This window comes from Burkholderia sp. FERM BP-3421 (assembly GCF_028657905.1).
Classification (GTDB): domain Bacteria; phylum Pseudomonadota; class Gammaproteobacteria; order Burkholderiales; family Burkholderiaceae; genus Burkholderia.
The window spans coordinates 1025931-1138182 of record NZ_CP117782.1; the positions used below are offsets into that span (position 1 = coordinate 1025931).

At 68.4% G+C, this 112252-nt stretch carries 103 protein-coding genes and 5 pseudogenes (1 of these 108 running past the window's edge); 59 read left to right on the plus strand and 49 right to left on the minus strand.

The annotated features are described in order from the left end of the window. Window positions 1-188: 188 nt before the first annotated feature. Together Bsp3421_RS20630 and Bsp3421_RS20635 are read right to left on the minus strand one after the other, a co-directional pair. Window positions 189-617 carry a DUF4430 domain-containing protein gene (locus Bsp3421_RS20630; RefSeq protein WP_274002952.1) on the minus strand — a complete coding sequence of 143 codons (429 nt, stop codon included), beginning with the start codon at window positions 615-617 and terminating at the stop codon, window positions 189-191. 108 nt (window positions 618-725) lie between these two features. Then, window positions 726-1481, minus strand: a complete 756-nt coding sequence (locus Bsp3421_RS20635) for a carbonic anhydrase (protein WP_274002954.1) — start codon at window positions 1479-1481, stop codon at window positions 726-728. Between the two features lie 695 nt (window positions 1482-2176). Between Bsp3421_RS20635 and Bsp3421_RS20640 the strand changes: the two genes are divergently transcribed. The 3 genes from Bsp3421_RS20640 to Bsp3421_RS20650 are packed head-to-tail and all read left to right on the plus strand — an operon-like array spanning window position 2177 to window position 7306. Continuing rightward, window positions 2177-2740, plus strand: a complete 564-nt coding sequence (locus Bsp3421_RS20640) for a DUF2760 domain-containing protein (protein ID WP_274002957.1) — start codon at window positions 2177-2179, stop codon at window positions 2738-2740. Next, the gene (locus Bsp3421_RS20645; RefSeq protein WP_274002959.1) at window positions 2737-4578 is read left to right on the plus strand and encodes an Hsp70 family protein; all 1842 of its coding nucleotides are present in this window, start codon (window positions 2737-2739) and stop codon (window positions 4576-4578) included. Before Bsp3421_RS20640 ends, Bsp3421_RS20645 begins: the two co-directional genes overlap by 4 nt. A gap of 4 nt (window positions 4579-4582) precedes the next feature. Further along, window positions 4583-7306, plus strand: coding sequence for an Hsp70 family protein (locus Bsp3421_RS20650; RefSeq protein WP_274002960.1), 2724 nt, complete (start codon window positions 4583-4585; stop codon window positions 7304-7306). A gap of 540 nt (window positions 7307-7846) precedes the next feature. On the opposite strand, the gene Bsp3421_RS20655 is transcribed toward Bsp3421_RS20650, so the two are convergent. From Bsp3421_RS20655 to Bsp3421_RS20665, 3 genes are all read right to left on the minus strand, one after another. Then, the gene (locus Bsp3421_RS20655) at window positions 7847-10420 is read right to left on the minus strand and encodes a fimbria/pilus outer membrane usher protein (protein ID WP_274002961.1); all 2574 of its coding nucleotides are present in this window, start codon (window positions 10418-10420) and stop codon (window positions 7847-7849) included. 227 nt (window positions 10421-10647) lie between these two features. Then, window positions 10648-11391 (minus strand): fimbrial biogenesis chaperone, encoded by a 744-nt coding sequence (locus Bsp3421_RS20660; RefSeq protein ID WP_274002963.1) that lies wholly within the window; start codon window positions 11389-11391, stop codon window positions 10648-10650. 108 nt (window positions 11392-11499) lie between these two features. Then, complete coding sequence (locus tag Bsp3421_RS20665) at window positions 11500-12090, minus strand: fimbrial protein (RefSeq protein WP_274002965.1); 591 nt, start codon at window positions 12088-12090, stop codon at window positions 11500-11502. Window positions 12091-12764: 674 nt separating this feature from the next. On the opposite strand from Bsp3421_RS20665, the gene rimO reads away from it, so the two are divergent. The 4 genes from rimO to Bsp3421_RS20685 all read left to right on the plus strand — a co-directional run bounded on the left by rimO (window position 12765) and on the right by Bsp3421_RS20685 (window position 16997). Continuing rightward, on the plus strand, window positions 12765-14156 hold the full coding sequence (gene rimO / locus Bsp3421_RS20670) for a 30S ribosomal protein S12 methylthiotransferase RimO (protein ID WP_443111571.1): 1392 nt from the start codon (window positions 12765-12767) through the stop codon (window positions 14154-14156). 12 nt (window positions 14157-14168) lie between these two features. Beyond that, the gene (locus tag Bsp3421_RS20675; protein ID WP_274004298.1) at window positions 14169-15098 is read left to right on the plus strand and encodes a sugar kinase; all 930 of its coding nucleotides are present in this window, start codon (window positions 14169-14171) and stop codon (window positions 15096-15098) included. A 95-nt stretch (window positions 15099-15193) separates the two neighbouring features. Beyond that, window positions 15194-15745: a hypothetical protein gene (locus tag Bsp3421_RS20680; RefSeq protein WP_274004299.1), complete on the plus strand. Its 552-nt coding sequence runs from the start codon at window positions 15194-15196 to the stop codon at window positions 15743-15745. Window positions 15746-15815: 70 nt separating this feature from the next. After that, a complete protein-coding gene (locus tag Bsp3421_RS20685) occupies window positions 15816-16997 on the plus strand; it encodes a cystathionine beta-lyase (RefSeq protein ID WP_274002968.1) in 1182 nt (393 codons plus the stop codon). Window positions 16998-17106: 109 nt separating this feature from the next. Here Bsp3421_RS20685 and serB read toward each other — a convergent pair whose 3' ends face one another. Together serB and Bsp3421_RS20695 are read right to left on the minus strand one after the other, a co-directional pair. Next, window positions 17107-17952: a phosphoserine phosphatase SerB gene (gene serB / locus Bsp3421_RS20690; protein ID WP_274002969.1), complete on the minus strand. Its 846-nt coding sequence runs from the start codon at window positions 17950-17952 to the stop codon at window positions 17107-17109. 85 nt (window positions 17953-18037) lie between these two features. Beyond that, the gene (locus tag Bsp3421_RS20695; protein ID WP_274002971.1) at window positions 18038-18985 is read right to left on the minus strand and encodes a LysR family transcriptional regulator; all 948 of its coding nucleotides are present in this window, start codon (window positions 18983-18985) and stop codon (window positions 18038-18040) included. Window positions 18986-19116: 131 nt separating this feature from the next. Here Bsp3421_RS20695 and Bsp3421_RS20700 point away from each other — a divergent pair, with 131 nt between their 5' ends. Continuing rightward, window positions 19117-20133, plus strand: coding sequence for a zinc-binding alcohol dehydrogenase family protein (locus Bsp3421_RS20700; protein WP_274002972.1), 1017 nt, complete (start codon window positions 19117-19119; stop codon window positions 20131-20133). 146 nt (window positions 20134-20279) lie between these two features. After that, window positions 20280-20837: a DUF6013 family protein gene (locus Bsp3421_RS20705; RefSeq protein ID WP_274002975.1), complete on the plus strand. Its 558-nt coding sequence runs from the start codon at window positions 20280-20282 to the stop codon at window positions 20835-20837. Between the two features lie 17 nt (window positions 20838-20854). On the opposite strand, the gene Bsp3421_RS20710 is transcribed toward Bsp3421_RS20705, so the two are convergent. Further along, a complete protein-coding gene (locus tag Bsp3421_RS20710) occupies window positions 20855-21673 on the minus strand; it encodes an ABC transporter permease (protein ID WP_274002977.1) in 819 nt (272 codons plus the stop codon). Then, window positions 21670-22365 carry an ABC transporter ATP-binding protein gene (locus tag Bsp3421_RS20715; protein ID WP_274002978.1) on the minus strand — a complete coding sequence of 232 codons (696 nt, stop codon included), beginning with the start codon at window positions 22363-22365 and terminating at the stop codon, window positions 21670-21672. The genes Bsp3421_RS20710 and Bsp3421_RS20715 overlap by 4 nt, the downstream gene beginning before the upstream one ends. A 146-nt stretch (window positions 22366-22511) precedes the next feature. Here Bsp3421_RS20715 and Bsp3421_RS20720 point away from each other — a divergent pair, with 146 nt between their 5' ends. The 3 genes from Bsp3421_RS20720 (at window position 22512) to Bsp3421_RS20730 (ending at window position 27337) form a co-directional block, all read left to right on the plus strand. After that, window positions 22512-24794, plus strand: a complete 2283-nt coding sequence (locus tag Bsp3421_RS20720) for an AsmA family protein (RefSeq protein ID WP_274002981.1) — start codon at window positions 22512-22514, stop codon at window positions 24792-24794. A 315-nt stretch (window positions 24795-25109) separates the two neighbouring features. Beyond that, a complete protein-coding gene (locus Bsp3421_RS20725) occupies window positions 25110-26702 on the plus strand; it encodes an ABC-F family ATPase (protein ID WP_274002982.1) in 1593 nt (530 codons plus the stop codon). A gap of 194 nt (window positions 26703-26896) precedes the next feature. Then, the gene (locus Bsp3421_RS20730; RefSeq protein WP_274002984.1) at window positions 26897-27337 is read left to right on the plus strand and encodes a hypothetical protein; all 441 of its coding nucleotides are present in this window, start codon (window positions 26897-26899) and stop codon (window positions 27335-27337) included. 100 nt (window positions 27338-27437) lie between these two features. Here Bsp3421_RS20730 and Bsp3421_RS20735 read toward each other — a convergent pair whose 3' ends face one another. Further along, window positions 27438-28601 (minus strand): porin, encoded by a 1164-nt coding sequence (locus tag Bsp3421_RS20735; RefSeq protein ID WP_274002987.1) that lies wholly within the window; start codon window positions 28599-28601, stop codon window positions 27438-27440. A 255-nt stretch (window positions 28602-28856) separates the two neighbouring features. Here Bsp3421_RS20735 and Bsp3421_RS20740 point away from each other — a divergent pair, with 255 nt between their 5' ends. The 7 genes and pseudogenes from Bsp3421_RS20740 to Bsp3421_RS20770 form a co-directional block, all read left to right on the plus strand. Beyond that, window positions 28857-30293 (plus strand): aldehyde dehydrogenase family protein, encoded by a 1437-nt coding sequence (locus Bsp3421_RS20740; protein ID WP_274002989.1) that lies wholly within the window; start codon window positions 28857-28859, stop codon window positions 30291-30293. 100 nt (window positions 30294-30393) lie between these two features. Then, window positions 30394-31584, plus strand: a complete 1191-nt coding sequence (locus Bsp3421_RS20745; RefSeq protein ID WP_274002990.1) for an NAD(P)H-dependent flavin oxidoreductase — start codon at window positions 30394-30396, stop codon at window positions 31582-31584. Window positions 31585-31649: 65 nt separating this feature from the next. Further along, window positions 31650-32297, plus strand: coding sequence for an OmpW/AlkL family protein (locus tag Bsp3421_RS20750; RefSeq protein WP_274002991.1), 648 nt, complete (start codon window positions 31650-31652; stop codon window positions 32295-32297). 484 nt (window positions 32298-32781) lie between these two features. Next, window positions 32782-32994 (plus strand): annotated as a pseudogene (locus Bsp3421_RS20755) (integrase core domain-containing protein); the annotation flags it as partial. Between the two features lie 89 nt (window positions 32995-33083). Further along, window positions 33084-33671 carry a LysR substrate-binding domain-containing protein gene (locus Bsp3421_RS20760; protein ID WP_274002993.1) on the plus strand — a complete coding sequence of 196 codons (588 nt, stop codon included), beginning with the start codon at window positions 33084-33086 and terminating at the stop codon, window positions 33669-33671. A gap of 488 nt (window positions 33672-34159) precedes the next feature. Further along, window positions 34160-35140, plus strand: a complete 981-nt coding sequence (locus Bsp3421_RS20765) for an SDR family NAD(P)-dependent oxidoreductase (RefSeq protein WP_274002995.1) — start codon at window positions 34160-34162, stop codon at window positions 35138-35140. A gap of 52 nt (window positions 35141-35192) precedes the next feature. Continuing rightward, window positions 35193-35491: pseudogene (locus Bsp3421_RS20770) on the plus strand (integrase core domain-containing protein); the annotation flags it as partial. An 87-nt stretch (window positions 35492-35578) separates the two neighbouring features. Here Bsp3421_RS20770 and Bsp3421_RS20775 read toward each other — a convergent pair. The 3 genes from Bsp3421_RS20775 to Bsp3421_RS20785 all read right to left on the minus strand — a co-directional run bounded on the left by Bsp3421_RS20775 (window position 35579) and on the right by Bsp3421_RS20785 (window position 38587). After that, complete coding sequence (locus Bsp3421_RS20775) at window positions 35579-35782, minus strand: DUF1289 domain-containing protein (protein ID WP_274002996.1); 204 nt, start codon at window positions 35780-35782, stop codon at window positions 35579-35581. Between the two features lie 91 nt (window positions 35783-35873). Next, window positions 35874-37175 (minus strand): phospholipase A, encoded by a 1302-nt coding sequence (locus tag Bsp3421_RS20780; protein WP_274002997.1) that lies wholly within the window; start codon window positions 37173-37175, stop codon window positions 35874-35876. A 77-nt stretch (window positions 37176-37252) separates the two neighbouring features. Further along, window positions 37253-38587 (minus strand): Nramp family divalent metal transporter, encoded by a 1335-nt coding sequence (locus Bsp3421_RS20785; protein ID WP_274002999.1) that lies wholly within the window; start codon window positions 38585-38587, stop codon window positions 37253-37255. A 353-nt stretch (window positions 38588-38940) separates the two neighbouring features. Between Bsp3421_RS20785 and Bsp3421_RS20790 the strand changes: the two genes are divergently transcribed. The 10 genes from Bsp3421_RS20790 to Bsp3421_RS20835 all read left to right on the plus strand — a co-directional run bounded on the left by Bsp3421_RS20790 (window position 38941) and on the right by Bsp3421_RS20835 (window position 50428). Next, a complete protein-coding gene (locus tag Bsp3421_RS20790; protein WP_274003000.1) occupies window positions 38941-40035 on the plus strand; it encodes a polyamine ABC transporter substrate-binding protein in 1095 nt (364 codons plus the stop codon). A gap of 93 nt (window positions 40036-40128) precedes the next feature. After that, window positions 40129-41289, plus strand: a complete 1161-nt coding sequence (locus Bsp3421_RS20795) for an ABC transporter ATP-binding protein (protein ID WP_274003003.1) — start codon at window positions 40129-40131, stop codon at window positions 41287-41289. Beyond that, window positions 41286-42215, plus strand: coding sequence for an ABC transporter permease subunit (locus Bsp3421_RS20800; protein ID WP_274003005.1), 930 nt, complete (start codon window positions 41286-41288; stop codon window positions 42213-42215). Before Bsp3421_RS20795 ends, Bsp3421_RS20800 begins: the two co-directional genes overlap by 4 nt. Beyond that, a complete protein-coding gene (locus tag Bsp3421_RS20805; RefSeq protein ID WP_274003007.1) occupies window positions 42212-43030 on the plus strand; it encodes an ABC transporter permease subunit in 819 nt (272 codons plus the stop codon). The genes Bsp3421_RS20800 and Bsp3421_RS20805 overlap by 4 nt, the downstream gene beginning before the upstream one ends. A 429-nt stretch (window positions 43031-43459) precedes the next feature. Beyond that, window positions 43460-43930 (plus strand): gamma-glutamylcyclotransferase family protein, encoded by a 471-nt coding sequence (locus Bsp3421_RS20810; RefSeq protein ID WP_274003008.1) that lies wholly within the window; start codon window positions 43460-43462, stop codon window positions 43928-43930. After that, complete coding sequence (locus Bsp3421_RS20815; protein WP_274003011.1) at window positions 43927-46116, plus strand: class I tRNA ligase family protein; 2190 nt, start codon at window positions 43927-43929, stop codon at window positions 46114-46116. The genes Bsp3421_RS20810 and Bsp3421_RS20815 overlap by 4 nt, the downstream gene beginning before the upstream one ends. Continuing rightward, the gene (locus tag Bsp3421_RS20820; protein WP_274003012.1) at window positions 46113-47024 is read left to right on the plus strand and encodes an O-methyltransferase; all 912 of its coding nucleotides are present in this window, start codon (window positions 46113-46115) and stop codon (window positions 47022-47024) included. The genes Bsp3421_RS20815 and Bsp3421_RS20820 overlap by 4 nt, the downstream gene beginning before the upstream one ends. Then, window positions 47024-47932, plus strand: a complete 909-nt coding sequence (locus Bsp3421_RS20825; protein ID WP_443111572.1) for a diiron oxygenase — start codon at window positions 47024-47026, stop codon at window positions 47930-47932. The genes Bsp3421_RS20820 and Bsp3421_RS20825 overlap by 1 nt, the downstream gene beginning before the upstream one ends. Further along, window positions 47929-49539, plus strand: coding sequence for a glutathione synthetase (locus Bsp3421_RS20830; RefSeq protein WP_274003015.1), 1611 nt, complete (start codon window positions 47929-47931; stop codon window positions 49537-49539). Before Bsp3421_RS20825 ends, Bsp3421_RS20830 begins: the two co-directional genes overlap by 4 nt. Next, the gene (locus Bsp3421_RS20835) at window positions 49532-50428 is read left to right on the plus strand and encodes a TauD/TfdA dioxygenase family protein (RefSeq protein ID WP_274003017.1); all 897 of its coding nucleotides are present in this window, start codon (window positions 49532-49534) and stop codon (window positions 50426-50428) included. The genes Bsp3421_RS20830 and Bsp3421_RS20835 overlap by 8 nt, the downstream gene beginning before the upstream one ends. On the opposite strand, the gene Bsp3421_RS20840 is transcribed toward Bsp3421_RS20835, so the two are convergent. Beyond that, window positions 50389-51075 (minus strand): class I SAM-dependent methyltransferase, encoded by a 687-nt coding sequence (locus Bsp3421_RS20840; protein ID WP_274003018.1) that lies wholly within the window; start codon window positions 51073-51075, stop codon window positions 50389-50391. The genes Bsp3421_RS20835 and Bsp3421_RS20840 overlap by 40 nt on opposite strands. Before the next feature lie 35 nt (window positions 51076-51110). Between Bsp3421_RS20840 and Bsp3421_RS20845 the strand changes: the two genes are divergently transcribed. Next, entirely contained in the window at window positions 51111-52268 is a 1158-nt protein-coding gene (locus Bsp3421_RS20845; protein WP_274003021.1) for an aminotransferase class V-fold PLP-dependent enzyme, read from the plus strand. 753 nt (window positions 52269-53021) lie between these two features. On the opposite strand, the gene Bsp3421_RS20850 is transcribed toward Bsp3421_RS20845, so the two are convergent. Together Bsp3421_RS20850 and Bsp3421_RS20855 are read right to left on the minus strand one after the other, a co-directional pair. Continuing rightward, a complete protein-coding gene (locus tag Bsp3421_RS20850) occupies window positions 53022-54041 on the minus strand; it encodes a MerR family transcriptional regulator (protein WP_274003023.1) in 1020 nt (339 codons plus the stop codon). A gap of 56 nt (window positions 54042-54097) precedes the next feature. After that, window positions 54098-54985, minus strand: coding sequence for a LysR family transcriptional regulator (locus tag Bsp3421_RS20855; RefSeq protein ID WP_274003025.1), 888 nt, complete (start codon window positions 54983-54985; stop codon window positions 54098-54100). Between the two features lie 130 nt (window positions 54986-55115). On the opposite strand from Bsp3421_RS20855, the gene Bsp3421_RS20860 reads away from it, so the two are divergent. Both Bsp3421_RS20860 and Bsp3421_RS20865 read left to right on the plus strand, forming a co-directional pair. After that, window positions 55116-55838, plus strand: coding sequence for a pirin family protein (locus tag Bsp3421_RS20860; RefSeq protein WP_274003026.1), 723 nt, complete (start codon window positions 55116-55118; stop codon window positions 55836-55838). A gap of 28 nt (window positions 55839-55866) precedes the next feature. Further along, the gene (locus Bsp3421_RS20865; protein ID WP_274003028.1) at window positions 55867-56280 is read left to right on the plus strand and encodes a DoxX family protein; all 414 of its coding nucleotides are present in this window, start codon (window positions 55867-55869) and stop codon (window positions 56278-56280) included. Between the two features lie 172 nt (window positions 56281-56452). Here Bsp3421_RS20865 and Bsp3421_RS20870 read toward each other — a convergent pair whose 3' ends face one another. The 3 genes from Bsp3421_RS20870 to Bsp3421_RS20880 are packed head-to-tail and all read right to left on the minus strand — an operon-like array spanning window position 56453 to window position 62213. After that, window positions 56453-57949 carry an efflux transporter outer membrane subunit gene (locus Bsp3421_RS20870; RefSeq protein ID WP_443111573.1) on the minus strand — a complete coding sequence of 499 codons (1497 nt, stop codon included), beginning with the start codon at window positions 57947-57949 and terminating at the stop codon, window positions 56453-56455. A 2-nt stretch (window positions 57950-57951) separates the two neighbouring features. Next, entirely contained in the window at window positions 57952-61095 is a 3144-nt protein-coding gene (locus Bsp3421_RS20875) for an efflux RND transporter permease subunit (RefSeq protein ID WP_274003031.1), read from the minus strand. Beyond that, window positions 61092-62213 carry an efflux RND transporter periplasmic adaptor subunit gene (locus Bsp3421_RS20880; RefSeq protein WP_274003033.1) on the minus strand — a complete coding sequence of 374 codons (1122 nt, stop codon included), beginning with the start codon at window positions 62211-62213 and terminating at the stop codon, window positions 61092-61094. Before Bsp3421_RS20880 ends, Bsp3421_RS20875 begins: the two co-directional genes overlap by 4 nt. 182 nt (window positions 62214-62395) lie before the next feature. Between Bsp3421_RS20880 and Bsp3421_RS20885 the strand changes: the two genes are divergently transcribed. Continuing rightward, the gene (locus Bsp3421_RS20885) at window positions 62396-63016 is read left to right on the plus strand and encodes a TetR/AcrR family transcriptional regulator (protein ID WP_274003035.1); all 621 of its coding nucleotides are present in this window, start codon (window positions 62396-62398) and stop codon (window positions 63014-63016) included. A 28-nt stretch (window positions 63017-63044) separates the two neighbouring features. On the opposite strand, the gene Bsp3421_RS20890 is transcribed toward Bsp3421_RS20885, so the two are convergent. The 3 genes from Bsp3421_RS20890 to Bsp3421_RS20900 form a co-directional block, all read right to left on the minus strand. Further along, window positions 63045-63920, minus strand: coding sequence for a lipid A biosynthesis lauroyl acyltransferase (locus tag Bsp3421_RS20890; RefSeq protein WP_274003036.1), 876 nt, complete (start codon window positions 63918-63920; stop codon window positions 63045-63047). Window positions 63921-64784: 864 nt separating this feature from the next. Then, window positions 64785-66518, minus strand: coding sequence for a ClcB-like voltage-gated chloride channel protein (locus Bsp3421_RS20895; RefSeq protein WP_274003039.1), 1734 nt, complete (start codon window positions 66516-66518; stop codon window positions 64785-64787). A 103-nt stretch (window positions 66519-66621) separates the two neighbouring features. Then, window positions 66622-67686, minus strand: coding sequence for a YeiH family protein (locus tag Bsp3421_RS20900; protein WP_274003040.1), 1065 nt, complete (start codon window positions 67684-67686; stop codon window positions 66622-66624). A 107-nt stretch (window positions 67687-67793) separates the two neighbouring features. Here Bsp3421_RS20900 and Bsp3421_RS20905 point away from each other — a divergent pair. From Bsp3421_RS20905 to Bsp3421_RS20940, 8 genes and pseudogenes are all read left to right on the plus strand, one after another. After that, a pseudogene (locus Bsp3421_RS20905) lies at window positions 67794-68675 on the plus strand (LysR family transcriptional regulator); the annotation flags it as partial. Between the two features lie 378 nt (window positions 68676-69053). After that, window positions 69054-69824, plus strand: a complete 771-nt coding sequence (locus tag Bsp3421_RS20910; protein WP_274003043.1) for a TIM barrel protein — start codon at window positions 69054-69056, stop codon at window positions 69822-69824. Window positions 69825-69879: 55 nt separating this feature from the next. Further along, window positions 69880-70872 carry a sugar kinase gene (locus Bsp3421_RS20915; protein WP_274003045.1) on the plus strand — a complete coding sequence of 331 codons (993 nt, stop codon included), beginning with the start codon at window positions 69880-69882 and terminating at the stop codon, window positions 70870-70872. A gap of 76 nt (window positions 70873-70948) precedes the next feature. Beyond that, on the plus strand, window positions 70949-72229 hold the full coding sequence (locus Bsp3421_RS20920) for an MFS transporter (RefSeq protein WP_274003046.1): 1281 nt from the start codon (window positions 70949-70951) through the stop codon (window positions 72227-72229). A 4-nt stretch (window positions 72230-72233) separates the two neighbouring features. Further along, window positions 72234-73211, plus strand: a complete 978-nt coding sequence (locus tag Bsp3421_RS20925) for a 2-hydroxyacid dehydrogenase (protein WP_274003048.1) — start codon at window positions 72234-72236, stop codon at window positions 73209-73211. A gap of 445 nt (window positions 73212-73656) precedes the next feature. Then, complete coding sequence (locus tag Bsp3421_RS20930; RefSeq protein WP_274003049.1) at window positions 73657-74700, plus strand: LacI family DNA-binding transcriptional regulator; 1044 nt, start codon at window positions 73657-73659, stop codon at window positions 74698-74700. 57 nt (window positions 74701-74757) lie between these two features. Then, on the plus strand, window positions 74758-75546 hold the full coding sequence (locus Bsp3421_RS20935) for a YhfC family glutamic-type intramembrane protease (protein ID WP_274003051.1): 789 nt from the start codon (window positions 74758-74760) through the stop codon (window positions 75544-75546). Window positions 75547-75555: 9 nt separating this feature from the next. Next, window positions 75556-75918: a DUF3022 domain-containing protein gene (locus Bsp3421_RS20940; protein WP_274003053.1), complete on the plus strand. Its 363-nt coding sequence runs from the start codon at window positions 75556-75558 to the stop codon at window positions 75916-75918. A gap of 80 nt (window positions 75919-75998) precedes the next feature. Here Bsp3421_RS20940 and Bsp3421_RS20945 read toward each other — a convergent pair whose 3' ends face one another. Next, entirely contained in the window at window positions 75999-76433 is a 435-nt protein-coding gene (locus Bsp3421_RS20945) for a PGDYG domain-containing protein (RefSeq protein WP_274003056.1), read from the minus strand. A gap of 157 nt (window positions 76434-76590) precedes the next feature. Between Bsp3421_RS20945 and Bsp3421_RS20950 the strand changes: the two genes are divergently transcribed. Further along, window positions 76591-77610, plus strand: coding sequence for an extracellular catalytic domain type 2 short-chain-length polyhydroxyalkanoate depolymerase (locus tag Bsp3421_RS20950; RefSeq protein ID WP_443111574.1), 1020 nt, complete (start codon window positions 76591-76593; stop codon window positions 77608-77610). A 65-nt stretch (window positions 77611-77675) separates the two neighbouring features. On the opposite strand, the gene Bsp3421_RS20955 is transcribed toward Bsp3421_RS20950, so the two are convergent. Beyond that, window positions 77676-78206 (minus strand): Spy/CpxP family protein refolding chaperone, encoded by a 531-nt coding sequence (locus tag Bsp3421_RS20955; RefSeq protein WP_252987377.1) that lies wholly within the window; start codon window positions 78204-78206, stop codon window positions 77676-77678. Window positions 78207-78349: 143 nt separating this feature from the next. Here Bsp3421_RS20955 and Bsp3421_RS20960 point away from each other — a divergent pair, with 143 nt between their 5' ends. The 3 genes from Bsp3421_RS20960 (at window position 78350) to Bsp3421_RS20970 (ending at window position 81176) form a co-directional block, all read left to right on the plus strand. Beyond that, window positions 78350-79228, plus strand: coding sequence for a LysR family transcriptional regulator (locus Bsp3421_RS20960; RefSeq protein ID WP_274003058.1), 879 nt, complete (start codon window positions 78350-78352; stop codon window positions 79226-79228). Between the two features lie 44 nt (window positions 79229-79272). Continuing rightward, window positions 79273-79737 (plus strand): Lrp/AsnC family transcriptional regulator, encoded by a 465-nt coding sequence (locus Bsp3421_RS20965; protein WP_274003060.1) that lies wholly within the window; start codon window positions 79273-79275, stop codon window positions 79735-79737. 338 nt (window positions 79738-80075) lie between these two features. Next, a complete protein-coding gene (locus Bsp3421_RS20970; RefSeq protein ID WP_274003062.1) occupies window positions 80076-81176 on the plus strand; it encodes a saccharopine dehydrogenase family protein in 1101 nt (366 codons plus the stop codon). A gap of 106 nt (window positions 81177-81282) precedes the next feature. Here the strand turns inward: Bsp3421_RS20970 and Bsp3421_RS20975 are convergent, their stop codons facing one another. Beyond that, a complete protein-coding gene (locus Bsp3421_RS20975) occupies window positions 81283-81894 on the minus strand; it encodes an AAA family ATPase (RefSeq protein WP_274003064.1) in 612 nt (203 codons plus the stop codon). Continuing rightward, window positions 81891-82028, minus strand: coding sequence for a cytochrome bd-I oxidase subunit CydX (cydX, locus tag Bsp3421_RS20980; RefSeq protein WP_274003066.1), 138 nt, complete (start codon window positions 82026-82028; stop codon window positions 81891-81893). Before cydX ends, Bsp3421_RS20975 begins: the two co-directional genes overlap by 4 nt. A gap of 220 nt (window positions 82029-82248) precedes the next feature. Here cydX and corA point away from each other — a divergent pair, with 220 nt between their 5' ends. Next, entirely contained in the window at window positions 82249-83226 is a 978-nt protein-coding gene (gene corA / locus Bsp3421_RS20985; protein WP_274003067.1) for a magnesium/cobalt transporter CorA, read from the plus strand. A gap of 12 nt (window positions 83227-83238) precedes the next feature. Here corA and Bsp3421_RS20990 read toward each other — a convergent pair whose 3' ends face one another. Together Bsp3421_RS20990 and Bsp3421_RS20995 are read right to left on the minus strand one after the other, a co-directional pair. Continuing rightward, window positions 83239-83526 carry a YciI-like protein gene (locus tag Bsp3421_RS20990; protein ID WP_274003069.1) on the minus strand — a complete coding sequence of 96 codons (288 nt, stop codon included), beginning with the start codon at window positions 83524-83526 and terminating at the stop codon, window positions 83239-83241. 229 nt (window positions 83527-83755) lie between these two features. Continuing rightward, on the minus strand, window positions 83756-85249 hold the full coding sequence (locus Bsp3421_RS20995) for a cytochrome P450 (RefSeq protein WP_443111575.1): 1494 nt from the start codon (window positions 85247-85249) through the stop codon (window positions 83756-83758). An 87-nt stretch (window positions 85250-85336) separates the two neighbouring features. Here Bsp3421_RS20995 and Bsp3421_RS21000 point away from each other — a divergent pair, with 87 nt between their 5' ends. Then, window positions 85337-86260 carry an AraC family transcriptional regulator gene (locus tag Bsp3421_RS21000; protein WP_274003070.1) on the plus strand — a complete coding sequence of 308 codons (924 nt, stop codon included), beginning with the start codon at window positions 85337-85339 and terminating at the stop codon, window positions 86258-86260. Between the two features lie 81 nt (window positions 86261-86341). Next, window positions 86342-87397 carry a tRNA 2-selenouridine(34) synthase MnmH gene (gene mnmH, locus Bsp3421_RS21005; RefSeq protein ID WP_274003071.1) on the plus strand — a complete coding sequence of 352 codons (1056 nt, stop codon included), beginning with the start codon at window positions 86342-86344 and terminating at the stop codon, window positions 87395-87397. A gap of 21 nt (window positions 87398-87418) precedes the next feature. Here the strand turns inward: mnmH and Bsp3421_RS21010 are convergent, their stop codons facing one another. The 7 genes from Bsp3421_RS21010 to Bsp3421_RS21040 all read right to left on the minus strand — a co-directional run bounded on the left by Bsp3421_RS21010 (window position 87419) and on the right by Bsp3421_RS21040 (window position 91502). After that, window positions 87419-87724, minus strand: a complete 306-nt coding sequence (locus tag Bsp3421_RS21010) for a hypothetical protein (protein WP_274003073.1) — start codon at window positions 87722-87724, stop codon at window positions 87419-87421. A 289-nt stretch (window positions 87725-88013) separates the two neighbouring features. Beyond that, a complete protein-coding gene (locus Bsp3421_RS21015; RefSeq protein WP_274003074.1) occupies window positions 88014-88349 on the minus strand; it encodes a hypothetical protein in 336 nt (111 codons plus the stop codon). A gap of 21 nt (window positions 88350-88370) precedes the next feature. Then, a complete protein-coding gene (locus tag Bsp3421_RS21020; RefSeq protein ID WP_274003076.1) occupies window positions 88371-89033 on the minus strand; it encodes a hypothetical protein in 663 nt (220 codons plus the stop codon). A 223-nt stretch (window positions 89034-89256) separates the two neighbouring features. Then, window positions 89257-89877 carry a LysE family translocator gene (locus Bsp3421_RS21025; protein WP_274003078.1) on the minus strand — a complete coding sequence of 207 codons (621 nt, stop codon included), beginning with the start codon at window positions 89875-89877 and terminating at the stop codon, window positions 89257-89259. Beyond that, entirely contained in the window at window positions 89874-90602 is a 729-nt protein-coding gene (locus Bsp3421_RS21030; RefSeq protein WP_337995312.1) for an MBL fold metallo-hydrolase, read from the minus strand. Before Bsp3421_RS21030 ends, Bsp3421_RS21025 begins: the two co-directional genes overlap by 4 nt. Continuing rightward, window positions 90599-91204 carry a DUF6875 domain-containing protein gene (locus Bsp3421_RS21035; protein WP_274003080.1) on the minus strand — a complete coding sequence of 202 codons (606 nt, stop codon included), beginning with the start codon at window positions 91202-91204 and terminating at the stop codon, window positions 90599-90601. The genes Bsp3421_RS21030 and Bsp3421_RS21035 overlap by 4 nt, the downstream gene beginning before the upstream one ends. A gap of 97 nt (window positions 91205-91301) precedes the next feature. Continuing rightward, window positions 91302-91502, minus strand: a complete 201-nt coding sequence (locus Bsp3421_RS21040) for a hypothetical protein (RefSeq protein WP_274003083.1) — start codon at window positions 91500-91502, stop codon at window positions 91302-91304. A gap of 105 nt (window positions 91503-91607) precedes the next feature. Here Bsp3421_RS21040 and Bsp3421_RS21045 point away from each other — a divergent pair, with 105 nt between their 5' ends. The 4 genes from Bsp3421_RS21045 (at window position 91608) to Bsp3421_RS21060 (ending at window position 95054) form a co-directional block, all read left to right on the plus strand. After that, window positions 91608-92588: an NADPH:quinone oxidoreductase family protein gene (locus tag Bsp3421_RS21045; RefSeq protein WP_274003085.1), complete on the plus strand. Its 981-nt coding sequence runs from the start codon at window positions 91608-91610 to the stop codon at window positions 92586-92588. A gap of 4 nt (window positions 92589-92592) precedes the next feature. Continuing rightward, on the plus strand, window positions 92593-94158 hold the full coding sequence (locus Bsp3421_RS21050; protein ID WP_274003086.1) for a class I adenylate-forming enzyme family protein: 1566 nt from the start codon (window positions 92593-92595) through the stop codon (window positions 94156-94158). Window positions 94159-94485: 327 nt separating this feature from the next. Beyond that, window positions 94486-94668, plus strand: a complete 183-nt coding sequence (locus Bsp3421_RS21055; protein ID WP_274003088.1) for a CsbD family protein — start codon at window positions 94486-94488, stop codon at window positions 94666-94668. 71 nt (window positions 94669-94739) lie between these two features. Next, complete coding sequence (locus Bsp3421_RS21060; protein ID WP_274003090.1) at window positions 94740-95054, plus strand: BON domain-containing protein; 315 nt, start codon at window positions 94740-94742, stop codon at window positions 95052-95054. A gap of 31 nt (window positions 95055-95085) precedes the next feature. On the opposite strand, the gene Bsp3421_RS21065 is transcribed toward Bsp3421_RS21060, so the two are convergent. The 9 genes from Bsp3421_RS21065 to Bsp3421_RS21105 form a co-directional block, all read right to left on the minus strand. Then, entirely contained in the window at window positions 95086-95667 is a 582-nt protein-coding gene (locus Bsp3421_RS21065; RefSeq protein WP_274003091.1) for a hypothetical protein, read from the minus strand. A gap of 19 nt (window positions 95668-95686) precedes the next feature. After that, a complete protein-coding gene (locus tag Bsp3421_RS21070; RefSeq protein ID WP_274003092.1) occupies window positions 95687-95962 on the minus strand; it encodes a RebB family R body protein in 276 nt (91 codons plus the stop codon). Between the two features lie 153 nt (window positions 95963-96115). Then, entirely contained in the window at window positions 96116-96598 is a 483-nt protein-coding gene (locus tag Bsp3421_RS21075; RefSeq protein WP_274004309.1) for an RNA polymerase sigma factor, read from the minus strand. Window positions 96599-96778: 180 nt separating this feature from the next. Next, on the minus strand, window positions 96779-97504 hold the full coding sequence (locus Bsp3421_RS21080; protein WP_274003094.1) for a Crp/Fnr family transcriptional regulator: 726 nt from the start codon (window positions 97502-97504) through the stop codon (window positions 96779-96781). A 587-nt stretch (window positions 97505-98091) separates the two neighbouring features. Next, window positions 98092-98415: a RebB family R body protein gene (locus Bsp3421_RS21085; protein ID WP_274003095.1), complete on the minus strand. Its 324-nt coding sequence runs from the start codon at window positions 98413-98415 to the stop codon at window positions 98092-98094. Window positions 98416-98573: 158 nt separating this feature from the next. Further along, window positions 98574-98942 (minus strand): RebB family R body protein, encoded by a 369-nt coding sequence (locus Bsp3421_RS21090; RefSeq protein ID WP_274003097.1) that lies wholly within the window; start codon window positions 98940-98942, stop codon window positions 98574-98576. A 167-nt stretch (window positions 98943-99109) separates the two neighbouring features. After that, window positions 99110-99448, minus strand: a complete 339-nt coding sequence (locus Bsp3421_RS21095) for a RebB family R body protein (RefSeq protein WP_274003099.1) — start codon at window positions 99446-99448, stop codon at window positions 99110-99112. 86 nt (window positions 99449-99534) lie between these two features. Next, window positions 99535-100155: a hypothetical protein gene (locus Bsp3421_RS21100; protein ID WP_274003100.1), complete on the minus strand. Its 621-nt coding sequence runs from the start codon at window positions 100153-100155 to the stop codon at window positions 99535-99537. 480 nt (window positions 100156-100635) lie between these two features. Then, entirely contained in the window at window positions 100636-102177 is a 1542-nt protein-coding gene (locus Bsp3421_RS21105; protein ID WP_274003101.1) for a methyl-accepting chemotaxis protein, read from the minus strand. Window positions 102178-102485: 308 nt separating this feature from the next. Here Bsp3421_RS21105 and Bsp3421_RS21110 point away from each other — a divergent pair. Then, window positions 102486-102665: pseudogene (locus Bsp3421_RS21110) on the plus strand (MFS transporter); the annotation flags it as partial. Window positions 102666-102711: 46 nt separating this feature from the next. Here the strand turns inward: Bsp3421_RS21110 and Bsp3421_RS21115 are convergent. The 4 genes from Bsp3421_RS21115 to Bsp3421_RS21130 all read right to left on the minus strand — a co-directional run bounded on the left by Bsp3421_RS21115 (window position 102712) and on the right by Bsp3421_RS21130 (window position 106304). Beyond that, entirely contained in the window at window positions 102712-103044 is a 333-nt protein-coding gene (locus Bsp3421_RS21115; RefSeq protein ID WP_274004461.1) for a hypothetical protein, read from the minus strand. A 308-nt stretch (window positions 103045-103352) separates the two neighbouring features. Then, window positions 103353-104087 carry a class I SAM-dependent methyltransferase gene (locus Bsp3421_RS21120; protein WP_274003102.1) on the minus strand — a complete coding sequence of 245 codons (735 nt, stop codon included), beginning with the start codon at window positions 104085-104087 and terminating at the stop codon, window positions 103353-103355. 103 nt (window positions 104088-104190) lie between these two features. Next, window positions 104191-105648: an ATP-binding protein gene (locus tag Bsp3421_RS21125; RefSeq protein WP_274003103.1), complete on the minus strand. Its 1458-nt coding sequence runs from the start codon at window positions 105646-105648 to the stop codon at window positions 104191-104193. Further along, window positions 105645-106304 (minus strand): response regulator, encoded by a 660-nt coding sequence (locus tag Bsp3421_RS21130; protein WP_274003104.1) that lies wholly within the window; start codon window positions 106302-106304, stop codon window positions 105645-105647. Before Bsp3421_RS21130 ends, Bsp3421_RS21125 begins: the two co-directional genes overlap by 4 nt. 203 nt (window positions 106305-106507) lie before the next feature. Between Bsp3421_RS21130 and Bsp3421_RS21135 the strand changes: the two genes are divergently transcribed. The 5 genes from Bsp3421_RS21135 (at window position 106508) to Bsp3421_RS21155 (ending at window position 111097) form a co-directional block, all read left to right on the plus strand. Further along, window positions 106508-106933 (plus strand): hypothetical protein, encoded by a 426-nt coding sequence (locus Bsp3421_RS21135; RefSeq protein ID WP_274003106.1) that lies wholly within the window; start codon window positions 106508-106510, stop codon window positions 106931-106933. Window positions 106934-107041: 108 nt separating this feature from the next. Continuing rightward, window positions 107042-108463 (plus strand): hopanoid biosynthesis associated radical SAM protein HpnJ, encoded by a 1422-nt coding sequence (gene hpnJ / locus Bsp3421_RS21140; protein ID WP_274003107.1) that lies wholly within the window; start codon window positions 107042-107044, stop codon window positions 108461-108463. Window positions 108464-108549: 86 nt separating this feature from the next. Continuing rightward, window positions 108550-109719, plus strand: a complete 1170-nt coding sequence (gene hpnI / locus Bsp3421_RS21145; RefSeq protein ID WP_443111593.1) for a bacteriohopanetetrol glucosamine biosynthesis glycosyltransferase HpnI — start codon at window positions 108550-108552, stop codon at window positions 109717-109719. A gap of 49 nt (window positions 109720-109768) precedes the next feature. Next, a complete protein-coding gene (locus tag Bsp3421_RS21150; RefSeq protein ID WP_274004311.1) occupies window positions 109769-110797 on the plus strand; it encodes a lysylphosphatidylglycerol synthase domain-containing protein in 1029 nt (342 codons plus the stop codon). A 21-nt stretch (window positions 110798-110818) separates the two neighbouring features. Continuing rightward, window positions 110819-111097, plus strand: a complete 279-nt coding sequence (locus Bsp3421_RS21155; RefSeq protein WP_274003108.1) for a hypothetical protein — start codon at window positions 110819-110821, stop codon at window positions 111095-111097. A gap of 355 nt (window positions 111098-111452) precedes the next feature. On the opposite strand, the pseudogene Bsp3421_RS21160 reads toward Bsp3421_RS21155, so the two are convergent. Beyond that, window positions 111453-111554 (minus strand): annotated as a pseudogene (locus Bsp3421_RS21160) (oxygenase MpaB family protein); the annotation flags it as partial. Window positions 111555-111960: 406 nt separating this feature from the next. On the opposite strand from Bsp3421_RS21160, the gene Bsp3421_RS21165 reads away from it, so the two are divergent. Further along, window positions 111961-112252, plus strand: partial view of a hypothetical protein gene (locus tag Bsp3421_RS21165; protein WP_274003109.1) — the 5' portion only. Its footprint extends 107 nt past the window's final position; 292 of the gene's 399 nt are visible here — the first part of the coding sequence; it begins with the start codon at window positions 111961-111963; its stop codon lies off the right edge, out of view.

Consider the following 112252-nt stretch of genomic DNA (forward strand, 5'->3'; position numbering starts at 1 on the left):
CGTCTTCCGTTTATTCCCCGCTGTCGTTGCGAGCGACCGCCGCGCCGTCCGGCGCGGCTGCGTATGTCGCGCGACTGCGCGTCGCGGTGCCGTTCCAGGTGGTCCCCCACCGTCCCCCGAACCCGTTGTGCCGACCCGGCGCGCGACCCCGCGCTGCATCGGGATCACTCGCGCGCCGCCGTTCCCGCTCAAGCACGAGCGCTGTGGCGCGTCCGAACGCGCGCCGCGCGGCGGCTTTGTTCGCCGGGCGCCGTGGGAATCGCCGTGTATTGCCAGGTCACGGTCGCGCCGGGATTCGGATAGGTGGTGTCCGCGCCGCTCGCGGATGAAACGCCGTTGACGAGCAGTTCCCAGTAGTACTGCGCACCGTTCGAGAGACCGGCGATGCTTTCGACCTCGTAGCCCAGGTAGCCGGGATACTGCGCCGATTCACTGTATCCGTAGTACTCGAGCGTGAAGAGGAACGGATCGGCCGTGCTGGCCGTTTGTCCCAGCACGAAGGCCTGTTCCAGCAATTGCCGGGCGCTGACCTCCAATGAAAACGGTACCGCGTACTCGAACAGCTGATGGTTCTGGTTGTCGATCGCGCGCACGGTGATCGGGCGGTATGCGGACATGGTCTGCCTCGTTATCGGATGAGCGATGCAATCAGCTTAGGAAACCGTGGCCGGAATCACAATGTGACGGTGGCGTAAGCCGGTGAACCGGTCGCAGGCCCGACGGCGTTACACCACGGATTCGACCTTGCCGCTCGCCAGGCGGTAAACCCCGCCGACGATCTTCAGCGTTCCCGCCTCGCTCGCGTTCCGGATGATGGACGAATGCGCACGCAGGCCGGCCATGCTGTCGCGGACGTTCTGCACGATGGCCGCATCGAGCAGATGCGGCGCGTCACGGTGCTTGACCTTGTCTACCGCCGGCACGAGCGACTCGGCAAGCGACTGGATCTTCCCAGGGTAGGTCGCGCCCTGCGTCACGACCTTGACCGCCGCCTCCACAGCGCCGCATTGGTCGTGGCCGAGCACCAGAATGGCCGGAATCGTCAGAACCGCAACGGCGTACTCGAGGCTGCCCAACACGTCGTCGTTGACGAAATTGCCGGCGACGCGCGTGACGAAGAGATCGCCTCGGGCGCTGTCGAATGCATATTCCGGCGCGATGCGCGAATCTGCGCAACCGAGCACGGCGGCGAACGGGTTTTGTCCGCCGCGCAGCGCTTCCCGCTCGTGCACGAAATCATGACGGCGCGTCACGCCCGCCACGTAGCGGGCGTTGCCCTCCATCAGGCGCTTGATCGCATCGTCGGGCGAGACGGCGTTCTGCGGCTTCGGCGCGGACGCCTTGTCGTCCGCGGCAACCGCGGCGCGGTTGGGAAGCACGCCGGCAAGCGCAGCCGCAATGGCTGTCCCGCCCGTCGTGCGCAGAAAGCGACGGCGCGTCGATATGATCGTCTTCGGTGTGCAGGATATCGAATCACACATGGGGCAGGCTCCGGGGCAACATGATTGGAAAGGGCGACGAGATGACGAGGCATTATGCGTGTCGTCGGCGGAATCCCCAATCGATGCGCGTGCACGCGCGTGAGAGATCGAGGGACAGCCGCGTACCTGCGGGTGCGGTTGTCGGTGTGATGCGCGTCTTTTGCCGAGGTGGCGTACGGGACGGGGCGACATGTCGGTCGCTTCAATTTGAAGCACGCGCCCGATGCTTCGAGAATCGCTTGACGCGCGAACCGGGGCGATGCGGAATGACGGCGTAGTTGAACGAGCATGACGGGCTCGCGGCGGGGAGCAGTCGACGAGCCGCGACTGGCTGCTACGGTTCGATCGATTGCGATCGATCGTGCGTGTCGAGGGCTTCCCGGTGTTCCGTTCTCGCCTCCGGGACCCTGCGCAAGCGTTTCCAGGCCAATGGCGGGGGGCCGCCGGCAAGCGTGCGTGGTCGCTGAATGCGGCGTCGTTTTGAGCACCGCGCCCCGCGCAATATCGTCCCGCGTGAGAACCGTTTGCCTCCAAACTTTCGCGTCGGTCGGCCACACAGGGCAAAATACGGGTTTTGCGCCCTCGCGAGGGGGGCGGAAAGGCACACACCGACGGTGTTGCGCGTGTCCACGCCCGTGCCCGCCGCCCAGGCAAGACCGCTCGCCGTGTCGCGAGCCCACCGGAGTCCACGTTTCATGCCCGAATCCAATCTGTCCTTCTTCGGCAGGCTGTCGCTTGCCGTTGGTGCGTTCTTTTCCGTGCTCGGCAACCGCGAGTTCGCCGCCGGCGTGCAGCGCGTGCGCGATGGCGCGTCCGCTTCCGCGCAACCGGCGCCGGCCGCCGCGCCCGTGAAGCCCGCCGCGCCCGAACTGCACGAGGCAAGCCCGCAGGCCGCGCTGCAACTGCTCGGCCTGTTGCAACGCGACGCGCGTTTCCTCGACTTCGTCGAGGAAGACATCGCCGCTTATGCGGACGCCGAGATCGGCGCGGCCGCGCGGCTCGTGCACGACGGTTGCCGCGCCGCGCTGCGCGAACACTTCACGATCGTCCCGGTGCGCGACGAGGCCGAAGGCAGCCGCGTGACGCTGCCGGCCGGCTTCGACGCGACGGCGGTGCGCGTGACCGGCAACGTCGTCGGCGCGGCGCCGTTCACCGGCACCGTCAGCCATCGCGGCTGGCGCGTGGCCGAGGTGCGCCTGCCCAAGCTGACCGGCAGCCACGACGCGTCGGTGATCGCGCCGGCGGAGGTGGAGCTGTGAGCGATTCCCGTTATTCGATCGGCATCGATCTCGGCACCACGCACTGCGCGCTGTCCTACGTCGATTGCGCGGCAAGCGACGGCGAGAAGCTCGCGCAACACGTGCTGCCGATCGCGCAGCTGACCGCGCCCGGCGCGCTCGAATCGCGCGATCTGCTGCCGTCCTTCCTCTACCTGCCGCATGAGAGCGAACTGGCCCAGGGCGACCTGACCTTGCCGTGGACCGCCTCGCGCGATTTCGCGGTGGGCGAGATGGCGCGCAGCCGCGGCGCGGGCACGCCGATCCGTCTCGTGTCGAGCGCGAAGAGCTGGCTGTGTCATCCGGGCGTCGATCGCCGCGCGGCGATCCTGCCCGGCGATGCGCCGCCCGAGGTGTCGCGCGTGTCGCCGCTCGAAAGCGCGATCCGCTATCTGACCCACTTGCGCGAAGCCTGGGATCACGCGCATCCGGATGCGCCGTTCGCCGACCAGGATGTGACGGTCACGATTCCCGCGTCGTTCGATCCGGCCGCGCGCGAGCTGACGGCCGAGGCCGCACGCGCCGCCGGCTATTCGCGCATGGCGCTGCTCGAGGAGCCGCAGGCGGCGCTCTACAGCTGGATCCAGAAAAGCGAGGGCGGCTGGCGCAAGCAGGTGCGGATCGGCGACCTGATCCTGTGCGTCGACGTCGGCGGCGGCACGACCGATCTGTCGCTGATCGCGGTCGTCGAGCGCGACGGCAATCTCGAACTGCACCGTGTCGCGGTCGGCGAGCACATCCTGCTCGGCGGCGACAACATGGACCTCGCGCTCGCGCACGTCGTCGCGCGCAAGCTCGCGGCGCAAGGCACGCAGGCGGATCCGTGGCAGCTGCGCGCGCTCACGTACGCGTGCCGCGCCGCGAAGGAAACGCTGTTGTCCGATGCGTCGACCGACGCGGTGCCGCTCGTCGTGCCGAGCCGCGGCTCGAAGCTGATCGGCGGTTCGATCCGCACCGAGCTGACCCGCGCGGAACTCACGCAGACGATTCTCGACGGCTTCTTCCCGCAGGTCGACGCGGCCGCGCGACCGGCCAGCCGCGCGCGCGCCGGTCTCACGCAGCTGGGTCTGCCGTATGCGCAGGACGCCGGGATCACGCGTCACCTCGCGGCGTTCCTCGGCCGCCAGGTGGCGGCGCTCGACTCACTGGAAGGCGTCGGGCGCGCGCTGCCTCAGGGCGCGACGTTCCTGCCTCCGACGGCGGTGCTGTTCAACGGCGGCGTGTTCAAGTCGGCGCTGCTCACGCAGCGCGTGCTCGATACGCTGAACCATTGGCTCGCGGCCGAAGGCGCGGCGCCGGCCCGTCTGCTCGACGGCGCGGATCTCGATCTCGCGGTCGCGCGCGGCGCCGCGTACTACGGCTTCGTGAAGCGCGGCCGCGGTGTGCGGATCCGTGGCGGCACGGCCCGCGCGTACTACGTCGCGGTCGAATCGGCGATGCCCGCGGTGCCCGGGCTGGAGCCGCCGGTGCAGGCGCTGTGCGTCGCGCCGTTCGGGATGGAGGAGGGCACGACCGCGGCATTGCCGCCGCAGGAGTTCGGCCTCGTCGTCGGCGAGCCCGTGCATTTCCGCTTCTTCGGTTCGTCGGTGCGCCGCCAGGATCAGGTCGGCGCCTTGCTCGACTACTGGTCGCCGGAGGAGCTGCAGGAACTCGAGGAAATCCAGGCGACGCTGCCGGCCGACGGCCGCACCGTCGGCGAGATCGTGCCGGTGAAGCTGCGCGCGCACGTGACCGAAACGGGCACGCTCGAACTCGAAGCGATCCCGAGCGGCACCGATGAACGCTGGAAGGTCGAATTCGACGTGCGCGGCGCCATTTGAGCCGATGAAACGCTATACGATCGGCATCGATCTCGGCACGAGCAATACGGTCGTCGCGTATGTCGCGCCGGGTTCGGATGCGATCCGGGTGTTCGACATCGCGCAACTGGTCGGGCCGGGGGCGGTCGGCGCGTCGCCGCTGCTGCCGTCGGCGCGCTATCACCCGGCGCCCGGCGAGCAGGCGCCGGACAGCCTGCGGCTGCCCTGGCAGGCGCGCAATGAGATGCCGGCCGCCGTGATCGGGCGGTTCGCGCGCACGCTCGGCGCGCAGGTGCCGGGCCGGCTCGTCACCAGCGCGAAGAGCTGGCTGTCGCATGCGGCGGTCGACCGCCTCGCGCCGATTCTTCCGTGGGGCGCGTCGGAGGGCGTGGCCAAGGTCTCGCCCGTCGAGGCGAGCGCGAGCTATCTGGCCCACGTGCGCGCCGCATGGGATGCGCATTTTCCGGCTGCGCCGCTGGCGGCCCAGGACGTGATCCTCACGGTGCCCGCCTCGTTCGACGACGGCGCGCGCGCGCTCACGGTCGAGGCCGCGCGCCGCGCGGGGCTGCCGTCGCTGCGCTTGCTCGAAGAACCGCAGGCGGCCTTCTACGACTGGCTTTACCGGCATCGCGCGAGCTGGCGCGATGCGCTCGCGGACGCCCGGCGCGTGCTGGTCTGCGATGTCGGCGGCGGCACGACCGATCTGACGCTGATCGACGTGACGCTGCGCGACGACGGCGAGCCCGTGTTGACGCGCACGGGCGTCGGCAATCACCTGATGCTGGGCGGCGACAACATGGACCTCGCGCTCGCGCGGCTCGTCGAGCCGCGCTTGAGCGAGCCCGGCGCGCGGCTGTCGGCCGCGCAGCTGTCGCAACTGGTCGAGCGCTGCCGCGCGGCGAAGGAACGGCTGCTCGGCGACGACGCGCCCGAGGCGGTCACGCTCACGCTGCTCGGCGCGGGCAGCCGGCTCGTCGGCGGCGCGCGCTCGGCGGAACTGACGCGGCAGGAAGTCGAACAGATCGTCGTCGACGGATTCTTCCCGCCGGCCGCGTCCGGCGATCTGCCGCGCCGCGCGCGCGGCGCGATCGTCGAGTTCGGCCTGCCGTATGCGAGCGACGCGGCGATCACGCGGCACGTGGCCGCGTTCCTGGCGCGCCATGCGGAAGGCCCGTTGCCCGACACGGTGCTGCTCAACGGCGGCGTGTTTCGCGCGGGCGCGCTGGCGGGGCGCCTCACTGGCATGCTCGGCGCGTGGCGCGGCCAGCCGCTCACGGTACTGCACAACGATCAGCCCGACATCGCGGTCGCGCGCGGCGCGGTCGCATATGGCCTGGCGCGAGACGGGCACGCGCCGCGCGTCGGCGGCGGCTCGCCGCGCAGTTATTTCCTCGTGCTCGATGCCGACGGCGAACCTGCGCGCGGCGTGTGCCTGCTGCCGCGCGGCACCGAAGAGGGGCGCGAGATCCCGCTGGCGGATCGCGTATTCGCGCTGCGCCTCGGGCAGCCGGTGCGCTTTCACCTCGTGTCGACGGTGGTCGAGACCGTGTATCGCCCCGGTGAGATCGTCACGCTCGACGACGGCGATTTCATCAGGCTGCCGCCGATCGCGACGGTGGTCGGGCGACGGGGCGCCGCCGCCGCGCACGAGACGCCCGTGACGCTCGCGACGTCGCTGACCGAAGTCGGCACGCTCGACATGCATTGCATCGCGACGGACGATCCCGCGCAGCGCTGGCGGCTCGAATTCCAGCTGCGCGGCGAGGCCGCCGCGTCCGGCGAGCGGGATGAGCCGGCGCGTCATCCCCGGCTGGATCAGGCGATCGAATTGATCGAGCGTTCGTTCGGCGACCGCGCGGCGGGCGTCGATCCGAAAGACACGCGCCGGCTGCGCGCCCAGCTCGAGCAATTGCTTGGGCCGTGCGAGGACTGGGACGTCGTGCTCGCGCGCGCGTTGTTCGATGTGCTGCTGGCGCGCGCACGGCGGCGCAGGCGCTCGGCCGATCACGAGCGCGTGTGGTTGAACCTCGCGGGACACTGCATGCGTCCGGGCTTCGGGCATCCGCTCGACGCGTGGCGCATCGAACAGCTGTGGCCCTTGTTCGACGACGGTATCCAGTACGTGAAGAGCGCCCAGGTGTGGTCCGAATGGTGGACGCTGTGGCGGCGCGCGGCGGGCGGGCTCGAGACGGAGGCGCAGCAGCAGGTTCGCGACGCGATCGCGTTTCTCGAACCGGTCGAGGGCAAGACCCGCGAGTTGCCATTCGATCTGGACAAGATCGGCTTGCCGGACATGATGCGCTTGTCGGCCTCGCTCGAACGTTTGCCGGTCGAACGCAAGATCGCGCTTGCCGAGCGGTTGGTCGCGGCGTTGAGCAAGGCGGGCGAGCGTGCGCTGGGCGCGTGGGCGCTCGGTCGCGTCGGCGCCCGCCGGCCGTTCTATGGCAGCGCGCACGGTGTGGTGCCGGCCGAGGTGGTGGGCGGCTGGCTCGATGCGCTGTTCGCGCTCGACTGGAAGCAGGTGGAACCCGCTGCGTTCGCGGTCGTGCAGATCGCCCGGATGACGGGCGATCGCGTGCGCGATGTGCCGCCGGCCACGCGCGAGGCGGTGATTCAGCGGCTCGCGGCGGCGCATGCGCCCGCCGCATGGATCGGCATGGTGCGCGAGGTGGTGGAACTGGACGCGGCCGATACGGCGAGGGTGCTGGGCGAATCGTTGCCGGCGGGGTTGAAGCTGATCGCCGGGTGAGGGCGCGCGCCGGCGCGAGGGCAGGGCGCGGCAAGAGGCGGATGGCTCAGACCGATGCGGCATCGTGCTCCGCACGATCGCCGCGCGCCCTTGCGGCGTATCACCTGAGCGTGGATTCAAACCGGTCGGTCGCAACCTCCTGTCCTTGGGAATCCTGGCATAGACGGCCGGCGCGTCGTCATGCGATCCACGTCCTCGGAGCCGGTCGGCCGGCCGTGCAGTTTGCCCGCCGAATATAGGAAAACGTGAACGATGCGTACGCGTTGACGATACCCGGGGTAACGGTCGCCCCCGTTTTCACATACTGTGCCTCGAATGGAATCGTAACGATCTCGCCGTTGCGGGCCTGTCCGGCGCACCATTGATGCTGTTGCCGATCGCCGGGGAGTCGGGGCCGAGGTGGATCGGTGTTGTATCGTTCTACCGAAACGGTCGCTCAGTCGCGAGTCGATCCAAGGCGGGTGCCGGTGTACTGCCGGGCAGATCGCGCGGCACGGCTCGGCGGCGCGTGCCTGACGCCGAGCGTGGCGTCGCATCGCCCTAGATCGTGCCTGTCTTGCAAATACCGCTGAGGTTCTGCAGGTCGCCGGCGCGACGCGTGCGCTCCTTGACCGGTAATTCGTATGCGATGCGGCAGATCGAGCGTGCATCGTCGCCCCATTGAACCGTGAGCTCTCCCTTGTCCTGCAGGCCGCGTACGAGCAACTTGCTGCCCTGGCCGACGACGCCGAGATCCGTCCCGCTCTCGTCGACAACAGCCGCGCCGAACGGCAAAGGCGTGCCGTCTGCCTTGCGCGCCGCGATCAGCGCCGAACGCCCCGTGTCGGTGTCGAACTTGAGCAGCGGCACGGCGCCGGCGCGTGGCGCGATTTGCCGGCTCGTTTCCTTCAGTTCGACGTCCATCGAGATGCCCTTCGGATCGATCTCGACCGTATTCAGGTTGTACGGGGTGAGATAAGGCACGATCGCGTAGCCGCGGCCGTCGACCCGCACCCCGGACGCGTTCGTGATCCGCGCGCCTTCCGCGCCCTTCGCCTCGACGATGCCGAATGTTTCGGACAGCGGCTGCGACAGCGTGATGCCGCCCTGGTGGGCGACCGCGGCGCCGCGAATGGACAGCGAACCCTGCTGGTAGGTCGAACTGCCGCCGGCGCTGACATTGAGCTCGGCGACGCGCGCCCGGTACGTGAGGCTGCCGTTGCCGTCGGTGCTCGCGCTGCCCTGGCCGCTCATGTAGTTGGCCCCGACGCTGTACGACAACGCGTTGTCGACGCCGAGCGAGCCGGACAGCATCGACTGCACTTGCGTGCTGCCTTGCGTGTTGCGCGAGACGTTGCTCGTCACCATCGTCGAGCCGGACTTGCCGAGCGGGATCGTGACGCTCGCGTAATACAGCGTGCTCATGTCGCCGCCGGCATTGCGCTGCCGCGTGGCCGACAGGCCGTATGAAATATTCCGGAAGGCATTGTTGTAGCCGACCGCGTAACTGACGTCCGAACCGCCGCGGTTCCAGTAGTTTGATGCCGCGGCGGTCACGCTTAGTTGCCCACCCTTGTCGCCGAGCCGCTGGCTCAGCATCAGCGATGCGCGGTTGCGCTGCCGCCAGACGGTATCGACGGAGAAACCGTCGCGTACGGCGCTGCGCGTGTTCATCGCATCGTTGAGGTTGAAATAGCCGTTGGTCGAATAGCGATACGCGGCGATGGAGACGTTGGTGCCGGTCGGCGTGATGGATTTCGCATAGCTGATGCGCAGGCTCGACCCGCTGAAACGCTTCACGCCCGGCACCGATGTCGTGGCCTGCGTGAAGTCGACGCCGATTGCGCCCAGCCGCGTATTGAGCGCGCTGCCCAGCATCGCGGAGGCATAGCCGGCGGCAACCGTGACGCCGGCGTAGCCGGTCAGCAGATTCGTCAGGCCACGCTGGTACGTCGCCTGCATGAACAGCGGGTTGCTCGAATTCTGCTGGCTGCGCAATGCGCCCGCCACGAAGCTGTAGCGCTGGATGCCGGGCCGCAGCGACAGCGGAACGGCCGCGTAGGGCACCGTGAACGTATGCTCGGACCCATCCGCTTCCAACACGGCCACACGCAGGTCGCCGCCATAGCCGGTCGGGTAGAGGTCGTTGATCTCGAACGGCCCCGGCGAGACGGTTGTTTCGTACAGCGTGACGCCATTCTGGCTGATCTTCACCTTCGCGTTGCTGTTCGCCACGCCGCGCACGACGGGCGCATAGCCGCGCAGCGAGTCGGGCAGCATCCGGTCGTCGGTCGACAGGCGCACGCCGCGGAACTGCGTCGTATCGAACAGCTCGCCGGACGTATACGTTTCGCCAAGCACGAGCTGGGACGACAGCGACGGCAGGTCGCGCTGCACGTAGGTCGAAATGTTCTGGTAATGGCTGCCGTTGCGCTCCGACCACGACAGTGAACCATTGTGACGGAAATGCCAGTTGCCGAGATTGACGCCGCTGTTCAGCCCGAGATAGCCCTGCGTGTCCGCGCTGCTGCCCTTGATCTTCGATCTGTAGACGTTCAGGTTGTAGTCGAGCATGCCGACGGGCACCCCCGAATCCCATTGGTCGCGGCTGACATAGCCGCGTGCACGGCGGTCGATGAATGCCTGCGGGATGCTGAGCGTGAGGCGCTGTTCGCTGAAGTCGAACAGCGCGCTCGCTTCGGGGATAACCTGATCGATCCGGCGACATTCGCCCTGGGTGACGATCGCGGCGGTGGTTTCGGCGGGCAGCTTTGAGAAATTTACGCCGATGCGGCGCAACTGCGCTTCGTCGAAACAGGGTTGCGCCTCGGACGCGCCGGGCGTGGTCTTGAATTCGACGTCGAAGCGTCCCGCCCAGCTTTCCCCGACGAAGAGGTCGACGCTGTAGGCGCCCGGTGACGCAAAGTTGCCGCGTTCGAAGCGCCGGATGTCGACCGACTGCCCGACGCCGTTGTTCAGGAAGTTGGGGTCGAACTGAACCTGCGCGAAGCGCGCGTCGGGGACGTCGGCCTGTGCGACCTGCATCGCGTCCGTTTCCGCTTGGGGCGGTTGCAGGTCGCTCGCGTGGGTGTTGCCGGCCCAGGCGGCCAGACTGGACAGCACGAACGCATACATCGGCTTGGTCCGAGGCAGGCGGGCGGCGCTCCGATGAGCATGTCGGGTCGAGGGCGGCAAATTCATTAATCAGGAATCCTATTCTGAATACCAGGGGCGAGCGTGGAAGCGCGAAGGCTGAGTGCCGTTGGCGTGAGACGCGTTGTCGATCCGGGTGGCGTCGAAGCGGAACGGCCGGCGACGTTCGGGCGGCGCCCGGACAGGATCAGCCGAGCACCGGTGCGGCGCTACCGCATCGATACGGGGGCTTCATTGTTGATCGATGCCCCCCAGTCGTTGATGCTGCTGAACTGGACCTTCGCGTCCGCGGCGGGCGGCGCGCCAAGCTTCGCGACCGGGAATGCCTGCGTGCCGCCGGGGAGCACGTAGCCGGCGCCGGCGTCGTAGCGCTGGCCGCCGGAATGGAGCTGCACGCTGCCGATGTTGACGACATAGGGCGTCGGGTTGGTCGCCTTGAGTGCGTAGAGGCCGTCCGCACCGTGCTCGACTTGCCAGCGAACCTGTGCCGGCGCCAGGAGTGCGCTGCCCGGCAGCCCCTTCGGGCGATACATGATCTTGACGCGCGAGCGGAACGCGACCTGGAGCTGATTGCGCGCGGCGTCGCCGGTGAGCTTCGGCGGAATTTCCAGCACGTTGAGCCAGAACAGCGATTCCTTGTCGGCGGGAAGCGGCTCGTTCGTATAGATGATCCGCAAGGTCTGACCTTTTTGCGGCTCCATCCGGAACATCGCGGGCGTGAGCGTGAACGGCACGTTGATGGAATCAGGCGATGCATGCGCGTCGCCGTTGTCGATCCAGGCCTGGACCAGCGCGGGAGCCGCGCCTTCGTTCGTGAGCTTGACCGTCGCTTCGCGTTCGTCGCCGGGAAAGACGAGGCGGGTGCCGGAGATCACGACGCTCGCGCAGGCTTGCGACGCAATCAAGACGGAGGCCAGGGCGATGACCTTGAGCGATTTGGCGATGGCGTTCATGATGACTCGGAGGGGTGGTGGGGGATGGATATCGACGGACAGGGGGCCGGCGGCGTGCGGCGCACGCCGCCGGGGCCTTCCGCGCGGGAAGGCCCGCTACGAGGAGGCTTACGGATAGACGAGCGAGTACTGGACGTAGGAGTTCGCCGAGCCGCCGGTTACCGCGCCCGTCGCCAGGTATTCGGCGAAGAAGTTCAGTTCGGCAGTACCGTCGGAGTCGATCGAGACGACCTGCGAGTTCTGGTCCGGCGAGTTCGCGCCGACCTTGATCGGGTCCTGCTTGTCGTTCAGGATCTGCAGCACGACGTTCTTGGCTTCGGGCGTGTCGACCGAACCCTTGTCGAGCGCCAGCTTGCCGTCCGTGGTCACGTTGGTCGCGTTTTCGAACGTGACCTGGACCTTGGTCGGGTTGCCCTTCGAGTCCTCTGAATCCACCGCGCAGCCCGTCAGCTTGAAGCCGAACCCGGTGCGGCCGGACACGGCGCCCGACGTGTTCAGCGCGCCCGTGCTCACCGTGGGCAGCACGACCGACTTGTTCGTCGTGGCGCCGGCATCCTTGCCATCGATCTTGCAGGTTCCGGCCGTGACGTTGCCGGTGAACGTGATCGTGCCGTCCGACGCGTGAGCCGCCGATGCGAGGCTGAGCCCCGCCGCGGCCAGGAGCGTCGAAATGAGTTTGGTGCTTGTTGCGAGTTTCATTGTGTTGATCTCAGACGTTGGTTGATGATGTGAAACGCGCAGACATCATTCGCCGTTTGAGCGAAATCTGATGGGGTGCGATTCGGGATTGATTATCGGAATCTTCCGCTGAGCGGGAAATTTGACTTGAACGAAGTTTGATGATTTATATTCATTCAAGTACTAAAGCGGAATGGCGCGCTGCCGCGCCCCAGCCGCCGCATGACGTTTCGCACGCGGGGAGCGGCATCGCGTCGGTTCTCATCCGGAAGTCGGCGATTCGAATTTCGAGTCTCGCGAGACCCGGTGTCGCCCTCGTGGATCGATCGCGAATCTGTCGTTTAGGGCGCGGGAGTTTAAGTTCAACGACGAGCGTGCGACTGACGAAGAAATGGACGCGATCAGAGACGCGATTCGGATGTTTCTCGATCTGTAGCACGGCAACGGCGTCGCTCGGCGCGGTTTTTTATCGCAGTGGGCCGTGTCAGTTCGCGTCGGGGTTGATCAGCGGCCAGGCCCGGGCTGGGCCCGCTGCGGAACATGACGGGCTGCGGGCAGCGCATAAGTTGAATGCCCGCCGCTCAAATTTCGCCAGGAGCGATGTGGCGTCGGCGCAGGTTGGAACAGGTAAAATGCCGCCCAACAACGGTTTCGTCTCTCAGGGGGCCGTTTCTACCCCACATCCGGAAGCATCAGTGAAAAATTCTTCAGAATCAAAGGCCAAGGCTGCTCACGGCCCCCGAATCGGCATGGTCAGCCTTGGTTGCCCCAAGGCGCTGGTCGACTCCGAGCAGATCATCACCCAGCTGCGCGCGGAGGGCTATGAAATCTCCGGCACCTACGACGGCGCCGACCTCGTCGTCGTCAACACCTGCGGCTTCATCGACGAAGCGGTGCAGGAAAGCCTCGACGCGATCGGCGAGGCGCTGACCGAGAACGGCAAGGTCATCGTCACCGGCTGCCTCGGCGCGAAGAAGAGCGCGAGCGGTTCGGGCCTCATCGAGGAGGTGCATCCGAAGGTGCTGGCCGTCACCGGCCCGCACGCGCTCGGCGAGGTCATGCAGGCGGTGCACAGCCACCTGCCCAAGCCGCACGATCCGTTCGTCGATCTGGTGCCGCCCGCGGGCATCAAGCTCACGCCGCGCCACTACGCGTACCTGAAGATCTCCGAGGGCTGCAACCACCGCTGCACGTTCTGCATCATCCCGTCGATGCGCGGCGACCTCGTGTCGCGCCCCGTCGCCGAAGTGATGCTCGAAGCGGAGAACCTGTTCAAGTCCGGCGTGAAGGAGCTGCTCGTGATCTCGCAGGACACGAGCGCGTACGGCGTCGACGTGAAGTACCGCACGGGCTTCTGGAACGGCAAGCCGATCAAGACCCGCATGACCGACCTGGTCGCCGCGCTCGGCGAACTCGCCGCGCACTACGGCGCGTGGGTGCGCCTGCACTACGTGTACCCGTATCCGAGCGTCGACGAGGTGATTCCGCTGATGGCCGAGGGCCCGTTCAAGGGGCACGTGCTGCCGTATCTCGACGTGCCGTTCCAGCACGCGCATCCGGACGTGCTCAAGCGCATGAAGCGCCCCGCCAACGCGGAGAAGGTGCTCGAGCGCGTGAAGGCCTGGCGCGACATGTGCCCGGACCTGACGATCCGCAGCACCTTCATCGCCGGCTTCCCGGGCGAGACCGAGGCGCAGTTCGAGACGCTGCTCGACTTCATCCGCGAAGCCGAACTGGACCGGGTCGGCTGCTTCGCCTACTCGCCCGTCGAGGGCGCGACCGCGAACGAGCTCGACGGCGCCTTGCCCGACGAGGTGCGCGAGGAGCGTCGCGCGCGCTTCATGGAGGTCGCGGAGGAGGTGTCCGCCGCGCGCATCGAGCGCAAGGTCGGCCAGACCCTCAAGGTGCTCATCGACGAGGTCAACGACGAGGGCGGCATCGGCCGCACCGCGGCCGATGCGCCGGAAATCGACGGCGTGGTCTATGTCGAGCCGGCGGCCAAGGCGTCGAAGCGCTACAAGGTGGGGGATTTCGTGTCGGTCCGCATCACCGGCGCCGACGGCCACGATCTCTGGGGCGAGGTCTGAACGATGACGACAATGCGGCTGGACGGCGCGCCCGAGATTCTCGCGCTCGGCGAGGCGATGGTCGAGTTCAACCAGTCGCGTCCCGGCGCGCCTGACTATCTGCAGGGCTTCGGCGGCGATACGTCGAACTTCTGCATCGCCGCCGCGCGGCAGGGCGCGCGCACGGGCTTCGTGTCCGCGGTCGGCGACGATCATTTCGGCCGCCTGCTGCGCGATCTGTGGCAGCGGGAACAGGTCGACGCCACTCATGTGAAGATCGACGGCGGCGCGCCGACCGGGGTGTATTTCGTGTCGCACGGCGCGCACGGCCATCAGTTCGATTATCTGCGCGCGGGCTCCGCCGCGAGCCGCTACGCGCCGCGCGACCTGCCGCTCGACGCGCTCGCCGCCGCGCGCGTCGTGCACCTGTCGGGCGTGAGCCTCGCGATCGGCGCAAGTGCGTGCGACGCCGCGTTCGCGGCGATCGAGCATGCGCGCGCGCAGGGCGCGCAAGTGAGCTTCGACACCAATCTGCGCCTGAAGCTGTGGCCGTTGCCGCGCGCCCGCGCGGTGATGCGCGAAGCCCTGCGCCATACCGACATCTGCCTGCCCAGCTGGGACGACGTGACGGCGTTGACGGGCCTCGACGACCGCGATGCGATCGTCGAGGCGCTGCTCGCGCTCGGCGCGCGCATCGTCGCGTTGAAGCTCGGCAGGGAGGGCGCGTATGTCGCGACGCCCGACGCGCGGCGTCTCGTGCCGGGGCAGGTGGTCGAGGCGGTCGACGCGACTGGGGCGGGCGATTGTTTCGGCGGGGCGTTCGTCGCGCGGATCGTCGCGGGCGACGATCCGTTCGCGGCGGCGCGTTATGCGAACGCGGCCGCCGCGTTGTCGACGCGCGGCTTCGGCGCGGTTGCGCCGATTCCGACCCGGGCGGCGGTCGAGGCGTGGTTGACCGCGTGATGCCGCGGCTCTTGGCGCGGCGGCGATGTGAACGGGCGGCGCGTGAACGTCGCCGCGATCTTCGAACGTATCTGACGGAGTCAAGCAAGGTGGGGGTGAAGTTGGGCATGCGATGGGCGGCACTGGCCGTCATGATCTGGACCGTCGGCGCGGCGTATGCGCAGCCGGCGGCGGCGCCCGCCTCGGGCGCCTCGGGCGCGGCCGTGCTGCGCGACGATACCGCGCCCGCGCGGCCGCTCAAGCCGGACCCGGCGTTCGCGAAGCTGCAGCGCTACGAGGGCACGCTCGGCGGCCGGCCGATCGTCGTGCATCTCGGGCCGAAGCAGGACGAGCCCGGCGTACACGGCGAGTACCAGTACGGCGATACCGGCGAGGTCGTGCTGCTCGCGGGCGATCGCGACGGCGACACGCTCGAGGTCGAGGAGTCGAACGACGGCACCAACATCACCGGCGTCTGGATCGGCCACTTCGACGCCGCGGGCGCGCTGAGCGCCGACCGCATGAACAGCGACGAGTCGGACCCGCAGCCGATCGTGCTTCATCCGGTGGGCGGGGCGCCCGCCGCGCCGCCCGCGCGCCGCGAGGCGCCGCCGCCCACTGTCGGGCAGCCGGTCGGCGGCGTGCGCAACGTGAGCACCGCAGAATGACGTACTCCGGCGCGGCGCGCCCGAACGCGGGCGCGCCGCATTTCCTGGCAGCAGACGAACTTACCCAGCCATGACAGCATCCACTTCCAAGCGCGCGCTGCAAACCCGCATCGTGCAACCCGACGACGCGATTCCCGACGGTTTCCGCTCGTTCGTCACGCCGGTCGAGCGCGGCTCGACGGTCGTGTTCCCCGATCTCGCGACGATGCGCAACCTGGACTGGCGCGACGACAGCCAGTGGCGCTACGGGCTGCACGCGACGCCGACCTCGCTCGCGCTCGCGCAGCGCCTGGCCGAGATCGAGGGCGGCAGGCATGCGCTGTTGCAGCCGTCGGGGCTGGCGTCGATCACCAATGTCTATTTCGGCGTGGTGAAGGCGGGCGACGACGTGCTGATCCCGCACAACGTGTACAACCCGAACGGCGACCTGGGCACGTGGCTCAGCCGTGATTTCGGCGTGAGCGCGCGTTTCTACGATCCGCTGATCGGCGCGGGCATCGCCGACCTGATCCAGCCGAACACGAAGCTGATCTGGCTGGAAGCGCCGGGTTCGGTGACGATGGAAGTGCCCGACGTGCGTGCGATCACGGCCGTCGCGCGCGCGCGCGGCATCGTGACCGCGATCGACAACACCTATTCCGCCGGGCTCGCGTTCAAGCCGTTCGAGCACGGCGTCGACATCTCGGTCCAGGCGCTGACCAAGTACCAGTCGGGCGGCAGCGACCTCCTGATGGGCGCGACGATCACGGCCGACGCGGACCTGCACGCGAAGCTCAAGCTGGCGCGCATGCGCCTCGGCATCGGCGTGTCGGTCGACGACTGCTCGCTCGTGCTGCGCAGCCTGCCGAGCATGCAGGTGCGCTTCGACGCGCACAGCGCGAACGCACTCGCGCTCGCGCATTGGCTGAAGGCGCGGCCGGAGATCGCGGCGGTCCTGCATCCGCAGTTTCCGGATTGCCCGGGGCACGCGTCGTTCGCCCGTGATTTCACGGGCGCGGGGGGCTTGTTCTCGGTCGTGTTCGATGGGCGCTACAGCCCGGCGCAGGTCGACGCGTTCGTCGAGGCGCTCGAATTGTTTGCGATCGGCTGGAGCTGGGGCGGCGCATGCAGCCTGGCGATGCCCTACGATGTCGCGTCGATGCGGCCGACCTGGCCGCACCAGGGCACGCTGGTGCGCTTCTACGTCGGGCTCGAGGACGAGGCCGACCTGCGCGCCGACATCGAACGCGCGTTCGGGATCGCGTTCGGCTGACGCCGCCGCCGGTTCCGCGCGCCGCGCGAGGCCGGCTGTCGATGCAACAACGGCGCATGCGATTTCCGCATGCGCCGTTGTTGCATCCGGGCCCGGCTTGCGCCGCGCGTTACAGCAGCCGCAGCAGGCCGTCGAGTCCGACGTGGTTGAACGCGACGCTCGCCGCCTCGCGCACCACGGGCTTCGCGCGGAACGCGACCGACAGCCCGGCCTCCGCCATCATCTTCAGGTCGTTCGACCCGTCGCCGATCGCGATCGCGCGGCTCGGCGGGATGCCGAGCGCCGCGCAGGTGTCGCGCACGAGGCGCGCCTTCACGTCGGCGTCGACGATCTCGCCGAGCACCTTGCCCGTCAGCTTGCCGTCGACGACTTCCAGCACGTTCGAATACGCATGGTCGAGCCCGAGCTGCGCCTTGAGGCGGTCGGTGAAGAAGGTGAAGCCGCCCGACACCAGGAGTGTCTTGAGGCCCGCGGCCTTGACGCCGGCCAGCATGGCCTCTGCACCCGGCGACAGCCGCAGCCGGGTCGCGTAGACCTGTTCGAGCGCACTCGCCTCGAGCCCCGCCAGCAGCGCGACGCGGCGCGCGAGGCTCTCGTTGAAATCGGGGATCTCGCCGCGCATCGAAGCCTCGGTGATCGCCGCGACCTCGGCCTTGCGTCCGCAAAAATCGGCGATCTCGTCGATGCACTCGATCGTGATCAGCGTCGAATCCATGTCCATCGCGACCAGGCCGAAGTCGGCGAGCCGCAGGCCGGCGTCGACGAAACCGTAGTCGAGCCCGTGGGTGCCGCAATAGACGTCGAGATCGGGCTGCTGCGCGGGACTGGCCTCCTCGATGCGGATCGCGTGCGGATCGAGCGCGACGATGCGCGCGCCGCGGGCGAGCGCGAGCAGGGGCTTGTAATGCGCGTCGGACAGCGGCGAGGGACTCTGGATAACGAGATTCGTGGTCATGGCGAGTGGTTGGCAAAGAAAAATGTGGCAGCGGGCACGCGCGGGCCAACTCGCTATTGTAGCGGGGCGGCGCGCGGCCGGCGCGTCAGCCGGCGGGCGGGGCCGGCCGGTCCCAGTACGGCGGATCGCCGAAGTGCGCGGCGAGGAAGTCGATGAAGGCAAGGGTTTTCAGCGGCACGAACGCGCGGCTCGGGTAGACCGCCCAGATCGCGACCGGCTCGGCGAGCGGGTAGTCGTCGAGCACGCTGACGAGCGTGCCGTCGCGCAGGTGCGGGCCGACATCCCAGGTCGACTTCAGCGCGAGGCCGAAGCCCGCCAGCACGGCCTCGCGGATCGCCTCGCCGTTGCTCGCGCTCAGCCGTCCGCCGACGCGCACCGTCTGCGGGCCGGCCGGCGTCGCGAAGGTCCAGTCGCGCTGGTCGCCGAGGATCACGCACTCGTGCCGCGCGAGGTCCGCGGGATGGCGCGGCGCGCCGTGCGCGGCCAGATAGGCGGGCGCGCAGCAGATCACGCGGCGGTTCGCCGCAAGCCGCCGCGCGACGAGCGAGGAGTCCTTCAGCGCACCGAGCCGCACGGCGATGTCGATGCCCTCGTCGACCAGATCGACGATTTCGTCGGACAGCCGCAAATCGAGCGAGACGTCCGGGTAGCGGCGCAGGAACGCGGGAATCACCGGCGCGACGTGCTGGCGGCCGAACGACGACGACATCGAGACCTTGAGCCGGCCCTGCGGCTCGGCGCGGCCGCGGCCGACGGCCGCGCGCGCGGCGTCGGCCGCTTCGAGCAGCGGCTGGGCGCGCGCGATGAACAGTTCGCCTTCCTGAGTCAGGCTCACGCGCCGCGTGGTGCGATGCAGCAGGCGCGCGCCGAGCTGGCGTTCGAGCTGCGCGAGCCGCGCGCTCGCCACCGCGGCCGACAGCCCGAACTCCCGGCCGGCCGCCGACACGTTCGCGAGCCGCGCCGCGCGCACGAACAGCGCCACGTCGAGCAGGTCGAGCGGTTTGTCGGGCGAGGGCGGCGGCGCGTCGATCATTCTTTTGAAAATCCAGAAAATGTTTCAGGGATTATGGTGCTTTTTAATGAGGATGGGGCGCTCTACGATGCGGGTCATGCGTCGGCGCGCGCTTCGCGCCGTGTCCCAGACTTGTTTGCCAGGAGCCCAAGATGAAAGCTGTCGGATTGCATCAATACCTGCCGATCGACCAGCCGGATGCGCTGCTCGACCTCGAATTGCCGATGCCGCAGCCGGGCGAGCGCGACCTGCTCGTGAGGATCGAGGCGATCTCGGTCAATCCCGTCGATTGCAAGGTGCGCGCGCCCAAGGCGCAGACGGAGGCGTCGCCGCGCGTGCTCGGCTGGGACGCGGCCGGCACGGTCGTCGCGGTCGGGCCCGGGGTCGCGCTGTTCAAGGTGGGCGATCCGGTGTTCTACGCGGGCAGCATCACGCGGCCGGGCGCGAACAGCGAGTATCACGTCGTCGATGAACGGATCGTCGCGCGCAAGCCCGAGACGCTCGATTTCGCGGCCGCCGCCGCGCTGCCGCTGACCGCCATCACCGCGTGGGAAGCGCTGTTCGAGCGCCTGCGCGTGTCGCCGCAAGGCGCGGACGCGGGCAAGTCGGTGCTGATCATCGGCGGCGCGGGCGGGGTCGGCTCGATCGGCATCCAGCTCGCCAGGCAGTTGGGCGGACTCACGGTGATCGCGACCGCGTCGCGCCCTGAATCCGCGCAGTGGGTGCGCGAGCTGGGCGCGGACCACGTGGTCGATCATTTCGGCGATCTGCCCGCGCAGATGAAGGCGGTCGGCCATCCGACGGTCGACTACGTGCTGATCTTCAACGACACCGATCGCCATTTCCCGGCGGCGGCCGAACTGATCCGGCCGCAGGGCGGCATCTGCACGATCGTCGAGAACGAGCGGCCGGTGCCCGTCGAGCTGTTGAAGGCGAAGAGCGCGGCGTTTCATTGGGAGTTCATGTTCACGCGCGCGATGTTCGGCACGCCCGACATGATCGAGCAGCACACGCTGCTGGCCGAGGTGGCGCGGCTCGTCGACGCGGGCGCGCTGCGCACGACGGTCGGCGAGCATCTCGGCCGGATCGACGCGGCGAATCTGCGCCGCGCGCATCAATTGCTCGAGAGCGGCCGCGCGATCGGCAAGCTCGTGCTGAGCGGTTTCTGAGGGCGCGGCGGGCGCGGCGCGCAAGCGGGGTAACACCCGATGTCAGGTCAACGCCGGCGGCGGCGCTTGGCGTTAGACTGGCAGGCATCATGCATCGATAACCCGGTGGAGCCGTTCGCGCGGCGCCACCTCATAAGGAGGTCAGCATGGGCCAACGCGTCACCACAGTCATCGCCGCCACCGGTTCCGCCGCCGTCCTGGCGGCCGCCTTCCTCAGCGCCCCCGCCTGCGCTGCGCCGCCGATCAACGCCAGCCTGCTCGGCGGCAACGACGGCCAGCTCCAGTACACCGTCAAGGTCGATTCGAAACTGTTCGGCAATACGCAGGAAACCCGCAAGATCCGTTCCGGCGAGACCGACGACTTCAACTGGAAGTCGGTGCCGCCGTCGGGCGCGGTGCCGGTGCCGGACGGCTGCCCGCAGAGCGATTCGCTGCCGCGCGACGCCAACGGCGCGATGGTCCGGCAGACCCAGGTGCGCGTCGCGCCGTCGGTCGACAGCAAGGGCGTCGCGAACGTGCAGCTGAGCTTCCAGGCCAGCGCGCCGCAGGGCCGCAAGGCGGTGACGGTCGGCGGCAAGGCGCTGCAGTGCCCGAAGGCCGTGACCGTGAGCCAGGTCAGGTGGGTGTCGATTCCGACGGGCGGCGGCTCGAAGACCCTCACGATGAGCGACGGCACGCGCGTCACGGTGTCGATCAAGCGCTGAGCGCCGCCGCGCGCGGCTCAGCCGGCCGCCTGCTTCCGGCGTCGTTCGATCAGGCGGGCGGCGAGGAAGCGGTGCTCGGCCGAGAACAGGCGGCGGCAGGTGAGCAGCACCGCGCCGACCGTGCCGAGCGCCGACGAGGCCGCGATCAGGAACATGATGACGATCTGATAGCGGACCGCCTGCAGCGGCGATTGGCCCGCGAGCACCTGGCCCGTCATCATCCCCGGCAGGCTCACCACGCCGACCACCGCCATCTGGTTGAGGGTCGGCAGCATGCCCGCGCGCACCGCCTGCCGCGCGGCGTCCTGGGCCGCTTCCCAGCGGGTCGCGCCGAGTGCGAGCGCGGTCTCGACGCGATCGCGGCGCGCGGTCAGCTCCTCGGTCATCCGCTCGACGCCGAGCGAGACGCCGGTGAGCGTATTGCCGAGGATCATCCCGAGGATCGGGATCGCATACTGCGGCGCGTACCACGGATGGATGCGGATCACGACGAACAGGCCGACGGCCGCGACGAACCAGCTGCTGAACCAGATCGACAGGATGCTGTCGGCGCGCTGGCCCGCGTACGTGCGCTTGCCGCGCGCGGCCCCCGCGAAGCCCGCGATCAGCGTCATCAAGGCCATCAACGGCACCACCACGACGCCGCTCGCATGCGCGAACACCCAGCCGAGCACATAGCCGATCGCGAGCAGCTGGACGACGGTGCGCAGCGCCGCCCAGGCGAGCTTGCGGCCGAGGCCGAGCGAGAGGGCCAGCGACAACGCGCCGTTGACCGCGACGAGCGCCGCCGCGATGCCGACGTCGACGAGGCTCAGGTCCTGCAGGGTGGGGCTCACGACGCGGCCTCCGATGCGCCGTCGCGCAGCACGCCCGCCTGCATCGTCAGATGGCGCGGGCCGATGCGCGCGGCCTGCGCGGGATTGTGCGAAATCCACAGATAGGCGCGCGCGTCGGGCGCGGCGTCGAACCACGCGGCCACCAGCGCCTCGATCGCGCGGGTCGACTCGGGGTCGAGCGCGGCGGTCGGTTCGTCTAGCAGCAACACCTCGGGATCGAGTTGCAGCACGCGCAACAACGCCGCGATCTGCGCCTCGCCGCCCGACAATTCGCTCGCCGCCTGCGCGAGAAAATCGTCGCGGCGGCCCGCCTGTGCCGCAAGTCGGGCGGCGCGCGCGCGATCGAAACGCCGATCGCGATAAACCGCGAGCGTGTACGGATAGCGCAGCAGGTCCTCGACGCTGCCGTCGGCGGGCGCGGGCCGCTGCCGCAGATACGCGACATTGCGCCGATAACGCGGGATCGCCGCGCGCGCGACCGGCTCGCCGCGCCACAACAGGGCGCCGCCGTCGAGCGGGTCGAGCAGCGCCAGCGCGCGCAGGAACACGCTTTTCCCCGAGCCCGACGGCCCGGTGAGCGCAATGCGTGTGCCTGCCGTCAGCCGGAAATCGGTGGGGGCCAGAAGCGTCTTGCCGGTCGACGCGTCGCGCCGGGTGATGCCGCGCGCGTCGATCAGGGCGGTTGCCGTCATAAATGAAAAAAAGGGTAAATGGGGCGGGGCGGTCCCGGCACGTGCGTCATAATACCGGCCATGCCTCGCCGCGTCGCGCGCTGCGCGCCTTTGCGCACGGCACGCGCGGCACGCTTGGCTGATCCCAGAACAACAACGGAACCGGCATGGCGCTTTCCCGAGCTCTCGGCAAATCGGCCGCATGGATCGCCGGCAGCGTCGTGGTGTTGCTCGCGGCGTTCGGCATCTTCATCTATACCTTCGACTGGAACCACGTGAAGCCGTGGGTCAACGCACAGGCGAGCGAGGCGCTGGGGCGCCCGTTCGAGATTCGCGGCGACCTCAGGCTGGGCTGGCGACGGCCCGAGGGCGAAACCGGCTGGCGCGCCTGGGTGCCCTGGCCGAGCGTCTCCGCCACCCAGATCGTGATCGGCAATCCTGAATGGGCGAAGGCGCCCGCGTTCGCGACGCTCGACGCCGCGCAAGCCGAGGTCGAGGTGCTGCCGCTCCTCGCGCACAAGGTCGTGATTCCGTCGATCCGCCTCGTCAATCCGGCGCTCGATCTCGAGCGGCTCGCCGATGGCCGCAACACCTGGACCTTCACCTTCAAGCAGGCGGCGCAGCCGTCGCCGTGGAACGTGGAGCTGCGCAACTTCGGTTTTGCCAAAGGCACGGTTGCGTATCGCGACGCCGTCACGAAAGCCGATCTCACCGTCGCGATCGACACGCTCGGCCAACCGATCCCGCTCGGCGACGTGCTCGCGCAGCAGGAAGCCACCTCGCGCGCCGCGTCGGCCCAGCGGGTCGGCAAGCGGGGCGCAGCGCAGCTGAGCCGGAAGGCGAACGCCACGGCAGCGTCGGATGCGTCGGCCGCCTCCGCTGCGTCGGCCGCCTCAGGCGCTTCGGCGGCAACAGGTGCAAGCGTGGCGTCGGGCGCGGTCTCGGCCTCCGCGCCGCCCGCGGTCAGCGCGCCGGCCGGCGCCTCCGGCGCGGCCGCCAAGCCGGCGGGGCCGACCTATGCGTTCGGCCTGACCGTGAAGGGGCGCTACAAGGGCGTGCCCATCGACGGCACCGGCAAGCTCGGCGGGGTGCTCGCGCTGCAGGACGCCGCTCGGCCGTTCCCGCTGCAGGCGGACGTGAAGGCGGGCGACACGCGGCTCGCGGTGGTCGGCACGCTGACCGACCCAACCCGGCTCGCCGCGCTCGACCTGCGGCTGTGGCTGCAAGGCGCGAGCATGTCGCACCTGTATCCGCTGACCGGCGTGACCCTGCCCGATACGCCGCCGTACGCGACCGAGGGCCGCCTGATCGGCAACTTCCGGCGCGGCGGAAGCCTGTTCCGCTACGAGAACTTCGACGGCCGCGTCGGCGGCAGCGATCTGCATGGCACGCTTGCGTTCGAGCAGCGCGAGCCGCGGCCGAAACTGTCGGGCGAACTGGTGTCGAACCTGCTGCAATTCTCGGATCTCGCGCCGATCGTCGGCGCGGACACGGCCGCCAGCAAGGCCCAGCGCGGCGATACCACCAAGCAGCCGAGCGGCCGCGTGCTGCCGGTCGAGACGTTCCACACCGACCGCTGGCGCGCGCTCGACGCCGACGTCAAGTTCACCGGCAAGAAGCTGGTCAAGAGCGCGGACCTGCCGATCACCGACCTCTACACGCACATCGTGATGCAGGACGGCGTGCTGTCGCTCCAACCGCTGACGTTCGGCGTCGCGGGCGGCTCGCTGTCGACCGAGGCGCGGCTCGACGGCAGCGGCGCGCCGCTCAAGGGCCGCTTCACGGTGGCGGCGCGCCACCTGAAGCTCAAGCAGCTGTTCTCGACGCAGAAGGTGATGCAGTCCGCGTTGGGCGAGATCAACGGCGACGCCGCGCTGTCGGCCACCGGCAATTCGCCCGCGGCGCTCGCCGCGACGGCCAACGGCGAGGTCAAGGCGCTCGTCACCGATGGCGCGATCAGTCGGCTGCTGATGGAGGCGGCCGGCCTGAACGTCGCGAACGTGGTGTACGAGAAGCTGTTCGGCGGCAAGGACGTGAAGATCAATTGCGCGGCGGTGGATTTCGCCGCGACCAACGGCGTGCTCGATGCGAAGCTGTTCGCGCTCGATACCGACGATGCGGTGATCCGCGTCGACGGCACGGTCAACCTGCGCGACGAATCGCTGGACATGTCGATTCATCCGCAGACCAAGGGCTTCCGGGTGTTCTCGCTGCGCTCGCCGCTGTACGTGAAGGGCACCTTCAAGAATCCGGACGTCGGCGTGAGCGTGGGCGCGCTCGCGCTGCGCGCGGGCGCGATGATCGGGCTCGGCCTGATCAACCCGTTCGCCGCGCTGATCCCGCTGATCGCGCCGAGCAACAACAAGGGTGTGCCGTGCTCGGAGATGTTCGCGCAACTGAAGGCGCCGCCCAAGGCGCCGCCCCCGGGCAAGAAGGCCGCCGCGAAGTAGGGCGGCGCGAGGCCATCTCGGCGGCGGACGGCGGGCGCACGCCGCGCGCCGCCGTCGGGTCGAGTGGAAACGGGGTCTGACGTCGAGCGAACGGGTTTGCTCGATGGGCGGCCCGGCGCGGGAAGCCTGTGCGCCGCCGGCGGGAATGCCGGCAAATTCTCCCCGGGAACCGCGTTGCGCCCGCCGCGCCGGGCTTTCCGGATGGGGGCCGCGGCCTGTGCTCATGGGCGCTTTGGCGGTCCGCCGCGCAGCAGTTCACCGACTCCTGCTAAACTACCCGGTTTTCCGTCGATCTATCTCTAAACGGGCTACGCTGTGCTTTCTACTGCCAACATCACGATGCAATTCGGGCCCAAGCCCCTGTTCGAGAATATCTCGGTCAAGTTTGGGGAGGGTAACCGCTACGGCCTCATCGGCGCGAACGGTTGCGGCAAGTCGACCTTCATGAAGATTCTCGGCGGCGACCTCGAGTCGAGCGGAGGCAATGTCGCGCTCGAGCCGAACGTGCGTCTCGGCAAGCTGCGCCAGGATCAGTTCGCCTACGAGGACGTGCGCGTGCTCGACGTCGTGATGATGGGCCACACGGAGATGTGGGCCGCGATGACGGAGCGCGACGCGATCTACGCGAACCCGGACGCGACCGACGACGACTACATGCACGCGGCCGAACTCGAGGCGAAGTTCGCCGAGTACGGCGGCTATGACGCCGAGGCGCGCGCGGGCGCGCTGCTGCTCGGCATCGGCATCGACGAGAAGTTCCACACCGGCCCGATGAGCGACGTCGCCCCGGGCTGGAAGCTGCGCGTGCTGCTTGCGCAGGCGCTGTTCTCGAAGCCGGACGTGCTGCTGCTCGACGAACCGACCAACAACCTCGACATCAACTCGATCCGTTGGCTGGAAACCGTGCTCAACGAGTACAACTCGACGATGATCATCATCTCGCACGATCGCCACTTCCTGAACTCGGTGTGCACGCACATGGCCGACATGGACTTCGGCACGCTGAAGGTCTGGCCGGGCAACTACGACGACTACATGCTCGCGTCGGCGCAGGCGCGCGAGCGGCAGGCCGCGGCGAACACCCGCGCCAAGGAGCGCGTCGCCGAACTGCAGGACTTCGTGCGCCGCTTCTCGGCGAACAAGTCGAAGGCGCGCCAGGCGACGAGCCGCGCGAAGCAGATCGACAAGATCAAGATCGAGGAATTCAAGCCGTCGTCGCGGCAGAACCCGTTCATCCGTTTCGAATTCGAGAAGAAGCTGCACAACATCGCGGTGGTGGCCGACACCATCACCAAGAAGTACGAGCGCACGATCTTCCAGAACTTCAACCTGTCGGTGCAGCCGGGCGAGCGGATCGCGATCATCGGCGAGAACGGCGCGGGCAAGACCACGCTGCTGCGCGCGCTGCTCGGCAAGCTCGAGCTCGAGCATGGTTCGGTGAAGTGGGCCGAGAACGCGAACATCGGCTACATGCCGCAGGACACCTACGAGGAGTTCCCGGACGACATCACGCTGATGGACTGGATCGACTACTACCGCCAGGACGGCGACGACGAGACGATGGTGCGCGGCACGCTCGGCCGCCTGCTGTTCTCGGCGGACGACATCCGCAAGTCGGTGAAGGTGCTGTCGGGCGGCGAGAAGGGCCGCATGATCTGGGGCAAGCTGATGCTGGGCCGCCACAACGTGCTGCTGATGGACGAGCCGACCAACCACATGGACATGGAATCGATCGAGTCGCTGCAGATCGCGCTCGAGAAGTTCGAAGGCACGCTGATTTTCGTGTCGCATGACCGCGAGTTCGTGAGCGGCCTCGCGAACCGGATCATCGAAGTGAAGACGGACGGCACGCTGACGGACTTCGGCGGGAATTACGAAGACTTCCTGACGAGCCAGGGGCAGGCGTAAGCGCTGCCGGATATTTCCAATGTGAAGTACCCGAAAGGCCTGCTGAGTTTTCCTCGGCGGGCCTTTTTCATTTGGCGAGCATATGCATGCTCTGCGGCACGGCGTGATCTCTCATGCATGAGGGATAAAAGCTTGTTGCTATTCGATTTGAATATTCTAATCTTCCTGAAATGAATGATTTCATGGGGATTGGAATGAAAATCCAGGAACAAGACTTCTATCATGGTGTTGCGCTGACGCAGATTACCGAACACGTATCTTTTAAAGCGCTGAACAAAGCCAGTACGGGAAACTACGGCCATTACCTTATCAATACGGATAGGCATGTGTTTGTAAAATACCGGACTGGAGGAGGACCGTCATGGAATCATGTGTTTTCAGTAGGAGAGTTGAAAGCGATCGAAAAGGTGTGCGATAAGCAAGATCTGGTGTGGTTGGCATTGGTGTGCGGGGGCACAACAATATGTTCACTCTCGAAAGATCAGATTCATCTGCTGATTGATCCGTGTAACCACGAGCAGCAGCGCATTAAGATTGACGTTCCTTATAACGGAAGTTGCCACGTTTCCGGAACTTTGGGCAAGCTTGGTAAAGTAGTGCCGCACAATGCTTTCCCGGCACGTCTGTTTGAGTAGAACGAGGCTGTTGTGACGTGCGCTAGCGTGGTTTTACGGGTTCGCGTGTTTTTATACCCGCTGGGAGATTTGCACCGCACCCAGCGGGTCACGGCCATTTCTAGAACCGATGCCGCATCCCCAGCGCCACGATGCTCTGCGTGCGCGTCCCGCCATACCCATACGACCCGATCGACGCCTGCGCAGGCTGCGTGCCGCCGTTCATCGTGCGTTGCGTGCCGTTCGCGCGCTGCCACGCGCCGACCAGATAGAAGTCGGTCCGCTTCGACAACGTATAATCCGCGCCCGCCGACACCTGATGGTAGGTCGCGCTCGTATCGCCGCTCGCCTTCGTGTAGCTGTAGCCCACCCCGACCAGCACCGCCGCGTTCGCCTGGTAATTCACGAAACCGCGCCCGGTGTTGTACTTCTCGGTCTCGCGGAAGGTCGAGAACGCATCGGGCTTGTACTGCGCATTGCTGTAATCGAGCCCGAGCGTGAACGGGCCCGCCACGTACTGCACGGCCGCGCGCGCGATGCCCATCGATTTCGCCGAGATGTATCCGCCGTTGACGAGCGAGCCGTCGAAGGTGCCGTCCGACGTGCCGCCCCACGCATTGCGTAGCGCGCCCGCCGAGGGCGCCGCATTGGCCGCATAGTAATAGCCGCCCGCCACGCTGAGCGGTCCGTTGCCATAAGCCACGCCCACCGACCAGGTCTGCCCGGACCCGGTCTTGCCCGCGACGCCGCCCAGCGCATACATGCCGACGAACTGGAAGCCCGCGAGCGTCGGCGAGGTGTACTTGATCGCATTGCTGGTGCGCGACGACGTGTCGTAGTTGTCGACATCGCCCGGCGTCGCGTACACGCTGCCGAAGTAGTAGTCGCCGGTGACGGGCCACGCGACGTCCGCGAGCGCGTCGTACTGGCGGCCGATCGTGAGCGTCCCGTAGCGCGCGCTTTCCAGCCCGACGAACGACTGGCGGCCGAACATCCGGCCGCCCTGGCCGAGTGCGCCGCTGTTCGGATCGAAGCCGTTCTCGATCGTGAAGATCGCCTTGAGGTCGCCGCCGAGATCCTCCGAGCCTTTCAAGCCCCAGCGGCTGCCGAGCAGGTTGCCGTTGCCGAGACCGATCTGGCTGTCGCCGTTCGCGTTGACGCGGTTCACGTAGGTCAGCGAGGTGTCGATGAGGCCGTAGAGGGTGATGCTCGATTGGGCCTGGGCCAGGCCGGTCGCCCCGAACAGGGCGAGGCTGGCGAGCGGAAGGGCGCTGCATGATTTCATCGGATGCTCCACACGGATATAGGACGGAGGGGCGCAGGCTGCCCGTCCAGGGCGCCGGCCGGATCGCGCTGCCGGGGCGGCCCGGCGGCGCCCGATCATCGCGATTCAGCCCCGATGCTAGGAATGCGCCGCTCCGCCCGGATGAGCGCCAAATGAGAATCGTGTCATCGCGGCTTCATCGAGCGGCCATGCGGGATCGCGCTCGCGCGAGCGGCTCGGTAGAATGTCCGCTCCCTTGGAGACAGGAACCGCACGATGCAAACCTACGAACAGTTCTATATCGACGGCGCGTGGCGCACCCCGTCCGGCAGCGGCGCGATCGACGTGATCGACTCCGGCACCGAGGCCGTCATCGGCCGCATTCCGGCCGGCGACGCGGCCGACGCGCACGCGGCCGTCGCCGCCGCGCGCGCCGCGTTCGACGGCTGGGCCGCGACGCCGCCCGCCGAGCGCGCCGCGTATCTGCGCACGATCACCGCGAACCTGAAGGCGCGCGCCGACGAGCTGGCGCAACTGATCACGGGCGAAGTCGGCATGCCGATCAAGCTGTCGCGCGCGATCCAGGTCGGCGGCCCGATCCACGCCTGGGGCACGTATGCGAAGCTCGCCGAGACCTTCGCATTCGAGCAGCGGGTCGGCAATTCGCTCGTCGTGCGCGAGCCGGTGGGCGTGGTCGCGGCGATCACGCCGTGGAACTATCCGCTGAGCCAGATCACGCTGAAGGTCGCCGCCGCGCTCGCGGCCGGCTGCACGGTGGTGCTGAAGCCGTCCGAGGTCGCGCCGCTCAATGCGTTCGTGCTGGCCGAGGCGATTCACGCGGCGGGCCTGCCGGCCGGCGTGTTCAATCTCGTCTGCGGCTACGGGCCGGTGGTCGGCGAAGCGCTCGCGAGCGCGCCCGAGATCGACATGGTGTCGTTCACCGGCTCGACGCGCGTCGGCAAGCGCGTGTCGGAACTCGCGGCGGCGTCGGTGAAGCGCGTCGCGCTGGAGCTGGGCGGCAAGTCCGCCTCGATCCTGCTCGACGACGCCGATTTCCCGACGGCGGTGAAGGGCACGGTCGGCGCGTGCTATCTCAATGCCGGCCAGACCTGTTCCGCGCACACGCGGATGCTGGTGCCGGAGGCGCGCTACGAAGAAGCGCGCGAACTCGCGAAGGCCGCGGCCGAGCGCTATGTCGCAGGCGATCCGCGCAGCGACGCGACCCGCCACGGCGCGCTCGCGTCGGCGGCTCAGCAGCAGCGCGTGCGGGACTATATCCAGCGCGGCATCGACGAAGGCGCGGAGCTGGTGACGGGCGGCGTCGAATTGCCGGACGGGCTGTCGCGCGGGTTCTTCGTGAAGCCGACGGTGTTCGGCCGAGTCGCGCCGGACGCGACGATCGCGCAGGAGGAGATCTTCGGCCCGGTGCTGTCGATCATCACGTACCGCGACGAGGACGATGCGGTGCGCATCGCCAACGATTCGCCGTATGGGCTCGGCGGCGCGGTGTGGGCGGGAAGCGACGCGCGCGCGCTGCAGGTCGCGCGACGCATCCGCACGGGCCAGGTCGATATCAATGGCGGTGCATGGAATCCGGCCGCGCCGTTCGGCGGATTCAAGCAATCGGGCCGCGGTCGCGAGAACGGCGTGTACGGGCTGGAGGAATATCTCGAGTACAAATCGATGCAGCTGAATACGCCGCCTGCGGCGTAGCGCGTCGCCGCGCGCCGCGCGTTTGTTGACGGCCGTCAACGCGCGCGGCGGGCAAACGCCGATCATCGGGCTTTTTCCTCGTTGCACTGAAGAGGTTCCGATGACCGCACTCCCTTCCTTTCCGCCGCTCCAGATCCGCGGCCGTTCATTGTTGCCCGTCGTCCAGGGCGGCATGGGCGTCGGGATCTCGGCCCATCGTCTTGCGGGCAGCGTCGCGCGCGAAGGCGCGATGGGCACGATCGCGAGCATCGATCTGCGTCATCACCACGCCGACCTGCTCGAACGCTGCCGCCCGCAATCCGACCGCGCCACGCTCGAAGGTGCGAATCTCGAAGCGCTCGCGCGCGAGATCCAGCTCGCGCGCACCTGGAGCCAGGGGCGCGGCATGATCGCGGTCAATGTCATGAAGGCGGTCAGCGCGCAGGCGGACTACGTGCAGGTGGCCTGCGAATTCGGCGCCGACGCGATCGTGATGGGCGCGGGCCTGCCGCTCGACCTGCCCGAGATGACGCGCGGCCATGACATCGCGTTGATCCCGATCCTGTCGGACAGCCGCGGCATCGCGCTGGTCGTGAAGAAATGGATGAAGAAGGGCCGTCTGCCGGATGCGATCGTGATCGAGCATCCCGCGCATGCGGGCGGCCACCTTGGCGTCACGAATCTCGACGACATGCGCGATCCGCGCTTCGAGTTCGCGCGCGTGCTCGAAGAAACCGCGCGCACTTTCGCCGAACTCGGCATCGAGCGTGAACGCATCCCGCTGATCGTCGCGGGCGGCATCAACAGCCATGCCGCGCTGCGCGCCGCGCTCGCGGCGGGTGCGAACGGCGTGCAGGTGGGCACGCCGTTCGCGGTGACGGAGGAGGGCGATGCGCATCCGAACTTCAAGCGGATCCTCGCCGATGCGCAACAGGACGACATCGTGGAATTCATCAGCGTGACCGGGCTGCCGGCGCGCGCGGTGAAGACGCCGTGGCTCGAACGCTACCTGCGGCACGAGGCGCGGATCCGCGCGAAGCTCGGCGCGTTCAAGCAGCGCTGCCCGACCTCGCTCGAATGTCTCGGCGTGTGCGGCCTGCGCGACGGCATCGAGAAGTTCGGGCATTTCTGCATCGACACGCGGCTTACCGCCGCGCTGCGCGGCGACATCGCGAACGGCCTGTTCTTCCGGGGCCGCGAGCCGCTGCCGTTCGGCGCCGCGATCCGCAGCGTGCGCGACCTGCTCGACCTGCTGCTGACGGGCGTCGCGCCTGAGCCTGCGGCAAACCGCCCCACGTTCTCGCTCGCTTGACGGCCGTCAATATGCAATGGGAACGGTCCCTGGAAAATCGCATCAGTTTCCAGGGGGTTCTAATCATGCAGAAAACAATTCGTCCTCGTCTCGTCGCCTTGTCCGCCATCGCAGCGTGCGTCGCACTGACGCCTACGCTGTCGCAGGCGGCGTCGCCCGGCGACGGTATCTCACAGGGCGACATCATTGCGCGGGTGCGCGCCATCAGCATCATGCCGCAGGATCGCACCAGCGGCACCTTGTCCGCGCTGAACGTCGGCGTGAACAATGCCATCGTGCCGGAGCTGGACTTCACGTACATGATCCGCGACTACCTCGGGGTCGAACTGATCCTCGGGACGTCGCGGCACCAGATCAACTCGGGCAGCCTCGGTCACCTCGGCGGCGTGAACGTGCTGCCGCCGACGCTGCTGCTGCAGTACCACTTCAATCATGCGGGCAAGGTGCGGCCGTATTTCGGCGCGGGGATCAACTACACGCTGTTCTATAACAACGGGCTGAACGCGGGCGGCACGGGCATCTCGGTCAGCAATCACAGCTTCGGCCCGGCGCTGCAGTTCGGCGTCGACGTGCAGGTCACCAAGAAGCTGTTCGTCAACGTCGATCTGAAGAAGATCTGGATGCATACCGACGCGACGCTCGCCGGCCAATCGCTCGGCCGCTTGCATATCGATCCGCTGATTCTCGGCGTGGGCGTCGGGATGAAGTTCTGAATTCCGGACGGGCAGGCGCCCGTCCGCAACATGTGTTGGGGTTGGCGGCATGGCGTTCTGCATGCCGCTTTTTTTTGGTTCGTCGAGGATTGGACTGCCGCCGGGTTTGGGATCCAGGGCAGTGCGTGACGCGGCCCGGTATGCGGGAATCTCCGGCAGCGGGGCTGGCCACGTCCCAAGCCCGGCAAGTGCGGTGACGGACTGGCGCAGCAAACGAGCTTAAGACGTCAGGGGGCTCGTGGGTACGTACACGATGAGCCAGGTGCGCAAACAGCGTGTGACGTGTTCGTCGAGCGGGTGCGGCGCAGCATCAAGTATGAAGAGGCCCGCCCGAAAGCGTATGAGTCGGTCAGCCATACCCGACGCTTCATCGGCGAATGCATCGCGTTGGGCAACAGGAAATGGCTCCATTCGAGTCCGGCGGATCAGACTCCGGATGAGGCCCGCTGCGCGACGCTGTCCGAACGAGCGAGGCCACCTCTGTCCGTGGCAAAACGAGTTCGTCGATAGCTTCAACGGCAAGCGGCATGGCGAACTGCCGAGCCGCGAATGGTTCCACAGCCGCGCCGAGGCAAGGTGCTCATCGAACGCCAGCGGCAGTTCTATAACACGCGCGGGCCCCATGGCGCTGGTCGCAGCCACGATCCGTCGAGCCTGCCTGGATTCCGACAATATCGACGCGAGATACGCCGCGTGATTGGTCACAGGATGCCGCCGCAGGTCACGCGCAACTGCTCAGCTTATCCGTGACGACTTCGTCGGTGCTTCGGAGCAGGCTGGGGTCGAATGATTCCAGCCGAGACTGCAATTGAACTAGCTCGCAAAGTCAGGCATGGATTGATCGATCTACAGAAGGCAATCTCGGTGGCAACCTCACCTGCCGCTCCAAATGCATCGGAGTTGCACGTAAATGTTTGCGTAGATTTTGCTTTGCATTGGCTCATATCTAACATTCATCTATTCAACGCCATTCATCCTGATATTAAATCATCGATCGATACGCGAGCTTGCGAACGGTCAGTTGAAGGTATGAATTTCGATGCTTGCATTTGGGGTGGCGGTCATTGGAAAAGTGAACACTGCTCCCGGGAATTGAGTCGCGATACTTTGATTGTTTGTGCAAATAAATCGCTATCCAACGAGCTTCCGCCGATTGGCGCTTCATCGCTTTCGATTTTGCCTTTTCTTCGGGTTTCATGTCGAGATGGGCATGATTGGTTGGAGGCGGCTGGGCTTCCGATTATCGAGCCTTCATTTGGTCGCCTGTTGGATAATAACAGTGCATTAATTCAGGCGGCGATCGCTGGCCTTGGCATTATTCTTGTACGCAAAAAATTTGCACGGCCTTATCTTGAGCGTGGAGATCTCCAGTAGATACATGCTATCGAGGTCAATGCGCCAATTCCGTATTTCATAATCTGGCCTGATGAGAGTGAAAGGCATTCCGAGGTATCAAGCTTCACAAAGTGGATTTGCAAGCATCATTGAAATTTGAGCGGGGCGGCCGCCATGAAGAATTCTCGTCGAATCTTTCCAAGATCCGCGATGGCGCTATATGTCGCCGCAGCGATGCCAGGATGGGCCGCATCAGTCGAATCTGGAAGGTCGCGTGCAATCGACAATATCAACTCCTGCAAAGACGCGTGGTCTGACCGCCATCGAGAATCGTTCGATAACGCGTGCCAGGCAAGTTCGCAGCCGAGCGGCTACGGGTATCACCGCACGGCAAGGCGCGCCGTCGCCGCGCGCGGCCCCGCATCCGGGTAACGGCGTTCAAGATCAAGAGGGTGCAGCGTAGAAGCAATGGCAGTGAGGGCTGATGGCGTCGATTCGACATCACCCCAATTCTCGTCAGGCCGGATATGCTGTTCCTCTTGCGGGTTCTGCGGCGCATGGCGCATTACCACCGCGACGTGAGCATGGGGAAGCGCTCGCGGAAGTGTCCTCGTCGGGCGGCACGGCTTCCACCCGCGGGATTTTCGTTTCTCTCGGTCGTCTTCGGCCGCGTGGCCGGCACGATGAACAACATGAAGTTCGTTTTGGAGATAAGGATGGTGAATCAATCCATGTTGGGTACTGCAGATGATCAGCGCCCGGCCTATGCGCTTGTCACAGGCGGCAGCCGAGGGATCGGCCTGGCAGTTGCAAAGTACCTGGCTGGCAGGGGTATGAACTTGCTCCTGTTGGCACAAGATCCTGCGGGGCTCGCTCGAGCCAGGGCCCAGATCCTGGCCCTGCACCCGGATTGCAGGATTGAGCTGCTCAGCGTGGACATGCGTTTGCCGCATCAGGTGCACGAGGCCGTCGTGAAAGCCCTGTCCGGCCCCATGCGGATCACCATGCTGGTGAATTCGGCCGGGGTCTTGAAGATGGGTGGTTCGGCTCTTGCGACCGAGGATGTCATTTCCATGGTGGACGTCAACCTCACCAGCGCCCTGGTTGTCACCAATCTCGTGGCGAACCGCATGCGGCTTGAGGGGGGCGGACAGATCCTCCTGATCTCCTCGATGGCCGGGACAGAGAGCCTGCCAAAGCTCGGGGTCTATGCGGCGACCAAGGCCGCGTTGATCAGCTACGCGCAGGCTCTGCACAAGGAGTTGCTGCCCTTCGATGTGCGCGTGACCTGCCTGTGCCCCAGTGTGGTCAATACCGACATGACCAATGACGGCCGCATCGCGAATGAGGCGAAGATCCAGGTCGAGGATGTCGTGGCGACGATCGATTTCGTCCTGGGCTTGCCAGCGGCCGTCATGCTTCCGCAGGTTGAAATGCGGTGCAAGGTCATCGAGATGGAGAAATTCGCCGGCGGTGCGGGCCCACAGGTCATGCCCAAGGGCAACTGATGGGACAGGGGGCGACGGCAGCGCGTGGATCAATGCGCGCTTGAGGCCTATGGCGGATTTTGCTGCTGCCCGCGTCGTGCGCTGGCTGCGCGACGCGTCTGTCGGCCCGGCCTTCATCGCGCCCGGTCGCGCATGGCAAAACGGCATCGTCGAACGTTTCGATGGCAAGCCGCGCGACGAGGTGCTCAGTCGTGAAGGGTTCTGCAGCCCCGCTGATGCCAGGATGCTCATCGAGCCGTGGCGGCCGTTTTACAACGAGTGACGCCGGCATAGCGCTCATCGCTACCCATTCCGGCCACGGCCCGTCGAGCCTGGCCGGAGTCCGGCAATATCGACGTGCGGCTCACTGCTCGACTGGCTACACAATCGCGCCGCAGGCCGGCGATGAACTCTTTTTTGTGCGACCGCGTGATGCGTTGGCCTGCGCGGCGGGCCGGATCAGAGCTTGTCGTACTGGAAGCGCATGGCCGTGCCTTCGCGCGTGATGCGTTCCCACACGGCCTGTTTCTCCGCATCGCTCATGAACACCCAGTTCGCGACCTCGAGGGCGGTGCGACCGCAGCCCTTGCAGACATCGTCAAAAAGGGTCGAACAGACGCCGATGCACGGGCTGTCGGGTTTGTCATGAAGGTTGGAGGTCATCGGATCTACGGTTCGGTTGGGTTGAAGCGGTGCGCCGGGCGCCGGCGCGAGGCGCTATGTTAACCGATGCGGGCAGGCGTCGCCGGCGGGCTCAGCGCGCGATGCTGAACCCGATCCGCGCGATCCAGTGCTGGCGGCGGTTGTAGTCGAGCAGGTCCTCGCCGTAGCCGTTGAAGTAGCCGATCCACACGTAGCCGCCCCAGGCCTGCCCGATCAGCCTCGACAGCGGATAGCTGAGTTGCGCGTCGACGCTGCCGTACCCGTGGCGGGCGCCCTTGCGCAACGTGGTCGCGAGCTGCCAGCCGCCGGGGCTGCCGTATTTCACGAGCAGGTCCAGGTAGCCGCGATAGTCCGCGATATCCTCGTTCTCGCTCTTCTCCAGGTAGTAGTAGAACATCGGCGATACCTGCAGGTGGTAGTCGTCGAGCTTGCCGAACTCCCAGGTTGGCTGCACGAAGGCGATGTTCAGGCTGCGCGATGCGCTGCCCGCCCGGCCGTTCGATTCGTGGCCGATCCCGGCCGCCGCGCCCATGCGCGTGAACCAGGCGCTGCGCCAGCCGGTGTCGGCGATGTAATAGAACAGGCGCGGCTTGTAGCTCGTGTCGCGAAACGGCTTCGACGCGCTCGACAAATCCCAGATCGAGGTCTGCGTGTACGCGAAGTACAGGTTGTCGATGAAGCGCCGGGAGGCGGGGTCGTCGGGCAGGTGCAGACGGTACTTGAAGCTGAGCTGGAAACGCGCGCTCGTGCCGCCGTTGGCGCCCACGCCGAAGTAGATCGGCTCGTAGTAGCTGAGGTGCGACGACAGCCAGCCCGGCGCGGCGGTCGTCAGCGCGTCGCCGGGCGGCAGCGGCGCGGTGTCGAGCGTGGCGAGGCGCGTATTGGCCGCGTCGCGCGCGGCGGGCGTCGTCGCCTGCGCGGCCGCCTGTTCCGCGCGCGCCAGCTCGGCCTGGCGCGGGCCGCGGTTGAGCACGACGAGCGCGGGCGAGGCGTCGAGGCCGAGCGGCGTGATCGTGACGCCGCCGCGCAGGGTCGCGGGCCATGCGGCCGCGTAGCGGACCTTGCGGTACGCACCGGGTCGCAGCGTGAAGCGATCCGGCACGTCGGCGTCGCGCGCCAGCGAGAGCGGCACGGGCGGCTTGTCGTCGGCCGTCAGCGTGACGTCGAGCGCGGCGGGCGGGGCGACGTCGAGCGGCGCATCGTCGTCGGCGGAATAAAGCAGCGTGAGCGTCAGCGGCGCGCTCGCGGCGGCTTCCTTCGCGGGCTGCAGCAGCGCGACGGCGGCGTGCGCCGGCGCGTTCGCGAATACGGCGGCCGCGCACAGGGCGCGCGCCAGGGAGTGGAAGGAAACGGGACGGCGGACGGTGGACGGGGCAACGGGACGTGCGGGCATGGGCGGGCGACGAATCCTGTTGGAGCGGTGAGCGGAAGCGCACCGTGGCGGCGCGCGCGCAGTCGCCCCATTGTAATTCAGGCGCCCGTCACCGCTTGCCAGATGAGCGCGCCGTTCAGCAGCAGGATGATCGCCGTGCAGGCCCAGGCGGCCGCGAGCGCCGCGCCGTGCACGCGCCACGCCCCCATCAGCGCGCGGTCCGAGGTGAAGCGCACGAGCGGGATCACGGCGAGCGGCAGTTGCAGGCTCAGCACGACCTGGCTGGCGACCAGCAGGGAGTTCGAGCCGTGCTGGCCGTACAGGCCGACCGCGACGAGCGCGGGGCCGATCGCGAGCGAGCGGGTCAGCAGCGCGCGCTGCCAGCGCGGCAGCCTCAGCGCGAGAAACCCTTCCATCACGGCCTGGCCGGCGAGCGTGCCGGTCACGGTCGCCGACAGCCCGCAGGCGAGCAGCGCGGCGGCGAACAGGATGCCGGCCCACTGGTTGCCGACGATCGGCGCGATCAGGCGGTGCGCGTCGGCGAGGTCGGTCACGTCATGGTGGCCGTGCGCGTGGAACACGGCGGCCGCGACGATCAACAGCGCCGCGTTGATGACGAACGCGATCGACAGCGACACGAACGTATCGAGGTTCACGCCGAACAGCGCGCGACGGATCGCGGCGTCGTCGCGCGGGGCCGCCAGATGGCGGACGAGCGAGCCGTGCAGGTACAGGTTGTGCGGCATCACGGTCGCGCCGAGCATGCCGGCCGCGATCCACAGCATGCCCGCGTCGCGCAGCAGCGCGGGCGGCGGCACCGTGCCCGCCAGCGCGGCGCGCCAGTCGGGCTGCGCGAGCGCCACCTCGACCACGAAGCACAGGCCGACGAAGCCGATCAGCGTCGTGATCACGGTTTCGAGCAGGCGCGTGCCGGGGCGTTGCAGCGCCAGCATCGCGAGCGTGCCGACGGCCGACAGCAGCACGCCGGCCGTCAGCGAGACGCCGAGCAGCAATTGCAGCGCGACGGCCGCGCCGACCACCTCGGCGACGTCGCACGCGATGATCGCGATCTCCGCCGCGATCCATAGCAGCACGGTGGTGCGGCGGCCATAGTGTTCCCGACACAATTGAGCCAGATCGCGCCCGCAGACCACGCCGAGCCGCGCGGCCAGCCATTGCAGCAGCATCGCCATCAGGCTCGACGCGATCACCACGCCGAGCAGCCGATAGCCGTAGGCCGCGCCGCCCGCGAGCGCGGTCGCCCAGTTGCCGGGATCCATGTAGCCGACCGCGACGAGCATCCCCGCGCCGGCGAACGACAGCCAGCGGCGCGGGCCGCCGGGATCGCCGGGGGCGGACGGGCGATCGCCGTCGGGGTGGCCCGCATCAGGGCGGCCCGCGTCCGGGCGGGTGGCGAACGGGTGGCTGTTCATGGTCGGGCGCACCTGCGGTCGGTTGGGACGGGTGCGGAATGCGCCCGCTCTCAATGGAATGACGAACGAGCGGCGCACAAATTTAGGGTAGGTGATCGGCTCGGGCGGCGCGCGAATTTTTCGGGGATGGACACGGGGCGATAACCCGATAAAATTGCGGCCATTTCCTCGCGCCGGAAGGCGGGCGAGCCGCCGCGCGAATCTGTTCCGTTTGCGCGACAGCCGGGTGTTTTTTTTGTTACGGCGGGGGATTAATGGTAGTTTTCGGGGTTTTCGAGGGGCGGCGCGCACGGCGCGCCGTCATGGCGAGGCAGATGAAGGCCGGATCCAAGCCGGTCGGACGGGAGAACGGGATGAAAGCAAAGGTGGCGGGCCGGTTCGCGGCGCTGGCGCTGTGCGCGGCTGCATCGGCCGCGGCGGCGAAGGATACGCAGCTCAATGTTTACAACTGGTCGGACTACATTGCGAAGGACACGATCCCGAACTTCGAGAAGCAGAACGGCATCAAGGTTCGCTACGACAACTACGACAGCGACGACACGCTGCAGGCGAAGCTGCTGACCGGCAATTCCGGCTACGACATCGTCGTGCCGACCAGCAACTACGCGGGCAAGCAGATCGCGGCCGGCATCTTCGCGCCGCTCGACAAGTCGAAGCTGCCGAACCTCAAGTATCTCGATCCGCAGCTGATGGCGCTCGTCGCCGGCGCGGATCCGGGCAACAAGTACGTGGTGCCCTGGGCCTACGGCACGACGGGCCTCGCCTACAACGTCAACAAGGCCCAGCAGATCCTGGGCAAGGTGCCGCTCGACAACTGGGACATCCTGTTCAAGCCCGAGAACCTCTCGAAGCTCAAGACCTGCGGCGTGTCGGTGCTCGACGCGCCCGACCAGATGTTCGCGGCTACGCTGCACTACATCGGCAAGGATCCGATGAGCACCAACCCGGCCGACTACCAGGCCGCGATGCAGGTGCTCAAGAAGATCCGCCCGTACATCACCCAGTTCAACTCGTCGGGCTACATCAACGACCTGGTCGGCGGCGACATCTGCTTCGCGTTCGGCTGGTCCGGCGACGTCGTGATCGCCAAGCACCGCACCCTCGAGGCGAAGAAGCCCTACAAGGTCGAGTACTACATCCCGAAGGGCGGCGCGGGCGTCTGGTTCGACGTGATGGCGATTCCGAAGGACGCGAAGAACAAGGAAGCGGCCCTCGAGTGGATCAACTACATCGAGGACCCGAAGGTCCACGCGGCGATCACCAACGCGGTGTACTACCCGAGCGCGAATCTCGAGGCGCGCAAGTACGTGCGCCCGGACGTCGCCAACGACCCGGCCGTCTATCCGCCGCCCGAGGTCGTGAAGACGCTGTTCCTGCTCAAGCCCCTGCCGCCCGAGATCCAGCGTCTGCAGACGCGTCTCTGGACGGAGCTGAAGTCAGGACGCTGAAGCGGCGCGCAAGGCCCGCCAAGCATCGGATCATGAAGCCCCTGGCAACCCCGGGGGCTTTGTTCGTCAAACGCAGGAGAGAAGCACCCGATTATGAATAGCCAGTCGAGCGCGCCGGTCGCGGGCGCGCCGTCCAACCCGCCTCAGTCCGGCGCCGATGCGCGCGCCGAGAATTTCGTTCAGATCGTCGACGTCGTGAAGCAGTTCGGCGAGACCGTGGCGGTGCGCCAGGTCAATCTTTCCGTCCGGAAGGGCGAGCTGTTCGCGCTGCTCGGCAGTTCCGGCTGCGGCAAGTCCACGCTGCTGCGCATGCTGGCCGGCCTCGAGTCGGTCACCTCGGGCAAGATCCTGATCGACGGCGAGGATCTCGCGCAGATGCCGCCGTACAAGCGGCCCGTGAACATGATGTTCCAGTCGTATGCGCTGTTCCCGCACATGTCGGTCGAATCGAATGTCGCATTCGGTCTCAAGCAGGAAGGCGTGCCGAAGGCCGAACTGAGGGAGCGCGTGCGCGACGCGCTCGAACTCGTGCAGATGAGCCGCTACGCGGGCCGCAAGCCGCACCAGCTGTCGGGCGGCCAGCAACAGCGGGTCGCGCTCGCGCGCTCGCTCGTCAAGCGGCCGAAGCTGCTGCTGCTCGACGAGCCGATGTCCGCGCTCGACAAGCAGATCCGCCAGCGCACCCAGATCGAGCTGGTCAACATCCTCGACAAGGTCGGCGTCACCTGCATCATGGTCACCCACGACCAGGAGGAGGCGATGACGATGGCCGGTCGCCTCGCGGTGATGAGCGACGGCGAGATCGTGCAGATCGGCTCGCCGCACGAGGTCTACGAGTATCCGAACAGCCGGTTCTCGGCCGAATTCATCGGCTCGACCAACCTGTTCGACGGCAACGTCGTCGAGGACGAGCCGGACCACGTGTTCATCGAAACGCCGGACCTGCCGTCGCGGCTGTACGTGAACCACGGGATCACCGGGCCGCTCGGCATGCCGGTGACGGTGTCGGTGCGTCCCGAGCGGATCGCGCTCACGCGCAAGCCGCCCGAGGGCGCCTACAACTGGGCGCACGGCGTGATCTCGAACGTCGCCTATGTCGGCGGCTACTCGCTGTATCACGTGAAGCTCGATTCCGGCAAGACCGTGATCGCGAACGTGTCGAGCCTCGCGATCGCCGACATGGAATCGCCCGGCTGGGGCGACGAGATCTACGTGCGCTGGAGCGCGGCCGCGGGCGTGGTGCTGACCTCATGAGCGCGCTCTCGTCCCTGTACACCTGGCCGGTGCGCAAGCTCGGGCTCAGCGGCCGCTCGGCCGTGGTCGCCGGGCCGTTCATCTGGCTGCTGCTGTTCTTCCTGGTGCCGTTCCTCCTGGTCGTCAAGATCAGTTTCGCGGAGCTGGAACTGGGCATTCCGCCGTATACCGAGCTGACGAGCTTCACCGACGGCGTGCTGCATATCGCGCTGAACCTGCGCCACTACGCGTTCCTGTTCACCGATACGCTGTATTTCGCGACCTACGTGAACTCGGTGGTGGTCGCGGGCATCACGACGCTGCTGTGCCTGCTGCTCGGTTACCCCATGGCGTACTACATCGCGCGCTCGAACCCGGCCAGCCGCAACCTGCTGATGATGGCGGTCATGCTGCCGTTCTGGACGTCGTTCCTGATCCGCGTGTACGCGTGGATCGGCATCCTGAAGAACAACGGGCTCCTGAACAACTTCCTGTTGTCGACGGGCCTCATCAGCACGCCGATCGAGCTGTACCGCACCAACATCGCGGTCTACATCGGGATGGTCTACTCGTATCTGCCGTTCCTCGTGATGCCGCTCTACGCGCATCTCGTGAAGATGGACCTGCGCCTGCTCGAAGCGGCCTACGACCTTGGCGCGAAGCCGTGGAAGGCGTTCGTGCAGATCACGCTGCCGCTGTCGAAGAACGGCATCATCGCAGGCTGCCTGCTGGTGTTCATCCCGGCCGTCGGCGAGTACGTGATCCCCGAGCTGCTCGGCGGCGCGAATACGCTGATGATCGGCCGCGTGATGTGGAATGAGTTCTTCAACAATGCCGACTGGCCGATGGCGTCCGCCGTGACGGTCGCGATGGTGTTGCTGCTGCTGGTGCCAATGGCGGTGTTCCAGTATTACCAGGCGAAGGAACTGGAGGGACGCCGTCGATGAAGCCGAATCGTTATCTGCAGTTCGTCGCGCTGGCCATCGGGCTGGGCTTCCTGTACATCCCGATCCTGAGCCTGATCGTCTACTCGTTCAACGAGTCGGCGCTCGTCACCGTCTGGTCGGGTTTCTCGACCCGCTGGTACGCGGCGCTGATCGAGGACTCGGAGTTGATCGCGGCCGCCTGGCTGTCGCTGAAGATCGGCGTGCTGACCGCGTTCGCCTCGGTCTTCATCGGCACCTGGGCCGGCTTCGTGCTGGCCCGGATGGGACGGTTTCGCGGCTTCGCGCTGTACAGCGGGATGATCAACGCGCCGCTCGTGATTCCCGAGGTGATCCAGGGCATCTCGCTGCTGCTGCTGTTCATCGAGCTGGGCAAGTGGTTCGGCTGGCCGGCCGAGCGCGGCATGTTCACGATCTGGCTCGGCCACGTGATGCTGTGCATGTCGTACGTCGCGATCATCGTGCAGTCGCGCGTGCGCGAGCTGAATCCCTCGCTCGAGGAGGCCGCGCTCGATCTCGGCGCGACGCCGCTCAAGGTGTTCTTCACGATCACGCTGCCGCTGATCTCGCAGGCGCTGGTGTCGGGCTGGCTGCTGTCGTTTACGTTGTCGATCGACGACCTCGTGCTGTCCGCGTTCCTGTCCGGCCCCGGCTCGACCACGCTGCCGCTCGTCGTGTTCTCGCGCGTGCGGCTCGGCCTGAACCCCGAGATGAACGCGCTCGCCACGCTGTTCATCGCCGCGGTGACGATCGGCGTCGTCGGCGCGAACTACGTGATGCTGCGCAACGAGCGCAAGCGGATGGCGGCCGTGCTGTAACGGCGCGCCGCCCGTCGTCCGCCACGCCCGGCGCCGGAGTCCTCCGCGCCGGGCGTTTTGTTTGCCGGCGTCGTTGCTGCCCGTCCCGGCGAGGGTTCATGAGGCGCGGCGCCGGCTTGGCATCCGCGGATTTCCCTTCGCGAGCCTTTCGTCACGCTTCGCCGCGCGCCGCCGCTGCCTACCAGAATTGGTAGCTGGATATGCCCTTGATTCCGATCTAGTTTTTGATCAAGGATCGGAAAAAATCACCGCAGCGAGAGCCGATCATCGGCGCGACTCACCGGACCTCGATCCGGCGCGCGCGCGTTGTCCCATCCGCGTGGATCTCGAAGTCGGGCGGCCCGGAGCCCCGCCAGGAGACGCCCGCGGGTCGAACGGCAATCGATGGCGGCGCGCGGCGGGACGACTGGATCAGTGCGGAGAGACACGATGAGCCAGATTTGCTATTTCGCGTACGGCTCCAACATGAGCGAGGCGCGCCTGCGCGAGCGCCTCGCCCGCTTCGGGGAGGTGCTGGTCGACCGGCGGCCCGGCATCATCCACTGCTACCGGCTGACCTTCAACAAGGTGTCGTCGCAGCACGACCATATCGGCTTCGCGAACATCGAGCCGGCAAGCGGCGGCGAAGTCGAGGGAACGCTCAACCTGATGCATCCGGGCGCGCTCGACGCACTCGACGCGATCGAGCTGGTCCCGCATCACTACCGGCGCGTCGCGGTGCTGGTGCGCGACGCCGTCAGCGGCCGCCTGACGGCCGCCTTCACCTACGTGGCCAACCCCGCGATGGTGCGCCCGAACCTCAAGCCCACGCGCGACTACCTCGATCACCTGCTGGCGGCGGCCGACGTGCTGCCGGGCGCCTATCTCGATCGCGTGCGGGCCGTGGAGTGCTGGGCATGACCGCCGAGCGCACGCACGCCGCCCACGCTCCGCGGCCGTATCGTCCGGCCACCCTCGAACCTCACTTTCAACAGGCATGGCAGGACGCGCGGGTGTTCGACACCGAAGCGCGACCCGGCCGGCCCAAATGGTTCATCATCGAACTGCCGCCGTTCGCGACGGGACAACTGCATATCGGCCACGCGCGGAACTACGTGCTGGCCGACGCCGACGCCCGGTTCCGCCGGATGCAGGGGTACGACGTGATGTACACCACCGGCTTCGACACGTTCGGCCTGCCGACCGAGCTGGCGGCGCGCGACGCGGGTTGCACGCCCGAGGCGCTGGCGCGCCGGTGCAGCGAGGCGATGGCCGCGCAGTTCGTGCGCCTCGGGCTCGGCCACGACCGCCGGCGCATCACCCAGTATCACGTGCCGGCGTACTACCGCTGGATCCAGTGGGTGTTCGTGCGCTTGTTCGAGGCGGGCTACTGCTTCCGGCGCGACGCGCCGGCCGACTGGTGCCCGCAGTGCGAGGTCACGCTCGCGGCGAGCCTCGTCGACGACGGCCGCTGCTGGCGCTGCAAGCAGCGCGTCGAGACGCGCGTGCGGCCGCAGTGGTTCGTGCGCGAGTCGGCGTTCGCCGACGAGATGCTGGACGGGCTGGAACGCCTTTCCGGTTGGCCGCAGGACGTGAAGAAGATGCATCGCGACTGGATCGGGCGGCGTCACGGCCTGCGGCTGCGCTTGCCGGTGTCGGGCCGGCCCGGCGCGATCGAACTCCAGCTGGACGACGAAGCCTGGCTCGCGCGGTTGCATTTCATCGTGGTGGGGCGCTTGCATCCGCTCGCGATCGCGGCGGGCGCGAGCGGGGATCTCCCCGATGACCGGCAGGCCGGCGCGCAGCCGCACGCCCCTTGGTTTGCTCAGGCGGCCGGCGCAGCCGGTGCGGTCGCGCTGCCCATCGTCGTCGAGGACGTCGCGCATGACGGCGCGCGGCCCGGCCGTCCGGACGCGCTCGACGCGGACCGCCTGCTGGCCGCGCAATACGGGCTCGACCCGCACGCGACCGGCGGGTGCGACCGCGCCGCGATGCTCGCCGCCGGGCAGGCGGAAGCCGTGGTCTGCTACCGGCTGCAGGACTGGAACGTGGCCCGCAACCGCTACTGGGGGCCGCCGGTTCCGATCGTGCACTGCGCGGCATGCGGCCCCGTCGCGGTGCCCGACGACGCGCTGCCGGTGGTGTTGCCCGACGACGTCGACCTGCGGCAGCCGGGCAATCCGCTCGAACGCCATGCCGGCTTCCGCGAGGTCCGCTGCCCGCGCTGCGGCGAACCGGCGCGGCGCGACACGGAAACCCTCGAAGCCTATTCAAGCCCGTGGTGGTATCACTGGCTGTGCATGCGGCTCGGCGGCGACGATCCGTTCGACCGCGACGACGCGCGCACGTGGCTGCCGGTGGATCTGATGATCGGCGGGGCCGATCAGGTGCGCACCTGTTTCTTCCATGTGCGGATGATCGCCCGCGCGCTGCGGCGCATGGGGATCGCCGACGTGGAGGAACCGGTGAGCACGCTGCTTGCGCTCGGCATGGTCAGGCAGGACGGCAGCAAGATGAGCAAGAGCGCGGGCAATGCCGTGGATCTGCAGTCGATCATCGAGCGCTACGGCGCCGACGCGCTGCGCCTCGCGATCATCGGCGCGGCGGCGCCCGAGCGCGATGTCAACTGGTCCGACGCGCTCGTGCGCCGCCAGCACGCTTTTCTGGTCCGGCTCTGGGATTTCGTGCACCGGGTCGCCGACACGCCCGCTTGCCGGGACGGCGCACCGACGTCGCCCGGCTCCGCCGTCAAGCCGAGCCCGCTCGGCCAGCGGATGCTGGGCTGGCTGGCGACCGGCGAGTACCGGATGGCCGCGGACTTCCGGCGTCACGATTACCACCTCGCCCTGAAGAACTTCGCGTTCCTGTTCGAGCGCGTGCAGACCTTCGAGGCGGCGCTGTACAAGACCGAGCCGCCGCGCCCGGACGATCTCGCGATCCTCGCGGACGCGACGCGGCGGCTGGCGCTGTATCTCGCGCCGCTGGCGCCGCATATCACCGAGGCGCTATGGCAGGCGCTCGGCGGCGCGGGGCTGGCGGCCGGCGCCGCGTGGCCGGGAGAGCGCGCCGTCGAGGCGGCGGGGGCTGAACGGGAGGCGATCGCATGAATTTCACCGGTCCGATCTTCGAACTGCTCGACGCGGTCTTGCGGGATTCGCCGGAATATCGCGGATTCCGGGCGGGCGAACGCAGCCGCGCGGAGTTTTCCGCGTTCCTCGAACGGATCCGTCCGGACCTGATCGAGCAGGGCGTACCGGCGAACGACGTGCATTTCGCGAAGCGCTTTCCCGCGTCGATCGATGCGGCGGTCGACACGGCGTTCGCCGAGCTGGCGTCGATGAGGCTCGTGCTGCCGGCGGATTTCCGCCAGACCGGCGCGCGGGTGGCCGCCTATCTTCGCGGCGGTTTCGATCACCAGGGGCTCGGCACCTACATCTACCCCGAGGAAGGCCGGCTGCTGCTGGCGATCGCGCTCGCGTTCCGGCCGCGCAGGACGGTGTTCCTCGGCAGCTACTACGGCTACTGGGCGGCCTGGGCGCTGCCTGCAATCGTCGCGTGCGGCGGCGAGGCCGTGCTCGTCGACCCCGATCCGCGGGTGGCCGAGGTCGCCCGCGCGAGCCTCGCGCGGCTCTATCCGGAGGCGCGCGTCGACGTGGTCTGCGACACCGGCGAACACTACCTGTCGCGCGGCGGCGAGCCGTTCGATCTCGTCGTGCTGGATGCCGAGCTGCCGCGCGACCATCCGGACCCGACCCGGCGCGGCAAGGGGCTCTACGCGCACCTGCTGCGCGCGGCGTTGCCGCGGCTGGCCGCGCGCTCGCTGCTCGTGTGCCACAACATCCTGTTTCGCGATCACTCGGGCTGTCCGTTCTTCGACGACATGATCGCCCGCAACCGCGAAGAACTGGGCCCGTTCCTCGATCTCGTCGCCGACGAATACGACTGCTTCGTCGAATGCCCGACCACCGAGGGCGTGGGCGTCGGGGTCCGCGCGGCAACGCCGGAGCGCGCGTGATGACGCACGCCTATTGTTCGCCGTTCCAGGACTGGCATCGGGCCGCCTCGGTGCGCACGCTGCCCGCCGACTTCTGGCTGACCGACGCGTCCGGCATGTGGATGGCGGAGCGGCAGGGCGGCATCCTGTCTCATCCCGCGCTGCGCGACGCGCCGCGCGAGCGGATCGCCGCCGGCCTGCTGATCGCGCATCTGAGCTTCACCGTCGCGCTCGAGAACACACTGATCGCGACGGTGGCGCGCGACATTGCGGCGCGCGCGCTCGATGCACGCTACGACGACCGCGTGGTGGCCGACGCGCTGCGCGTGCAGTGCGACGAGGCGTTTCACGCGCTGCTCGCGCAGGAGCTGATGACGCAGGTGACGGCGGCGACGGAAGCGGCGCGCCCCCGGCGCGGCCACGGCTTCCTGCTGCACGTCGAACGGCAGGTCGCGGCGCTGCCCGGCGTGAATGCGTCGCTGGTGCGGTTCTGCGCGGCGGTGGTCGCCGAGACGCTGATCACCCACACGCTGCGCGACGACTGGCGCGACGATGCGCTGCGGCTCGACGTGCAGACGTTCCTGCACCAGCATTACCTGGACGAGGCCCGGCACAGCGCGTATTTCTCGCGCTTGCTGAAAATCGTGTGGCCGCAGTGGCCGGCCGACGTGCACGCGGCGCTGCGGCCTCTGTGGCCGGGGCTGATCGACGCGTTCCTGTTCGCCGACGCGGGCATCGCGCGCGACGTCCTGGCGGATGCCGGCGTGGCCGCGCGCGAGATCGAGCGCGTGATGTCGGCGTGCGCGAGCCCCGACGCGATCCGCGACCGTCGTGCGCAATCGACCCGGCAAACGCTGCATGCGCTGCGCCGGGCCGGCGCGCTGGAGGCGGCCGAAGTCGCGCACGCCGCCGACGCGGAGGACGCATGAATCCTGTCGACGTCGACGCATTGCCTTTCTTCGCGTTCGGTCGCGGCGATCGGCGGCTCGCGTTCATCGGCGGCGGCCTGATCCTCGACAGCGGCGAAGCGGAAAACACGTTCGTGTTCCGTTGCCAGGACCGCTTTCTCGTCTATACCAGCCTGCTCGGCCTGCCGAGCGTGATCCTCGTGTTCGACGACGCGCATGGCCGCCGATACGACCGCCTGCTGACGGCGCTGGACGCGCGGCTGCGGCACCTCGCCGAGGCGCAAGGGCTGCCCGCGCCGCGCATTCCGGCGCCGCTCTATGTGCGATGCGACCTGTCGACGCTCGCGCTGTCCGCCACCGAATCGTTCGACCGCGCGGCGCGCGCGCTGGCCGCGGACGGCGCCAGCATCGGCTTCGTCATGAACCAGGTGTCGCCGACCGCCGCGCGGATGCTGCGCGAACTGACGGACCTGCTGCGCGAACGGAACGTCCGCGTCGTATTCGACGACGCGGACTGCGAACGCGTGGCCTCGCTCGCGCAGACGTGGCACAACAAGGCGCGCTTCATGGCGTTCCAGCGCGAGGCGGCAATCGACGGCGGGCCGCCGCAGGTGCGGGGCATGGTGCTGGCGCCGGACGCGTTCGTCGCGCTGCGCGACTGGACGACGCTCGCGCAGCGCTTCGCCGACGCCTGCGGGCTCGCGGCGCCGCCCGACGCGCTGTTCCTGAAATCGTCGCAGGACTCCAGCGGCAATGTGTCGGCGATCCTGTCCGCGGCGACGTTCGCCGACCGCGCGCCGGCGTTCGCCGCCGAAGTCCGGCGCTGGCTGCTCGCCGAGGGCTTCGGCGAGCCGGCGTTCGTGCGCGAGTTGCGCGCGGAATGCGCGCTGCCGCCGGCGTGGGAAGGCGCGACGCCCGACGATGCGACGCTGCGCGCGCTGCGGCAGGCGCAGGCCGCACGCCGCGCGCGCTTGCCGCTGATCGTGCAGCTCGTCGTGCGGCCGCCCGTCGAGGCGGGCAGCCCGGCGAGCGTCGGCGTGACCCTGTTCGTCGACGAGGCGGGCGGCCATCGCGTCGTCGACGCCGGCGCGCAGTGGTATCGCGATGCGCAGCGCCGCCAGTTTCTGGGGCTGCACCTCGACGATGCCTGGTCGGACGATCGTCGCGTGCGCGCGCTCAGTGAACAGTGCGGCACCCTCGCGGGCGCGCTGGCCGCCCGGGGGTATCGCGGGCCGGTGAATTTCGATGCGTGTCTCGGACAGGATGGACGCTACTGGTTCGTCGGCGACTGCAATCCGCGCCTGACCGCCGCCTACGTGCCGCTGGCCGTGCGCGCGTGGCTGCGCGCGTCCGGCGTCGCCGTGCGCAGCATCAGCAGTTTCGGCTACCGGGGGGAGTTCGTCATCGACCACCTCGGTCCGTGCCTCGACGCGTGGTCGGAGGCGGGCCTGCTCGTCGGCGGCGAGCGGCGGCGGGGTCTGCTGATCCTGCCCAACCTCGCGCGCCGCAACGGCCACGATGCGCTCGCGATCAATCTCGACGGCGCGCAGGCGGCCGACAGCCTGATGCGCATGCGGCGGCTCGTCCCGCAGGCGGTGCCCGCGCATCTCGAGTCGATCCATGACTGACCGCTCGCCGCTCCGCATCGGCCCGCTGGCCGCGACGCTCGGCGCCGAGGTCGAAGGCCTGGACGCGCGCATCGCCCCGCGACCGGCGACGATGCGGGAGATCCGCGCCGCGTGGTTGCGCTTCGGCGTGCTGGTGTTTCGCGAGCAGACGCTCGATCCGGCGCAGCTGGTCGCGTTTACGCGCTGCTTCGGCGAGCCCGTCGTCTATACGCGCAGCGAGAATGCGTGCGCGGCGCAGCCGGAAGTGCTGCTGCTGTCGAACGAGATCGTCGGCGGCAAGCCGCTCGGCGCGGCGATCAGCGGCCGCTACTGGCATACCGACGGCCATTTCCTCACATGTCCGCCCGCGGGCACGCTGCTGTACGGCAAGGCGGTGCCGGACGCGGGCGGCGACACCTGTTTCATCAGCATGACGGCCGTCTATCGCGCGCTGCCCGCGCGGCTGCGCGCGGAAATCGACGGCCGCAGGTTCGTGATGGACCGCGTGCAGACGCTGCCTTTCCATTATCCGCAGCGGCCCGTCCCGCCGGCCGGGCAGAAGGCGCTGTGGCCGGACGTCCTGCAGCCGCTGGTGAGGACGCATCCGGAGACGGGCGTCAATGCGCTGTATATCGGCGGCGTCGTGCCGTGGCGGATCGTTGGCATGGAGGCGAGCCGCAGCGATGCGCTGATGTCGCAACTGCATGCGATCGCGTTCGACGAGCCGCGCTTCGGTTATCGGCACCGCTGGCGCGCGGGTGATCTGCTGATCTGGGACAACCGCTGCCTCGCGCATCGCGCGACCGACTACGACATGGCGCGTCATCTGCGCACGATGTACCGGACCACGATCGTCGGGGAGCGGCCGTTTTACGCGCCCGGAGCGGCCGAGGCCGCCATGGCCTCGTAGACCGCGATCGGATATTCGAACCGATACTCGCGACGCGCGCGCAGCCAGCCGTAGTCGCCTTCAATGTGCCGGAAGTGGGCGGGATTGTTGAAGACGATGGTCAGTCGCCGGGGATGTTGATGGAGGGATCGCTCGATGTCGGCAAACACAGTGCGGAGGATGTCGCCATGAAACGGGTTGTAGAAATACAGCACCGTGGCCGTCTCGGGCAAGCGGAACGCGCGTGCGTCGCCGTGCTGCAGGCGGATGCGCTGCCGCTCGGCGTCGGGCAGCGCGCGGCCGACGTTGGCGAGCGCGGTGTGATGGAGCCGGTCCGACGCCTCGACGCCGATCAGTTCGCGGAACGGGAAGCGCGACGCGAGCACGATCGCGCGGCCCATGCCGGACCCGTAGTCGACGAACACGTCCTGCCGCGTGACCGCGAGGTCGCGCAGCACGCGATTGAACGCGCGGATCGACGACGGGTAGTAATCGTGACAGCCGTGCCATTCGTCGACGAGCGATTCGATCGGCACGAGGCCGCGGGTGCGGATGCGCAAGCGCCGTTCGAGCGCGGCGTCGACCAGCCGGTCGAACACGACCCGCAGCGCGAGCCCGGGGCCGCCCCGGCGCCATGCGTTCAACAGCCGGTTTGCGGACGCAGCCATGTTTTCGCGATGTTCATTGAATGCGGGATCGGACCATGACACAGCGATTGAAGGCGTATTTCCTGCTCGACCCGGACGTGACCTATCTCAATCACGGGGCGTATGGCGCGACGCCGCGGCCGGTATTCGAGCGACATGTGCAGTGGCAGTACGAACTCGAACGCGAGCCGGTCGACTTCCTGTCGCGCCGCTTCACCGAGCGAATGGCGCATGCGCGCGCCGTGCTGGCCGACTACGTGGACACCGAACGCGACAACCTAGTATATGTCAGCAACGGCACCACGGGCGTCAACATCATCGCGCGCAGCATCCCGCTCGGCCCCGGCGACGAACTGCTCACGACCAATCACGAACACGGCGGGATCGACCGGCTGTGGCGCTGCATGGCGCAGAAGCGCGGCTTCGACATCGTGCGGCACCAGGTGCCGCTGCCGGTGAGCACGCATGCGCAGTTCGTCGACGATTTCTGGGCGGCCGTGACGCCGCGAACGCGCGTGATCCTGATCAGCCAGCTGACGTCGCCGACCGCGCTGGTGTTTCCGGTCGCCGAGATTTGCGCGCGCGCGCGCGCGCGGGGCATTCTCACCGTCGTCGACGGCTCGCATGTGCCGGGGCAGCTGCCGCTGTCGCTGCGCGCGATGGATCCGGACTTCTTCGTCGGCATCCTGCACAAATGGGTGTGCGCGCCGAAGGGCAGCGCGTTCCTGTATGCGCGCCCCGACGTCCAGTTGCTGATCGATCCGCTCGTCGTCAGCTGGGGATGGGAGCCGAAGAACCCGGGGCCGTCGAAGTTCGTCGAGTATCACGAATGGCAGGGCAGCCGCGACATCTCGCCGTTCCTCAGCGTGCCGAGCGCGCTTGCCTTCCAGGCGGAACACGACTGGGACAGCGTGCGCAAGCGCTGCATCGCGCTCGCGAGCGATGCGCAGAAGGAGGTCGCGGCCCTGACGCGGCAGCCGCTCTATCATCCGCCGGGCGCGCCCGAGTGGCACGGCCAGATGGTCTGCGTGCCGCTGCCGCCCGAGACCGACGACGTATGGCTGATGAACGCGTTGCGCCACGAACACCAGATCGACGTGTCGGTGGATCGCTTCGAGGGCCGGCCGCGCGTGCGGATCTCGGTACAGGGCTACAACGGCCCGGAGGATGTCGACCGGTTGATCAACAGCCTGAAGCAGTTGCTCCGGCTGTGAGGAATAGGGGATTCAAGCATTGCACCTGTAGCTTAATCGGACAATGGAATCGACGGCGAAGCGGAAGCACGCCCGGCAATACCGATCCGCAGCTCTCCAGGGCGTCAATGTGGCGCGGAGGGCCGGGCCGAGGGCCGTGGAGCCTAGGTTTCAAAAGTACCAGTTTTGGGGGCTGGGGAATGCGGGTTCGAGTCCCGTCGGGTGCGCCACTATTTGTCCGTTGACAAATAAAGGAGGTGATGAAGCTATGGGAAAGATAGACGATGAGAAGTTGTCGCAGATCCACACATCGTTGGCGCCAGTCGTGGAACGCTTGAGCGAAGCCTCGGCGATCCTCGCGGGCAGCGCGGTGCCAATGCTGGGTGTGCCACCTGCAACGGCGCCACCGGCTGCCGTGCCAATCGCACGACAGCTGAGTGCCCACGCGGCGCCAGTGGCCCTGTCGGCGCCACTGGTCTCGCAAGCGATTCCAGCCCTGTCGCTGCCAATCCGGTCCTGACCGGCCGGCTCGACGGACTGAGTCTCGCGCCATGCCTGATGCCCTGGATCTGACGCCCTGGAAATGACGCCCTGGACAGCCAAGGCGACCGCCTGCGCGGTTGCCTTGGCCCACCCTCGCGTTGTGCCCGTTCCCGCAGCACGCACGCCCTGACGTTTCGAACCGCGATCGCCTGGTTTCCGGCGATGACGGCGGCGAGGCGCGGGTTGCGCGCGCGCCGGCGGCATCCGGCATCCGGCCGGCGCGCCGCCGCCTCAGTTCGCCGGCGCGCTCGCGGCGCGGATGAATGCGATCACCGCGTCGTCGGCCCACGAGCCGGTCATCAGTTCCGGCTCGTTCAGATGCGCCCGGCGGAACTTGCCCTGCGTGTCCGGATCGTCGCCGGCGAAGGCGCGGAACAGCGCGTGCCAGCGCGCCGCGAGCGCGCGTCCGGCGGGTGCATCCGGCGCGACGCCCTGATCGAGCGCATCGCGCACCTCGCCGATCAACTGCGGCCATTCGTACGCATGCCGGCCGAAATGCGCGCGCGTGAAGCGCATCTCGTCGGCCGTCAGATATTTCGCGTAGATCGCGAGCCGGCTCTCGGAGAAGGCGCGCAGCACGTAGGCGAGCACCTCGGGCGTGATGCCGGTCTGCTGCCGCACCGCGGGCTCGCGATCGTGCATCAGGTTCAGCTTCGCGAGCAGGCGCGGATCGCCGTTCGTATCTGCCTTCAGCATCGTCATCCAGCGCAACGCGAACGCCTGCGCGTCCGGATGCTCCGCGGGCACGCCGGCCGTACGCAGCGCGTCCACGTCGGCGACGAGCGCCGCCCATTCGGTTTCCCGCGCCTTGTCGAGCTGGCTGAGCGGCAGGCGGGTCAGTTCTTCGCTTGAAAAATAACGGTCGTACACGGTCATCATCTCCAGTGTGGTGAGCCAATCGCCAAGCTCGGGCTCCGCGCCGTCGCGCAGCGACGCGTGCAGCCGGACGAGCCGGTCGCGCAGCTGCGCGGCCTGTCCGATCTGCGCGTCGAGCGCGTGGATCTGCCGCTCGACGAGCAGCGCGAGCGGAGCGCCGGGGCCGGCGAGACAGGTTCCGATGTCGGCCAGCGCAAGACCGAAGCGGCGCAGCGCCTGAATCTGGTGCAGCCGCGCGACGTCGCGCCGGTCGTACAGCCGGTAGCCGGCCTCGGAACGCGCGGAGGGCCGGAGCAGGCCGATCGCGTCGTAGTGGTGCAGCGTGCGGACCGTCAGGCCGCTGCGTTTCGCCAATTCGCCCACTTTCAGCAACATCGGTTTCCTCCGTTCTCCGTGCGGGATGAAGACTGCGGCCTCACGCAACGTGAGGGTCAAGCGTCGGCGCGCGCGAGCCGTTCCTCGAGGAACGCGACCAGCGCGCGGATCGACGACGACCCCTGGCGGTGCTGCGGGTAGACCACGTGCAAGGGCAGCGGCGGCGGCGCGTAGGCCGCGAGGATCGGCACCAGCGCACCCGACGCGAGCGCCGGCGCGACGATGAAGTCGGGCAGCAGCGCGACGCCGAGGTTCGCGCCGGCGGCGTCGCGGACCACGTCGCCGTTGTTGGCGACGAGCGGCCCGTGCACGTCGAAGGTGCGCGGCGAGCCGTCGACGCTGAATTCCCAGCCGGTACGGCCCTCCTGACCGTACAGCAGGCAGGCGTGACGGTGCAGCTCGGCCGGGCTCGCCGGTTCGCCGTGCGCGCGCAGATAGGCGGGACTGCAGCACGCGATCATGCGCAGCGTGCCGAGCGGGCGGGCGACGAGCGTCGAATCGGGCAGCGCGCCGATCCGCAGCGCGAGGTCGAAACCCTCGCCGATCAGGTCGACCAGGCGGTCGCTCAGCTCGACCTGCATGCGCAGCGCCGGGTGCGCGGCGAGGAACGCGGCGAGCAGCGGCGACAGGTGGCGGGTGCCGTACGACATCGGCGCGCTGACCTTCAGCGAACCGTGCAGCGCGGCATGCTGCTCGGCCATCGCCTGCTCGGCGGCGGCGACGTCGGCGAGGATGCGCTGCGCATGCGCGTAGAGCGCGTGCCCGAGATCGGTGACCGCGAGCTTGCGGGTGTTGCGCAACAGCAGCCGCACGCCGAGCGACGCCTCGAGCGCCATCATGCGCCGGCTGACGAACTGCTTCGACAGCTGGAGCCGGTCGGCCGCCGCGGTGAGGCTGCCGGAATCGACGGTCGCGACGAAAATCCGGAGGTCATCGAGTTGCATGAGTGTCCACTTTGATGTGACAGTGTATCGGTTTTATGAGGTTTTTCGCTCATTCGAGTTGACGTAAGCTTACGTCATCGATCGGCGCAACGCCACCGTCCGGGGGCCCGCCGATCAACCGGAGAAACTCATGATGGACATCCGACACGCCGATCAACGCGGCCACGCCGACCACGGCTGGCTCAACTCGCGTCATACCTTCTCGTTCGCCGACTACTACGATCCGGCCCAAGTGGGCTTCTCGGACCTGCTCGTGATCAACGACGACCGCGTCGCCCCGGCGCGCGGTTTCGGCACGCATCCGCACCGCGACATGGAAATCCTGTCGTACGTGCTCGACGGCGCGCTCGAACACAAGGATTCGATGGGCACGGGCTCGGTGATCGTGCCCGGCGACGTGCAGCTGATGAGCGCCGGCACGGGTGTCGCGCACAGCGAGTTCAACCATTCGCGCGGCGAGCCGGTGCACTTCCTGCAGATCTGGATCCGGCCGTCGGTGGCCGGGCTGCCGCCGCGCTATCAGCAGGCGAAGGTGCCCGACGCGGATACGCGCGGCGCGCTGCGGCTGATCGTGTCGCCGAAAGGCGCGGACGGCGCGCTGGCGATCCGCCAGGATGCGCGGATCTACGCGGGCCGGTTCGATGGCGATGAAAGCGCGCGCCTCGCGCTGACGGGCCGGCGTCACGTGTACGTGCACGTCGCGCGTGGCAGCCTGGAGGTGAACGGCGTAAGGTTGGGCGAGGGCGATGGCGCGCGGCTTCGCGACGCAGCGGCGCTCACGCTCGCGAACGGCCGGGAGGCCGAAGTGCTGGTGTTCGACCTGCGCCCGCTCGACGGCGCAAGCCGCGCCTGAACCCGAACGAAACGAAGGAGTGAAGACCATGCAATATCTTGCGCTGGATCGGTATCGGGACGGGGGCCTGCTGGTTGCCCGGGTGATGATGGTGTTGTTGTTCGTGCTGTTCGGCTGGCAAAAGCTCGTCGGCTTTCACGACGCGGTGGCCTACATGGCGTCGACCGGCGCGCCGCTGCCCGCGCTCGCGGCGGTGATCGCGGTGGTGATGGAACTGGTGGTCGGGCTGCTGCTCGCGGCCGGCTTCTATACGCGGCCGCTTGCATTGCTGCTCGCGCTCTACACGCTCGGCACGGCGGCGATCGGCCATCGTTATTGGAGCATGACGGGCCTCGCGCAGTACGACAACATGATCCACTTCTACAAGAACGTCGCGATCGCGGGCGGCCTGCTGCTGCTCGCGCTGACGGGGCCGGGGAAGTACTCGCTCGATCGTCGTTGACGGGGGCTGCCGCGACCGGGGGCGCGGCAGGGCGGGAAACACGGCCGCGCGCCGGAGTCGGGCAACCGCTCCGGCGCGCGGCGTATTTGCGACCGGCGTATTTGCACCCGATGCATCCGCACCCGGCATTTCGGCATCCGACTTATCGATGCCCGCCGGACGCCCGATCCGCTTACGGCTGCGCGGCGCGCGGCGCGTCGGCCACGGTGCCCGGGGCGGGCGGCGTGCCCATCGCCTGAAACAACCGCGCCGTATCCGCGAGCCGCGCACCTGTCGCGCGGATCTCGTCGAGCCGCGCGTTGCGGTACTGTTCTTCGCTCGCGCGCGCGGCGGAGGGCGGCAGCGCGCCGAGCCGCATGCGCGCCGCCGTGTCGTCGAATGCGCCGCGTGCGGCGAGCGCCGCGCGGCTCGATGCATCGAGCGATTGCGCGTCGTTGTCGAGCGCGGCAAGCGAGTCCGCGACGTTCTGGAACGCGCCGAGCACGGTCTGCTTGTACTGCTCGACCGCCGCGTCGTAGCTCGCCTGCGCCGCGCGTCGCTGCGCGAGCAGCGCGCCGCCGTGGAACAGCGGCTGCGTCAGCGACGCGCCGACGCTCCAGATCGCGCCCGCGCCCGACAGCATCGACGGCCAGCTGAAGCCGGCCTGGCCCATCGACGCGGTCAGCGACAGCTGCGGGAACATCTGCGCGGTCGCGACGCCGACCTCGGCCGCCGCCGCTTTCAACGCGGCATCGGCGGCCTGGATGTCCGGGCGGGTCTTCAGCAGCTCGGACGGCACCACGACCGGCACCTGCTCGGGCAAGGCGAGCGCGTCGAGCGCGAGGTCGTCGGGCGCCTGGTCCGGCGTGCGGCCGAGCAGCACGGCAAGCGCGTGGCGCGCGCTCTGCCACTGCTGGCGCAGCGCGGGCAGGCTCGCGGCGAGCGCCGCGGCGCTCTGCTGCGCGCCGAGCTGATCGGTGCGCGCCACCGCGCCCAGGCGGTGGCGGCTCGTCGCGTCGTCGGCCTGCCGGCCGGCCAGCGCGACGAGCTGCTCGGTCGTGTCGAGCTGCGCATGCAGCGCCGATGCGGTGATCGCCGCCGTCACGATGTTGGCCGCGAGCGCGCGCCGCGCGGCATCGAGCTGGAATGCGCTGACGTCGACCCGCTGCGCGAGCGCGCGGTTCGCGAAGCGCGCCGCGCCGAACAGGTCGAGCGTGTAGTTCGCCTGCAATTGCCCCGCGAACACCTTGTACAGCACGGTTTGCGGACCGAACGCCGGCACCCCGAGCGCGCGCTGGCGGGTCGCCTGGCCGCCCGCGTCGATGGTCGGCAACAGCGAGCTGCCGATCTGGCCGCGCAGCTGCTCGCGCGCGGCGGTCAGGCTCCGCTCGGCGGCGGCCAGCGTCGGGCTGTGGCGCAGCCCTTCGTCGACGAGCGCGTCGAGCGCCGGGCTGCGATACAGCGTCCACCAGTCGGGCACCGGTTGCGCGCCCACCTCGAAGCGTTGCGCGACGCCATGCGCGGCCACGGTTTCAGGCGGCAGGGGCTGCGCGCCGTAGTGCGCGGGCGATGGCGACGCGGGCGCCTCGCCGCTCGGGCCGAACAGCGAGCAGCCGGCGAGGAGCGCGAGCGCGCCGGCCGCGCAGGCCGTGCGCATCGCGTGCGGAAACGGGAAAGTCGTGTCGCGCATGGTCAGGCTCCCGTGGCGGCGTGCGGCGTCTCAGGATCGCGTTCGCCCGGTTTCACCCGGAACCACGCGGCGTACAGCGCCGGCAGATAGAAGAGGGTCAGCACCGTGGCGCTCGTGATGCCGCCCATCAGCGCGGTCGCCATCGGCCCGAAGAAGTTCGAGCGCAACAGCGGGATCAACGCGAGCACGGCGGCGGCGGCCGTCAGCGTGATCGGCCGGAAGCGCCGCACGGTCGCGCCGATGATCGCGTCGAAGCGGCCGTGGCCGGCCGCGATGTCCTGCTCGATCTGGTCGACGAGGATCACCGAGTTGCGCATGATGATCCCGAACATCGCGATCACGCCGAGCATCGCGACGAAGCCGAACGGCTGGCCGAACAGCAGCAGCGTGCCGACCACGCCGATCAGGCCGAGCGGCGCGGTCAGCACGACCATCAGCACGCGCGAGAAGCTCTGCAGCTGGATCATCAGCAGCGTGAACACGGCGATCGCCATCAGCGGCATCTGCGCGTTGATCGACTTCTGCGCCTTCGCGCTTTCTTCCACCGAGCCGCCGATCTCGACCCGGTAGCCGACCGGCAGCTGCTTGCGCAGCGTGGCGAGGGAGGCGTCGATCGCGTGGGTCACGTCGATGCCCTGCGCGCCGGCGCGCACGTCGGACTGCACGGTGATGGTCGGCTGGCGGTCGCGCTCCCAGATCACGCCGTATTCGAGATCAGTGTGGAAGCGGCCCAGCGAGCCGAGCGGCACGGCACCGTGCGGGGTCGGCATCGCGAGCGTCGCGACGCGCGCCGGGTCGACGCGGTCCGCCTGCTTCGCGCGCAGGTCGACCGCGATCAGCTTGTCGCGCTCGCGGTACTGGGTGACGGTCGTGCCCGACAGCGTCATCGCGAGGAAATTCGCGACATCCTGCGAGGTCACGTCCAGCTCGCGCGCCTTCTGCTGATCGAGATCGAAGCGCACCGACCGTTCGGCCGGCTCGTCCCAGTCGAACTGCACGTTAACGGTGCGCGCATCGCCGCGCATCGTCGCCGCGACCTGTTCCGCGATCGAACGGACCGTCGCGATGCTGTCGCCGCTCACGCGGAACTGCACCGGATAGCCGACGGGCGGCCCGTTCTCGAGCCGCGACAGCCGCCAGCGCACGGCCGGGAACTGGTTGCGCAGCGTCGTTTCGAGCCAGCGCGCGAGCTGTTCGCGGGCCTCGACGGATTTCGCGGTGATCACGAACTGCGCGAAGTTGGGCTGCGGCAATTGCTGGTCGAGCGGCAGGTAGAAGCGCGGCGCGCCGGTGCCGACGAAGTTCACGAGGTGATCGATCTCCGGGCGCTTGTCGAGCGTCTTTTCGAGCCGCTGCGTCTCGCGCAGCGTCGCGTGGAACGACGCGCCCTCGGGCAGCCGCAGGTCGACCAGCAGCTCGGGCCGGTCGGAGCTGGGGAAAAACTGCTGCGGCACGAGCGTGAAGCCCGCGAGCGCGATCACGAACAGCACGCCCGTGATGCCGAGCACGATGAAACGGCGCTCGATGCACCCGCTGACCCAGGTGCGCAGCCGGCCGTAGAAGCGGGTGTCGTAAATGTCGTGCTCGTGCTCCGGGCCGGCGGCGTGCGCGTCGCCGTGCGCGCGCTTGCGCTCGGGCAGCATGTGATAGCCGAGCAGCGGGATCAGCACGACCGCCGCGAACCACGATGCGATCAGCGCGATCGCCGACACCTCGAAGATCGAGCGCGTGTATTCGCCGGTGCTCGATTTCGCGAGCGCGATCGGCAGGAAGCCCGACACCGTGACGAGCGTGCCCGTCAGCATCGGAAACGCGGTGCTGGTATAGGCGAAGGCGGCGGCGCGCGCGCGGCTGTAGCCCTGTTCGAGCTTCACCGCCATCATCTCGACCGCGATGATGGCGTCGTCGACCAGGAGGCCGAGCGCGAGCACCAGCGTGCCGAGCGACACCTTGTGCAGGCCGATGTCGAACAGGTACATGAACAGCGCGGTGACGGCGAGCACCACCGGGATCGAGATCACGACCACCATCCCGGTGCGCAGGCCGAGCGAGATCAGGCTCACGACGAGCACGATCGCCACGGCCTCGGCCACCGCTTCGAGGAAGTCGTCGACCGAGTGCGCCACCGCATCGGGCATGCTCGACACCTCGTTCAGCTTGAGGCCGGCGGGCAGTTGCGCCTGCAAGGCCTTCACCTCGGCGTCGAGCGCCTTGCCGAGGCGGATCACGTCGCCGCCCGGCTGCATCGTGATGCCGATGCCGAGCACCGCGCGGCCGCGGCCGTCCGCGCCGATCGCGCGCATCTGCGTGACGGGCGGGTCGTCGTAGCCGCGCGTCACGGTCGCGAGATCGCCGAGGCGGAAGGTGCGGCCGTTGATGCGGATCAGCAGGTCGGCGAGCGCCTCGACGCTGCGGAACTGGCCGCTCGGGCGGATGAACACGCGGTCGTCCGCGGTCGTGAGCACGCCGGGCGAGGCCACGTCGTTCTGCGCGTTGATCGCCTGGCCGAGCTGTTGCGGCGAGATGCCGAGCTGGGCGAGCCGGGTGTTGTCGGCCTCGATGAAGATGCGCTGGTCGGGGTCGCCGAAATAGTCGACCTTGGATACGCCCGGCACCCGCAGCAGCACCGTGCGCAGCTGGTCGGCGTAGTCGTGCAGCTGCGCGGGCGAGAAGCCGTCGCCTTCGAGCGTGTAGATGTTGGTGTAGACGTCGCCGAATTCGTCGTTGAAGAACGGCCCCTGGATGCCGGGCGGCAGGGTGTAGCCGATGTCGCCGACCTTCTTGCGGATCTGGTACCAGGTCTCGGGGACATTCTTGACGGGCGCGGAATCCTTCATCGTGAAGAACAGCAGCGACTCGCCGGGGCGCGAGTAGCTGCGCAGGTAGTCGATCCCCGGCGTTTCCTGCAGCTTGCGGCCGATGCGGTCGGTCACCTGTTCCTGCACCTGGCGCGCGGTCGCGCCGGGCCAGAAGGTGCGGATCACCATCACGCGGAACGTGAACGGCGGATCCTCGGATTGCGCGAGCCGGGTGTAGGCGAGGATCCCGGCGAGCGTCGCGAGCACGATCAGGTACACCACGAGCGCCTGGTGTCGCAGCGCCCACGCGGACAGGTTGAAGCGTCCTTCTTCGTGGCCGGCGCTCATGACGCTGCGTCCTCCTGATGGAGCGGCGCGACCGGACGGACCTTCTCGCCCTTGCTGACGGTATGCACGCCCTGCAGCACGACGCGCTCGCCCGCATGCAAGCCTTGCGACACGGTGATGGTGCGCTCGTTGTAGCGGCTGACCGCGACGCGGCGCAGCTCCAGCGTGTCGTCCGGGGTGCGCACGACCCATACCGCGGGCGCCTGGCCGTCGTGGAACAGCGCGGTCGCGGGCAGTGTGTAGGCCGCGCCGTCCGCGTCGACGCTGGCGGCGGCGCCGTCGAACGCGACGTCGGCCGTCATGCCGAGCCGCACCGCGTCGTCGGGTTGCGCGAGCGTGAGCCGGACCCGGTAGGTGCGGCTCTGCGGATCGGCCGCGGGCGCGATCTCGCGCACCTGCGCGGCGAACTGGCGGCCCGGCAGCGCCGGCAGCGTGACGCGCGCCGGATGGCCGGCGCGCAGGCGCGCGAGCGTGCTTTCCGGCACGTCGCTGACGACGTCGACGTCGCCCGACCAGGCGAGCTGGTAGACCGGCTGCCCGGCCGACACGTTCTGGCCCGTGTCGGCCTGCTCGGCGGTGATGTAGCCGGCATGGTCGGCGACGAGCGTCGCGTATTGCAGCTGGTTCTTCGCGAGCGCGAGCTGCTGCGCGGCCTGGTCGCGCTGCGCGAGCGCCGAGGCGTAGGCGTTCTCGGTCTGTTCGAGCTGCGCGGCGGCGATCAGGTTTTCATGGGCCTGCGCGCGGTCGCGGTCGAGCTGCTGTTTCGCGAAGGTCAGGCTGTGCGAGGCGGCGTCGAGCTGCGCCTGCGCGCTCGCGGCGTTCTTCGCGACGTCGGAGGTGTCGAGCAGGGCGATGACCTGGCCTTTTTTCACGGTGTCGCCGAGGCGCACCTTGCGCTCGACGATCTTGCCGGCGATCCGGAACGACAGCGGCGTGGCGTAGCGCGGCTGGATTTCGCCGGGCAGCGACGCGGCGACGGCCGCGCCGTCGGCCTGCACGGGTTGCGCGACGACGGGGCGGGGCGCCGGAGGCGGTGTTTCTTTCGGATGACAGGCGGCAAGGACGAATACAGCGCCGACAGCAAGGACCAGCGCGGCGCGAGAACCGGGACGATTCACGATGACTCCACGAGGAGAGAAGCGGACACACCGGCAAGCAGGTCGCGCTTGCCCAGACGGAACGCGGACGCCGGCGGCACACCAGCACCCGTTGTTTTCGAAAACTCGCCTGCATTCTAATACAGTGTTGTATCTGAGTGTATAGATGAATCTGAAATGTAAAAGATGCTAGACTGCGCGCCATGAGACCAAAGCGTTTGACACGGGAGCAGAGCAAGGACCAGACGCGCGAGCGTCTGCTGAAGGCTGCGCGCGTGATGTTCATGAAGAAGGGCTACATGGCGGCGAGTGTCGAGGACATCGCCGCCACGGCAGGGTACACGCGGGGCGCGTTCTATTCGAATTTCGGCGGCAAGGCGGAACTGCTGCTGGAGTTGCTGACGCGCGACCACGACGCGGTGCAGGTCGAGCTGCAGGAGATCTTCGACGGCGGCGGCGCGCGCGAGCAGATGGAAGAGACCGTGCTGCGCTACTACAGCCAGCGCTTTCTCAACGACGAGGACTTCCTGCTGTGGACGGAGGCGAAGCTGCTCGCCGCGCGCGACGCGAAATTCCGCCTGCGCTTCAATGCGTTCATGCAGGACAAGTGCCGGCGCATGGCCGACTACATCACGCGCTTCGCGCAGCGCTCGGGCGCGCCGCTGCCCTTGTCGGCCGAGGTGCTGGCGTTCGGGCTGATGAGCCTGTGCGACGGCGTGCAGTTCTACTACACGGCCGATCCCAAGCTGATGACGAACGAGCTGGCGGAAAACGTGCTGGCGGGCTTCTTCGCGCGCGTCGTGCTCGGCCGCGCGCCGGGCTGAGCGGGCCGTCGCCGCGTCGCGCCGGCCGTCAATAGACGCTCGGCTCGCCTGCCGGACGGTGCTTGAAGCGCCGGTGCACCCAGTAGTACTGCTCGGGAAATCGAAGGATCTGCTCTTCGAGGAAGGCATTCATCCTGCGCGCGTCGAGCGATTCGCAGTGGGTCGGATAGTGGTCGAGCGGCTCGAAGATCGTCAGCCGGTAGCCGCGGAATTCCGGCAGCACTTCGGTCACGAACGGCACGACCCGCGCGCCGCTCAGCTTTGCCAGCCGCGACACCGACGTCAAGGTGCAGGCCTGCACGCCGAACAGCGGGGCGAATACCGAACCCGTCGTGCCGTGGTCCATGTCCGCGGCGAGCATCACCGGGGTGCCCGAGCGCAGCAGCTTGACGAGATGTTTCGCGCTCGCGCTGCGTTCGATCATCCTGGCGCCGAAGCGTCCGCGCTGACGTTTGGCAAGATCGCACAGGCGGCTGTTCGACATGCGCGTATAGAGCGCCGCGACGGGCAGCGACGACGAATAGAGCATGCAGCCCACTTCGATGCCGACGAAGTGGAAGCCCATGAAGATCGTCGGCGGCGCATCCGGGTCGTGCAGGTCGATGCGGCTGTCCATCTCGACGAGGCGATTGATCGACTGCGCGCTGCCGAACCACTGGAAGCCGCGCTCCAGGTAGCTGCGCACGACGTGTTCGAAATGGGCGCGCGCGAGCACCTCGCGCTCCGCGTCGGTCTTCAACGGAAAGCAGAGCCGCAGGTTGACGTGGACCACGTGCCTGCGGCGGCTCGGTATGCGGTAGAGCGCCGCGCCGATGCGGCTGCCGGCTCTCGCGACCAGCGCGTAGGGAAGGATGGACAGGAATCGCAGCAGGCAGAGCAGCAGCCAATACCCGAGAGCGTTCATGTGATGGACTTCCGTCTGGTGACTGCCCGGCGCCGCTCGAGTCGAGTGATGGAGTACGGGAAAATCGGGTTGGGTGGGCTGTGCAGGCGGGTCGTTTGCGATCCGCCGTCCGTCCGGGGAGCGTGGGCCGTCCCGCTTCACGCGTTCCCTCGGTTTTCCTGTTTCGTTTCGGGAAAGCGAAGGGCCCGCAGAATGGGATTGCCGCACGGTAGTCGAAGTCGTCGCCCAAGCCCCCATGCCTGGCCGCCTGCTATTTCGTATTACGTATGACGGGAACAACGACTTCGGTGAAACCTGCCGGGCCGTGCGGCGTCGTCCGTCGGACACGTCGAGCGGCTGCCCGTGAAAGGGCGCCGCCCGATCGGGGCGCGCGTTTGCGGGAGCTCGCTCCGGCGCTCGCGCGGCGCAGGGCGTCGCCTGAACGTCCTGCTTCGCGACGACAACGCGCTCGACGATCGCCCAGAGAACTTTCCTGCAGCAGGCGACTGACATCGCACGCCGATGCTCCAGCCGCCCGGCGTTCGAATCGGACGGGCCGCAACTGCACGCGAGCATCGCCGCTGCGCCGCGCGATCTCGGGAAAACCCTCGTCCGAGGCGCCTTCCATCCGGCGTGCATCGGGGCTTGATACGACGTCCGCCCCGACGAGTGACGCGATCATAGCGGTGAACGCGCCATTGGTGTTGATGATTTCGAATAGTTCACATTTGCCAAGGCATCTCGTCCCGCGCAGCGACGGGATGCCCGGCGTCGAGCGTCGCCCGGTGCGCGGGCGCGCGCCCGCCCGTTGAGCCCGCCGACGCAGCCGCATTCCATCGACGCGGTGCGCGATGACGCGGTGCTCGACGCCCGCAGGCGGGCGCGTCATTGCTCACCGTTGATGCGCCGATAGGCGTCGAGCAGCGAGGTCTTGTAGACGACGCCCGCGAGCGTCGGCGCCGCGGCGCTCTCGACCACGGGCAGGCGTTCGCCCTGGAACGCCATGAAATGCTCGAGCGCGACGCCGAGCGGCATGTCGGGTGTGAGCAGCGGGAACGGCGTGTGCGCGTAGTGCGCCGCGGTCTTGTCGGTCGTGTCGCGCTTGTCGAGCAGGTCCGAGGTGATGTCCTTGAGCGCGACCGCGCCGCGGAAGCGGCCGGCCTCGTCGGTCACGTACAGATACTTGACCGGGTATTCGAGGAAGATCCGCGTCATGTCGGCGACGCTCGCGGTGAGCGGCACGACGGTCGCCGCCGGCTGGATCAGCTCGCGCATCTGGGTGGTCTTCAGGCGCGCGCGCTGCTGCTCGTCGTCGTGGCGGCGCAGCGTCAGCTCGTACATCGACGCACGGCCGAGCGCGCGCGCAGCGAAATGGGCGACCACGCACGACACCATCAACGGCAGCATCACCTGATAGCTGAGCGTCATCTCGAAGATCATCAGGATCGCCATCAGCGGCGCCTGGGTCGCGCCGGCCAGGAACGCGCCCATGCCCACCATCGCGTACGCGTAGGCGGCCGACGTATGGCCGGGCAGCAGCGCGTGCATCGCGATCCCGAACAGCGAGCCGAACACCGCGCCGACGAACAGGGTCGGCGTGAAGATCCCGCCCACCGCGCCGGAGCCGGCGGTCGCGGCGGTCGCGATCAGCTTGAACAGCAGCACCGCGACGAGCGCCTGCCAGGTCCACGGCGCATGCAGGATCGCGTTGACGACGCTGTAGCCGTTGCCCCATACGGCGGGCACCCAGATCGAGATCACCCCGACCACGAGGCCGCCGAGCGCGAGCCGCACCGGCAGCGGCGCGGGCAGCCGCGCGAACGCGGCCTTCGAGCCGTCGAGCAGGCGCAGGAACTGCGGCGCGGCCGCGCCGCACAGCAGGCCGAGCGCGACGAACAGCAGCACTTCCGGCCCGGTCACGGCCGGGAACACCGGCATCTCGTACGGCGGCTTGTAGCCGGAGAATTCGCGCATCGTGATGTTGGCGACCACCGACGCCACCACCACCGGCCCGAAACTCTGCATCGCGATCGAGCCGAGCACGATTTCGCAGACGAAGAACGCGCCGGCGATCGGCGCGTTGTACGCGGAGGTGATGCCGGCCGCGGCGCCGCACGCGACGAGCAGGCGCAGGCGCGGCGGATCGAAGTGGGCGAAGCGCCCGACGAGCGATGCGGCCAGCGCGGCGAGCTGCACCATCGGCCCTTCGCGGCCGATCGAGCCGCCGCTGCCGATCGTCAGCAGCGAGGACAGGCTGCGCCACAGGCTCTGCCGGACCGGCACGACGCCGTCGCCGAGCGCGACCGCCTCCATGTAGTCGGTGTTGCCGTTCTTCTGGGCGCCGCGTTTCGCGATCAGCAGCACGCAGCCGGCCAGGAAGCCGCCGGCGGCGGGCAGCCAGAAGCGGATGTGCCACGGCAGGCGCTTCGCCATCGCGACGAAGCTGCCGCTCGACCCGGACAGCGCGTACTGGATCAGCTCGATGCCCTGGCGGAACGCGATCGTCGCGAAGGCGCCGCCGATCCCGACGATCACCGACCAGACCAGCATCGTGTGGGCGTCGGACAGGCGGAACAGGGTGTGCGCGCGGGTGCGCAGCTTCAGCAGGAATGACAGCACGGCGGAGCAGGGCAGGCGAATGAGATCGAGCGGAAGAATAGCATCGCGCCGCGCGCGCCGGAGAGACCTGGCGGGCGCGGCGCGATGCGCGGTGGACGGACGTTCAGCCAAGCCAGCGCTGGACCGCCCAGGTGATCGCGTAACCGCCCGCGATCAGCCAGGCATACAGGATCAGGCCGGTGGTGAGCGCGCGCGGGCCGGCCGCGCGGATCTGCGCCATGCGGGTCTCGATGCCGAGCGCGGTCATGGCCATGGTCAGCGCGAAGGTGTCGAGCGCGTTCAGCGTGTGGACCGTCGACTGCGGCAGCACGTTCAGCGAATTGACGACGACCAGCGCGAGGAAGCCGAGCGCGAACCAGGGCACCGCGACCTTGCGCTTGCCGTGGCCGGGGCGCGCGGAGCGCGCGAGCCAGGCGCCGAGGATCAGCAGCACCGGCACCAGCAGCATCACGCGCGTCATCTTCACGATGGTCGCGACATGCGTGACCTGCGGGCTGATGTCGCTCGCCGCGCCGACCACCTGGGCGACCTCGTGGATCGTGCCGCCGAAGAACAGACCGAGGCCGGTCGCGTCGAGCCCGCCGAGCAGGCCGGCGTGGTAGGCGAGCGGGTACAGGAACATCGACAGCGTGCCGAACAGCACGACGCTGCCCACGGCCATCGCGCTCTGGTGCGGCTTGGACTGCAGCGTCGACTCGAATGCGAGCACGGCCGCCGCGCCGCAGATCGCGCTGCCGGCGGCGGTGAGGAGGGCGGTGTCGCGATCGAGCTTCATGAGCTTGACGCCGGCCCAGGTGCCGAGCGCGAGCGTGCTGGTCACGACCAGCACCGAGACCGTGAGGCCCGGCAGGCCGACCTGCGCGATTTCCTGCAGGCTCACGCGCAGCCCGAAGACCGCGACCGCGATGCGCAGCAGCTTGCGCGCGGAAAAATTGACGCCCGCCGCCCAGCTGGCGGGCAGCCCGTCGCGCAGCGCGTTGCCGTACAGCGCGCCCGCGACGATGCCGACGATCAGCGGGCTCAGCCCGAGGCCGGCGATCGCGGGCAGCTCGGCGACGCGCGTCACGGCGGCCGCGAACAGCGCGACGAACAGCACGCCGTTCAATTGACCGCGCATCGTGATGGCGGGGGAGGCGGTGCTCAGGTGCGGGGTGGGCGCGGTGGACATGGCTTGGGGTCGGGGCGAACGATAGCGCTAATGCTAGTTTAGATATATCGATATGAAAAATTGTGATTTGCGACATAAACTATCGGGAAATCTGATATTTTCGAATCATGACCCCCGATCAACTGATAACGTTCGCCGCCGTGGCCGACCATCGCAACATCAGCCGCGCCGCCCAGGCGCTGCATTTGTCGCAGCCCGCGGTGTCGGGGCAGTTGCGCCAGCTCCAGGACGAATTCGGCGAGCCGCTGTACCAGCGCGACGGGCGCGGCGTGCGGCTCACGCCGGTCGGCGAGCAGCTTGCCTGCTACGCGTCGCAGCTGCGCGACACCTTCGCGCAGGCGCGCACCTATCGCGACGCGGTGCGCGGCCTGGAGCACGGCACGCTGCGGATCGGCGCGAGCACGACGCCCGCGAGCTATGTGCTGCCTTACCTGATCGCGGCGTTCCAGCCGCTTGCGCCGGGCGTCGCGATCCGCACGATGAGCGGCAACACGGCGGAGGTGGTGAGCGCGCTGGCGTCGCTCGACATCGCGCTGATCGAGGGGCCGCCGGGCGCCGCGCTGCCGCCGGGCACCGGGACGCATGCGTGGCGCGAGGACGAGATCGTCGCGATCGCGCCGGCACGGCATCCGCTCGCGCAGCGTGGCGCGGGCGGGCGCGCCCGCGCCACGCTTGCGGAGCTGGGCGCGCAGCCGCTGGTGCTGCGCGAGGCGGGGTCGGGCGTGCGGCAGCTGGTCGAGCGCGCATTCGCGCGCGCGGCCGCGCCGATGCGCGTCGCGCTCGAGATCGCGGGCGTCGAGGCGGTCAAGGAAGCGGTGCGCGCGGGCATGGGAATCGGCTTCGTGTCGGCGATGTCGCTCACGCATGACGACGCGGCGCTCGTCGCGCTGTCGTTCGATCCCGAGCCGCTGGTTCGCCGCTTCTCGATCCTTGTGCCGCACGACACCGTGCCGTCGCGCGCGGCGGCGCGTTTCCTCGATCTGTGCCTGCACGGCGCGGCGACGCCCGGCGATGCAACGGCGCTCGACATCGCGATGCCCCCCGACGCGTCCGTTCCCGATTCGCCCACAGCCTAGAGGCCGTTTTCGCGGCAATCCCGATCGAAAATCGATTCCGAGGGGAGGCCTGAAATCGCCGCCGATGGCGGCGCTTTCCCGAGGGGATTTCCGCCGGGGTGTTCGGCGCGGCCCGCGCCTTGCCCACGCTCCGCAGGAAGTCTCCCGGGGAAGCGCGCGATTCCGGGCGTTCGCCTGCGCGTTCCGCACACCGAAAACCCTAGGGATTTCCTCTATGGCCCGGGTCCGGCGACGGGCGCACCATTCCGTTCAAATTAATGGAACCGGTTCCATTCGAACCGAGGCAGAAACATGAACAAGGCAGAGATCGTCATCGTCGCGAGTGCATTTGGTCCCGAGGCCGTTCGCCGGGACGGGCACCATGCATTCGTGGCCGAGGCGGCGCGGGCAGGCGCGGCGGGTTTCGAGGTGCGGCGCGAACTGTTCGCGTCCGGGCAGGACACGCTGGCGCGCGCGCTGGCCGAACTGGGCGCGGCGATTGCCGCGGCCGGGCTGTGGTCGGTGTACTCGACCCCCGACACGCTGTACACCGACGCCGGCGCGCTGAACCGCGAGGGCTTCGTGACGGCGCTCGCCGAAGCGGACGCGCTCGGCGCGCGCTACGTGAAATTCCAGCTGGGCGGCTACGCGAGCGACCCGTCCGCGCGCGAGATCGCGGCGCTGGCCGCGCCGGCGCGCGCGCGGATCCTGGTCGAGAACGGCCAGCTGCCGCAAGGCGGCGCGCTCGCGCAGTTCGCGACGCTGTTCGCCGCCTTGCGCGCGGCGGGCGCGCCCGACCTGCTCGGCATGACGTTCGACATCGGCAACTGGCAGTGGCCCGGCGAAGCGCCGCTCGCGGCGGCGGACACGCTCGCCGCGCACGTCGAGTACATTCATTGCAAGGCCGTGACGGGCGAGGGCGCGCGCCGCTTCGCCGTGGCGCCCGCCGCCGACGATCCGCTGTTCGGGCCGGTGCTCGCGCGCCTGCCGGCCGATGTGCCGCGCGGCATCGAATTCCCGCTCGACGCGGCGGACCTCGCCGCCGATGCGCGCCGCCGGGTCGCGTGGCTCGAGGCCGCCTGACGCATCTCGCCACGCCGGGCGCGAGGCGCGCCGGCAGGATGAAGGAACCCCAAGCATGAACAGCAAGCAACTCGACGTCGTCACCTACGGCGAAGCCATGGCGATGTTCGTCGCCGCCGAGACCGGCCCGCTCGCCGAGGTCGGCCGGTTTACGAAGCGCGCGGCCGGCGCGGACCTGAACGTCGCGATCGGTCTCGCGCGCCTCGGCTTCAAGGTCGGCTGGATGAGCCGCGTGGGCCGCGACTCGTTCGGCCGCTTCGTGCTCGACACGCTCGCGCGCGAGGGCATCGACGCCTCGTGCGTGACGCTCGATGCGCGCTATCCGACCGGTTTCCAGCTGAAGTCGCGCTGCGACGACGGCAGCGATCCGGTCGTCGAATATTTCCGCGCGGGCTCGGCCGCGAGCCACCTGTCGCTGGCCGACTACGTGCCGGACTACGTGCTCGGCGCGCGCCACCTGCACTTGACGGGCGTCGCGCCCGCGATCTCGGCCTCGTCGTGCGAACTGGCGTTCCAACTGGCGCGCGAGATGCACGCGGCGGGCCGCTCGATCTCGTTCGACCCGAACCTGCGGCCCTCGCTGTGGCCCTCGACCGACGTGATGACGCGCACGCTCAACGCGCTCGCGGCGCTGGCCGATTGGGTGTTGCCGGGTCTCGCCGAAGGCCGCCAGCTGACCGGCCGCGACACGCCGGCCGAGATCGCGCGCTTCTATCTCGACCAGGGCGCGCGCGGCGTCGTGATCAAGCTCGGGCCGGCGGGCGCGTACTATCAGACCGCGACGGGCGAAAGCGGCGCCGTGGCGGCGGAACGCGTCGAGAATGTGGTCGACACGGTCGGCGCGGGCGACGGTTTCGCGGTGGGCGTCGTGAGCGCGCTGCTCGAAGGGAAGGGCGTGGCCGACGCGGTGGCGCGCGGCAACGGGATCGGCGCGCTGGCGATCCAGGTGATCGGCGATTCCGAAGGCCTGCCGACCCGCATCGAACTCGATCGCCTCGAAAAACGCAGCAATCGGCCGCATCGGCTAGAGGATTCGCTCACCCGATAAGACGCAGGCGCGCGCCGCGGGAAAGGCACAATCGCGGCGCGCATCCAGCGCCATTCGCACCAGGAGACAACCCATCATGCCCGCAACGCTTGCGCTTCGCCGTTGGTGGACGATCATGCCGATCGTCTTCATCACCTACAGTCTCGCCTACCTCGACCGCGCCAACTACGGATTCGCGGCGGCGGCCGGGATCAACCAGGACCTCGGCATCAGCAAGGGCCTGTCGTCGCTGATCGGCGCGCTGTTCTTCCTGGGTTATTTCTTCTTCCAGATTCCCGGCGCGATCTACGCCGAGCGGCGCAGCGTGAAGAAGCTGGTGTTCTGGAGCCTGATCCTGTGGGGCGCGTGCGCCGCGCTCACCGGCATCGTCAGCGACATCCCGTCGCTGATGGCGATCCGCTTCCTGCTCGGCGTCGTCGAGGCCGCCGTGATGCCCGCGATGCTGATCTTCATCAGCAACTGGTTCACGAAAGGCGAGCGCTCGCGCGCGAACACCTTCCTGATCCTCGGCAATCCGGTCACGGTGCTGTGGATGTCGGTCGTGTCGGGCTACCTCGTGCATGAGTTCGGCTGGCGCCACATGTTCATCGCGGAGGGCGTGCCGGCGATCCTGTGGGCCGTGTGCTGGTGGCTGCTGGTGCAGGACAAGCCCGCGCAGGCGCGCTGGCTCACCGACCAGGAAAAGCGCGATCTCGCCGCCGCGCTCGCCGCGGAGCAGGCCGCGATCAAGCCGATGCGCAACTATGGCGAGGCGTTCCGCTCGCCCGCCGTGATCAAGTTGTGCGCGCAATATTTCTTCTGGAGCATCGGCGTGTACGGCTTCGTGCTGTGGCTGCCGTCGATCGTGAAGAACGGTTCGTCGCTCGGCATGGTCGAGACCGGCTGGCTGTCCGCGCTGCCCTATCTGGCCGCCACGATCGCGATGCTGTTCGCGTCCTGGGCCTCCGACAAGGTCGGCTCGCGCAAGGCCTTCGTGTGGCCGTTCCTGCTGATCGGCGCGGCCGCGTTCGCGGCGTCGTTCGCGCTCGGCTCGACGCATTTCTGGATCTCGTATGCGCTGCTGGTGGTCGCGGGCGCCGCGATGTACGCGCCGTACGGCCCGTTCTTCGCGATCGTGCCGGAGCTGCTGCCGCGCAATGTCGCGGGCGGCGCGATGGCCCTCATCAACAGCATGGGCGCGCTCGGTTCGTTCTTCGGCTCGTACTTCGTCGGCTACCTGAACGGCGCGACCGGCTCGCCCGTGGCCTCCTATGCGTTCATGAGCGCCGCGCTGATCGCGGCCGTCGTGCTGACGCTCGCCGTCAAGCCGCAGCCGGATGCGACCGCGCCGCTCGCCCATCCGTTGCAAGGAAAATGATTCGATGAAACCCCGTATCGTCGCCTACAAGCCGTTGCCCGACGACGTCCTCGCGTATCTGCGCGAACACGCCGACGTGACCTGCGTGGACGACGTCGACGCGCTCGCCGCCGCGCTGCCCGACGCCGACGGCGCGCTCGGCGCGAGCCTCCGGATCACGCCGGCGCTGCTCGATCGCGCGCCGCGCCTGAAGGCGTGGTCGACCATCTCGGTCGGCTACGACAACTTCGACGTCGCGGACCTCACGCGGCGCGGCATCGTGCTCGCGCACACGCCGGACGTGCTGACCGAATCGACCGCCGACACCGTGTTCGCGCTGATCCTCGCGAGCGCGCGGCGGGTCGTGGAACTCGCGAACTTCGTGAAGGCGGGGCAGTGGCGGCACAGCATCGACGAGCAGTACTACGGCACCGACGTGCAGGGCAAGACGCTCGGCATCATCGGGCTCGGCCGGATCGGCGCCGCGGTCGCGCGGCGCGGGGCGCTCGGCTTCCGGATGCCGGTGCTGTACACGAACCGCAGCCCGAATCCACAGGCCGAGGCCGACTACGGCGCGCGTCGCGTGCCGCTCGACACGCTGCTCGAACAGGCCGATTTCGTCTGCGTGCAGGTGCCGCTGTCGGAGGAGACGCGCCACCTGATCGGCACGCCCCAGCTTGCACGAATGAAAGCCGGCGCGATCCTGATCAACGCATCGCGCGGCCCGGTGGTCGACGAGGCCGCGCTGATCGACGCGCTGCGCGCGGGCGCGATCCGCGGCGCCGGGCTCGACGTGTTCGAGCGCGAGCCGCTCGCCGTCGATTCGCCGCTGCTGTCGATGCCGCAGGTGGTCGCGCTGCCGCACATCGGCTCCGCGACCCGCGAGACCCGTCATGCGATGGCGCGCTGCGCGGCGGAAAACCTCGTGGCGGCGCTCGCCGACACGCTGCGGAGTAATATCGTCAACCGCGAGGCGTTGCGACCGGAGCAACGCGACGCGTGATCGTTTCGGGCGGATGTGGCCGGTTGGCGGCGATCGTCGCCTGACAAGCACGAATACTCGGAATTCGCTCGCTTTTCCCGAACCGGCCGGTAGAATCCGCTGAAAATCTCGCGGCGCGGCAGGCGCGCCGCTTCGAAGCGGAGCAGCCGATGAACGGCAACACCAGCGACCGCGCCGGCCGGCGCGGTCGTGCGGATTCCGGATGGTTGGGGCGCCTTGTGATCGGCCCCGGCCGCCGCGGGTTAGAAGCGCTCGTCAGGGTCGGGGCCGTCCCGCTGCGTTATGATCGCCCGCTGATCGAGGCAGTACCGTGTGGCGCGCAGCACGGCGACGTGTGCGCCGGGCCGGGGCCGACGGGCGGCGAAGACCGCGCGCGGCCCCATTCCAACAACAATTGCCCGTCCGTTCACGAGGCGGCGCGGGCCACGTGTCACGAGGCACCATAGTGACTGAATCCCAGAGTACAGCGCAGCGTCCCGCGACCATCAGCGACGTGGCGCGTGAGGCCGGCACCGGCAAGACCAGCGTGTCGCGCTACCTGAACGGCGAGACCAACGTGTTGTCCGCCGATCTGCGCAAGCGGATCGAAGTCGCGATCGAACGGCTCAACTACCGGCCGAACCAGATGGCGCGCGGGCTCAAGCGCGGCCGCAACCGGCTGCTCGGCCTCCTGGCCGCCGACCTGACGAATCCTTACACCGTCGAGGTGCTGCAAGGCGTCGAGGCGGCCTGCCACGCGCTCGGCTACATGCCGCTCATCTGCCACGCGGCGAACGAAGTCGAGATGGAGCGCCGCTATCTGCAGCTGCTCACGACCTACCGGGTGGAGGGCATGATCGTCAACGCGCTCGGCGCGGAAGAGGCGGTGCTCAAGCCGCTGCGCGGCGGCGGCATCCCGACGGTGCTGGTCGACCGCACGGTCGAGGGCTTCGAGGCGGACCTGATCGGCCTCGACAACGCGGCGGCGATCGAGCTGGGCCTGCGGCACCTGACCGAGCAGGGCTACCAGGCGGTGCATTTCGTCGTGCAGCCGTTCACGCAGGTCAGTTCGCGGCGGTTGCGCGAGGCGGCCTTCCGCGCGGCGTTCGCACGCGCGGGCCGGTCCGCGCCGGCGCCGATCGTGCTGGACCTCAAGGATCCGGAGGCCGCGCAGCAGGCGCTCGCCGCGCTCGATGCGCTGGTCGGGACGGCCGCGCGCACGGGCGGCCGTCTCGCGCTGTTCGCGGCCAACGCGCCCGTCGCGCTCGCGATCGCGCGGCACCTGCGCGGCCGGCACGGCGCCGATTGGCAGCGCCATGTCGCGCTCCTGTCGATCGACGATCCCGAATGGGCGGAGCTGATCGGCATCACCACGATCCGCCAGCCCACCTACGAAATCGGCTATCGCGCGGTGGAATTCGTCCATGAGCGCATCGACGGCGCGACGGGCGCGGTGCGCGAAACGCTGCTGCCGGGCGAGCTGATCGTGCGCGCGTCGACCGCAAGCTGAGTATCATGCGGGGCGTGCACCGGCCGGTGCACGCGATTTCGACCAAGGATGTTGTCCATGACTGTTGCTCCCGTCACGCTGGCGGCGCTGATCATCGCCACGTTGTTCGTGGCGCTGCTGCCGCTTGCGCTGTACCGTTTCCTGCGCCGTCCGATGGCGCTCGACAAGCGCGATGCGATCATCGGCGTGATCGTGTTCACGCTGTTCGCGACCCTGCTCGAACGGGCCTTCTACGGGCTGGTCCTGTCGCAGCCGGCCGCGATGCAGTGGTTCGCGAAGCCGGCGGCCTTCCTCGCGTTCAGCATGGCGACGGCCGCGCTGTTCGAGGAAGTCGGCCGTTATCTCGGCATGCGCGTGCTCGCGCGGCGCTATGGCGGCTCGGCCGGCGACAGCCGCGGCCTGGGCCACGGCATCGGCTACGGCGGCGCGCAGGCGTGGTTCGTCGGCGTGCTGGTGCTCGGCCAGTGGGTGTACCTCGCCTGGCTCGCGAATCGCGGCCAACTGAACGAGCAGCTCGCGACCATGCCGGCCAATCTCGCGTTGCGCATCCAGGTGATGCTCGCGACGCTGTCGGTCCAGTCGATCACGGTGATGGTGCTCGAGCGCGTCGCCGCGCTCGCGTTCCAGGTGCTGCTGTCGGTGCTGATGTGGCGCGGCGTGCGCGCCGGCAAGCACTGGATCCTGCCGCTCCTGATCATCGTGCATCCGCTCGGCGACCTGCCGTCGATCCTCTACAATCTCGGCGCCGTGCCGTTCGGCTGGATGATCGCCGGCTACGTGCTGATCGCGGCGCTGCCCGCGCTCTGGCTCGTGCGCCAATGCCGCCCGGCGGCCGCGGCGGCCTAGGAGGCGGCGATGGAAGACTACATTTACGAATGCGCGAGCGCCGAGTTCGACGTGCTCGCGCACGTGGTCTGCGATCTGTTTCCCGAGCAGACCCGTTTCGCCGAACGCAGCGACGAGGCCGGCCGTTTCCTGTCGGTGCAGTGGCTCGGCATGCGCTTCGGCGCGACGCCGCGCCGCATGACGCTCGACGTGCGGATCGCGCCCGCCGCGCTGGCCCGCTATCTCGCGCTCGCGCCGCAGCAGCGCGCGCGCAGCCATGCGGTGCTGCGCGCGTTCATCGAGGCGCAGCTCGGCTCGTTCGAGGAAATGCATGCGGAAGGCGTGGCCGTGCCGCGCGAATCGGCGTTGCTGATCGACGCGCCGTTCGCGTAAGCGGCCGTTGCCGCGCCGATAAAGGACAAGGCCCGCCATCGTCACGATGGCGGGCCTTGTCGCATCGGGCGGAAGCGGGCTCAGTCGGCGTCGCGATACACCTGCGCGAAGCGCGGCGCCTGCACCACGCCGTAGTCGCCCGGCGCGTACTGCATGACCCAGTCGCCCGCGATGCCGCGCAGCACGTCGCCGTCGGCCGAGCGCGCGATCGAGAAGGGCGCGTCCATGCGCTTCGCGAGCACCACGGCCGGGCGGTTCCGATAGGCGCCCGCCGCGCCGTGCGCGAGCGCCGCGTCGACGGGCAGGTATTTCGCGTCGAAGCGCGCGCGCGACACCACCCAGCGGTCGCCCGTCGAGCCGGTGACGAGCGCGTCGCCCGCGACATAGCGGTTGAGCCCTTCGAGGCTCATCAGTTCGCCCGCGGCGGCGGCGAACTCGACCTGAACCGTTTCGTTCTTGACGACACGCCGCGCGGCCGGATCGGCGCGCAGGTCGAGATTGTTCAGTTCGATCATGATCGGATCTGCAGGAAGAAAACCCGGCACTTTATCTCGAAATGGAGCCTGGCGCACCTGGCAACACGTACCTTGTTGCATCGCACACAGGGGGCGAAGATGGGGCGCGGCGCATGGCCGGCGTCGCATACCTCATCGGATAAAAAAGGAGAAATAGATGAAAACATCATTTCGCACGCTTGCCATGCTGATCACGCTCGCCGGATCCGCGGCGCTGCCCGCGCAACGCGCCCTGGGCGCGTCGCCGCTGCCTGCTCTGGGCGCCGATCCGGCGCAGGTATCGGTATCCGGACTGTCGTCGGGCGGCTACATGGCGGTGCAGTATCAGGTGGCCTATTCGGCGTCGGTCAAGGGGGCGGGCATCATCGCGGGTGGTCCGTACTACTGCGCGGCGGGCAATCTGGTAAATACGAGCATCTGCATGGGGGGCGTACCCGGCGTGCCGCCCAATCCTTCGCTGATGCTGGGCGCGGCGCAAGGCTTCGCGGCGAGCGGAAAGATCGACGCGCTTTCGAACCTGCAGCGGGTGCGGCTCTATTTGTTCAGTGGTACGCAAGACACCGTTGTCCGGCAGCCGGCGGTGGATGCGACCGCGACGTTCTTCCGGCTCGCGGGCGTGCCGTCCGCCAATCTCGCCTATGTGAGCGACGTGCCGGCCGGCCATGCGTTCATCACGCCGTCGATGGGCAATGCGTGCAACGTGAATGGCTCACCTTACGTGAACCATTGCACCGTCGGACAGATGCCTTACGACCAGGCGGGCGTGATCCTGACGACGATCTACGGCACGCTCGTGCCGCCCGCCGCGCAGCCGACCGGGCGCGTCGTCACCTTCAACCAGCGCGAGTTCGCGCCGGCGTCGAGCGGCATGACGGACGATGCCTACGCCTATGTGCCGCAGGCGTGCGGCGCGGGCACCGCATGCAAGGTGCACGTGGTGTTCCACGGCTGCCTGCAGACGGCGGCCATCGTGCGCGACGACACCACCTACGACAGCTGGGCCGACGCGAACGGCATCATCGTGCTGTACCCGCAAGTGGCGGCGACGACGGTGCCTTACAATCCGAACGGCTGTTGGGACTGGTTCGCGTATACGGGGCAGAACTATGCGTGGAAATCGGGCGTGCAGATGCAGGCGGTGCACGCGATGATCGCGCGGCTCGTGTCCGCGCCTTGACTTGAAGGCCTGACGCAGGAGAAGAAAAACGGCGGAGCGGGGCCGCTCCGCCGTGTGCGCGCCGCCTACTGCGCGGCGGGCGCGCTGGCCTGCTCGGCGGGCGCCGCCTTGGCGTCGGCCTTGCCGTGCTTGGCCGGCTTGCGGTGCCCGTTGGCGGGGCCCTGCAGCCACTTGCGGAAGGTCGTGTCGGCCAGCGCCTTCTGGTCGGCCGGGAACGCGTCGTACAGCGGCGCGAACGTCTCCGCGAGCTTCTTCGCGCCGTCGGCGTTCGCCTGGGCGAGGTCCGCGTACTGCTTCATGTCGTCGAGCGCCGAGACGCTCTTGTTCGCGAGCCGCTCGCGATACAGGCGGCCCATCGTGTCGCCGTTGTCGCGCATCGTATCCGCGAAGGCCTTCCATTGCGCTTCCTGCGCCGACGTGATCTTCAGCTGGTCGTGCAGATAGCTGATGCGCTCCTCGACGCGTGCCTCATGGCGCGCCGTGCGCTGCGCGGACGAGGCGGTGTCGGCGGCGGGCGCGGCGGCCGGGGTCTGCGCGTGGGCGAAGGCGCTCGACAGCGCGAGCGCGGCGGCTAGGATCAGCGAGCGTTGTTTCATTGGAACTCCTGTTGGGTCGTCGAAGGCGGCCTCGATGGCCGCGCGCGGCACGCATTGGGGCCGCACGCTATTAGTATCACGGTATCGCGCGCGACGGCGCGGTCGCGACACTTGCTTACAACCGAAACGAATGGAAATCGACGGTGGATAAACTCGCCAGCATGGAAATCTTCGTCGGCGTGGTGGAGGCCGGCAGCCTGACGGCCGCGGCCGAACGGGCCGGCATCTCGGCCGCGATGGCCGGCAAGCACGTCAAGGCGCTCGAGATCCAGCTCGGCACCCGGCTGCTGACCCGCACCACCCGCACCCAGAGCCTGACCGAGATCGGCCGCGAATATTACGAGCGGTGCCGGCAGATCCTCGCCGACGTGAAGGATGCCGATGCGGTTGCGGAAGCGATGACGACCGCGCCGCGCGGCGTGCTCAAGGTGACCGCGCCGCTGACCTATGGGGTCGAGGTGTTCGCGCCCGCGATCACCGCGTATCTCGATGCGTGTCCGGAGGTGTCGGTGGAACTGGATCTGTCGAACCGGATCATCGATCTCGTCGACGAGGGCTTCGATGCGGCGATCCGGATCGGGCCGCTCGCCGATTCCGGGCTGGTCGGCCGGCCGCTCGCGCCGTACCGGGTGCGCGCGGTCGCCGCGCCGGCCTATCTCGCGCGCGCCGGCGTGCCGCGCACGCCGGCCGATCTCGAACGGCACGAATGCCTCGGTCTGCTGCATTCGGGCAAGGAGGGCGGCTGGCGCTTCGCGGGCGCGGAGCTGCCGGTCGCGCCGCGCGGCCGGTTCCGCGCGACCAGCGCGCAGGCGCTGCGCGAGGCCGCGCTGCAGGGCTTCGGCATCGCGATGCAACCGGAAGCGCTGTTCGCGAGGGAACTGGCGAGCGGCGCGCTGGTGCCCGTGCTCGACGCCTACATGCCGGCGCCGTCGCGCGTGCATCTGCTGTATCCGCGCGATCGCCGCGCGACGCCCAAGCTCACGAGCTTCGTCGAGTTCGTGGTCGGGCGGTTGGGCGCCTAGCGGTTCGGCGCTATCATCGCGGCACCGTCATTTCCCTCCACGTCATGCGTCCACCCCGTCTCGACCAGCTCGACGAACTCGACCGCAGCCTCGTTGCGCTGCTGCAGGCCGATGCGCGCGCAAGCGTCGCCGACCTCGCGCGCCAGCTCGACGTCGCGCGCACCACCGTGCTTGCCCGGATCGCCCGGCTCGAACGCAGCCAGGTCATCGCGGGCTACAGCGTGCGGCTCGGCCAGGACGTGCTCGATGCGAGCATCTATGCGTATGTCGGCATCATCCTCGCGCCGAAGTTCGGCAAGGACGTGCTCAAGCGGCTCGACCGCATGCCGGAAGTGCAACTGCTGTGCGCGGTCAGCGGCGAGTACGACTACGTCGCATGGTTGCGCGCCGATTCACCCGAGCGCCTGAACGATCTGCTCGACCAGATCGGCGCGCTCGACGGCGTCGAACGCACCACCACGTCGATCATCCTGTCGCGCAAGATCGATCGCGGATCGTTCGGCGGTTGATGTGTCTCGCCGGCGGCACTTCGCCCGCTCGCTCTCCCATCGTCGCATGATGCCTGCGGCTGTCTGATCCGGCCGGGCGCTGCCATGCGCGCGCCGATCGCCGCGCGCGTCCTTCTCCTTGCAACACACGATTGACGGTATCGACGGCCCGCACGTCGCGCGGGCGCTATCGCGTTTACCCGCCGTTTACGACAAACCGTCAAATCTATACGTCATTTTGACGAAATGGGCTGTCATTCCGCATCACTTTGCGTCTAGGAACTGATTTTGCTCATCCTTACACTCTCGGACAGGGCTGTACACCTACACAACAAATCCACCTGTCAGGAGAGCACACCATGAAAGTCGCGATCGTCGGCGCGGGCCTCATCGGCCACACCATTGCCCATCTGCTGCGCGAGACGGGCGATTACGAGGTCGTCGCGTTCGACCGCGATGCCGATGCGCTCGCCAAGCTGTCGGCGCAGGGCATCGACACGCGACGCGTCGATTCCGCGGATGCGAACGCGATCCGCGACGCGCTCAAGGGCTTCGACGCACTCGTCAACGCGCTGCCGTACTACCTCGCGGTCAACGTCGCGGCCGCGGCGAAAGCCGCCGGCGTGCATTACTTCGACCTGACCGAGGACGTGCGCGCGACGCATGCGATCCGCAGCCTCGCCGAAGGCACGGGCCATGCATTCATGCCGCAGTGCGGCCTCGCGCCGGGCTTCATCGGCATCGCCGCGCACGAGCTGGTCAAGGGCTTCACCGAAGTGCGCGACGTCAAGATGCGGGTCGGCGCGCTGCCCGAGTACCCGACCAACGCGCTCAAATACAACCTGACCTGGAGCGTCGACGGGCTCATCAACGAGTACTGCCAGCCGTGCGAAGCGATCCGCGATGGTCGCCAGCAGTGGGTGCAGCCGCTCGAAGGGCTCGAGCATTTCTCGCTCGACGGCATCGAATACGAGGCGTTCAACACCTCGGGCGGCCTCGGCACGCTGTGCGAGACGCTGTCGGGCAAGGTCGAGTCGCTCGACTACAAGTCGGTGCGCTATCCGGGCCATCGCGATCTGATCCAGTTCCTGCTCGAGGATCTGCGGCTCGCGAGCGACCGCGACACGCTCAAGACGATCATGCGCCGCTCGGTGCCGTCGACGAAGCAGGACGTGGTGCTCGTGTTCGTCACCGTGACCGGCATGAAGGACGGCCAGCTGGTGCAGGACGTGTTCACCCGCAAGATCTTCGCGAAGGAAGTGTGCGGGATGCCGATGAGCGCGATCCAGATCACGACCGCGGGCGCGATGTGCGCGGTGCTCGACCTGTTCCGCGAACGCGTGCTGCCGCAGAGCGGCTTCGTGCGTCAGGAGCAGGTGCCGCTGCAGGCGTTCCTCGCGAACCGCTTCGGCAAGCTGTACGACGGCGGGACGCTGGAACGCATGCACGCGCTCGCATAAGCGCGGGGAGCAGGGGCGGGCGATCCCACAGCGGGTGACCCCGCGATAGGCGGTCCCGCAGCGGGCGACTCCGCGGCAGGCCGCGGCCCGTGCGCCGGGGCCGGCCTCAGGCCGGCAGCGGCGGCACCATCGCGCCGGACGGCGGCGCCAGCGCGCGCAGCAGCGCGTCGTAATCGGCGCCGACGGGCGCGGTGTTGTCGAACTGCAGCAGGCCGTTGCACGCGTCGCCCGTCGGCGCGAAGCGGCGCTGCCGGTATTCCTCCCAGTGCGCGAGCTTGTAGGCGTCGTTGGGATTGCCGCGCGCGGCGATGCGCGCGTGCGCGACGTCCTCGGACACATGGACCCATACCACGCGCAACTCGACCTCCGGGCCGATGCCGAGCCACTGGCGGTTCAACAGCCGGCCGTCGCGCACTTCGCGCGACAGCGGCCCCACCACGATGACGCTGGTGCCGAGTTCGAGATTCTCGCGGGCGGTGTCGAGCAACCCCTGGTATTCCGGGTCGCGCAGGTGGCGCAGGTAAAGCGGGCTGTCGCGGTCGTTCGGATCCTGGGTCAACGCGCCCATCGCGGCCGCGCTGTAGCGCCCGTACAGCGTGTCCTTGTCGAGCAGGCAGAAGGCCTTGCCCGTCGTGCGCGCGAGCGGCCCGATCAGCCGCTTCGCGAGCGTGGTCTTGCCGGTGCCGGCATGACCGCAGAAGAACACCAGGGAGGTCACGGCAGGCGGCTTCCGGCGTCGGCCGGCGCTTCGCCGTCGTTCGGGAACCGGCCGTTCGATTCGAGCCACATGACGTTGATGATGCCGAACCCGAGCGCCACGCCAATGCCGAGTATCCACGAGAAATACCACATAGCCGTCTCCTTGTTGATGACGCCGCGGGCGCGGCGGGGTCGCCTCGGGCGCGCGGGCCCGAAAGCGTCGGGCGCGGCGCATGCAGCCCGATCATGACCAAGAATGGCGGCCCGGACAAGCATGGAATGCAAGAAATTTGTCCGGACGTGGCATGCGACGCCCGGGGGCCTGTCGTCCGACCCGGTAAACTGCCGGCATCCGACTCGTTTTCACAGGACCATGCTGATCAACTGCGTTGCATACCAAGATGGCCGCAAGCTCGCCGACATCGACATCGACCATATCAGCGACTATGTCGCGCGCCCCGAATGCTTCGTGTGGGTCGCGCTCAAGGATCCGTCGCCCGAGGACATCGAGCGCATGGGCGAGGAGTTCGGCCTGCACGAGCTGGCGCTCGAGGACGCCCGCAAGGGCCACCAGCGTCCGAAGATCGAGGAATACGGCGATTCGCTGTTCGCGGTGCTGCACACGGTCGAGATCGACGAGCAGGATGAATTCCAGATCGGCGAACTCAATGTGTTCGTCGGCCCGAACTACGTGCTGTCGATCCGCAACCATACGCCGCACGGCTTCCAGGACGTGCGCACGCGCTGCGAGCGCGAGCCGCATCTGCTGAAGGAGGGCTCGGCGTTCGTGTTCTACGCGTTGATGGATCAGGTCGTGGATCGCTACTTCCCGACGCTCGAGGCGCTGGGCGCCGAGCTGGAGGAACTCGAAGACCGCATCTTCGCGAAATCGAACCTCGCGGCCTCGCGCGCCACCATCGAGGATCTCTATCTGCTCAAGCGCCGCCTCGTGATGCTGTACCAGCACACGGCGCCGCTCATCGAGCCGCTGTCGAAGCTGTTCGGCGGACGCACGCCGCAGATCTGCAACGGCATGGAGCACTATTTCCGCGACGTGTACGACCACCTGCTGCGCATCGTGAAGACGATCGAAGGACGCCGCGAGATGGTGGTCACGGCGATCCAGGTGAATCTCGGCATGATCTCGCTCGCGGAGAGCGAGGTGACGAAGCGGCTCGGCTCGTTCGCCGCGCTGTTCGCGATCCCGACGATGATCGCCGGGATCTACGGGATGAACTTCAACAACATGCCCGAGCTGCGCTGGGAATATGGCTTCTATGCCTGCCTCGGACTGATGCTCGTCACCGATGTCGTGTTGTGGTGGCGCTTCAGGAAGGCGGGCTGGCTGTAGGCGCGCGCCGGTTCAGCCCTGCGCGCAGCGGCCGACCACCACGTTCCACTGGCGCACGCGCCAGTGCGTCACCAGCCCGTTGAGCACATACGGATCGGCGCGCGCGAAGGCTTCCGCGACGGCCGGTGCGTCACCCTGGAACACCAGCACCGCATGGTCGGCCGGGTCGGCGAGCGCGCCCGCGAGCAGCAGTTCGCCGCGCGCCGTCGCGGCCTGGGCGAGCGCGAGATGGTCGGCGCGATACGCGCCGCGCCGTTCGAGGTAGTCGTCGACGAGATCGTAGGTCAACTGGTAGTACATGGCGAAGGTCTCCTGGGCCGCTCGGGCGAACCGGCCGCGCGACGCGGCCGTTCCACGCACCTTAGCGGTTTGCGGCGGGCGCTTCAATGGGGGCTGCGGCGCGCGGCGCGACGGGCGGCCGCGACACGTCGAGGCGCCGCACTGCGTCGCTTGCGGGTCGCGCGCGGCGTCGCGCGCGCGGTCGTGCGTCCAGGCCAGCCGGCCACGCCGCGCGGCCGGCACGCGCGCCTCACCGGTTTGCCGCGCGCGTTTCCCTGTCCGGCCCCCCGGGGCCTTCGCGATCGGGCTTGCCGGTCATCACCCGCGGCCTCGCGATACGCGCCACGTTCAGATGCAGCGGCGTGTCGGGGCGCAGCGTCACGTTCATCACCGGCCGCGGTTCGGCCATGCCGGCCGGGGCGCTCAGCGCGAAACGCTGCAGGATGCGCGCGGCGATCACCGTCATCTCGGTCATCGCGAGATGCTGGCCGAGGCATACGCGCGGGCCGGCGCCGAACGGCAGGTAGGCGCCGCGCGGTGGGGCGGGCGCATCTGCCGCGAAGCGCTTCGGCCGGAATGCGAGCGGATCGTCGAACCAGCGCGGATCGCGATGCATGAGCAAGGTCGGCACCGACAGCATGGTGCGCGCCGGCACGCGCCACGGGCCGAGCGTGAAGGGCGCCGTCGCGCGCCGCGCGATCAGCATCGGGGCGGCCGGATAGAGCCGCAGCGTCTCCTTCAGCGTCTGCGTGACATAGCGCAGCGCGGGCAGGGTGTCGGGCGTCGGCGCCGCGTCGCCGAGACAGGCGCGGACCTCGGCGCGCGCCGCGCGCTGCGCGGCCGGGTTCGCCGCCATGCACCACGCCCACCAGGTCAGCGTGGCCGCCGCGGTTTCGTGACCGGCGACGAAGGTCGTCATGCATTCGTCGCGGATCGCCTCCAGCGACCAGCCGGCCGGATCCTCGCGACGCAGATGCAGCAGCCGGGTCAGCTGATCGTCGGGCCAGCTGTCGGACGGCGTGCGCAGGCGCGCGTCCACGTGCCGGCCGATGAGATCGCGCAGCAGCACGAGCGCATCGCGCTTGGCCCGCTTCCACGGCATCCAGTTCGGCGAGGTCGTCGGCCAGAACACCTCCGCGTTGGCCGCGACGACCGCCGCGCGCACGGCTTCCTCGACCCGGTGCGCATCGTCGCCGACCTGGTCCGAGAACATCATGCGCAGGATCACGTCCATCGTCAGCGAGGTCAGCGCGCTCTCGATCGCGCAACGCCCGCCGTCGGTGCGCCAGCGCGAGAGCGCCTGGTCGGCGGCCGCGGCAATGGTCGGCACGAACGCATCCACCGCCTGACGCGAAAAGTTCGGCTGCAGCGCATGGCGTTTGGCGCGCCAGGGCTTGCCTTCCGAGATGAAGACGCTGCGGCCGTTCAGTTGCGAGAACACCCGCATGGCCCGCTCCCAGCGGATCAGCGCGTCGTGGTGCGTGACGAGCAGGTCGCGCACCAGCGCCGGATCGCAGATCACGAGCTGGTGCTCGGGCCACATGCGCAGGTGGAACACGTCGCCGTGCGCGTGCTGCCACGCGTGCAGCGCGCTGAACATGTCGCGCGACATCGCGCGCAGCAGGCCCCAGCCGGTGAGCCCGGCGGCGGGGCCCGGCGGCCAGGCGCCGGCGGAAGGAGGAACGACGGGCGCGGACGATGCATCGGCGCGGTGCGGGCAGGGAGAGGTCGTGGGCTTGTTCATGGCGTGCATTGTTGGCGCGCCGCGCCCGCGCGTCTTGAAGCGAAACGACATCGACACGCGCGGGGCCCGTGCCTATACTCGACCCCCATGTATGCCGAGCCGCCGCCATCCTGTCCCGATCCGTATGCGCGCGCGCCCCGCGCCCCGGGCGGCGCGCAGGCCGCGCGCCTGCATCTTCCGCCGCCCGCCTTGCAGGGGGCCCTCATCGCCGTGGTCAGCCGCGATACGCGCGGCCTCGGGCTCGACGGCGCGCAGCGTCTCACTCACTTGTCGGCCTCGCCGCTCCTGACGCTCTCGTGGTTCGACAGCGACACGCTCGGCATCGTCGAGCGCGGCGAAGACGGGCCGTGCTGGCATCCGCTGCGCGCGCAGGTCGCGCTGGGCGGCAGCCAGTCGCGGCCGCTCGCCAGCTGGGGGCCGCGGGAAGGGCGCGGCGGCTTCCTGTGCATGACGGCGGATGTCGCGCGGCATCTGTTCGGGATCGATCCGGCGGCGCTCCAGGATCAGGTGGTGGATGCCGCCGCGGTGCTCGACGCGGGCTGGCAGCCCTTGTTCCGGGCGCTGGTGGCCGCGCCCGACGACGCGGCCTTGCTCGCCGCGCTCGAACAGCATCTCGCGCCGCGCTGGCAGGCGCTGCGCGGGCGCGCGAGCGCCGCGCCGACGCTGGAGCAGGTCGGCCGGCATTGGGTGCAGCGGCTCGCGCGGCAGGCGCACGAATGGCGGCGCACGCACAGCGCGCGGCAGGTCGAGCGCCGCGTGCGCGCGTACAGTGGGCGCTCGTTGCGGGAGTGGCAGGCGCTGGTGCGTTCCGAGGGCGTGTTCTTCGCCGCGCGCGCGCGTTTCGAGGCGGGCTTGCCGTTCGACTGGGCGGGCATCGCGCACGACGAGGGCTTCGCCGACCAGGCGCACCTGAGCCGCGTGTCGAAAGCCATCACCGGCTTCTCGCCGAGCGAGTTCGCGCGCCGGTTCGGCGAAGACGAATCGTTCTGGCTCTATCGGCTGTGGATTTGACGCAGGGCGTTCGGCGCCGCCGCGCATGGGATAATCGTTCTTTCCGCCAAGACCGAACCGGCCCGCTCGCCACCACCCGCCTTGAATCCACAGATTGCCACCCTCGACCAGCTGGCCGAGTTCGACGAGATCATCGATGTCCGGACCCCGCTCGAGTTCGCCGAGGACCATGTGCCCGGCGCGCTCAACGCACCCGTGCTCAGCAACGAGGAGCGCGTGATCGTCGGCACGATGTACAAGCAGGTGTCGCCGCACGAGGCGACCCGCGTCGGCGCGGCGATGGCCGCGCGCAACATCGCGCACCACCTGGACACGCTGTTCGCCGACCGGCCGCTCAAGTGGCGGCCGCTCATCTATTGCTGGCGCGGCGGCGCGCGCTCGAAATCGATGACGGTGCTGTTCAACCTGATCGGCTGGCGCGCACGCCAGCTCGAAGGCGGATACAAGCAGTACCGCCGCTCGGTGCTCGCGTCGCTCGACACGCTGCCGTCCGCGTATCGCTTCGTCGTACTGGCCGGCCCGACCGGCAGCGGCAAGACCCGGCTGCTCGGCGCGCTCGCTCAGGCGGGCGCGCAGACGCTCGACCTCGAAGGGCTGGCCGCGCATCGCGGTTCGGTGCTCGGCGCGCTGCCGGACGCGGCGCAGCCGTCGCAGAAGGCCTTCGATACCGCGCTCGTCGGCGCGCTCGAGGGCCTGGATCCCGCGCGGCCGGTGTTCGTCGAGGCGGAAAGCCGCCGGATCGGCGCGATCACGCTGCCGCTCTCGATGGTGGCGGGAATCGGCGACGCGCGCTGTGTGCGGATCGAGGCGAGCCGCGAGGAACGGGTTGCGCTGCTGCTCGACGACTACGCGCACCTGCTCGACGATCCCGCGCACTTCCACGCGCAGCTCGCGCGGCTGAGCGAACTGCATGGGCATGCGCGAATCCGCGAATGGCAGGCGCTGCTCGACGCCGGACAACGTCTGCCGCTGCTCGAGGCGCTCGTCGACACGCACTACGATCCCGCCTATGCGCGCAGCAGCCACGCACACCTGCGGCACTTGCGCGACGCGCTGCCGCTCGCGCTGCGGCCGACTGCCGACGACCTCGTCGAGCAGGCGCGCGAATTGCTGGCGCAACTCGCGCGCGACCGCTGAGGCGCGGGGCGGAGCAGGGGATCAGTTGATCCAGCCCTGTCCGCTGAACCCACAGGTGAATTCCTCGATCAGGCTGCGCCAATACCATCTGCTCGCGCAGCTGTCCACGAGCGCGGTCTGCTGGGCGCGTGCGTTCAGCGCGGTTCCGTCGTCGACGAGACGCAGCGGTTCCGCGCGCAGCGCGACGGACGCGGCGGGCACGGGAACGGGGCCGGCATAGGCGCCGCCCGTCCGGCTCGTCGCGCCGGCCGCGCCGCTGAGCGCGAGCCCGACTGCGAGCATGGTCAGGGTCCGGCGCGCCAGGTGCTTCGAATGGCTCGATGTCATGCCTGTCTCCTTGGAATGGAAGCGTCGTTGGTCGGCGTGAAGGCCGTCATCCGACGCTTCATATTAGGTAGCGCGAATGCCGAACGAGGTGCGCATGCGTCCATATTTTGGTGCGCGTCCGTTCGCAGACCGAAGCAGTGGATCGAGGCGGAGAGGGTGTCGGATCCGTTGAAAGACTGTGGCGCGGGGCCGGGGCGGGGCGTGACGGACGGCGGAATCGCGCCTGCCGCGCCCGGCGTTCACCGACGTCGCGCTGCGCCGCGCCCGACGGCCCGGGAGGCGGATGCGCTCACCGCGCGTTCACGCATGCGTAGGTGGCCGAGTACTGATACCTCGGCGCGGGATGCTGGTCGACGCCCTCCGTCACCGGCAGCGCGGCGTGCAGATGGACCCTTTTCAGTTTCGCGTCGCCGTCGCACGCACGCAGCGCGCTCGACAGACAGGGCGTTTCCGCCTGATCCGGACCGGCCACGCAGGCGACCGTGACGTGCCGCGCGAACGCGTCGGGCCCGGCGTCGCGCGCGGGAGACGCGGCGCAACCCGCCAGCGCGATCGCCAGCGGCAGGCTCGCGCGGGCGGCGGCCAGCCCGCGGACGCCCGGCGCGGAACCGGGCGTCCGCGTCATCGAACCTCCGGGCGGCAACGCTTACTGACGGACATTGATGGTCCCGAACACGCCCTGCGCGGAATAGAAGATGCGTTGATAGAGCGCGTCGTTGTAGGAATAGTCCATCACGGTGCTGATCGCGCCGAGCCGCGTGGCGGCGCACGTGAAGTTCACGCTCGCGCTGCCGCCGGACGGCGTCGCGCCGACCGTCACCGAGGTCGGTCCCGACCATTGCACGCCGCAGCCCACCGAGCTTTGGCCGACGTTGTAGCCGCGGCAGTTGAACTTCGACGTGCCGTTGCTGACCGCCGGCAGGTTCGGCCAGCGCGCGATCGCGAGATCGGCCGAGCACGAGACCGGTAGCGGGTTGCCTGCCGACAGCGAGAAATCGCCGGCGGGCGGATGCAGCGTCGCGGTCACCGGCGAAAGCTGGATGGGCCCGCCCACCGCGGCCGCGGCTTTCGCGCGCGGCGCGGCGGCGTCGGCCGCCGGATACTGGCAGACCGCCACCGCCGTGACATCTTCGCCGACGCTCAGTTGGCCCTGCTCGGTGATGTCGCGACCGCCGTTCGCCGCGCAATAGAGCGCCCGCCACGCGTGGGCCTGCGGCGCCGATGCGGCGGCGGGAGTTTCCGCACGCGGCGCCGCGCCGTGCACGGCCAGGAAAATCGGCAGGAGATAACGCCAGACTCGCAGTCGCATAATGCCCTCGTCGCTTGATGGAATCGGAATGGAAACAGACGTGATTCGAAGCGGTCGATTTAATCACCGCTCATGCTTTTTTAATCAGGCTTGCTCAAATTAAACGATCCTGGAATTTAATCCAATGAATCTTTGGTGACGTGAATCACGATCGATTCGAGCGTGCGAATGCGCAGCGGGACGGGGAGCGCGAAGGGAGGGAAGGCCGCGCGACGCACGGACTTTACATCGACGTGCGGGCGACGAGCACCGCCGCGCCGAGCAGCATCAGCCCGCTGACGCGGCTCAGGCCGCGCGCGAAGCCGGGCCGGCTGGTCCAGCGGCGCGCGAACGAGGCGGTCACGCTGTAGGCGAGCAGCACGGGATACTCGATCGCGAGCGCGGCCGCGCCGAGCCAGGCGATCGTTTTGGGAATGTCGTGTGCGTTGCCGGCGAAGGTGGGCAGGATCGCGCAGAAGAACAGCATCGACTTCGGATTCGACAGCGCGAGCAGCGCGCCGCGCCCGAACAGCGCGCCCGCGGATTCGCGACGCCCCTGCGCCAGCGCCTGCGCGCCGCCGCGCGAGAGCAGGATCTTCAGCGCGAGCCAGGCGAGATACGCGGTGCCCGCGTACTTCACGATGTCGAATGCCGTCGGGCTCGCGAACAGGATCGCGCTCAGGCCGAGCGCGGACGCCGCGCAATACACGAGATTGCCCGCGAGAATCCCGAGCACGCCCGCCTGCGCGCGCAGCCAGCCGTTGGTCATCGCCTGGCCGATCACCTGCATCACGGCGGGGCCGGGCGTCAGGTTCAGCAGGAAGGTGGTCGCCGCGAACGTGACGAGCAGTTTCCAGTCGATCACGCGCGGCGCGCCTCGGCGGTCGACGCCTGCTCGCAGTAGTCGAGCAGGTCCGAAATTACGCGCGGAATGTCGTGGGTGATCGCCGGGCCGTGCATCGGCAGGATCAGATCGAGATCGAGCGCCCGGATCTTGCGCAGCGCGGCAGCGAAATGACGCAGCGACGGCAGGTAGCCGGACTTCTCGATCGACGCGACGATGGCCGCGACCGGATCGTCGTGCGGCGTTGCGACATCGCCGTGGCTCATGAACAGGTCGGACGACAGCAGCGTCCGGTACGCCGGCAGGTAGACGACCAGCGAATCCCACTGGTGCACGTGCGTCGCGAACAGCGGCACGACCTCGGTGCCGGACAGCGTGACGGGCGCGCCGTCCTTGAGCGGCTTCGCGCGCACCTCGAACAGATCGGCGAGCGCGTGCGTGCAGATCGGGTGCGCGTAGGCGGTGAGGCGGGGATTGGCGGCGAGGAACTCGGGCAGCGCGCCCATCTCGTCGGCCTCGAAATGCGGCACGACGATGCTGCCGACCTGCGCGGCCGACAGGCCGAGCGCGCCGAGTTGCCGCGCCAGCTCGGGAAAGGTCGCGCGCATGCCGGTTTCGACGCACAGCAGTTCGCCCTCGGGCGACTTCACGAAGAACTGGCTGAACGCCAGCTTCAGCTTCTCGACATACAGGCTGGTGCGAAACAGCCCCGAACGCATTTCAACGGCGGATGACGACGTGCTCACTGCGCGAGCCCTCTTTGCTGTTCGTACTGGCGGATGACCCGGGTCCCACGCTCGGCGAACCAGTCGCGATAGGTGGCCATGTAGCTGGCGTCGTCGTACAGGAACGCGACATCGGTGGGGACCATGTTGCGGATCGCGATCAACGGGACGGGACATTGTAGCGGACGGAACTCGGGGTTCCAAAGCCCGCGCTCGTCGCAGTCCGGATAGAACTGGCCGATCATGAGACGGCGCGCCACGAACGTCGGCTTCAGGCGCTGCTGCGCGGCCGCCACCACGCGGGCAGGCTCCGCGAGCCGCAGCGGCACGATCAGCCGGCAGCGATAGAGATCGCCCGGGCCGCCGCTGCGTTCGAAATCGCCGAGGTGGTCGAGGAGTTCCTCCACGAATCCGGTTTCGACGCGCGCATTGCTGCACACGAACTCGAAGGTGTTCTTCATGATCGCGGCGCGCGTGAACGGGCAGACGTCGCCGCTGCGGCCCACCGCCGGATGCGGCGCGCACAGGAATTGTTCCGCCCAGTGCGCAATCGGCGCGAGATCCGCGCTCGCCTGCGCATCGCCGAATGTCAGCACATTGAAATCGGTCGTGTATTGTTCCACGGGATTCTCCGTCGATGATGATTAATACATTAACGCGTGGATAAATGCGATACACCTGTTGGAATTGGCAGGGATAACGAAAAAGACGAAAATTAATTCATTGGAATTTGAAACAATGAAACCCGCGAATCGAGCGGAAGTAAAAAATCGATTTTTCCGTCAATGAAATGACATCGACGCGGAATTGCCCGGCGGGCGAACCGGAATGCCGAAGACGCCGCCCGCGCGCAGACGCCTCCGTTTCAAACATGCGTTCCAGCGCATGCTCGACGCAGCCGCGGTGGGGAATGGCTATCATGGCCGCGGCAGCATACGAAGGCGGAAGACGAGATGACGCGGGCCGGCTGGCGCGCGATCGGACATCGGGCGCGCGGGCCGCGCGCCGCATCGGGAGACAAGCCACATGAAAGCACTGCTTTGCCATGCATTCGGGCCGCTTGACCAGTTGCGGGTCGAGGACGCGCCGGCGCCCACGCCCGCGGCCGGCGAGGTGCGGATCGACGTGAAGGCCGCATCGCTCAATTTTCCGGACGTGCTGATCGCGCAGGGCCTCTACCAGGTCAAGCCGGCGCTGCCGTTCTCGCCCGGCGCCGAGTTCGCGGGCGTGATCGACGCGCTCGGGCCCGACGTCCGCGGCTGGCGCGTGGGCGACGCGGTGATCGCGTCGCCGGGCTACGGCGGCTTCGCGCAGCAGTGCGTCGCGCCCGCCGAGCGGCTGATGGCGCTGCCGGCCGGCATGGACTTCGAACAGGGCGCGGCGTTCGTGCTGACCTACGGCACGTCGCTGCATGCGTTGCAGCGGCGCGCGCGGCTGCAAGCCGGCGAGACCGTGCTCGTGCTCGGCGCGGCGGGCGGCGTCGGGATCGCGGCGGTCGAGATCGCGAAGGCGCTGGGCGCGCGCGTGATCGCGGCCGCCTCGAGCGACGACAAGCTCGCGCTGTGCCGCGACGCCGGCGCCGACGAGTTCATTCACTACGGCAACGAGGATCTGCGGCGGCGCGTCGACACGCTCACGCAGGGACGCGGCGTGGACGTGGTCTACGATCCCGTGGGCGGCGCGTACAGCGAGGCCGCGCTGCGCGCGACCGCGTGGCGCGGGCGTTACCTGGTGGTGGGCTTTGCGAACGGCGAGATTCCGAAGCTGCCGCTCAATCTGACGCTGCTGAAGGAGCGCGATGTCCTGGGGGTGTTCTGGGGCGACGCGATGCGGCGTGCGCCGGCGCACTACGCCGAGGACATGCAGCTGCTGGCCGCCTGGTTCGCCGAGGGACGGGTGCGGCCGGCGATCACCGAACGCGTGCCGCTCGCGCGCACGGCCGACGCGCTCGCGCGCATGGCGGGCCGGGCGGTGAAGGGCAAGGTCATCGTGCAACCGGGAGCGTGACGCCATGACGACTGCAACGATCGAAATCGCCGGCCTGCCGTTCGTAAGCCTCCCCGATGCGGTGCGCCATCATGCGCGGGCATGCAGCGACGCGCCCGCGCTCGTGTGCGACGGCGAGACGCTGAGCTACGCCGCGCTGGATACCCTGGCCGAACGCTGTGCGAGCGCGCTGCAGCGCGACGGCATCGCGCCGGAGGAGGTCGTCGCGATCTGCGCGAGCGCATCGCCGCGCTATGTCGCGGCCTTCATCGGGGCGCTGCGGGCCGGCGCGGCAGTCGCGCCGCTGTCGCCGAGCGCGCATCCGGACAGCCTGGCCGCGATGATCGCCAATGCCGGCGCACGCGTGCTGCTGCTCGACGAGCCGGTCGAGCGGGCGCTCGAGGCGGTCGCGCTGCCGGCCGGCCCGACCCTGATCCGCCTGGACACGGCGGGCACGCCCGCCGCGCCCGGGTTCGACACCTGGCTCGCGCCGGCCGGCACGGCCGCGCGGCGGGTGGAGATCCGCCCCGAGTGGGCATTCAACCTCATCTATTCGTCGGGCACCACCGGCGTGCCGAAAGGCATCGTGCAGTCGCACGCGATGCGTTTTTCCTACAGCGCGCGCGGCGCGGAGCGCGGCTACGGGCCGGGCTCGGTGACGCTGACCGCGACGCCGCTCTATTCGAACACCACGCTCGTGTCGTTCTTCCCGACGCTCGCCCTCGGCGGCACCGTGGTGCTGATGCCGAAGTTCGACGCGACGACGTACCTCGAACTGGCGCAGCGCCATCGCGCGACCCACACGATGCTCGTGCCGGTGCAGTATCAGCGGCTGATCGCGCATCCGGACTTCGATCGCTACGACCTGTCGAGCTTTCTCGCGAAGTCGTGCACGAGCGCGCCGTTCGCGGCCGGCGTGAAGGCCGAGGTCGTGCGCCGCTGGCCGGGCGTGTTGAGCGAGTTCTACGGGATGACCGAGGGCGGCGCGTCGTGCGAGCTGTGCGCGAACGCGCATCCGGACAAGCTGCACACGGTCGGCAAGCCGATGCCCGGCCACGAGATGCGCATCATCGACGAGCAGGGCCGGGAGCTGGAGCCGGGCGCGATCGGCGAGGTGGTCGGCCGCTCGCCGACGATGATGACGGGCTACTACCGGCAGCCGGACAAGACGGCCGAGGCGGAGTGGTTCGACGCCGAGGGGCAGCGCTACATCCGCACGGGCGACATCGGCCGCTTCGACCCGGACGGCTTCCTGGTGCTGATGGACCGCAAGAAGGACATGATCATCTCGGGCGGGTTCAACATCTATCCGAGCGACCTCGAACAGGTGCTCGTCACGCATCCGGACATCGCGGAAGCGGCGGTGGTCGGGGTGGCCTCCGAGCGCTGGGGCGAGACGCCCGTCGCCTTCGTCACGCTGCGCGACGGCGCGGGCGCGACGGGAGCGGCGCTCGCGGAATGGGCCAATGCGCGGCTCGGCCGCACGCAGCGGCTCGCGGACGTGGTGGTGATCGACGCCTTGCCGCGCAGCCCGATCGGCAAGGTGCTCAAGCGCGAGCTGCGCGACGGATTCCGGTCGTCGGTGGCTTAGCATGCGCGGGGGGCGCGCCGATCCCGCGGTCGGCGCGCGATGCAGGGGCGGCCGGCTCGCGCCGGCACGGCGCGGCGGATGCCGGGAGCGCCCCGGCGCAGGCATCGGCATCGACCGCGTTTTATTCTTCGCCCGCAATCTCATTCCCGATGGATCCACCCGCCCGGTGTGGATGCACCCGGTGTGGATGTACCCGGTGCGGATGCACTAGCCGCGCTGGGGCATCTGTCACTGTCGCATGCCCTTCACGACTGGAATCATGGTGACTCGACGGCAACGCGCATGCGACGCGCCGAGCCGCCTTTCCTGATTTCAACGGAGTGAACCATGGACAAGAACCGTATCGAAGGCAAGCTCAAGCAGGTGAAGGGGGCGGTCAAGGAAACGCTGGGCAAGGTGACGGGCGATCGCACCACGCAGGCCGAGGGCCAGGCGGAGAAGACCGCCGGCAAGCTGCAGGAGAAGGCCGGCGAGGCCGCGGACGCGATCCGCAAGCACACCGGCGCCTGAGCGGCGCCCGCCGTCGCATCGTCGCATTCCCGCCGCATCGCCGGCATCCCCGAACCGAACGAGGTCACGCAATGAACACGCATCGATTCGCTCCCGCACTGATGGTCGCCATGCTCGCGCTGACGCCGGGCGCTCGCGCGCAACAACAGGCGCCGCTGCCCGAGGACAACGCACTGGAAGGCCGCGTGGTCGCCGCGCTCTCGCATGATCGCGCCATCCGTACGCCCACCCGCATCCAGGTCCGCGCCGATACCTCGGGCGCGGTGACCTTGACGGGCGACCTGGGCTCGAACCACGAGATCGGCGCGGCGGTCGCGACGACCAAGCGCGTCGAGGGCGTGCGCGCGCTGCACAGCGGGCTCGTCGTCAATCAAAGCCTGAATTGAGCAGGCCGTGCGCCGCGCGGCGCACGGCGCGTCATGCGCCTTTCTTGTCGAGCAGCGCCTGATACTTCTGCAGGCTCTGATCGATCTTGTCGAGGGCGATGCTGGCCGCTTCGCCCTCGATCGCCTCGGCGGCGCCCGCGACCATCGCCGCCGTCGCGACGAACAGGTCGGTCAGCAGCAGCCCCATCGCATCCATCGCCATGCCGCCGGCGTCCTCGTCGATGGTCTTTTGCGCGAGATCCTTCATGAGCACGCTCTTGCCGGCGATCGCCAGCGACGCCGACGCCTCGAAGTAGTTGGCGGCCGCCTGCGCGACCATGCCGCCCGCCTGCGTGATCATCATGTTGGGGCCGACCGCGATCTGGGTCGTCGCGTAGGCCGCCGTTTCCGCGTTGATCGCCTGCACCGACTCGATGCTCTGGCGATTCAACAGCGTCGGCGCGCCCGCCGGGTCCGGCGCGCGCAGCGCGCCCGAGAACTGCTTCAGGCGGCTCGCCGGCCACGCGCGGGCCAGCGGCGCAGGCGGCGCGAGCGCGCCGACCGGGTCGGGCGGCGGGGGCGCCTCGGGCGCGGGGGCGCCGCGTCGGGCGGGCGGAGTGGTCTTCCTCGTCATTGTTCAAGCGTCTCCGTGGTCAGGTCGCCGCGTCCCGAGCCGGCTGGCCGGCCGCCGTCGGGCTCTTCGCCGACGGCTCGACGGACAGGATCATCGCCACGGCCTTGGATACGACTGCATTGGAAATCTGGTTGAGCGCCGCCTGCTGCTGCGTCATGTTCTGCGCCGAGATGCCGACCGCCTGGCCGAACATCTGGTAAAGCATGCCCAGTGCCTGGGCCGGGGATCCCGCGACGACGTTCACGTTGGTCTGCGTGAGCGCGTCGGTGATCTGTTCGTTGACTTTGTCTGCCACGAGGCCTCCTCGGATCTCGGGTGCGGCGGCGGATGGAAGGAAACGGGCCGGCCGACGAAGCGGCGTTGCCCTCTGCGATTACGGACGCGGCCGGCCGACGCTTGTGAATCCGGGCGAGGCAATCCGCGCGACGTCCTTTGCGCGAGGCCATCCTCACCCCAGTTCGGCCCTCAGCTTCTTGCGCAGCAGTTCCACCCGTTTGCGTGCGAGCGGCTCGTTGATCCCGAGCGTCGCGGCGATGTGCAGATAAGGCCGCTCCTCCTCGAACTTGAGCGAGAACAGCGTGCGCTGCTGCGGCGTGAGCGCGGCAAGCACATGTTCGAGACGCAGCAGCTGCTGGCGCAGCAACAGCTGATGTTCGACCGACGGCGCGTGGCCGGCGAGTTCGATCAGGTGATCTTCATCCCAGTCGGCGTCGAATTCGATCACGCTGCTTTCCCGGTGCCGGCGACGCGCGTGGTCGAGAAACGCGTGATTGAGCGCGAGGAACAGGAAGCCGGCGAGATTCTGCACGCGCTCCGGGGAGCGCTGCAGATAGAGGTGCACCTTGAGCGCGGTATCCGACATCAATTCATCGGCGCGGTGGATGTCTCCCTTGCATAAAAGGCGGGCGCGGCGGCGAAGTTTCCCCTGCATTTCCCGCCACGTGCGATCGAGCTGTTCGGTGAGCAGCGGATCAGTCCGAGTCTCGGATGGATTCGAGGATTTCATCCTGTATTTTCCTGATGGGTGGAAAACACAGGATCCCGGCGAAGCCATGCGGGGCGCAGTTATGCAGGTAACACCGCGCCTTCGCCGGCCGCGCGCCGAACCCGTTCATTGATTGCCGGCCACGATCGAGCGCAGCCGCTCCGGCGCTTCGATCGTCAAGCCATGCCGATGCAAACGGATAAAGCCTTCGCGCTGTAGTTTCTGGAGAATGATATTGAGGCGCGGCCGGCTGACATTGAGCATCGCGGCCAGAATCGCCTGGTTCGCGGGCAGCAGGATTTCCTGGCTGCCGCCGTGCATCGGATCCAGCAGATAGCGCGCGAGCCGCGCCTCCAGCCGGTACAGGCAAGCCGATTCGACGAAGTCGCTCAGCTCGTGGACATGGCGGCAGAGCTGCTCGTGGATACGGGCCATGAACTCCACGTTGGCGCGCAGCGGCGCGAAGTACGCGCGATGCAGCAGCGCGATCCGGCAGTCGGGGCTCAGTTGCGCGGTGAAGCTGCGGCGATGCGGCCCGAGCAGCGCGCTTTCGCCGATCATCTCGCCCGGCAGCGAATGGCCGACGATGATTTCCCGCCCGCCCGGTTCGTGCAGCGTCTTGTACACGCGGCCCTGCTGGACGAAGGCGATGAAGTCCTCGGGATCGCCCTTGAAGAACAGCAGGCGATTGCCGCGCCCCGAGCGCGGGGCGAGATGCTGCTCGACATGCAGGCGGAGCGAATCGGGAAGCGTGTCGAGTATCGACGACGCGGATGACGCCTGAGGCTGGGCAAGGGCGAGAGCTGACATGGTCTCCGTACGCAGTTGTATAGGTTGATCTGGCCACTCCACTCAGCGGAAAAACGTCCGTGTCCGTACGGTGTGAAAAGGGGGTTCGAATACCTACCAGAACAGGTAGGGCGGCGGGCGGCGGAAGGGGCGTGACTGCGCTGAGCGTGGGAAGGCGCGTACGAGACCGTGGTGGAGGGCGAAGCGTCGCGGGCGGGAAGCGGCCTCGGTGGCGTCGGTGTCGTCGCTATCGCGGCCTCGGACGCGGATGCGAAGACCGGCTGCGGCGTTTCCCCGAAGTCGTCCGGGCCTGCCCGGTTGCGAGCGGCGCCCCCGGAATTCGCGCACCCGAGATCCGGGATGTCCGGCTTACGGCCGGGTTGCCCGAACGCCCCGCCGGCGGCGCGGCCGTCCGGGCGTCACGGCGGCCCGGATAGCCTTCCGGAGAGTCCGCCGCGATCGGCGCGCGGGCATCGGCGCCGAATCGGATTCGTCCTGATTCGATGCACGCGCATCGATCGCGAGGCGCGCGCCGGCGGGCAGCGCCTGGAGGACGAGCCGGCCACCCCGGCGGAAGAAGAACGGCAGGCCGCCGCCCGGCTTCGCGCCGGCTCTCCGCCGCGCATCGACACGCAGGGCCGCCCGATGCGTCAGCCGCGTCGGGGATTCAGCGCGGTGATCAGCTGGGCGATCGGCGCGAGCTGGGCCAGCGGGTTCTGGTTCGCCGCGCGCGCGGCTGCCGCCACGCCCACGGGCGATCCCGCATAGAGCTGCAGGATGCCGACGGTGGTCGCGGCCATGTTCGCGGCCGCCTGGTTCGCCTGCATCTGCACGGCGTTGTGAAGCAGGATCGACGTCGCGTGCGCATTCGACTGCATGAGCGTGCCCAGCGCGACGGCGGGCGACTCGCCCACGACCTTGACGTTGGCCTGGGTGACGGCATCGGTGATCGCGGGGGAGACCTGATCTGGCATGGCGTTGCTCCTCGATGGCAGGGAAGGGGGCGGGGAGGGCGCGAATGGGAACGTCCACGCGCGGAACCGGCCGCCGCCGGGATGCGGCGGCGGCCGGCATCAACGGCGGCCGGGTCCGGCCGGCCGCCGACGGGCGCTTACGCGCCGCCGACGGGCGCTTACGCGCCGCCGCCGAGCGCCTTGCCGAGCGCGATCGCGCTGGCCAGCGCGGACAGCACGCCGGCCGTGCCGATCTCGGTGGCGGCCGCGCCGGCGCTCTCCGCGCCGAGCGCGTATAGCTGCATCGTGCCGACATTGGTCGAGGTCTGCAGCTGGATCGCCGCCTGCGATTGCTGCTGCACGGCGTTCTCGAACAGGATGCCGAGCGAGTGGCTCTGCGCCTGGTACAGCGAACCCATCGCCATTGCGGGGGCTTCCGCGACCACTTTCACATTGGTCTGGGTGACCGCGTCGGTGATCGCCGGATTCACGCCGCATGCCTTGCAGGGCGTGGTCGTGGTGGGCGTGGTCGGATCAGGGGTGGGCATGGACGAATCTCCTGGTTGGCTGGCCATCGCGACGGTGGGCCGGCGCTGCGCACAGCGGAATCAATAGGGGGTGACGAAGCATGGGAGCGACGCATCGCGCGGCGCGCAGGGCTCGCGCGCCGGCGACGGCGGCCCGCCGCATCGGGCCGCCGCGCGTGAGGCGCGCGTCAGGCGGTGCCGCCGATGGTCTTGCCGATGGCGATCACGTCGGCCAGCACGGCGAGGATGCCGTTCGAGCCGATCTCGGTGGCCGCCGCGCCCGCGCTTTCCGGTCCGATCGTGTACAGCTGCATCGTGCCGACGTTGGTCGAGGTCTGCGACTGGATCGCCGCCTGCGATTGCTGCTGCACGGCGTTCTCGAACAGGATGCTCAGCGAATGGCTCTGGGCTTGATACAGCGAACCCATCGCCATCGCCGGCGCTTCGGCGACCACCTTCACGTTCGCTTGCGTGACCGCATCGGTGATCGCGGGATTGACTTGGCACACTTGGCACGTATCCGACATCTTTTGCTCCTTGGTTCAGGTGACGACATTGAGGGATCGCACACCGGGAGCCTGCCGCTGCTGCGTCGCGCCGCGTGTCCCAGGTGCTATTCCAAGGACGCTTCGTCAGGCGGCGCGTGAACCGCGGGCGACGGTTCGGCCGGTGCGGGCGCGGCGACGGTCGCGGCCTGCGCGCCCAGCGCAGCGAGCCACGCGTGGATCTCGTTCACCTGCTGCGCGAGCGGCGCCAGATGGATGACGAAGCTGCGCTCGACTTCCTGGCGGATCAGGTCGGCCAGATGCTCGGCGATCGCCTCGAGCGCCTGCCGGGTCGCATCCTGCGTGGCCGCACCGTCGGCCGGCGGCGGCGCGGCGGCGGGCTCGCCCGCGTCGACCATGCCCGCCACCTTCTGCTGTTCGTTTTCCAGCAGCCGTTGCGTCGTGGCGTTCTGCGTGTCGATGGTTTGCAGAATGCCGCGCATGTTCTCGTAGGCGCGCTGCTGGTTCAGTTGCAGGAAGTGACGCATCTGCTGGCGCACGGCCTGGCGGTTGTTCGCCCCCGGCGCGGCGGCGTTCGCCGCGCGCGGGGCGCCGGGCGTCGCATCGGGCGAAGCCGGCTGCTGTCGTATCTGCTGCAGCAGCCACCGCTCCAGTTCGGGCGTCAGCGGCTGCCCCAGGCGTTGCTCCGCGAGTTGGCGAAACTGCGGGGTGAGCGATTCGTCAGGCATGGCCGGCTCCCGTTGCATGCGCGCACCTGCGCGCGTCGGCCGGAAGGCGCCGCGACGCGGCGGGGCGGTTGCATGGGCGGGGCGGTGCTTCAGGCATGGCGTTCTCCACGGTGAGGGACACAGAGGGCGTGCTCGCCGGAAGGTTCGGCGGGACTGAGGCAAGGACGGCCGGCGACGCCTGCGCGTGAAGAAAAATCTGCGACCGGCGAATGCGCAGCGGGGATGCGCGGGATGCGCGGGGCCGGGTGGGGCGACCCGCCGCGCGTGGCCGGGCTGCACGAGCGGGCTCCGTGCGCGGCGGCGCGACCGGCAAGCACGTTGCTCGTGCGCGGCCCGTGATCGCCGGGCACGGTGCGTGGCACGCGCTCCTGCGAATCGGCGCCATGCGGTGTGCGCGGCGGCGCGGGGCATTTCAGTGCGCCGATCGACGCGTGCCGGCGCGCCGGGCCCGCGTTGTGGATGCGTGCCGGCGCGCTCGGTTCAGGTCCGCGCCGCTTCGGGCAGCCTGAACACCGCCACCGCGTGCCGCAGCGCGCCCGCCTGCTCCGCGAGCGCCTGGGTCGCGGCCGAGGCCTGTTCGACCAGCGCCGCATTGCGCTGGGTGGCCTCGTCCATCTGCGTGACCGCGATGTTGACCTGGTGAATGCCGCCGCTCTGTTCCTGAGACGCGGCCGAGATCTCGCCGACAATCGCCGTGACGCGCTGCACCGCGCCGACGATTTCGCGGATCGATTCGCCCGCGCGGCCGATCAGCGCCGCGCCCGCGTCGACGCGCTGCGTCGAGTGTTCGATCAGCGTCTTGATTTCCTTCGCGGCGGCGGCGCTGCGCTGCGCGAGCGTACGGACCTCGGCCGCGACGACCGCGAACCCCCGCCCCTGCTCGCCCGCGCGCGCGGCCTCGACGGCCGCGTTCAGCGCGAGGATGTTGGTCTGGAACGCGATGCCGTCGATCACGGCGATGATCTCGCCGACCTTGGCCGCGCTGTCGGCAATGCCGCCCATCGTGTCGACCGCCTGCGCCATCACGTCGCCGCCCGATGCCGCGATGCCGGACGCATCGTGCGCGAGCTGCGCCGCGTGCTGCGCGTGTTCGGCGGATTGCTGCACGACGCCCGTCAGCTGCTCCATGCTGGCCGCGGTCTCTTCGAGCGACGCCGCCTGCGATTCGGTGCGCGCGGAGAGGTCGTGGTTGCCGGCCGCGATCTGCGCGCTCGCGGTCGCCACCGATTCGGCATGGGTGCGCACCTCGAGCACCACGGCCGACAGGCCGGCCTGCATCGTGCGCAGCGCGCGCAACAGATCGGCGATCTCGTCCTTGCCGGCGGCGTCGACTTCGCGCGTGAGGTCGCCGTCGGCGACCGCCTTCGCGCACGCGACCGCCGCGTCGAGCGGCTTCAGGATCGCGCGACTGAACAGGAAGGCTCCGAGCATCGCGACGGCCAGCACCACCAGCATCAGCACGATGCTCGCGATCGTCGCGAGGCGCGCGTCGTCGCCCGCGCGCGCGGACACCTCGGCGCTGCGGCTCGCGATCAGCTTCGCGGCGTGTTCGAGCAGCGCCGACGGCTCGCGATCGACGCCCGCCACCGCCGCGTCGCCGGCCGTGGGATCGAATCCGGCCGCCTGGAACGCGGCGAAACCGCGGCGGTAGCCGTCGCCCATCGCCGTGTGCGCGCGCGCGAACTGCTCGACGAGCGCGCGGCTGTCGCCGGGCGGCAACTGCTGCGCCAGTTGCGCCGCGAGCGCGTCGACCGCGCGTTCGCGGGTCTGGAATGCTTTCCAGTACTGATCGAGCTTGGCGGTCTGCTTGCCGCGCAGCAGCGTGTCCTTCCATTCCTGGACCTGCAGCTTGAACTGCACGAGCATGGCCGAGACCAGCCGCTCGTCGGCCACGTTCGTCTGCACCTCGCTGGTGAAGGTATCGATCGAGCGATTGAGGATATGGATGCCGTACAGGGCGCCGGAGCACATCAGCAGCAGGGCGGCGGCGAAAGCGAGGGGAATCTTGTAGCTGAGCTTCATGGAACCTTTGATCAACGGGAGGCGATAACGCGCGGACATGAAATGCCCTACGCCGTAACCCGTTAACGGCCGCGATTCCTCCCGCTTAAAACAGACGAAAGCATTTTCCGCAGCCGCGCGGTTACCGGCGGTTACTATTGCCTTCCAGGAAAGAATGCAGTGCTGGATGTCAGCACTCCTCTATCCCCGGGGTGCGCGCCGAGGCGCCCACCGGCCGGGGAATTCAAGCGCGACAGAACGAGTGTGACGAATCCCGGGACGGCGCAGGGTGGCGGACATTCCGTCACCTGGACGTACGTCCACGAGATATTCCCGTGAAGCACGCACTGCCCGTTCCGTTTCAACGTCTCGCGCTGTCCAATCTCGCCGCGCTATCGGCGGAGCAGATCGGTCTCGCGGTGACGCCGCTGTTCGCCGTGTTGACGCTCGGCGCGAGTGCCGGCCAGACGGGTTTCCTGCAGACGGCGCAGACGCTGCCGTTCCTGTTACGGCGCGCGTCCGCTGGGCGCGGCGGCAGGGACGAGTCGCCGCGCGCTATGGGATCGAGGCGTGCGTATGGGCGGCCGTGGTCGGCTTCGCGATCCAGGCGGGCGTGATCGTGCTGTCCGCCGTGTCGCGGCTCACGCGGCTTCCGGAGGCATCGCCGGCGGTGTTGGGGCGGGTGACGGGACAGGCGCGCCGCGTGGCCGTCCGGCGCATGCGCATGCCGCGCTTCGTCCACGCCGTCGGTTTGCCTCGGCGCGGGTATTGCAGTGCGAACCTCATGCGCGCCGCTGACGCCTCGTTCGGGGCCAGGAGCCCACCGGCGAGATCCGCTTGCGGTTTCAGCCCGCCATGCGGATCGCCGTGGACGTCGACACCCCGCATATCGACCTCCTGTCGGACGAGGCGATGCCGGGCAGATGGCCTGATTGAACGTCTGCGAACCGCATGCAACCGGACCGTCTCGGCGTGTTCGAGCGTCCGGCCTTCGACGGCCGGCGCTGATCGATCCGCGCTGAACCCTGCGACCGGCCGGTCGGGGGCAGGGGCGTGATTTCGCTGCGCCCCGATCGGGCCGGAATCGAGGCCTCGTCCTTGAGGTGAAGGCCGTGCAGCGATACGTGCGGACGCGCCGGCAGGCCGGGGAATGCCGGTGCGCCCGGGATATCCGGATGCGGTCGGTGCAGCGCCGCTTACTTCCGGGCGGATATCGCGTGCATGCGCCCGATCGGCTTGTCGTGGTCGATCTCGAAGCCGAGGCGCGCCAACGCCGCCACCTGTTCCGCAGGCGCAAGACGCAGCTTGCGATAGCTGCTCTTGTAGAGCGTCCATCCGTTTTCTTCACGAATGTGTATCAGGTCGTTCACCACGACGTGCTCCGGTTCATACTCCAGAACGCACGTCATGATGCGCTGGTCATCCGCTCGCACGGGCAGAAAGCGATCGAGCCCGACCAGCTCCCGGGAAAGATCGCGGAACGTCAGCACGAGATGCCCGCCCGGCGCCAGGGCGTCGTAGGCGTCGCGATAGAGTTGCAGCACATCCGCGTGATTTTCCAGGTGCGTCAGCGTGTCGCCCATGCAGACAACGACGCTGACCGAACCCCGTTCGACCCGCGTCGAAAAGGTGCGCAGATCGGCGAACACGGTCCTGATCCGCTCGTCCGTCCGGGCCGCGTCCAGCTCCGCCAGGAGATCGCGGCTGCTGTCGATGGCGATCACCGGATCGTAGCCGAGGCGGGCGAGCGCGAGGGACTGATAGCCCGGCCCGCAGCCGAGATCGACGGCGATACCCTCGCCGGTCGTGCCGATGCCCAAATCGGTCAGGAGATTCGCTTGCTCAAGCGCCTTCCCGGCCGGCTCCGCTCCGTTCATCCACACGTAATGCGCGGCGAGAAGATCGTCGTAATGTCGCTGGGCCTGGTTCATGGCGGGGTTGGGTTCGCGTGGGAGGAATGCGCACTGTAATACCAATCGGGCCGTCATGAAGTCCGGATCATGCCGCGCCGGCCGGCCTGGCCGGGATGCGGCGTCAAGACGGCGGTATCGCACGCTGCGCGGAATCTGCATTCCCACCCGGCCGCCCATCGACCGACGCCTCCGCAAGACGAGGGAACTCGACGATGACGGCGAGCCCCCGGCCGTCCAGCCCGGTCTCGAACCGCAGGCTTCCATTGAAGTAACGCACAATGCGTTCCGCGATCGACAAGCCGAGCCCGCTGCCCGACGCCTGTCCGGTCGCGCCGCGATAGAAGCGATCGGTGAGCCGGGCGCGCTCGGCCTCGGCCACTCCCGGGCCATCGTCGAGCACGGCAAGGCATGACCGGGCCTCGCGGTCGGTCAGCCGCACCTCGACGCGCCCCTGCGGCGTGCCGTACTTGATCGCGTTGTCGATCAGGTTGTCGATCAGGATGCCGATGAGCACCGGATCCGCCTGGATCGCTCGCCCCGACTCCCGCACGATCGCAAGGGTGATGGACTTCTCGCGCGCGGCCGGGGCACGGCGGGCGACGGCTTCCTCGACGAGCGCCGCCATTGCCACGGCGCTTGCCGGCACGCGTTCGTATTCGTCGAGCCGGGCCAGCAAAAGCAGCTGCTCGGCGAGGCGGGCGCTGCGATCCACGCCTTGCACGACGCGCTGCATGGCAAGTTGCTGGAGCGCGGGATCGGTGTTCGAGAGGGCGACCTGCGCCTGCACCTTGATCGCCGCGAGCGGCGTCTTCAATTCATGAGCCGCGTCGGACGTGAAAGCGCGTTCCCGGACCCTCGATTGACGAAGCCGGGCGAGCAGGCGGTCGATCGCGTCGACCAGCGTTCGAACCTCGTTCGGCACGCCCGCGATGCCGAGCGGCGCAAGCGAATCGGCGTCGCGCGCGTGGATCGTGTCCGAGAGGGCCTTGAGCGGAACGAGGCTGCGGCCGATCGCGACCCACAGCAGGAAGGCGAGCACGGGCAGGGCGGCGAGCAGCGGCAGGACGATCCGCCGCGCCGTGCCGGTCGCCATGTCGCTGCGGGTATTGGCCGTTTCCATGACGCGTATGGTCCGCCCCGTCGGGGTGTCGTGGAGCGCGAAGATCCGCCAGACGATGCCGTCGATGGCGACGTCGCGCGGCCGCGTGCGCGCCTCCGGCCCGCTGTCGAGCGCCGCGGCGCCCCGGGGCAGGCTCGACGCGAGCACGGCGCCCGTCGCGTCGGATACCTCGTAAAGGACGTCGCGCGGCTGACGGTCGCCGTCGGTGTCGGCGCGTCGCGGGGCGCCGGGGCGCGCGAGCTCGATGCGGGCGTCGATCGGGACGCGCGCGAATTGAACGAGATCCGCGCGGTCGAGCCGGGCGATCAGCGCGGCATATTCGACGAGGCGGGCATCCTGCCATTCCTGAACTTCCCGCGACGCGTGCCGGAAGCTGCTGTACACGGCCACGATCCAGACGACGGCGACGCAGGACAGGACCATCAACGAAAGCCGATGGCGTATCGAACGCGACATCATGGCTTGTCCATCACGTACCCGACGCCGCGCACGGTCCGGATCAGGTCGCTGCCGAGCTTCTTGCGCAGATTCGAGACGTGCACCTCGATGGCATTGCTTTCGACGCCGTCCTGCCACCCATAAAGATGGGCTTCGAGCCGCTCGCGCGATTGCGGCACGCCTTGATGGGTGATCAGTTGGGTCAGGATGGACCACTCCCGGATCGTCAGGGACACGCGGACGGCGTTGCGCGTGGCCGTGCGGGTGACGAGATCGACCGCAAGGTCGCGCCACACGATCGTCTCCTGGCTGCGCCCCTGCGAGCGGCGCACGAGCGCGCGGCAGCGGGCGAGCACTTCGGACAGCTCGAACGGTTTGGCCAGGTAGTCGTCGGCGCCGGCGTCGAGCCCGCGCACTCGGTCGGCGACCGTGCCCCGCGCGGTGAGAACCAGCACGGGGATGTCGTCGCCCGCCGAGCGCAGCGCGCGCAGGATCTCCGCGCCGGACGTGCCGGGCAGGCCGAGATCCAGGACGAGCAGGGCATGGCGGTGGGCCGCGAGCGCCTGCATGGCATCGTTTCCATTGCGGACCCATTGGACGTGGTAGCCGGCCTGACCCAGGCTGATTTCCAGCCCGCTGCCGATCAGGTCGTCGTCCTCGACGAGAAGAATTTTCATGAGCGAAGAGCGCTGCGGTGCACGGGTTCGCCGCCGCATGGCCCACCCGCATCCTGGCCCTGCGACGTCACGCGTTGCCATTGTAAGCGCGCCGCGGATCCCGCTCTCGGGCGAAAGCTTAAGGTTTCCTTCAGCTATTCCCGGTAGCATCGGGCGACCGGCCGAACGGATCGGCCGCTCCCCTGAAATTGATCACCTCATGCATGAATTGGAATGGATTGCGTAATGATTTCGCAACCCTGCATATTGGCAAGGCATCGCGGGAGCCGCATCGCATGAGCCCGGCCACGGTTGATCAATGGCGCGCCTACCTGCTCGTCGCGTCACTTGCAACGGTGCTAATACAGGCTATCGTACTAGGGACGATGCTCGTGTTCGATGCGCCGGAGACATTGTTCACGTCATCAGTTTTTCGCATTGGCGTAGTAGTGTGGGTCGTCGCGGCGGTCGTGCTGGCCCGCAGATGGGCCGAAGCGGCGTTTCGTTCAGCGCTGGCGGGAGACCACATCGGATTCGGCGACGCGCAGTGCGACATCGTGACGCTTTCCAGCCGTTGCCCCCAGCGGGCACTGGTCGTGCTCCACGTGCGGTTCAACCGGAGAAAATTCACCCCCCTGCGTACCGACTAGCAGCGGCGCGCACCCGCACCACGGCGCATGACGTCCGGCGTCTTTTCCTCGCATCCTGAACACACACTGAACAGCCGGTTCGCGATCCGTCGCGCGGCGTCCCACGACATGAGAACGTTGTTCCTGCAGGCCCCTTCGTATGACGGCTTCGACGGCGGAGCGGGCTCCCGCTACCAGGCCAAGCGCGAAATCCGTTCCTTCTGGTACCCGACCTGGCTCGCGCAGCCGGCCGCGCTGGTGCCGGGCAGCCGCGTCGTCGACGCGCCGGCCGACGGCCTGTCGGTCGAGGAGACCCTGAAGATCGCCAACGACTACGACCTCGTGATCATCCACACGAGCACGCCGTCGTTCCCGACCGACGCGATGTTCGCGCAGGATCTCAAGAAGATGAAGCCGTCGATGCTGATCGGCATGGTGGGCGCGAAGGTGCAGGTCGATCCGCACAATTCGCTCACGGCGACCGACGCGATCGACTTCGTGTGCCGCGAGGAATTCGACTTCACCTGCAAGGAAATCGCCGAGGGCCGGCCGCTCGCCGAGGTCAAGGGCCTGTCGTGGCGCGCCCGGGACGGCTCGATCGAGCACAACGAGACGCGTCCGGTTCTCGAGGACATGGATTCGCTGCCGTTCGTCGCGCCGGTCTACAAGCGCGACCTGAAGATCGACAACTACTTCATCGGCTATCTGAACTATCCGTACGTGTCGATCTACACGGGGCGCGGCTGCAAGTCGCGCTGCACTTTCTGCCTGTGGCCGCAGACGGTGAGCGGCCATCGCTACCGCGTGCGCTCGGTGGAGAACGTGCTCGAGGAAGTGAAGTGGATCCGCGACAACATGCCGGAAGTGAAGGAGGTCATGTTCGACGACGACACCTTCACCGACGACGCGCCGCGCGCCGAAGCGATCGCGCTCGGGCTGGGCAGGCTCGGCGTGACGTGGTCGTGCAACGCCAAGGCGAACGTGCCGTACAAGACGCTCAAGATCATGAAGGAGAACGGCCTGCGCCTCTTGCTGGTCGGCTTCGAATCGGGCGACGACCAGATCCTCGTGAACATCAAGAAGGGCGTGCGCACCGATTTCGCGCGCCGCTTCAGCGCGGACTGCAAGCAGCTCGGCATCAAGATCCACGGCACCTTCATCCTCGGTTTGCCGGGCGAGACGCAGGAGACCATCGAGAAGACGATCGCATACGCGAAGGAGATCAATCCGCACACGATCCAGGTGTCGCTCGCCGCGCCGTATCCGGGCACGACGCTCTACAAGCAGGCCGTGGAGAACGGCTGGATGGAAGAGAACAAGACCATCAACCTGGTGAGCAAGGAAGGCGTGCAGCTCGCGGCGATCGGCTATCCGCACCTGTCGCGCGACGAGATCTATCACCACCTCGAACAGTTCTATCGCGAGTTCTACTTCCGGCCGTCGAAGATCTGGGAGATCGTGCGCGAGATGCTGACGAGCTGGGAGATGATGAAGCGCCGCCTGCGCGAAGGCGTGGAATTCTTCCGCTTCCTGCGCGCGCACGAGGCGTGATGAACCGGCCGCATCGGGACGGCATCTGGAGCGGCGCATTGGCGCTGATATTCGCCGTGAGCGTCGCGATCGCGGCGACGATCGCCATGCGGCACACGATGCTGTTGCACGTGCTGGCCGAATCGATCGCCGTGACGCTCGGGATCGGCGCGGCGCTCGGCATCGTCTATACGCTGTTCGCGAGCAGGCTCGTCGGACGCTTCTTCGCGCGCGGCGCGACCGCCCCGACGCATTTTCCCGGCGTGACGATCGTCAAGCCGCTGCACGGCGACGAATGGCAACTGGAGGGCCATCTCGCCAGTTTCTTCGACCAGGACTATCCCGGGCCGATCCAATACCTGTTCGGCGTGCACGACGCCGCGGACCCCGCCTTGGGCGCGATCGCGGCGCTGCGCCTGCGCTATCCCGACGCCGCCATCAGCGTCGTCGCCGATGCGCGGCTCTACGGGCCCAACCGGAAGATCGCCAATCTCGTCAACATGCTCGAATTCGCGGAGCATGACGTGCTGTGTTTCGCCGACAGCGACGTGCGCGTCGACGCGGCTTATCTGCGCCATGTCGTCGGTGCGCTGCAGGCGCCGGGCGTGGGCCTCGTGACCCTGGTTTACCGGGGCATGCCCGCGCCGGGTTTTTGGTCGCGCGTGGCGGCGTCGCTGACCGACTATCATTTCCTGCCCGGCGTGATCACCGGCCTGGCGCTGGGCCGCGCGCGGCCTTGCTTCGGGCAGTCGATCGCCATGACGCGGGATACGCTCGCCCGTATCGGCGGTCTCGCGCAATTCGCCCATCACCTCGCGGAAGATCACGCGATCGGCGAAGCGGTGCGGCGCTGCGGCGCGACCGTGGCCATTCCGCCCATCGTGGTCGGGCATGCCTGCGTCGAGAATACGTTCGCCAAGCTCTTTCTCCATGAGTTGCGGTGGAGCCGCACGATTCGCGCAGCCGATCGCTCGGGTCATCTGGGCGCGGTCCTGATGCATCCGTTCGCGCTCGCCATGCTCGCGGTCGCCTTTTCAGGCGGAGCCGGCGCGGCATGGCTGCTGGCCGGCGCGGCGCTGCTGGGGCGCGCGCTGCTGGTCAGGCAGGTCGACCGGGCCACGCGGCATCGCACGCACGGGCTGCCGTGGCTGCCGCTGTGGGACATGGTGCAATTCGCGATCTATGTGGCAAGCTTCTTCTCGTCGGGCGTCGTGTGGCGCGGAACGCGATTCCGCGTGGACGACAACGGCATGCTGTCGCTGGTCCATGAGAAGTGAGCCGACAACCCGACGAATCGCTGACACCGAACGCAAGAGAGCATCACTGATGAAGCATTCAGGCCGTATCGCCGCCCTGGCCGGCTTGGCAATTGCCGCGTGGCTCGTCTGGCGCGACCATCCGGCGGCCGTGTGGGCGCTGATGCGCGACGCGGGTTTCGGCCTCGTGCTGGCCGGCTGCCTCCACCTCCTTCCCATGTGCGCGAACGCCTGGGATTGGCGCTCGCTCATCCGCCCGGCCGAACGTCCGTCCTTTACGACGATGCTTAGGTTCGTCTGGCTCCGGGAGTCGATCAACGGGCTGCTGCCCGTGGCCCGGATCGGCGGCGAGATCGTCGCGTTCCGGCTGCTGCGTCTCGACAGGGTGCGGCCGGGGACCGCGATGGCCAGCCTCATCGTCGACACGCAACTCACGCTGATCAGCCAGGTCGTGTTCGCATTGATTGCGTGCGGCTACCTGCTGGGTCAGGCGAATTCCCAGGCGACGCGGTTCGCAGGCACATTCGTATGGAGTATCGCCGGCCTCGTGCCGGTATTGATCCTGTTCGCGCTCGCCCAGCATGCCCGGCCGTTCGAACGCATGGCGGGAACGCTCAATCGTCTCACCAGCGGCAAGATGCTCGCGCTCCTCGGGCAATCGGTGCGCGTCGATCAGTCGATCAAGCTGATCTGGCGTCGAACGGGTATCGTCATCCGCTATCTGTTCGTCTGGCAGACGCTCCAATGCGCCGGCTTCGCGCTCGAGATCTGGGCCGCGCTCCATGTCCTCGGCACCGACGCCACGTTCGCGCAGGCGTTCGTGATCGAGGCGTTGATCCAGATGCTCAGCAGCGTCGCGTTTCTCGTGCCGGGCAGCCTGGGCGTGCAGGAGGGCGGCTTCATCCTCATCGGCGCGCTGCTCGGCTTCGACGCCCCGACTTGTCTGGCGCTCGCGGGCGCCCGGCGCGTGCGCGATCTGCTGTTCTACGTGCCGGGGCTCGTCGCCTGGCAATTGGCGGAGTTCCGCGCGCCGCGCGAAAAGAAGAGGGGCGTGCGCCCGGAAGAACCCGCGCATGCCACGCATTCGAACCACGCCTGAATCAGGCAGGAAAGCGCTTGGGTGAGCGTGCGCCAAAACCGGGCGTCGGCGCGCCGCGCGCGCGAGATGAAAAAACGCGAGCGCCTCGGACATGTGTTCGTGAATCCGCTTCGATTCAGTCCTGGGGACATCACCGGCATCAGGATTCTTGCCATCTGCGGCAGTTCGCGTCGCGACTTGCTCAATCGGACGCTGCTCGGCGCTGCGATGCCGGGCGCGGCCGAAGCCGGCGCGGCGGTCACGCTGAAGCGGCTCGCCGATTGCCAACTGCCAACTGCTGCTGAACGCCGCCGATCTTGAGGTGGACCACGGCTCGCCCCAGGAGGCGCGGCCCCGATTTCGTCACCTCGACCACCAGCATCCCCAACCAGCGCTCGCAATAGAAGCTGACGTGCACTTGTCCAATAGGGTTTTCAGCCGAGGCGATGAGGTGAGCAGCAGGCGCTCGCTGTGACATGTGTCCCGTAGCAGGCGGCGATGCAGCGGAATGCCTGGATGGAATGGGCATGCCGTCCATAAGCCTCGATCCCCTCGTGGATCAGGCTCAGTGGGTTGCCGCCGCGATAGCCGCCTGCACCCCGCAGGCTTCAGTAGGTTGTGCCCGCAACGAACTGCGCTGCGGAGCCGCCCTCCAGGTCCTGCTGGGAAATCAGATATCCAGTACTCCGGCGAGCGCCAGGGGATGTAGCGCCCGCAGGATCAACACGCCGATGCCGCCCACCATCATGGCCGCGAAATCGTCGCGCACGCGCCGGCAAACGGGGCTCAGGCCGATGGGATGGATGACGGGCTTCGCGTGCACCGACACACCGACCTTCAGATCGAACGCGCCCCGTGAAAAACATGCCGCGCCCCGGAAAAATGGGAACGGTTCCGCTCCATGATCAGGAACGGGATAGGGATGTATCGCGCGCGTTTCGCTCATCAGATGAAAGGAATTTGTTAAAGATAGTGAAGGCTTGTCGTGCGAGGCGGGTAATGGCTGGCAGACATAAAATTTGTCAGGGTAGGATCTGACGGTTAGGTGTGCAGGATGATTACTTTTCATTTACAAACCATCGACAAGACGTGCTCCTTGGATCGATAGAGAGACGAGCACGCGGTGGCCAATCCAGGACATCGATCGCCTAGCTATGAATGCAAACCTTGATCTGCATACGACGATGGTGAACGATCCATCCGCCTTCGTGATACACGACGTCAGCTGCTTTCCATTCGTGAACGTGCGGGTCGATAGGCTGGGGCCCGACTTCGAGCCGCAGTGGGAATCCGAGATGGTCGTGCTGCTGGCGCAATCCTCGCCGTTTGCCGTGATCCATCACGGCACCTTGCCTGACGAGACCGACGCCGCGCGAGAACGGCGAGCGCACTGGCTGGCCCAGCATCAAGCCATTGTTCTACGGCTCTGCAAGATCCGGATATTCGTGGAGTCCGACGCAGTGCGGCGCGCCGCTG

What these genes read in the sequence shown, in the direction of transcription:
- Bsp3421_RS20630 (WP_274002952.1), bottom strand. Translation starts at nt 617, where the DNA reads ATGTCCGCATACCGCCCGATCACCGTGCGCGCGATCGACAACCAGAAC.
- Bsp3421_RS20635 (WP_274002954.1), bottom strand. Translation starts at nt 1,481, where the DNA reads ATGTGTGATTCGATATCCTGCACACCGAAGACGATCATATCGACGCGC.
- Bsp3421_RS20640 (WP_274002957.1), top strand. Translation starts at nt 2,177, where the DNA reads ATGCCCGAATCCAATCTGTCCTTCTTCGGCAGGCTGTCGCTTGCCGTT.
- Bsp3421_RS20650 (WP_274002960.1), top strand. Translation starts at nt 4,583, where the DNA reads ATGAAACGCTATACGATCGGCATCGATCTCGGCACGAGCAATACGGTC.
- Bsp3421_RS20655 (WP_274002961.1), bottom strand. Translation starts at nt 10,420, where the DNA reads ATGTATGCGTTCGTGCTGTCCAGTCTGGCCGCCTGGGCCGGCAACACC.
- Bsp3421_RS20660 (WP_274002963.1), bottom strand. Translation starts at nt 11,391, where the DNA reads ATGAACGCCATCGCCAAATCGCTCAAGGTCATCGCCCTGGCCTCCGTC.
- Bsp3421_RS20665 (WP_274002965.1), bottom strand. Translation starts at nt 12,090, where the DNA reads ATGAAACTCGCAACAAGCACCAAACTCATTTCGACGCTCCTGGCCGCG.
- Bsp3421_RS20675 (WP_274004298.1), top strand. Translation starts at nt 14,169, where the DNA reads ATGCGGCTGGACGGCGCGCCCGAGATTCTCGCGCTCGGCGAGGCGATG.
- Bsp3421_RS20685 (WP_274002968.1), top strand. Translation starts at nt 15,816, where the DNA reads ATGACAGCATCCACTTCCAAGCGCGCGCTGCAAACCCGCATCGTGCAA.
- serB (WP_274002969.1), bottom strand. Translation starts at nt 17,952, where the DNA reads ATGACCACGAATCTCGTTATCCAGAGTCCCTCGCCGCTGTCCGACGCG.
- Bsp3421_RS20695 (WP_274002971.1), bottom strand. Translation starts at nt 18,985, where the DNA reads ATGATCGACGCGCCGCCGCCCTCGCCCGACAAACCGCTCGACCTGCTC.
- Bsp3421_RS20700 (WP_274002972.1), top strand. Translation starts at nt 19,117, where the DNA reads ATGAAAGCTGTCGGATTGCATCAATACCTGCCGATCGACCAGCCGGAT.
- Bsp3421_RS20705 (WP_274002975.1), top strand. Translation starts at nt 20,280, where the DNA reads ATGGGCCAACGCGTCACCACAGTCATCGCCGCCACCGGTTCCGCCGCC.
- Bsp3421_RS20715 (WP_274002978.1), bottom strand. Translation starts at nt 22,365, where the DNA reads ATGACGGCAACCGCCCTGATCGACGCGCGCGGCATCACCCGGCGCGAC.
- Bsp3421_RS20720 (WP_274002981.1), top strand. Translation starts at nt 22,512, where the DNA reads ATGGCGCTTTCCCGAGCTCTCGGCAAATCGGCCGCATGGATCGCCGGC.
- Bsp3421_RS20730 (WP_274002984.1), top strand. Translation starts at nt 26,897, where the DNA reads ATGAAAATCCAGGAACAAGACTTCTATCATGGTGTTGCGCTGACGCAG.
- Bsp3421_RS20735 (WP_274002987.1), bottom strand. Translation starts at nt 28,601, where the DNA reads ATGAAATCATGCAGCGCCCTTCCGCTCGCCAGCCTCGCCCTGTTCGGG.
- Bsp3421_RS20740 (WP_274002989.1), top strand. Translation starts at nt 28,857, where the DNA reads ATGCAAACCTACGAACAGTTCTATATCGACGGCGCGTGGCGCACCCCG.
- Bsp3421_RS20745 (WP_274002990.1), top strand. Translation starts at nt 30,394, where the DNA reads ATGACCGCACTCCCTTCCTTTCCGCCGCTCCAGATCCGCGGCCGTTCA.
- Bsp3421_RS20750 (WP_274002991.1), top strand. Translation starts at nt 31,650, where the DNA reads ATGCAGAAAACAATTCGTCCTCGTCTCGTCGCCTTGTCCGCCATCGCA.
- Bsp3421_RS20760 (WP_274002993.1), top strand. Translation starts at nt 33,084, where the DNA reads ATGATTCCAGCCGAGACTGCAATTGAACTAGCTCGCAAAGTCAGGCAT.
- Bsp3421_RS20765 (WP_274002995.1), top strand. Translation starts at nt 34,160, where the DNA reads ATGCTGTTCCTCTTGCGGGTTCTGCGGCGCATGGCGCATTACCACCGC.
- Bsp3421_RS20775 (WP_274002996.1), bottom strand. Translation starts at nt 35,782, where the DNA reads ATGACCTCCAACCTTCATGACAAACCCGACAGCCCGTGCATCGGCGTC.
- Bsp3421_RS20780 (WP_274002997.1), bottom strand. Translation starts at nt 37,175, where the DNA reads ATGCCCGCACGTCCCGTTGCCCCGTCCACCGTCCGCCGTCCCGTTTCC.
- Bsp3421_RS20785 (WP_274002999.1), bottom strand. Translation starts at nt 38,587, where the DNA reads ATGAACAGCCACCCGTTCGCCACCCGCCCGGACGCGGGCCGCCCTGAT.
- Bsp3421_RS20790 (WP_274003000.1), top strand. Translation starts at nt 38,941, where the DNA reads ATGAAAGCAAAGGTGGCGGGCCGGTTCGCGGCGCTGGCGCTGTGCGCG.
- Bsp3421_RS20795 (WP_274003003.1), top strand. Translation starts at nt 40,129, where the DNA reads ATGAATAGCCAGTCGAGCGCGCCGGTCGCGGGCGCGCCGTCCAACCCG.
- Bsp3421_RS20800 (WP_274003005.1), top strand. Translation starts at nt 41,286, where the DNA reads ATGAGCGCGCTCTCGTCCCTGTACACCTGGCCGGTGCGCAAGCTCGGG.
- Bsp3421_RS20805 (WP_274003007.1), top strand. Translation starts at nt 42,212, where the DNA reads ATGAAGCCGAATCGTTATCTGCAGTTCGTCGCGCTGGCCATCGGGCTG.
- Bsp3421_RS20810 (WP_274003008.1), top strand. Translation starts at nt 43,460, where the DNA reads ATGAGCCAGATTTGCTATTTCGCGTACGGCTCCAACATGAGCGAGGCG.
- Bsp3421_RS20815 (WP_274003011.1), top strand. Translation starts at nt 43,927, where the DNA reads ATGACCGCCGAGCGCACGCACGCCGCCCACGCTCCGCGGCCGTATCGT.
- Bsp3421_RS20820 (WP_274003012.1), top strand. Translation starts at nt 46,113, where the DNA reads ATGAATTTCACCGGTCCGATCTTCGAACTGCTCGACGCGGTCTTGCGG.
- Bsp3421_RS20825 (WP_443111572.1), top strand. Translation starts at nt 47,024, where the DNA reads ATGACGCACGCCTATTGTTCGCCGTTCCAGGACTGGCATCGGGCCGCC.
- Bsp3421_RS20830 (WP_274003015.1), top strand. Translation starts at nt 47,929, where the DNA reads ATGAATCCTGTCGACGTCGACGCATTGCCTTTCTTCGCGTTCGGTCGC.
- Bsp3421_RS20835 (WP_274003017.1), top strand. Translation starts at nt 49,532, where the DNA reads ATGACTGACCGCTCGCCGCTCCGCATCGGCCCGCTGGCCGCGACGCTC.
- Bsp3421_RS20840 (WP_274003018.1), bottom strand. Translation starts at nt 51,075, where the DNA reads ATGGCTGCGTCCGCAAACCGGCTGTTGAACGCATGGCGCCGGGGCGGC.
- Bsp3421_RS20845 (WP_274003021.1), top strand. Translation starts at nt 51,111, where the DNA reads ATGACACAGCGATTGAAGGCGTATTTCCTGCTCGACCCGGACGTGACC.
- Bsp3421_RS20850 (WP_274003023.1), bottom strand. Translation starts at nt 54,041, where the DNA reads ATGTTGCTGAAAGTGGGCGAATTGGCGAAACGCAGCGGCCTGACGGTC.
- Bsp3421_RS20855 (WP_274003025.1), bottom strand. Translation starts at nt 54,985, where the DNA reads ATGCAACTCGATGACCTCCGGATTTTCGTCGCGACCGTCGATTCCGGC.
- Bsp3421_RS20860 (WP_274003026.1), top strand. Translation starts at nt 55,116, where the DNA reads ATGATGGACATCCGACACGCCGATCAACGCGGCCACGCCGACCACGGC.
- Bsp3421_RS20865 (WP_274003028.1), top strand. Translation starts at nt 55,867, where the DNA reads ATGCAATATCTTGCGCTGGATCGGTATCGGGACGGGGGCCTGCTGGTT.
- Bsp3421_RS20870 (WP_443111573.1), bottom strand. Translation starts at nt 57,949, where the DNA reads ATGCGCGACACGACTTTCCCGTTTCCGCACGCGATGCGCACGGCCTGC.
- Bsp3421_RS20875 (WP_274003031.1), bottom strand. Translation starts at nt 61,095, where the DNA reads ATGAGCGCCGGCCACGAAGAAGGACGCTTCAACCTGTCCGCGTGGGCG.
- Bsp3421_RS20885 (WP_274003035.1), top strand. Translation starts at nt 62,396, where the DNA reads ATGAGACCAAAGCGTTTGACACGGGAGCAGAGCAAGGACCAGACGCGC.
- Bsp3421_RS20890 (WP_274003036.1), bottom strand. Translation starts at nt 63,920, where the DNA reads ATGAACGCTCTCGGGTATTGGCTGCTGCTCTGCCTGCTGCGATTCCTG.
- Bsp3421_RS20900 (WP_274003040.1), bottom strand. Translation starts at nt 67,686, where the DNA reads ATGTCCACCGCGCCCACCCCGCACCTGAGCACCGCCTCCCCCGCCATC.
- Bsp3421_RS20910 (WP_274003043.1), top strand. Translation starts at nt 69,054, where the DNA reads ATGAACAAGGCAGAGATCGTCATCGTCGCGAGTGCATTTGGTCCCGAG.
- Bsp3421_RS20915 (WP_274003045.1), top strand. Translation starts at nt 69,880, where the DNA reads ATGAACAGCAAGCAACTCGACGTCGTCACCTACGGCGAAGCCATGGCG.
- Bsp3421_RS20920 (WP_274003046.1), top strand. Translation starts at nt 70,949, where the DNA reads ATGCCCGCAACGCTTGCGCTTCGCCGTTGGTGGACGATCATGCCGATC.
- Bsp3421_RS20925 (WP_274003048.1), top strand. Translation starts at nt 72,234, where the DNA reads ATGAAACCCCGTATCGTCGCCTACAAGCCGTTGCCCGACGACGTCCTC.
- Bsp3421_RS20935 (WP_274003051.1), top strand. Translation starts at nt 74,758, where the DNA reads ATGACTGTTGCTCCCGTCACGCTGGCGGCGCTGATCATCGCCACGTTG.
- Bsp3421_RS20940 (WP_274003053.1), top strand. Translation starts at nt 75,556, where the DNA reads ATGGAAGACTACATTTACGAATGCGCGAGCGCCGAGTTCGACGTGCTC.
- Bsp3421_RS20945 (WP_274003056.1), bottom strand. Translation starts at nt 76,433, where the DNA reads ATGATCGAACTGAACAATCTCGACCTGCGCGCCGATCCGGCCGCGCGG.
- Bsp3421_RS20950 (WP_443111574.1), top strand. Translation starts at nt 76,591, where the DNA reads ATGAAAACATCATTTCGCACGCTTGCCATGCTGATCACGCTCGCCGGA.
- Bsp3421_RS20955 (WP_252987377.1), bottom strand. Translation starts at nt 78,206, where the DNA reads ATGAAACAACGCTCGCTGATCCTAGCCGCCGCGCTCGCGCTGTCGAGC.
- Bsp3421_RS20965 (WP_274003060.1), top strand. Translation starts at nt 79,273, where the DNA reads ATGCGTCCACCCCGTCTCGACCAGCTCGACGAACTCGACCGCAGCCTC.
- Bsp3421_RS20970 (WP_274003062.1), top strand. Translation starts at nt 80,076, where the DNA reads ATGAAAGTCGCGATCGTCGGCGCGGGCCTCATCGGCCACACCATTGCC.
- cydX (WP_274003066.1), bottom strand. Translation starts at nt 82,028, where the DNA reads ATGTGGTATTTCTCGTGGATACTCGGCATTGGCGTGGCGCTCGGGTTC.
- corA (WP_274003067.1), top strand. Translation starts at nt 82,249, where the DNA reads ATGCTGATCAACTGCGTTGCATACCAAGATGGCCGCAAGCTCGCCGAC.
- Bsp3421_RS20990 (WP_274003069.1), bottom strand. Translation starts at nt 83,526, where the DNA reads ATGTACTACCAGTTGACCTACGATCTCGTCGACGACTACCTCGAACGG.
- Bsp3421_RS20995 (WP_443111575.1), bottom strand. Translation starts at nt 85,249, where the DNA reads ATGAACAAGCCCACGACCTCTCCCTGCCCGCACCGCGCCGATGCATCG.
- Bsp3421_RS21000 (WP_274003070.1), top strand. Translation starts at nt 85,337, where the DNA reads ATGTATGCCGAGCCGCCGCCATCCTGTCCCGATCCGTATGCGCGCGCG.
- Bsp3421_RS21010 (WP_274003073.1), bottom strand. Translation starts at nt 87,724, where the DNA reads ATGACATCGAGCCATTCGAAGCACCTGGCGCGCCGGACCCTGACCATG.
- Bsp3421_RS21015 (WP_274003074.1), bottom strand. Translation starts at nt 88,349, where the DNA reads ATGACGCGGACGCCCGGTTCCGCGCCGGGCGTCCGCGGGCTGGCCGCC.
- Bsp3421_RS21020 (WP_274003076.1), bottom strand. Translation starts at nt 89,033, where the DNA reads ATGCGACTGCGAGTCTGGCGTTATCTCCTGCCGATTTTCCTGGCCGTG.
- Bsp3421_RS21040 (WP_274003083.1), bottom strand. Translation starts at nt 91,502, where the DNA reads ATGATAGCCATTCCCCACCGCGGCTGCGTCGAGCATGCGCTGGAACGC.
- Bsp3421_RS21045 (WP_274003085.1), top strand. Translation starts at nt 91,608, where the DNA reads ATGAAAGCACTGCTTTGCCATGCATTCGGGCCGCTTGACCAGTTGCGG.
- Bsp3421_RS21050 (WP_274003086.1), top strand. Translation starts at nt 92,593, where the DNA reads ATGACGACTGCAACGATCGAAATCGCCGGCCTGCCGTTCGTAAGCCTC.
- Bsp3421_RS21055 (WP_274003088.1), top strand. Translation starts at nt 94,486, where the DNA reads ATGGACAAGAACCGTATCGAAGGCAAGCTCAAGCAGGTGAAGGGGGCG.
- Bsp3421_RS21060 (WP_274003090.1), top strand. Translation starts at nt 94,740, where the DNA reads ATGAACACGCATCGATTCGCTCCCGCACTGATGGTCGCCATGCTCGCG.
- Bsp3421_RS21065 (WP_274003091.1), bottom strand. Translation starts at nt 95,667, where the DNA reads ATGACGAGGAAGACCACTCCGCCCGCCCGACGCGGCGCCCCCGCGCCC.
- Bsp3421_RS21075 (WP_274004309.1), bottom strand. Translation starts at nt 96,598, where the DNA reads ATGCAGGGGAAACTTCGCCGCCGCGCCCGCCTTTTATGCAAGGGAGAC.
- Bsp3421_RS21085 (WP_274003095.1), bottom strand. Translation starts at nt 98,415, where the DNA reads ATGCCAGATCAGGTCTCCCCCGCGATCACCGATGCCGTCACCCAGGCC.
- Bsp3421_RS21090 (WP_274003097.1), bottom strand. Translation starts at nt 98,942, where the DNA reads ATGCCCACCCCTGATCCGACCACGCCCACCACGACCACGCCCTGCAAG.
- Bsp3421_RS21095 (WP_274003099.1), bottom strand. Translation starts at nt 99,448, where the DNA reads ATGTCGGATACGTGCCAAGTGTGCCAAGTCAATCCCGCGATCACCGAT.
- Bsp3421_RS21100 (WP_274003100.1), bottom strand. Translation starts at nt 100,155, where the DNA reads ATGCCTGACGAATCGCTCACCCCGCAGTTTCGCCAACTCGCGGAGCAA.
- Bsp3421_RS21105 (WP_274003101.1), bottom strand. Translation starts at nt 102,177, where the DNA reads ATGAAGCTCAGCTACAAGATTCCCCTCGCTTTCGCCGCCGCCCTGCTG.
- Bsp3421_RS21115 (WP_274004461.1), bottom strand. Translation starts at nt 103,044, where the DNA reads ATGCGGGGTGTCGACGTCCACGGCGATCCGCATGGCGGGCTGAAACCG.
- Bsp3421_RS21120 (WP_274003102.1), bottom strand. Translation starts at nt 104,087, where the DNA reads ATGAACCAGGCCCAGCGACATTACGACGATCTTCTCGCCGCGCATTAC.
- Bsp3421_RS21125 (WP_274003103.1), bottom strand. Translation starts at nt 105,648, where the DNA reads ATGATGTCGCGTTCGATACGCCATCGGCTTTCGTTGATGGTCCTGTCC.
- Bsp3421_RS21130 (WP_274003104.1), bottom strand. Translation starts at nt 106,304, where the DNA reads ATGAAAATTCTTCTCGTCGAGGACGACGACCTGATCGGCAGCGGGCTG.
- Bsp3421_RS21135 (WP_274003106.1), top strand. Translation starts at nt 106,508, where the DNA reads ATGAATTGGAATGGATTGCGTAATGATTTCGCAACCCTGCATATTGGC.
- hpnJ (WP_274003107.1), top strand. Translation starts at nt 107,042, where the DNA reads ATGAGAACGTTGTTCCTGCAGGCCCCTTCGTATGACGGCTTCGACGGC.
- hpnI (WP_443111593.1), top strand. Translation starts at nt 108,550, where the DNA reads ATGCGGCACACGATGCTGTTGCACGTGCTGGCCGAATCGATCGCCGTG.
- Bsp3421_RS21150 (WP_274004311.1), top strand. Translation starts at nt 109,769, where the DNA reads ATGAAGCATTCAGGCCGTATCGCCGCCCTGGCCGGCTTGGCAATTGCC.